Below are 82,803 nucleotides of genomic sequence, written 5' to 3'. Positions count from 1 at the left end.
CCCCGTCCCACTACGCGGTCATCGGCCGCTACGTCCTCGACCCGCACATCTTCGACATACTGCGCCGGACCGAGCCGGGCCGCGGCGGCGAGATCCAGCTCACCGACGCCCTCCAGCAGCTCGCCCAGGACGAGAAGGTCGGCGGACCCGTGCACGGCGTCGTCTTCCAGGGCCGCCGCTACGACACCGGTGACCGCAGCGACTATCTGCGTGCCATTGTCAGACTCGCGTGCGAACGTGAAGACCTGGGCCCGGACTTCCGGACCTGGCTTCGCAGTTACGTAGCCGAGGAGATGCAGCAATCTTGAGCAGCGCCGTGACCCGCCCCGCCGGCCCGGACCATCTGTGGTCGGTGGACGAGCACCTGGAGGACATCCTCTCCACCGTCCGCCCCCTGGAGCCCATCGAGCTGCAACTGCTCGACGCCCAGGGCTGCGTCCTGGTCGACGACGTCATGGTGCCGGTGTCCCTGCCGCCGTTCGACAACAGCTCCATGGACGGGTACGCGGTGCGGGTCGCGGACGTCGAGGGCGCCAGTGAGGAGTTCCCGGCCGTCCTGGACGTCGTCGGGGACGTCGCGGCGGGTGCGGCCGATCCGGTCCGGGTCGGTCCCGGGCAGGCCGCCCGCATCATGACCGGCGCCCCGCTGCCGCCCGGCGCCGAGGCCGTGGTCCCCGTCGAGTGGACCGACGGCGGGCTCGGCGAGGGACCGGTGAGCGGCATGCGGGCGCGCAGCCTGGCCCCCGAGGGCGCCGAGGGACAGGTGCGCGTGCACCGTCCCGCCGAGGCACGCGCGCACGTGCGCGCCAAGGGCAGCGACGTGAAGGCGGGCGAACGCGCCCTGGAGGCCGGCACGATCCTCGGCCCGCCGCAGATCGCGCTCCTCGCCGCGATCGGCCGCGGCACGGTACGCGTGCGCCCGCGCCCGCGCGTCGTCGTCATGTCCACCGGCAGCGAACTCGTCCAGCCCGGCGAGGATCTGGCCGCCGGTCAGATCTACGACTCCAACAGCTTCGCCCTCACCGCCGCCGCGCGGGACGCCGGAGCCATCGCCTACCGGGTGGGCGCGGTCGCCGACGACGCCGGCACGCTCCGCTCGACCATCGAGGACCAGCTCATCCGCGCCGACCTGCTGGTGACCACGGGCGGGGTGAGCGTCGGGGCGTACGACGTGGTCAAGGAGGCGCTGTCGTACGCCGGCGACGAGGACGAGGCGGGCAGCGGAGTGGAGTTCCGCAAGCTCGCCATGCAGCCCGGCAAGCCCCAGGGATTCGGTTCGATCGGCCCCGACCACACGCCGCTGCTGGCCCTGCCCGGCAACCCCGTGTCGTCGTACGTCTCCTTCGAGCTGTTCGTCCGTCCCGCCATCCGCGCCCTGATGGGCCTCGTGGACCTGCACCGGCCCCGCACGCGCGCGACCCTGAAGGCGGACGGGGCGCTGCGCTCGCCCAAGGGGCGCCGGCAGTTCCTGCGGGGCGCCTACGCCGACGGCGAGGTGGCCCCGGTGGGCGGCGTCGGCTCGCACCTGATCGCGGCGCTGGCGCACGCCGACGCGCTGATCGTCGTCCCCGAGGACGCGGACTCCGTCGAGCCCGGCGACGAGGTGGAGGTCGTCCTGCTCGGCTGACGCACGCGCGCGTGAGCGAGCGACGGGGCCCCACGGGGGTCCTGACCCGGTGCGTGCGCCGACTTGGCGGTACCGTGGCGCGCACAACAGGCCCGCGCACCGCACTGTGACGGGCCCGGACCGGGAGCGGCACAGAGCATGAGTACGCAGGACGGACTGACGCACATCGACGAGGCGGGCGCCGCCCGCATGGTCGACGTATCCGGGAAGGACGTGACCGCGCGCACCGCCCGTGCCAGCGGCCGCGTGCTCGTCTCGCCCCGCGTGGTCGAGCTGCTGCGCGGCGAGGGGGTACCCAAGGGGGACGCCCTCGCCACCGCGCGGATCGCGGGCATCATGGGCGCCAAGCGCACCCCGGACCTGATCCCGCTGTGCCACCCGTTGTCGGTGTCCGGTGTGAAACTGGATCTGTCGGTCGCGGACGACGCCGTGGAGATCCAGGCCACCGTGCGGACGACGGATCGTACGGGCGTCGAGATGGAGGCCCTCACCGCCGTCACGGTCGCCGCGCTGACCGTGATCGACATGGTCAAGGCGGTCGACAAGGGAGCGGTGATCACGGACGTACGGGTGGAGGAGAAGACGGGCGGCACATCGGGCGACTGGAGCCGGGCATGAGCTACCGCGCTCTGGTGGTCACCGCCTCCAACCGGGCCGCGGCCGGTGTCTACGAGGACAGGGGCGGCCCGATGATCGTCGACGGCCTGACGGGCTTCGGGTTCGCCGTGGACGGCCCCCGGGTCGTGCCCGACGGCGATCCCGTGCGGGAGGCCCTGCGCGCGGGCGTGGCCGCCGGGTACGACGCGATCGTCACCACCGGCGGCACCGGCGTCTCGCCGACCGACCGGACCCCCGAGGCGACCCGCGCGGTGATCGACTACGAGGTGCCGGGCATCGCGGAGGCCATCCGGGCGTTCGGCAGGGAGAAGGTGCCGACCGCCGTGCTGTCCCGGGGCCTGGCCGGGGTGGCGGGACGGACGCTGATCGTCAATCTGCCGGGCTCCACGGGCGGGGTGCGCGACGGCCTCGCCGTGCTGGAGCCCCTGCTGGTCCACGCCGTCGACCAGATCCGCGGCGGCGACCACCCCAGACCCTCCCCCAGTGCCCGAAAGGCCTGGGAGGTACCCCCAGGGGGTGCGAGCTGAACAGCCCTTACTGGCCCGTCGTGCTGGCGGACGGCGATGTCGTCCTCCGGCCGATAAAGGTGCGCGACCAGCGAGCCTGGCGCGAGGTGAACCGGCGCAACCGGGACTGGCTGCGCCCCTGGGAGGCGACCATTCCGCCGCCCACGCCGAGCGGGCCGATCACCCACCGACCGACGTACCGCCAGATGGTCCGGCACCTGCGGTCGGAGGCCAACGCGGGCCGGATGCTGCCGTTCGTCATCGAGTACCAGGGGCGGCTCGTCGGGCAGTTGACGGTCGCCGGGATCACCTGGGGGTCGATGTGCTCGGGACACATCGGGTACTGGGTGGACGAGTCGGTGGCCGGCCGCGGCGTGATGCCGACGGCGGTCGCGCTCGTGGTGGATCACTGTTTCCGTGCCGTCGGGCTGCACCGCATCGAGGTCTGCATTCGGCCCGAGAACCGGCCCAGCCGGCGGGTCGTGGAGAAACTCGGATTCCGCGAGGAGGGGCTCCGGCCGCGCTATCTGCACATCGACGGGGCCTGGCGGGACCATCTGGTCTTCGCGCTCACCGCGGAAGAGGTGCCCGACGGGTTGCTCGCGCGCTGGCAGCGGGCACGCTCCCAGAATCCGCAGAACACGCCGGGGAATCCCGCCTAGGCCACGCCCGGACCTCCAGAATTGAATATGTGTTCGAAATTGATCGGATGCTGACCGTCTCAGGGCATTGAATTCGCGACCGAGGCGGTCCTCTGATCGCATGGATCGCAAAAAAAGCTGGAAATATCAGCCAGATCGTGCGACACACCGGCCCAATTGGCGGATGGCCTCAGGCAAACCCCTCTACGGTGTGAGACGTGAGCAGCAGCGGCCTCATCTACGCAGTCATTGTCGGGGCCTGGGCCGCCTACTTGGTGCCTATGTGGCTCCGTAGGCAGGACGAGCTGAACGAGGCCCGTCCGACGGAACGCTTCAGCACCGCCATCCGGCTGCTGTCCGGGCGGGCGGGCATGGAGCGTCGATACGCCAGGGACCTGCGGGCGCGCTCCACCCAGGAGGGGGAGCCGGACGCCGGTGACCCGGACGCCGTCACCGACTCGGTGGACGTCCGGGCCTTCGCCATGCCTCCGACGCGTCGTCAGGCGCACGCGGACGCCGGGGGCGAGTCACCCGCAAGGGCGGAAGCGGCACGTGAACAGGAGCCCGTACGGGCGCCCAAGCCGGCGTCCGCGCCCCCGCAGCGGCCGGTGCCTGCCGCGCGGCGCGGAGCTTCGGCGCAGGCGGCCGCGGCGCGGGACCGGCGCCTGAAGGTCCTGGCGCGCCGTCGTCGCACCACCGTGATGCTCTTCCTCGGCTTCACGCTCGGCGCGATCGTCGCCGCGGTCGGCGGGCTCGCCTTCCTGTGGGCGCCCGCCGCACCCGCCGTGATGCTCAGCGGGTACATCGCGTACCTGCGCTCCCAGGAGCGCCGTCGTTTCGCCTACCAGATGGACCGCCGGCGGGCCGAGGTCGCCGCGCAGCGGCTGCGGGAGCGCGAGCGTCAGCCGCGTCGGCGCGTGTCTCTCGATCAGACGAGCGCCGGCGCGGACGAAGCGGAGGAGGTCCAGGAGGCCGAGACGGATCCCGGTCTCTCCGCGCTCGCCGCGGACCGGCGCGCCCTGGTCGAGCAGACCGACCACGCCGAATGGGTCGACCAGCAGCGTGAGCGGCAGCGGCGGCCCGGCGGGGACAGCTGGGAGCCCGTACCGGTTCCCCTGCCGACGTACGTGACCGCGCCGGTGGCGCCCCGTGCCACGTCCGACGTGGACCTGGGGGCGCCGGACACCTGGAGCTCGGCGCGTTCCAGCTCGGTCGCGCCGGAGCAGGAGGCCGTCCACGCGGCGGAGGCCGACGCGGACGGGCAGGCGGCCGTGACCGAGGACAAGCCGGTGGGTGGCCGCAGCGATGCGCGTCGCGCCGCGTCCGCGCGCCGGGCGCGTGAGCGTGGACGCACGCCCCTGTTCGATCAGTACGAGGACGGCGACCGCCCGCGCGCGGCGAACGAGTAACCCCGCCCGCACGTGCCCCGGTGCGCTCCTCGTCGGGTGCGCCCCTTCCGGGGACCCCCGCTGTGACCAGTCACGGAACGGATTTCCAAGCACCCCGATGGGGATGCTAGAGTTTCACTCGTTGCAAGGGCCTGTGGCGCAGTCCGGTAGCGCACCTCGTTCGCATCGAGGGGGCCAGGGGTTCAAATCCCCTCAGGTCCACGCAGCATGAAGCCCCTGTCGGCAGTAGTCGACAGGGGCTTCATCGTGTGTCCGGACGGAGTGTCGGACCGCGGCCAGGCCTGCCGTGGCTCAAGCGGGCCTGGTGTGATCCGAGTTGCCGGCTCAGAGCTTCTTCGCGAAGCAGAGGCTCTCGTCGTGGAAGCGGTAGTAGCCGAACTTGGCGCACGGCTCGTAACCGCTCGACGTGTACAGGGAGACGGCCTCCGGCTGCCTGCTGCCCGTCTCCAGCACCATGCGGACCCGGCCGGCGGCGCGGGCGTCCTCCTCCAGGGCCGCGAGTATGCGGCGCGCCAGGCCATGGCCCCGCATCCGTTCGATCACGTACATGCGCTTGAGCTCGGCGTCGCCGTTCTCGTTGCCCTCGTCGTTGAGGTCCTGGCTGCGCCAGCCGCCGGTCGCCACGGGGCGGTCGAGCTCGTCGTACGCGATCAGGTACGCGCCGCGCGGCGGGTCGAAGTCCGCGGTGTCGAGGACCGTGGCGTCTCCGCCGTCGCCGTAGCGCAGCTGGTACTCGGCCTGGACTTCGTCGTTGAGCGTGACGGCGTCGGGATGATCGAAGCGGACACGGCGTATATTCATGCTGGATATCGTACTTCTATGCAGGACGGTGTTCGTCGGACGGTGCGGGCGGACTCCGTCCAGTGTGCCGGTATCGTGCCCTGGTGCTGACTGTGACCTCGGTGAACGTGAACGGGCTGCGGGCCGCCGCCAGGAAGGGCTTCGTGGAGTGGCTCGCCCGGACGGAGGCGGACGTCGTCTGCCTCCAGGAGGTGCGTGCCGAACCGCACCAGCTGCCCGAGGAGGTCCGGGAGCCCGACGGCTGGCATGTCGTGCACGCCCCGGCCGCCGCCAAGGGGCGCGCGGGCGTCTCGCTCTACACGCGGCGGGAGCCGGACCGGGTCCGGATCGGTTTCGGTTCGGACGAGTTCGACGGCAGTGGCCGTTACGTCGAGGCCGACCTGCCCGGTGTGACGGTCGTCTCCCTCTATCTGCCCTCCGGCGAGGTCGGTACCGAGCGGCAGGACGAGAAGGTGCGCTTCATGGACGAGTTCCTCGTCCATCTCAAGGAGCTGCGCGCGCGGGCCGCCGCCGACGGGCGCGAGGTGGTCGTCTGCGGCGACTGGAACATCGCCCATCAGCAGGCCGACCTCAAGAACTGGCGCGGCAACACCAAGAACTCCGGCTTCCTGCCCGAGGAGCGGGAGTGGCTCGGCCGGGTGCTTGCCACCGAGGAGGGCGGTTACGTCGACGTCGTGCGCGCCCTGCACCCCGACGCCGAGGGGCCGTACACCTGGTGGTCGTACCGCGGGCGGGCCTTCGACAACGACTCGGGATGGCGCATCGACTACCACGTCGCCACGCCCGGGCTCGCCGGCAAGGCGGTCAAGGGGCTCGTGGAGCGCGCGGCCACGCACGCCGAGCGGTGGTCGGATCACGCGCCGGTGACCGTCGTCTACGACCTGTAGAGGCGACCCCGCGCGCAGGCCCCGCACCTCGGCCCCGCCTGTCGACGGCGTGCGGGATCAGACGTCGCGTTCGCCGGACTTCTTGGCCAGGCGGCGGTCGAGGGCCAGGGAGAGTTCCGCCTCCACCACGCTGCGGGCCAGTGGGCGCAGGCGGTGGAGGTCCTCCTCCGGGGCGTGGCGCAGGATCACGTCGGCGAAGAGTTCGGCGAGGGCGTCGGCGTGCTCGCGCACCCGGGCGGCGGCGGTGAGGACCTCGCCGAGCGGGATGCCCTCGCGGACCAGTGCGGCGGAGACGTCCAGCAGACGACGGCTGATGTGCACGATCTCGTCGCCGTCGGTGCCGAGGTAGCCCAGTGTCATGGCCGCGGCGAGGTTCTCCGGCGTGACCTCGCCCTCGAAGCGGGCGGCGAGTTCCTCGGGGGTGAGGCGGACCGGCTCCTCCTCGGTGGGGGTGCCGACGCCGAGCAGATCAGCGACGTCGCGGCCCTGGTCGAGGGCCTCCGCGAGTTCCGCGATGCCGTTCAGCGTGTGGCCGCGCTCCAGCATGGCGGCGATGGTGCGCAGGCGCGCCAGGTGGTGGTCGTCGTACCAGGCGATACGGCCCTCGCGCCGGGGCGGCGGGATCAGCTTGCGCTCCCGGTAGAAGCGCAGGGTGCGCACGGTGATCCCCGCGAGCCGGGCCAGCTCCTCCATGCGGTACTCGCGCCGGTCCCGCGGCCGTGCCCCCGAGCGTTCTGCGTCCTCTGCCACGTCCGAAGCCTATGTTGTACCGCCGGTAACTTTCCCCGCCCCGCCCCCTACCGCTCGGTACGGAGCTGCTCTACAGTCCCATTGCGCCAGTGTTCACTGGCAGAGTCGAAGGCGATGCGTGGAGGCTTCGGGATGGCCGAGCACGAGCATGTACGGGTGGCGGTGATCGGGTCCGGGTTCGGCGGGCTCGGGGCCGCCGTGCGGCTGCGCCGCGAGGGGATCACCGACTTCGTCGTCCTGGAGCGGGCCGACAGCGTCGGCGGCACCTGGCGGGACAACAGTTACCCCGGGTGCGCCTGTGACGTGCCCTCGCACCTCTACTCCTTCTCCTTCGCGCCCAATCCGGACTGGCCGCGCACCTTCTCGGGCCAGCAGCACATCCGGGCCTATCTGGAGCACGTCACCGACCTCTTCGGACTGCGCCCGCACCTTCGCCTCGACTCCGAGGTCAAGCTGATGACCTGGGACACCGAGAACCTGCGCTGGACCATCGAGACCACGCGCGGCTCGCTGACCGCCGACGTCGTCGTCTCCGCCACCGGACCGCTGTCCGACCCGAAGATCCCCGAGGTCCCGGGCCTCGCGTCCTTCCCCGGCAAGGTGTTCCACTCCGCCCGCTGGGACCACGACTACGACCTGCGCGGCAAGCGCGTCGCGGTGGTCGGCACCGGGGCCTCCGCGATCCAGATCGTGCCCACGATCCAGCCGCAGGTCGGCCGGCTCACCCTCTTCCAGCGGACGCCGCCGTGGGTGATGCCCCGTGTGGACCGCGCCATCAGCGCCGCAGAGCGCGGGCTGCACCGGCTGCTCCCCTTCACGACCCAGGTGCGGCGCGGACTGCTGTGGGGCATCCGGGAGCTGCAGGTCCAGGCGTTCACCAAGCGCCCCGACGAACTCGGCATGGTCGAACAGCTCGCCAAGCGCAACATGGCCCGCGCGATCAAGGACCCGGCCCTGCGCGCCAAGCTCACCCCCGACTATCGCATCGGCTGCAAGCGGATCCTGCTGTCCAGCGCGTACTACCCGGCGCTGGCCAGGCCGAACGTGGACGTCGTCGCCAGCGGGCTCGGCGAGATCCGCGGGTCGACGCTCGTGGCGGCCGACGGCACCGAGGCCGAGGTCGACGCGATCGTCTTCGGTACGGGCTTCCACGTGACGGACATGCCGATCGCCGAGCGGGTGGTCGGCGCGCAGGGCGCCACGCTCGCGGACTCCTGGAAGAACGGCATGCAGGCGCTGCGCGGTGCCACCGCCGCCGGGTTCCCGAACTTCATGACGATCATCGGGCCCAACACCGGTCTCGGGAACTCCTCCATGATCCTCATGATCGAGTCCCAGCTGAACTACATGGCCGACTATCTGCGCCAGCTCGACGTCCTCGGCGGCCGTACCGCCCTGGACGCCCGGCCCGCCGCCGTCGAGACCTGGAACCACCGGGTCCAGGAGCGCATGAAGCGGACCGTGTGGAACACCGGCGGCTGTACCAGCTGGTACCTGGACGCGAGCGGCCGGAACACCACGATCTGGCCCGGTACGACGTCCGAGTTCCGCGGTGCGACCCGGCGCGTGGACCTGGCGGAGTACGAGGTCGTCCGGCGGACCGACGGCGAGCCCGCCGGGACGGCCGTGCGGCGGACGCCGGCGGCCGTCGCGGAGAGCGAGGGCGCCGCATGAGCCGGCCCGCCCCCGCGCCCGCCCCCGTCAGCGACGGCCGCTACGCCCCGCCCGCCCCCGCCCATGAACTCACCGTCGTCTCCGCCGACGGCGCGCCGCTGCACGTCGAGGTGCACGGACCCGAGAACGCGCCCCCGGTCGTCCTCTCCCACGGCTGGACCTGCTCGACCGCCTTCTGGGCGGCGCAGATACGGGACCTGGCGCGGGACCACCGGGTGATCGCGTACGACCAGAGGGGGCACGGGCGCAGTCCCGCGAGCGCCGCGTGCACCACCCACGCGCTGGCGGACGACCTCGAAGCGGTGCTCGCGCGGACGCTCGCCCGCGGGGAGAAGGCCCTGATCGTCGGCCACTCCATGGGCGGCATGACGGTCATGGCCGCGACCACGCGCCCCCGCTTCCAGGAGCACGCCGCCGCCGTCCTGCTGTGCAGCACGGGCAGTTCGCGGCTGGTCGAGGAGTCGCGCGTGGTGCCGATGCGCGCCGGGCGCGTGCGCACCTGGATCACCGGGCACATCCTGGGTTCGCGCGCTCCCCTCGGGCCGGTCACGCCGGTCGCGAAGAGCGTCCTCAAGTACGCCACCATGGGCGCCGGTTCCGCCCCGCACATGGTGGAGGCGTGCGCGCGGATCGTGCACGCCTGCCCGCGTGCCGTGCGCCATACGTGGGCCGGTGTGCTCGCGGCGCTCGATCTCGACCACGGCGTACGGGAGTTGCGCACGCCCACCGCGATCGTGCACGGCGCGTCCGACCGGCTCACACCCCCGGTTCACGCCCGCGCGCTGGCCGCCGCGCTGCCGGAGTGCGTCGGTCTCACCGAGCTGACCGGCGTCGGGCACATGACCCCGATCGAGGCCCCTGACCTGGTGATCGGCAGGATCAGGGAACTCGTCACCACGTATGTCACGGCGCAGATCAAGGAGGGCGCATGAGCAGGGTCAGCCTCGAAGGGCAGGTCGCGGTCGTCACGGGAGCCGCGCGCGGCGTCGGTGAGCTGCTGGCGCGCAAGCTCTCGGCGCGCGGCGCGAAGGTCGCGCTGGTCGGGCTGGAGGAGGAGGCGCTCAAGGAGGTCTCCGGGCGGCTGCACAGCGACAGTGCGTACTGGTACGCCGACGTCACCGACCACGAGACGATGAGCCGGGTCGCGCGGGAGGTGAAGGAGCGGTTCGGGAAGGTGGACATCGTGGTCGCCAACGCCGGTGTGGCGACGGGCGGTCCGTTCGTCGACTCCGATCCGCAGGCCTGGCGGCGGGTGATCGAGGTCAACCTGATCGGTTCGGCGGTGACCGCGCGCGCGTTCCTGCCGGTGCTGGTCGAGAGCCGGGGCTATCTGCTCCAGATCGCCTCGCTCGCCGCGATCACGCCCGCACCGATGATGACGGCGTACTGCGCCTCCAAGTCGGGCGTGGAGGCGTACGCGCACAGTCTGCGCGCCGAGGTCGGCTACCAGGGCGTGCGCGTCGGCGTGGGCTACCTGTCGTGGACCGACACCGACATGGTGCGCGGTGCCGACCAGGACGACGTCATGCGGGAGTTGAGGCAGCGGCTGCCGTGGCCGTCGAACAAGACGTACCCGCTGGGCCCCGCCGTGGAGCGGATCGTGGAGGGCATCGAGCGACGCTCGGCGCATGTGTACGGACAGTGGTGGCTGCGCGGCATGCAGGGCGTGCGCGGATATCTGCCGGCGCTCATCGGGACCGTCGGACAGCGCGAGATGAAGCGGTTCGCGCCCCGGTTGCAGGGGATGAACTCGGGGCTCGTGGGTGCGGGCGGCGCGGCCGACGACGCGGCGCGGGCTACGCACCGTAACTGATCCACATGCGTTCCCCGGTCCACCGTGTGAGTCTGGTCGAGGCCCCCGGCGGGGGCCGTTTCCCCCGATTTCTTTCTCACTCACCACAGGAGTGAACCCTCATGGGCATGAAGGACCAGTCCCGGAACAAGGCCGGCGAGCCGAAGCAGCGGGCGAAGGGCAAGGGCGACCAGGCCCGTCAGCAGGCCGGGCAGCGCGGCAAGCAGCAGGCGCCGCCCGAGCGGGGGCTCAAGCACGAGAACATGCGTGACATCGAGGACTCGGACCAGGAGATGAAGGACCGGTTCGACCGGGACTACGACGCGTAGCCGCTGCGCTCGGCTTCGGCCGGCTGTTCGGCGCGGGGCACCCTCCTTTGGAGGGTGCCCCGCGCTCCTTATTGACGGCCCCCTTGCCGACTGTTCCGCGGCGGCAGTTTCGGGCGGGAGCGGTTCGGGACGGCGCTGTAGTCCGGGGGGACGGCCGCGGGGGTGGAGGTCAGGAGGTCCAGGGCGAGCTGGATCGCGTCGTCCATCTGGGCGTGCCGGCCTTCGGCCCAGTCCAGGGGGGTGCGCATGATCTCCAGGTCGGGGGCGACGCCGTGGTTCTCCACGGACCAGCCGTAGGCGTCGAACCAGGCCGCGTTCATCGGGACCGTGATGACCGTGCCGTCGCCCAGCCGGTGCCGGCCGGTCATGCCGACCACACCGCCCCAGGTGCGCTGGCCGACCACCGGGCCGAGCCTGAGCAGTTTGAAGGCGGCCGTGATCATGTCGCCGTCCGAGGAGGTCGCCTCGTCGGCGAGGGCCACCACCGGACCACGCGGCGCGTTCGAGGTGTACGACACCGGCTGGGCGTCCCGGGTCAGGTCCCAGCCCAGGATCGTCCGGGTCAGCTTCTCGATGACGAGTTCGCTGATGTGCCCGCCCGCGTTGCCCCGCACGTCCACGATCAGCGCGGGCCGGGACACCTCCATGCGCAGATCGCGGTTGAACTGGGCCCAGCCGGAGCCGCCCATGTCGGGGATGTGCAGATAGCCGCACTTGCCGCCGCTCAACTCCCGTACGACACCGCGGCGTTTGGCGACCCAGTCCTGGTAGCGCAGGGGGCGGTCGTCGACGAGCGGGACGACCGCGACCCGCCGGGCCCGCTCGGCGCCGCCGTCCGCGGGCACGAACGTCAGCTCCACGGTCGTCCCGCCGGCGCCGGCGAGGAGCGGATACGGCCCGGTCACCGGGTCGACCGGGCGGCCGTCGACATGGGTCAGCACGGAGCCCTCGCGGATGCCCGTGCCGGCCAGCGGTGAGCGGGCCCGGGAGTCGGAGGAGTCGCCGGGCAGGATCCGCCGCAGGGCCCAGCCGGCGTCACGGCGGACGAAGTTGGCGCCGAGCAGGCCCTGCCGGCGCTGGTAGTGCGGCGGGCCCTCGTTGCGGCGGGCGGCGGTGACGTACGCGTGCGAGGTGCCCAGTTCGCCGAGGACCTCGCGCAGGAGGTCCGCGAACTCGTCGGGGGAGGCGACGCGTTGGACCAGCGGGCGGTACTGGCCGAGCACCGCGTCCCAGTCGATGCCGCACATGCCCGGGTCCCAGAAGTAGCCGCGGATGATGCGCCCCGCCTCCTCGTAGGCCTGGCGCCACTCGGCGGGCGGGTCGACCTCGTGCAGGATGCGGCGCAGGTCGATCCACACGGTCGTGTCGCCGTCGCCCGGTTCCGTGGACGGGACCGCGCGCAGCTCGCCCTCGTCCACGACGACCAGGCGGGTGTCGTCGCCGCTCACCGCGAACCAGTCGAGATGGTCGACCAGTTCGGACTTCTTGGCCTTGGTGATGTTGAAGTACTCCAGCGTCGGACGGCCGCTGGTGTCGGTCGGGTTGGCGAAGGTCTCGCCGAGCGCGCCGGAGATCGGCCAGCGCAGCCAGACCAGGCCGCCGCCCGCGACCGGGTGCAGCGCGGAGTACTTGGAGGCGATGACCGGGAACGGCGTGACCCTGTTCTCCAGGCCCTCCACCTCCACCGTCACCGTGCCGGCCTCGCCCGTCTCCTCGTCCTCGGCCGGGTCGAGTCCGCCGGCGGCCGGGCGGCCCTCGGGGTTCAGCGCGAAGGGGGAGGGGGTCGCCGAGCTCAGCGGCACGAGGTACGGGCGGCAGCCGAGCGGGAAGGAGAGGTCGCCGGTGTGGACGTCGTACACCGGGTCGAAGCCGCGCCAGGAGAGGAAGGCGAGGTAGCGGCCGTCGCGGGTGAAGACGGGGTTCTCGTCCTCGAAGCGGCCGTTGGTGACGTCCACGATGAGCCGGTCCTTGATCCGGGCCAGCTTGATCTCGCGCAGGGAGCGGCCGATGCCCGGGTGGGACCAGGCGAGCCAGGCGCCGTCGGGGGAGAAGGCGAGGTCGCGGACGGGGCCGTTGACGGAGCGGATCAGCTCGGTCACCTGGCCGGCCGCGCCTCCCGGCACCTCGCTCCGCCCGGACTCCTCGGCCCCCTCGGCCTGCTCCGCGTTCGCGGAGCCCTCGGCGACGGCCGCCGCGACCTCGGTCTCCGCGGCCTCGCCGCCCTCCCCCTCTCCCGTGTCGAGCAGCAGCAGCCGCCCGTCGTGCGAGGCGATGGCGAGCCGTTCGCCGAGCGGATCGCAGACCATCTCCAGGACCCGGCCGAGCGCGCCGGAGGCCAGCCGGTGCGGGGCGCGGTCGCCGGACGCGCGGGGCAGCTGGGCGATCTCGACGGCGTCCTCGCCGTCGGCGTCGGTGACGTACGCGACCTTGCCGGTCGTGCCCAGCATCTCCGGCAGCCGTACCCGGACGCCGGGCGTGTCGGCGATGGTGCGGGCCGGGCCGTCGCGGTGGGTGAGCCAGTACAGGCTGCCGCGGACGACGACGGCGCTGGCCCGGCCGGTCTCGTCCACGGAGATGCCGTCGACGTTCTGCGCGGCGGGCACCTGGTAGCGGCGGCGGCCGGTGGCGGGCCCGGCGAGGCGGATGTCCAGCTTGTGCGGCACGGCGTTCGGGGAGAAGTCGTCCACGAGCCACAGGTCGCCCGCGCACTGGTAGACCACCCGGGTGCCGTCGCCGGCGGCGTGCCGGGCGTAGAAGGCGTCGTGGTCGGTGTGGCGGCGCAGGTCGGTGCCGTCGTACGCGCAGGAGTAGAGGTTGCCGACGCCCTCGTGGTCGGAGAGGAAGGCGACGCGGCCGGCGACGAACATGGGGCAGGCCAGATGGCCGCCGATGTCGGGCACGAGCTGCTTGCCGTGCAGCCAGAGGCGGCCCATGGCGCCGCCGCGGTAGCGCTTCCAGGAGGCCGGTTCGTGCGGCGGGGTGCCGGTGAGCAGCAGCGTCCGGTGTTCGCCGTCGACGTCGGCGACCTGGATGTCGGTGACCGGGCCCCAGGGCAGCCGGGCGCCGGGGTCGCCGTCGGTGGGGACCTTGTAGGCCCAGGTGAAGTAGGAGAAGGGCTGGTCGTGCGAGGCGACCGCGAGGATGTCGCTCGCCCCGTTCTCGACGGGCGTCCAGCCGCAGACCCGGGTGTCGGAGCTGCCCCAGTACGTCAGCTGCCGGGCGGGCCCGCCGTCGACGCCGACCAGGTGGATCTCGGGGTCGAGGCTGCGCCAGGTCGTGTAGGCGATACGGCGGCCGTCGGGCGAGAAGCGCGGGTGGCCGGTCTTGGTGCGGTCGGCCGTGAGGCGCCAGGCGCGGCCCGGCGCGTCGAGGGGGGCCAGCCAGAGGTCGTCCTCGGCCACGAAGCACAACAGATCGCCGCTGAGGTGGGGAAGGCGCAGATAGCTCACCTCCCTATGCTTTTCCGGGCAAACGGCACGAGCAACTTGTACGCCCGTCGGCGCTGCTTATGGGAAGCAGACAACCGTGACCCAACCCACGTACGAAACGGTTTCGTTTCGCTCGCTCTCAGGGTATGTTCATGGAGTACGAAACAGGAGGCTCCGGAGCGGAAGGGTGAGTGGCATGACCGAGGTGGTCGCAACGGCGCGCCGCAGTCGGATCACGCCCGAGCGGGAGGCCGAGTTGTACGAGGCCGTGCTCGACCTGCTCCGCGAAGTCGGCTACGACGCCCTCACCATGGACGCCGTCGCCACCCGTACCAAGTCCAGCAAGGCGACGCTCTACCGCCAGTGGGGCGGCAAGGCCGAGCTGGTGGCGAAGGCGGTGCGGCACACCAAGCCGGGCGGCATGGGCCTCGACGAGATCGACACGGGATCGCTCAAGGGCGACCTGCGCGCTCTCACCCTGCGTTCGGACGACTGCGAGATGGAGCAGAACTCCGCGCTGATGCGGGGCCTGGCCATGGCGGTGCACAGCAACCCGGACCTCCTGCGGGCGTTCCGGGACCATCTGATCGAGCCCGAGATGGCGTCGTTCCGCCGCGTGGTGCAGCGGGCCGTCGACCGGGGTGAGGTCCGTGCGGACAACCCGGCGATCGAGTTCATGATGCACATGATGCTCGGAGGGTTCGCCGCCCGCACCATGATCGACGAGCTGCCGCCGACGCAGTCCTTCCTGATGTCGTACATCGACGCCGTGGTCCTCCCCGCCCTCGGCGTTCCCACCGACTGACCTCTCCCCAGCAAGCCCACCTTCTGACGTCACCGCTCACGTCGTCGGGCTGACCACCCCTGCCCTGATCAACCCCACGACCTGACCGGGAGTACGCCTCCGTGGCCACATTCCTGTACAAACTGGGCCGTCTCGCCTTCCGGCGACGGCACTTCGTCGCCCTCATATGGGTGGCGCTGCTGACCCTCGCCGGGGTCGGTGCCGCCTCCGCGCCGCCTGCCGGCAGCACCTCCTTCTCCATCCCCGGCACCGAGGCGCAGAAGGCTTTCGACCTCCTCGAACAGCGCTTCCCCGGGATGAGCGCCGACGGCGCCACCGCACGCGTCGTCTTCAAGGCGCCGGCCGGCGAGAAGATGACCGACACGCTCAACAAGGCGGCCGTCGAGAAGACCGTCAAGGAACTGGGCAGCGGTCCCGAGGTCGTCTCCGTCGCCGACCCGTACACCGGGCACGCCGTCAGCCGGAACGGCTCGATCGCCTACGCCTCGGTGAAGTACAAGGTCTCCGGGATGGAGCTCAAGGACTCCTCCAAGAACGACCTGAAGGAGGCCGCGCAGCACGCACGCGACGCCGGGCTGACCGTCGAGGTCGGCGGTGACGCGCTCACCGCGACCCCGGAGACCGGCTCCAGCGAGGTCATCGGCATCGCGATCGCCGCCGTCGTCCTCGTCATCACCTTCGGCTCGCTGCTCGCGGCCGGATTCCCGCTGCTGACCGCGCTCATCGGCGTCGGCATCGGCGTCTCCACGATCACCGCGCTCGCCAGCGCCCTGGACCTGGGCTCCACGACCTCCACCCTGGCCTCGATGATCGGCCTGGCCGTCGGCATCGACTACGCCCTGTTCATCGTCTCCCGCTACCGCGCCGAACTGGCCGAGGGCCGCGAGCGCGAGGAAGCGGCCGGACGCGCCGTCGGCACGGCGGGCTCGGCGGTGGTCTTCGCGGGCCTGACCGTCGTCATCGCCCTGGTCGGCCTGTCGGTCGTCAACATCCCGATGCTGACCAAGATGGGCATCGCGGCCGCCGGCACGGTCGCCATCGCCGTCCTCATCGCGCTGACGATGATCCCGGCGCTGCTCGGCTACGCCGGCCGCAGGGTCAAGCCCGCCGGCGAGAAGAGCAGGCTGCTCGGCGGCGGCCGTACGCCCAAGAACCCGGGCCGCCCCAACATGGGCACCCGCTGGGCGAGCTTCGTCGTACGCCGCCCGGTCGCCGTCCTCCTCCTCGGTGTGATCGGCCTCGGCGCGGCGGCGGTCCCGGCCGCCTCCCTCGAACTCGGTCTGCCGGACGACGGCTCCCAGCCGACCTCCACCACCCAGCGGCGCGCCTACGACCTGCTCTCCGAGGGCTTCGGGCCGGGCTTCAACGGCCCCCTGATGGTCGTCGTCGACGCCAAGGGCAGCCATGACGCGAAGGCCGCCTTCACCAAGGTCGGCGACGAGATCAGGGGCCTGAAGGACGTCGTCACGGTCACCCCGGCGGTGCCCAACAGGGCCGGCGACACCGCGACCATCACGGTCGTCCCCGGGTCCAAGCCGTCCTCCAAGACGACCGAGGACCTGGTCCACGCGATCCGCGGCAAGGGGGCGGAGGTCGCGCAGCAGACCGACTCCAAGATCCTGGTCACCGGCTCGACGGCGATGAACATCGACGTCTCGCAGAAGCTGAACGACGCGCTGCTGCCGTACCTGGCCCTGGTCGTGGGCCTCGCCTTCCTCCTGCTGATCGTGGTCTTCCGCTCCGTCCTCGTCCCGCTGAAGGCGGCCCTCGGCTTCCTGCTCAGCGTGACGGCGGCGCTCGGCGCCGTGGTCGCGGTCTTCCAGTGGGGCTGGCTGTCCGGCCTGTTCGACGTCTCCGAGACCGGCCCGGTCATGTCGATGATGCCGATCTTCATGGTGGGCGTCGTCTTCGGCCTCGCCATGGACTACGAGGTCTTCCTCGTGACCCGGATGCGGGAGGCGTACGTCCACGGCGAGAAGCCGACCCAGGCCGTGGTCACCGGGTTCCGGCACGGGGCGCGGGTCGTGACCGCCGCCGCGGTCATCATGATGGCCGTCTTCTCCGGCTTCATCGGCTCCAGCGAGTCGATGATCAAGATGATCGGCTTCGGCCTCGCGATCGCCGTCTTCTTCGACGCGTTCATCGTCCGCATGGCGATCGTCCCGGCGGTGCTCGCCCTGCTCGGCAAGCGGGCCTGGTGGCTGCCCAGGTGGCTGGACCGCGCCCTGCCGAACGTCGACGTCGAGGGCGAGGGCCTGCGCACGCAGTCCACCGCGAACGGCAAGGACACGGACCCGGACGGGGAACGGGAGTTGGTACGCGCGTGACGTACCGCGTCTAGCCCGTATCGGCCCCGGCCGATACGACCAGCCGGTGAGGGTGCCCGTGGGGACGGGGCTGCACCCTCACCGGCTGCTTTGCCTGAGGCGGAAGGCCGGGCACGTGTCCGGGTCGCCGTCCTCGTAGAGGCAGGCGTGCTTGTCGTCCAGGGCGATGGACAGTTCGTCGAGGGTGTATCCCTGCAGGAAGAGTTCCGGTTCGGTGAGGAGAGGTGGATCCGCGCGAACCTGTCGGATCCGTTGGCTCCCGTCACGGCCCAGGTACCGGACCCGTCGAACGTGTCGCCGAGTTCGCTCTTGTACCAGTCTCCGGTCGGCCGGTGGCGGACGGTGACCGTGCCGCCGCCCGGTTCGCTGTCCGAGGCCCTGAGGGTGATCGTCATGCCCTTGGCACGGCCCTCTCCCGTGTACGTGCCGGCCGGCTCTCCGGAGGCGGCGGAGGCCGCCTGCTCGCCCGGGCAGGCTTCGACGGCGGTGGACGCGGAGGCACAGCCGGCCAGGGGGGTCAGCAGCGCCGGCACGGTGGCGGGAAATCACAAAGCCGGTGGACGATCACATCCGGAGCGATGCCGTAGCGTGCCCCGCATGACGACGACCGCCGCTGACACCGGGGAGTCCGGTGCCCACCCCCGGTTCGCCGAAGCGTTGCGTGCGCGCGGGCCGGCGGACGTCCTCGCGCGCACCCGGCGGTTCCCGGAAGCCACCCGGACCGCCGCCGAGGCCGCCGCCGCGATCGGGTGCGGGCTGAGCCGGATCTGCAAGTCGCTGATCTTCGCCGCCGACGGTGTCCCGGTGCTCGTCCTGATGGACGGCGCCTCGCGCGTGGACGTGGAGCGCGTGCGCGCGGAACTGGGTGCGGGCAAGGTCACCCGGGCCGACGCCGGGGTCGTGCGCGAGACCACCGGGTACTCCATCGGCGGCGTCCCGCCCTTCGGACACCGCACGCGCACGCGTGTCCTCGCCGACCGCTCGCTGCTCGCGCACGACGAGGTGTGGGCGGCGGCCGGCACACCGCACACCGTCTTCCCGATCGAGCCGGCGGCGCTGGTGGCACACGCCGGCGCGACCGTGGTGGACGTGCGCGAGCAGACCGCGTGACACCGCTCGGCCTTCAGTTGGCGGTGAGAGTCTCGGTGACGCGCGTCAGAGTGGCCGGGGCGGTGCTGGACAGGTTGGTGAACAGGTTGGCCGTGACCGACCCTCCTGCGGAGACGGTCCACAGGTCGGGTGTGCCGTCGCTGTTGGCGTCGGCGGCCTGCAGGGTCAGTGCGGTACCGGTGTTCCACCCGGTGGCGACCGGGTAGGCGGTGTAGCTGAGGTTGCCGGTGTTGGGGTCGGCGGCCAGGTTCTTCCACAGGTCGAGTTCGCCGGTGGACTTCTTCCACAGGAACATCGCGGTGCTGCTTCCGCCGCCCGTGGTGGGCAACTGCATGGTGGTGACGGTCCAGTTGTTCCAGTCCGCGGTCCCGTCGGGTGTGTTGACGTTGAGCGCGACGGGGAATTGGTAGACGCCGGCGCCGGCGCCGCTCGGGTAGAGAGTGAGGGCGTAACCGTTGACGCTGTCACCGGAGACGCCGATGAGGTCGGGGATCCCGGTGTTGCCGCCGGAGGTGTCTCCGGCGTTGGAGAGCTGGACGGGGTTGTCACCGTTGATGTCCTGGAACGCACCGGCCGGGATGCTGACCGTGTTCCCGCTGACCGGGTGGAGCGGCGAGCCGTCTCCGTTGCCCTTGATGATCACGCCGCCGCCCGCGTCGTTGCCACCGGGGTAGTAGACCAGCACGTCCTGTTCGGTGCCGCCGGTGAAGCGTCCGGCGACGACCGCCGAGCCGTCGAAGTCCGAGGGCGAGCCGTTGGCGTTGAAGCCGTTGCCGTTGACGCCGATGTCGGTCGGTGAGGTACCGACGTGCCCATCACCCGTACCGGGGGCCAGCCACAGACCCGAGGGAAGCCCGTTCTGGGCGCCGACGGTGAGCAGGTCGGGGATGTTGTCGCCGGTCAGGTCGCCGTCGGCCTGATCGGTCGTCGGCGCGGTGGAGTTGAAGGCGATGGTCGCCGTCCCGCCGAAGTTGCCTCCAGCGGACAGGCTGGTGACCGACAGGGTGTTGGTGCGGCTGGTCGGGGTGACCGTGATGGTGGCGTTGCCGGAGGCGTCAGCCGTCACGGTGGCCGGGGCACCTGTGTCGAGCTGATATTGGTAGCTGCTCGGTACGGTCCCACCACTGGGCGCGGTGACGGCGATGCGCAACGGCTCTCCGACGGTGGACGCCCCCGGCTGGGCGATCACGGGCGTACCGGGGCGCGTCGGGTCGAACGAGAAGTGGCAGACGGTCGACCAGTCGCCGGTGCGGTGGAAGTCGGTGGCCCGGACCTTCCAGTCGAACTCGGTGAGGGAACCTGCTGCCGCCGACTCCAGGGTGGCCTTCGGGATGACGTAGACGGCGGTGTCACCGGATTGCATGGTCAGCTTCGCCGGGTCCGACTCGGCGAGAGCGTCGCCGGATTCGCTGCCGTGCGGCGTCAGGCGGAAATCGGCGCCCAGGGTGCCGCCGTCGGGGTCCGAGACCTTCGCGTACAGGGTGACGTCGCCGTCGCCCACGAGGGTGTCGCCTTGGCAGGAGGTGGCCGGGGAGGTGCTCAAGTCGGCCGGAGCCGACGGCGGATTGTCCTGCGGCGCGGCCGACGCCGCGGTCGGCTGGACGATCCCCGCCGCCGCTATCAGCAAGCCGAGCGCCGCCGTCGCCGTGACGGCACGTCCGGGGCGGGGTCTGTTCGAGGAGGACGAGTCCACGAGGTCGTCGCCTTTCCGAGGGGGCCGGATGGCCCCGAGTGGAGTCAAGTTACGACATGGATCAAGGAGGTTCGCAGGGGCCCCGGCGGACTCCGTCCCGGTCACGTCGGCAGCCCCGCGCCGATGCGGGGCTGCCGACGGCGGGGATGATCGGGCTGATGCCGTACGCCGGGTAGGACGCACGCGTGCGTGCGTCCGTCGGCGCCGTGAAGAATGGCCGGGGACCAGGAGAGCGCAGCCGGACGACGACAGGGAGCCGTCAATGAGTGACAAGCCGACCGTGAGCGTGCTGGGCACCGGCATCATGGGGGCCGCCATGGCCCGCAATCTGTGCCGGGCAGGGCTGGACGTGCGGGTCTGGAACCGGACGCGCGAGAAAGCCGAGCCGCTCGCCGCCGACGGTGCCCGCGTCGCCGCCACGCCCGCCGAGGCCGTCGAGGGCTCCGACGTCGTCCTGACGATGCTCTACGACGGCCGGACGGTCCTGGACACCCTGCGCGAGGCCTCCCCGGCGCTGCGCCCCGGCACGGTGTGGGCGCAGTGCACCACCGCCGGGACCGAACTGGTCGGCGACCTGGCCGCGTTCGCCCACGAGCACGGGCTGGTCTTCTACGACGCGCCCGTCCTCGGCACCCGCCAGCCCGCCGAGGCCGGTCAGCTGACCGTGCTGGCCGCCGGGCCGCAGGAGGGACGGGCCACCCTCGCGCCGGTCTTCGACGCGGTCGGCGCGAAGACCGTGTGGACCGGGGACGACGGTTCCTCGGGCAGCGCCAGCCGGCTGAAGCTGGTGGCCAACAGCTGGGTCCTCGCCGCCACGGCCGCGACCGGTGAGGTGCTCGCCCTCGCCCGGGCCCTCGGCGTGGATCCGCAGGGCTTCTTCGACCTCATCGAGGGCGGCCCGCTCGACATGGGCTATCTGCGCGCCAAGGCCGCGCTGGTGCTCGACGGCAAGCTGTCACCGGCGTCGTTCGCCGTGACCACGGCCGAGAAGGACGCCCGGCTGATCGTGCAGGCCGCCGAGCGCGGCGGCGTACGCCTCGACGTCGCCGCCGCGGCCGCCGAGCGGTTCGCCCGCGCCGCCGCCCAGGGCCACGCCGACGAGGACATGGCCGCCGCGTACTTCGCCAGCTTCGACGAGAAGGGCGTGCAGCCGCCGACATGACGGCCAGGGTGCCAGGGCGCACCCTGGAAGCAGCGGTCTTCGGAGGTGGTCGTCATGTTGCAAACCGCTGTCGGATGGCATGTCGAGATGGAGTTCGTGGAGGACGACCTGCACACGCGCGCGGTGGCCATGGTGCGCTTGCCCGACGGCTCGGAGATGCGCGCGCACGGCCGGGCCAGCAGGCACAGCGTCGACTCCAACCAGCCCAGGGTCGGTGAGGAGATCGCGGGCGCGCGCGCCCTCAACGAACTGGCCATGCAACTGCTCACCAAGGCCCACGGAGAGATCGACGCGGCGTCCGGACGGACCTCGCACCCGATCAACGTGTGACACCGGTTGCCGCCGGGCGAGCCCGCCGGCGCGCGTTACGCGAGCGCCGTGCGTAGCGCCCGGACCAGCGCCTGCGCCCTCGGGTCCGCCGTCACGCTCTTGCGGAAGCCGTTGGTGACGTAGCCGAAGGAGACGCCGGTATCCGGGTCGGCGAACGCGAGGGCGCCGCCGCGGCCCGGGTGGCCGAAGGAACCGGGGGTGAGGAGCGGGGACGCGCTGCCGTGCAGCATGTAGCCGAGGCCGAACCGGGTGCCCACCACCAGGACCCGGTCCGGTCCGGCGGACTGCTCGGCGCGGGCCAGTTCCGTCGTCTCCGGGGTGAACAGGCGCGTGCCGCCGTCCACGTCGCCGATGAGGGACGCGTAGACGCGGGCCAGTCCGTCGGCGGTGGCGATGCCGTTGGAGGCGGGCAGGGCGGCCGCGCGGTAGGCGGGGTCGTTCTCGTCGGGGAGCGGGGTGATGGCGGCGAACGCCCGCCGGGTCAGCGAGTCCGGATCGGCGTAGGCCTCGGCCACCGCACGCTTGGGGCGCGTCTTCAGCGTGCCCGCGTTCTCCGGCGCCCCGACCGGCCCGACGCGGCCCACGCGCGCGTGCTCCGACTGCGGCAGCCCGAGCCAGAGATCCGCGCCGACGGGTCCGGCGATCTCGTCCGCGATCCAGTCGCCGGCCGGGCGGCCGGTGACCCGCCGGATCAGCTCGCCGGTGAGCCAGCTGTAGGTCTGGGCGTGGTAGCCGTGGTCCGTGCCCGGCTCCCAGACCGGCGTCTGCGCGGCGACCGCGGCGGCGCCCAGGTCGGGGTCGGCGGCCTCGGCCGGGGTCAGCGGGCGGTCCAGCGCCGGTATGCCCGCGCGGTGGGCCAGCAGATGCCGGACCAGGGTGTGTTCCTTGCCGGCCGCCTTGTACTCGGGCCAGTACGTGCCTACCGGGGCGTCCAGGTCCAGTTCGCCGCGCTGGTGCAGGAGCAGCAGCGCGGCGGCGGCGACGCCCTTGGTCGCCGAGCGCACGATCTGCGCCGTGCCGCGCTCCCAGGCAGGCCCGTCGGCCGTACCGTCGACGTCCTTCGCGCCGGCCCACAGATCGACGACCTTGTGCCCGTCGCGGTACACGGCCACCGCCGCGCCGCGCTCCCCGAGCAGCGCGAAGTTCGCGGCGAACGCCTCCTCGACCGGCTCGAAGCCCTCGGCCACTGCGCCGTGCACGTCCACGTCCGCCGTCCTTTCCCGTACGGTCCCATCGCCTGCGACAGTGCGTGCAACGTCGCCCGTGCGCCTGCGATTCCTCGGCGGGATCAGCCCAGCAGAATCGTTACGTCGATGTTGCCGCGTGTCGCGTTGGAGTACGGGCAGACCTCGTGCGCCGCGTCGACCAGCTGGGCCGCCAGGCCGGCGTCCAGGACCGGCAGGGAGACGCTGAGGGCTACGGCGAGGCCGTAGCCGCGCTGCTTGTTCGGGCCGATGCCGACCTTCGCGGCCACCGTGGAGCCGGTCAGGTCGTAGCCCGCGCGGTTGCCGACCAGGATCAGCGCGTTGTGGAAGCAGGAGCTGTAACCGGCCGCGAACAGCTGCTCAGGGTTGGTGCCGTTGCCGTCGCCGCCCAGCTGCGGGGGCATCGCGACCTTCAGCGCGAGCCGGCCGTCCTGGCTGGTGACATGGCCGTCCCGGCCGCCGTGGGCGGTGGCTTCGGCGACGTACATGATCTTCGTCGGACGCGTGTCGACGGCGGAGTCCTCAGTCATGGCCGGCCTTCCCCGGAATGCGTGGCGCACAGATACATCGTGCACAAGGTACTGGCCGGTATGTCGGTGCGTGCCGCCAGGGTGGGCGATCGCGGGTAGGGCGAGCTCAGTACGCCCGGTGCCGGCCGGCCGCCGTCGCCGCGCGCTCGGCGAGGTCCCGCAGCTCCGCGCGCAACCGCGCGACGTCCTCGGCGGCGAGCCCCGTCGTGGTGAGGAGCGCGCCGGGTATGCGCGCCGCACGCTCCCTGAGTTCTTCCCCGCGCCCGGTGCACGCGACGAGCACCGAGCGTTCGTCGTCCGCCGCGCGCTCCCTGCGCACCAGCCCCGCCGCCTCCAGCCGCTTCAGCAACGGCGAGACGGTCCCGTAGTCCAGCCGCAGGGCGCTCGCCAGTTCCTTCACGCTGGTCTCGCCGTGCTCCCAGAGCACCAGCAGCACCAGGTACTGGGGGTAGGTGAGCCCGAGGTCGTCCAGAAGCGGACGGTATGCGGCGGTCACGGCGCGCTGTGCGGCGTACAGCGCGAAGCAGAGCTGGTCGTCCAGCAGCAGCGACCCGGCGGCCCCTTTGCCGGCTCGGTCGTCTTGAGGCGTCACGCACCCCATTCTCGCGGACGCCTGACGCGCCGGGCGGCGCGCATCTCGGCGAGCATCAGGCCTCCAGAGGGGGCAAAACGGAAAATATGGCACATTAGAGAGAAAGCGGATTCGGGGCTTCCGCGAAGGTGACTCAGGGTGAGAGGGCAGTCCGATGTCTGTGGTCGAACAGTACGCGCGCGTCCACATCGTCACGGAAGAGGACGAGGAGGATCCGGGGGCCGTACCGGTGCTGCTGCGGTACGACCCCGACAGTGATCCACGCTCCGTGCGGATCGACCTGCCCGGTACCCACGAGTGGACCTTCTCCCGCTCCCTGCTGGAGCAGGGGCTGCGGAGCCCGGCCGAGAGCGGCGACGTACGTGTGTGGCCGTGCGGCCGTGTGCAGGCCGTCGTGGAGTTCCATTCCGACAACGGTGTCGAGGTCGTCCAGTTCGAGTCGAAGGCGCTGCTCAGGTTCCTGCGGCGCACCTACACCGCGGAACCCGTACGGACCTGATCAGCCGCCCGTCTTCAGCAGCGCCGCCACGATCGGCCCGGCCGTGTCGCCGCCGTGGCCGCCCGCCTGGACCACGCCCGCCGCGGCGAGGTCGCCCTCGTAGGCCGTGAACCAGCCGTTCGGCTTCTTCTGGCCGTCGACCTCGGCGGAGCCCGTCTTGGCGCCGTAGTCCCCGCTCATGCCCGCCATCGCCTTGGCCGCCGTACCGTAGTCCGCCGTGAACTTCATGACGTCCTTCAGCTGGGACTGGGTCTTCGCCGACATCGTGCGCGCGGCCTTCGCCAGCGTGCGGTGGTCCACCGAGGGCGCGACCAGGTACGGCTGGTGGAAGGAGCCCGTCTCGACCGTCGCCGCCACGGACGCCATGTTCAGCGGGTTCATCCGCACCGCGCCCTGGCCGATCAGCGAGGCGCCCATCTGCGCGCCGCTCTGCACCGGCACGGAGCCGTCGAACGACGGGACGCCGATGGCCCAGTTGTCCATGCCGAGGCCGTAGACCTGCTGCGCCTCCTTCGTCAGGTCGTCGTTCGACAGCTTCGGCGCGAAGTCGATGAAGGCGTTGTTGCAGGAGGCCCCGAAGCTCTGCCGGAACGTGCCCTTCTTGATCTCGGAGTTGTCGTCGTTGTGGAACGTCCAGCCGGCGACCTTGTACGTCTTGGGGCAGGGATGCGAGGCGTCCGGGGTGATGAGGTTCTTCTCGAACAGCATCGTCGACGTCACGATCTTCATCGTGGAGCCGGGCGCGAGGGAGCCCTGGAAGCCGACGTTGAAGCCGTGCCCGCTGTTGGCGACCGCGAGGATCTCGCCCGTGGACGGCCGCACGACCACCACCGAGGCCTTCTGCTGCTTGTTCACCTGCTGCTCGGCGGCCGCCTGGAGCGTGGGGTTCAGCGTCGTGTGCACCGTGCCCGGCGTGCCCTGGCTCAGCGCGACGAGCGTCTTGTCGGACAGCTCGGCCTTCTGCGAGGCCTTGCCGCGCACCACGCGCAGCTCGATGCCCGCCTTGCCGCCCGCCGTCTTGCCGTACTTCGCGCGCAGCCCGTCCAGTACGGGGCCCAGGGACGGGTACTTGGCGGCCGTCAGCTCGCCGCCGTCGCGGTCCAGCGCCTTGACGGGCGGGGTGCCCGACGCGCCGGTGACCAGGGTGTCGCCGTCCTGGAGGTCCGGCTGGACGACGGAGGAGTGCCAGTCGACCAGCGGCTTTCCGTCGCTCACCCGGCGCACCACGGTGAGTGAACTGCCGTACGCCAGCGGCTTGCTGAGCTTGTCGTACGACACCGTCGCCTTGACGGAGAACGGCACCTTCGCGCCCGTGGCCGCGCCGGGGGTGAGGGTGACGCCCGTCAGACGGGCGTCCTTGGCGACGCCGGTGAGCAGGGCGGTGGCGGCCGAGGCGTCGTTCGTGGCGCCGGCCGCCTCGGCGGTCCTGCCCTGCTGCCAGGCCGTCAGGAAGGCGGTGGCGGCCGTGTGGACCTCGGCGGCGCTGAGCGGACCGGTCTTGACGGCCTTGTGGTCGGCCGAGGCGGACGTGCGCTCGTCGGCCGCCGCGCCGCCGTCCGCCACCGCGTAGACGGCGAATCCGGCACCGGCCGCGACCACGGCGATCATCCCGCCGAGTACCGCCGGCTTCGTCGTCCTCCGTCGCTCGGCGACGCGCCTTCTGTTGCCCACAGCCTCAGTTCCTCCGTGCGTTCCCCAGGGTCCCCGCCGCCCCTTCACTCTCCCCAACGACGGCAATCACCTTAAAGTCCCCACCTTTGAGGGTGACGTCAGTCGGCATTTCGTAGCACGGTTGCGACAATCGGCCCGGCGGCGTCAATGCCGTGCCCGCCGTCCTGGGCCATCGCGGCGGCGGCGACGTCGCCCCGGTATCCGGTGAACCAGCTGTTGGACCTCGTCTGTCCGTCGACCTCCGCCGAGCCGGTCTTGGCACCGATGTCACCGCCGAGCCCGGCCATGACGCCGGCCGCCGTGCCGCTGTGCGCGGTGCGGTTCATCATGGCGCGCAGCTGCTGGACCGTGCTCGGCGACAGCCCACGCGCGCGTGCCGGTTCGCGGCCGTCCACGGAGAGCGGCACGACGACCGGCTGGCGGAACGTTCCGGTCGCCGCGGTGGCCGTCACGGAAGCCATGTTCAGGGGGTTCATCTGGACCTGGCCCTGGCCGATCAGGCTGGCCGCGGTGTCCGGGCCGCCGGAGGCCGGGACCCGGCCGTCGAAGGAGGGCACGCCCACCTTCCAGTCGCCGCCGAGTCCGAAGCGCTGCTCGGCCTCCTGGGTGAGCGAGTCGACCTTCACCGAGTCGGCGAACTTCACGAACGCCGTGTTGCAGGACCGGGCGAAGCTCTCCGCGAGGGTGGCGTGCTCGTCCGGCGCGAGGCCCGTGAGGTTGTGGAAGGTCTGGCTCTGCCAGACGGCCGACGGCGGGCAGGGCGCCGGGCCGTTCGCCGTGGTCAGGCCGGTGTCGATGAGTGCCGCGGCGCTGATGATCTTCATCGTGGAGCCGGGCGCGAGCGTGCCGAGGAAGGCCGCGTCGAAGCCGTCCGCGCGATGGTTGGCGACGGCCAGCACCTCGCCCGTGCTCGGCTTGACCGCCACGACCGACGACTCGGCGTACTTCTGCACGGCCGTCTCGGCCGCCGCCTGGGCGCTCGCGCTGAGCGTCGTGCGCACCCGGCCCGGTCTGCCCTTGGCGAGCGTGAGGAGCGGGGTGTCGGCGTCGCTTCCCCCGTGCCGGATCGTCAGCTCCACGCCGGCCGCGCCGCCCGCCTTGTCGCCGTACCGCTCGCGCAACTGATCCAGGATCGGACCCAGGGACGGGTACTTCTCCTTCGTCAGCACCGCGCCGTCGCGGTCCACCGCCTCGATCGGCGGGGCGGCCGACTCGCCGGTGGTGAGCGTGTCCCCCTGGCGCAGCTGCGGATGGACGACCGACGGCCGCCAGTCGACGAGCGGGCGGTGCGAGGTCTCGCCGCGTACGACGGTCAGCGTGCTCCGGTAGGACAGCGGCCGGCTCTGCCCGCCGTAGGACACCGTCGCCTCGACCGTGAACGGTACGCGCGTGCCGGTCGCCGCGCCCGGCGTGACGTGCACCTTGCCGATGTGCGCGGCGCCGGCGTAGGCCGTCAGCAACTCCTGGGCGGCCTGCGGATAGTTCGTGTACGACGCCGCCGTCGCCGCGTCGCCCTTCTCCCAGGCGGCGAAGAAGCCCTTGACGGCCTCCGTGACCTCGGAGCCGCTGGGCGGGCCGGTCTGCACGCCCGCGTGGCCGTTCGTACCCCCGTCGCCGCTCAGTGCGGAGAGCACGTTGTAGGCGCCGTAGCCCGCACCGCCCAGCATGACCACGCACACGGTGCCGATGACGGCACCCTTCACCCCGTTGCGCATCGCGCGCATCCCCTTCCCCGTTCCCCGTGAACCGTCGAACTGCGTTGAACGCGTTCAAAACGGTTGCAGGGGGAACTGTATGCGCCTGTGGGGAAGTTGTGACCGGTGTTGTCGAAACCGTGATGTGGGCCGCGAAGTTCCGCGTTGTTCCGCCCGTCCGCACATGCTGAACTGGCTCCCCCAAATGGACGCCACAGAAAGGGCCGGCGCATGACCGCGGTGCTCAGCACAGGGTGGGACAGCGTACGGCAGCGGGCCAGGCTCAGCCCCCAAGTGGCCGGGGCCGGCGCACCGTTGGAGCGGCTGACCGTGTTCGGGCGGGCGGAGCTGCTCGGGCGGCTGCGCTGGGAAGTCATCCAGGGCGGCTCCCTGTTCCTGACCTATCCCCAACTGCTCGACGGCGCCGTCTTCGCCGTGCTGCGGCCCGCCGCGCTGCTGGACGAGTTGGCGATACGCGCGATCGGCGGTGGCGCGGTACTGCCGATCCGGGTGAACTCCCGGAACGCGGACCTGGCCGGACAGCTGATCGCGATGCTCTCGACCGGCTTCCTCTTCTCCTCCCTCCCGGTCCCCGACGAACAGTGCCTGTGGCTCCAGCGGGAGTTGGCCGCCCGCGCGGACGGCGAGGCCACGGCCGCGGCCCTCGCCGCGGAGGGGCCGGTCGGCATCGCGGACCGGCTGCTGGCGGCGACGGGCGTCCTCGACACGCCGCTGCGGCGGCGCACGGTCGCCCGGTGGGCCGACTGGCTGGAGGCCGCCGAGCGCGGTCTGATCGAGGTCAGCCCCCTGACACCGGCCGACTACGCCACCGCGTACGCGCAGCGTCCCGCCCCGCGCCCGGAGGAAATGGCCGGTGACGACGGCCGGGCGGTGCTCGCCGCCTGGACCGGCGGGGACTTCGACGTGAACGGCCTGCCCAACCGCAGCCGCCTGTACGAGAGCCTCGACCCCCTGCTGCACTCCGCCGACCCCGCGACCCGGACGGACGCACAGACACTGCGCGAGGCCTTCGACGAGACGTACTACCGGGCCATCGCGGCGAGCGAGGGCTGCATGCTGGGGCTGCCCTCGCCACGCCGCGGCGTCCGGCGCCGCGAGGCGGCCACGCTCGTGGAGCAGACACCGGTCGTGACCTTTCCGACCCGGTTCGAACTGCGCCTCGGCCTGATGAGCGGCGAGCAGTGGCAGCGGTACACGGACGACGCGGCCGACGCCCTCGACCATTGGTGGCACCGGCGCGACCTCGCCGCACTCCAGGAGGTGGGCGACCTGCTCGCGGAGCGTACGAAGGAGCCGCCGGCCGGCGCCGTGGACGCGGTGCCGGTGACCCGGCTCCAGCGGATGGCCCAGGGCGCACGTGGCGTCACCGCCCAGATGGCCGCGGGCGGCGGAATGAGCCTGGCGACCAGTCTGCTCGGCCAGGGGACGCCCGGGGTGTTCGCGGCCGGCGCGGGTGGCGCGCTCGCGCCGGTGGTCGTCGCGGCCGTGGCGGCCGGGGTGACCCGCCTGACCGACTTCCGCGGGCGGTACGACGTGATAGAGCTTCCAGGGATCCTGGGGAGGACGGCCTGATGGACATCGAGGCACCGCGCACACACAGCCACCAGGCCTACACCGATGCCGACGGCGGCCGATGGTGCGAGGTCTACCTCGACACCTACCGCCTGCCCTCCGGCGCCGAGACCGTCCGGCACCGCGTCCGTGTCGGCGGCGGCCGCACAGGAGTCGTGGTGCTGGCCCGACGGGGTGAGGACATCCTGCTGGTACGCCAGTGGCGACCGACGACCGGCCGGTGGGCCTGGGAACTTCCGCGCGGCTTCGGCGAGACCGATCCCCTCTCGGACGCCCTGCGCGAACTCGTCGAGGAGACAGGGCTGGTCGGCTCCGCGGCGGCCGCGGTGGCGTACCTGGACGTCGACTCCGGCCTGCTGGAGAGCGAGGTCGCCGTCGTCGAGGTCTCGGTCCGGGGCGACGCACCGCTGCGCCCCGGCGCGGTCGGCGACGGCGAGATCGCCGCAGCGCGCTGGTGGAGCCCGCAGGAGATCGCCCAGGCGATCCGCGCGGGAGAACTGCGGGACGGCTTCACACTCGCCGCACTGGGAGCGTCCAGCGCGGTCCGCGACTAGACCCACGTGTCCAGCCACATCCGCGCCCGCCACTGGTCTATGGGGATCGCGGTGCCGGTGTAGAGCGGCCAGAAGTAGATGAAGTTCCAGATGATCAGCAGCACCAGCACTCCCGCCGCGGAGGCGCCGATCACGCGGCGGGTGTCGGAGGAGCCCGGGGGGCCGATGATCGCGCCGAGCAGCATCGCGACCGCCAGACACAGGAACGGCAGGAAGACGACCGCGTAGAAGAGGAAGATCGTCCGCTCCTGGTACATGAACCAGGGCAGCCAGCCGGCCGCGATGCCGCAGGCGATGGCGCCGGCCCGCCAGTCGCGGCGGAACGCCCAGCGCCACAGCACGTAGAGGATCGCGAAACAGGCCGCCCACCACAGCAGTGGCGTGCCGATCGCCAGCACCTCGCGTGCGCACTTCTGGCCCGCGTCCGCCGGGCAGCCGTCCGCGCCGGGGTTCGGGGACTCGTAGAAGTACGACACCGGGCGGCCCAGCACGATCCAGCTCCAGGGGTTGGACTGGTAGGTGTGCGGGGAGGTCAGCCCGACGTGGAACTCGTACACCTCGTGCTCGTAGTGCCACAGGCTGCGCAGCCAGTCCGGCAGGAACGTCCAGCTGCCGCCCTTGCCGTCGGTGGCCGCCCAGTTGCGGAAGTAGCCGCCGGTGCCGTCGGACGGGGAGAGGATCCAGCCGAGCCAGGACATCAGGTAGACGGCGATCGCCACCGGAACGGTCGCGACGAAGGCGAGGCCGGTGTCGTACTTGAGAGCTGCGGCATACGGGCGATCGGCACCGGCCGTCCTCCGGGCGCCGACGTCCCACAGGACGGCCATCACACAGAACGCGGCCAGGATGTACAGGCCGTTCCACTTGGTGCCGATGGCCAGGCCCAGCATCAGTCCGGTCGCCCAGCGCCAGGGGCGCAGGCCGAAGCGGAACGTGTCGGCCACGCGCGCGTCCGGGCGGACCCGGCCGTCGCCGTCCACGGGCAGGGCCGCGGCCAGCCGCGCGCGTGACCGGTCCCGGTCGAGGAGCAGGCAGCCGAACGCGGCCACCACGAAGAACATCAGCACGCCGTCCAGCAGCGACGTCCGGCTCATCACGAAGTGCAGCCCGTCCACCGCCATCAGCGCGCCCGCGAGGCAGCCGAGGAACGTCGAGCGGAAGATCCGGCGCCCGATCCGGCACAGCAGCAGCACGCTCAGCGTGCCGAGCAGCGCGGTCATGAACCGCCAGCCGAACGGGTTGAACCCGAAGAGCAGCTCGCCCAGCCCGATGACGTACTTGCCGACCGGCGGGTGCACGACGTACGACGCGTCCGTCGGGATCGCGAGATGGCCGTGCGTCTGCAGGACCAGGTCGTTCGCGTTCTTGTCCCAGTTGACCTCGAAACCGCGGTGGACCAGCGCCCACGCGTCCTTGGCGTAGTACGTCTCGTCGAATATCACCGCGCGCGGGCTGCCCAGGTTCCAGAACCGCATCAGGCCCGCCACCAGCGTCACCAGCAGCGGCCCGAGCCAGGCCGACCAACGGGTGATCCGCCCGGCGAGGACCGGTGGCACGCCGAGCGCCTGCCACAGCCGCGGGCTCGGCTCGGCGTACGGGGGCACCAGACGGTCGCGCACGTCGCCCGACGGCGCGTCCTTGGCCGGTACGTACCCGAATCGGCGCAGCCGCTGCTGCCACGCCGGCCGCCGGTCGTGCGGCGACTGGCCTTGCCGGAGGTCCATGGAGGACGCGGTACTGGTCACCGCGCCATCGTAGGGAACCGTTCTGTGGGAGTCCCGTGCATGGGCGGTACCGGACCGGACGCGGCTGGCTTCCCGGGCCGGGTTGTCGGTGGTTCCTGGGAGGATGGGGGTGTGACTGGAACCCTTGTCCTCGCAGGTACCCCCATCGGCGACATCGCGGACGCGCCGCCCCGGCTCGCCGAGGAGCTGGCAGGCGCCGACGTGGTCGCCGCCGAGGACACCCGGCGGCTGCGCCGGCTCACCCAGGCGCTCGGCGTCACGCCGAAGGGGCGCGTGGTGTCGTACTTCGAGGGCAACGAGTCCGCCCGCACCCCGGAGCTGGTCGAGGAGCTGCTCGGCGGCGCGCGCGTGCTGCTCGTGACGGACGCCGGGATGCCGTCCGTCTCCGACCCGGGCTACCGGCTCGTCGCGGCGGCCGTCGAGAAGGACATCAAGGTCACCGCCGTGCCCGGCCCGTCCGCCGTGCTCACCGCGCTCGCCCTGTCCGGGCTGCCCGTCGACCGGTTCTGCTTCGAGGGCTTCCTGCCGCGCAAGGCGGGCGAGCGGCTGTCCCGGCTGCGGGAGGTCGCGGACGAGCGCCGCACCCTCGTGTACTTCGAGGCCCCGCACCGGCTCGACGACACCCTCGCCGCCATGGCCGAGGTCTTCGGCACGGAGCGGCGGGCCGCCGTCTGCCGCGAGCTGACCAAGACGTACGAGGAGGTACGGCGCGGTCCGCTGGGCGAGCTGGCGGAGTGGGCCGCGCAGGGTGTGCGCGGGGAGATCACCGTCGTGGTCGAGGGGGCGCCCGAGGCCGGGCCCGAGGAGCTCGACGCGGAGGAGCTGGTGCGGCGCGTGCGGGTGCGGGAGGAGGCCGGGGAGCGGCGCAAGGAGGCGATCGCGGCGGTGGCGGTGGCGGCGGGGCTGCCGAAGAGGGTCGTTTTCGACGCCGTGGTGGCGGCCAAGCGCTCCGCCGGGTGAGGCGTTCGCGAACGTGCCCCACCTGCGGGAAAACCCCCTCTGAGCAGGGGTGTTCTCGGGTGAGCGAGTGGGCCATGGGACGGCAAAAGGCTGTCGCCGATGGCAAAGCGAAAAGGGACCGGACGGGGCGTATTCGGCAAGGAAGCGCCAAATCGCCTCCAACACTCGACAGGCCGGATGCATTCGGCTCCGCGGAAGCGTCCACTGGTCGAAGGGACGCACACGGGTCCCTCGTCCAGCGGACCAGAGGAGCTGGCATGAGCGAGATCGCAGGGCAGACCGGCCTCCGCGGTACGGCCACAGCCGTTGTTCACGAGTCGTATTCGTTCGCCTGCATGCGCTGCGGGCACGGCTGGGAGCAGTCGTACGAGATAGAGCACCACAAGGATGCCGAAGGGCAGGAGTTCGTGCTGTACGTGGCCGACGGCCGGGTCGTGCCGTCGCCGCTGAGCAGGCCCAGCTGCCTCAACTGCGACGGCCATGTCGTGCGGATCATGCGCGCCGGGCAGGTCTCCTCGGTGCGCGGCACCGCGGAGCGCGGGCACAGCGTGCCGCAGGCGGGCCCGGTCGAGACGCCCGCGGTGCCCTCCGGGGCCGTGACGCCCGAGGTGCCCAGGGCGCCGCACCACTGGCATCTGTCGGATCTCCTGCACCCGTTCCAGCGCAAGGCGGGCTGAGCGGGCGCCGGCGGCCGACGGCATGCCCCTTTCGTAGGATCGGGGCATGCCTTCGAACGCCGGCCAGAGCACCAAGGACGACAAGAGCGGCGCACCGCCGCTGCCGCCACCCCTCGCGGTGCCCGTCGCCGACTCCCACACCCACCTCGACATGCAGTCGGGCACGGTCGAGGAGGGCCTCGCGAAGGCCGCGTCGGTGGGGGTGACGACCGTCGTCCAGGTCGGCTGCGACATCAAGGGCTCGCGGTGGGCCGCCGAGACCGCGGCCGCCCACGACAGCGTGCACGCCACTGTCGCCCTGCACCCCAACGAGGCCCCGCGCATCGTGCACGGCGACCCCGATGGCTGGTCGCGCCAGGGCGCCCGCGAGCCGGGCGGAGACGCGGCACTGGACGAGGCCCTCGCCGAGATCGACCGGCTGGCCGGGCTGCTCCAGGTCAAGGGCGTCGGCGAGACGGGGCTGGACCACTTCCGCACCGGCCCCGAGGGCAAGGCCGCCCAGGAGCGCTCCTTCCGCGCCCACATCGAGATCGCCAAGCGGCACGGCAAGGCGCTCGTCATCCACGACCGCGACGCGCACGCCGACGTCCTGCGCGTCCTGAAGGAGGAGGGCGCCCCCGAGCGCACCGTCTTCCACTGCTACTCCGGCGACGCCGAGATGGCGGAGATCTGCGCGCGCGAGGGCTACTTCATGTCCTTCGCCGGCAACGTCACCTTCAAGAACGCCCAGAACCTGCGGGACGCCCTCGCCGTCGCCCCGCTGGAACTGGTCCTCGTGGAGACCGACGCGCCCTTCCTGACCCCGGCGCCGTACCGGGGCAGGCCCAACGCTCCGTATCTGATCCCGGTCACCGTGCGTGCCATGGCCGCCGTGCGCGGCATCGGCGAGGACGCGCTGGCCACGGCCCTGGCCGCGAACACCGCCCGCGCCTTCGGCTACTGAGCGCACACGGCACACGCGCGCGTACGGGCAACAGTACGTAGTCGCGTCGCTTTGGAGAGTGACGAACCCTCCGCTAGGTTCTGGGGGCCCGATCCGGACCCCTCTGGCACCTCTGGAGCGTGTCGGTGTGAGCAAGTCGCAGTACGAGGCGTTCGAGCAGTACGAGCCGTACGGCCCTGACGCCGCCGCCTCGCCGTACGGCCCCGGCAGGGTCTCCGCCCTGGTGTACGGCCGCGGTGCGTCCGTGCACCACGCGGAGACCCTGTCGTACGGGCCGTACGAGGACACCTACCGGCCCGCCTACGAGGCCCAGGCGTACTACGTCACCGAGCCGGTGCTGCCCCGGCAGGGCGGCGGCGCGGGCTGGGACGCGGGCAGGGACACGGGCAGGGACACGGGTGGTGCGCGCGCCGGGAGTGCGCTGGAGGAAGAGGCGCACACGACGGAGTACGGCACCGAGACGCCCGCCGGAGCGCGCGGGCGCGCCGCGCGCCGACGCAGGGGGCGCGGCACAGCGCGCCCGGAGTCCACCGCGCGCCGTCTGCTGCCGCAGGCGCTGGTCGTGGCCTTCCTGGCCGGCGGCACCACCGCGTTCATCGCCAAGGACAAGGCGGTCGAGCTGACCGTCGACGGCAAGCCGCGCACCCTGCACACCTTCGCCGACGACGTGCGCGAGCTGCTGGAGGACCAGGGGGTACACGTGGGGGCGCACGACATGATCGCGCCCGGCCCCGACGCGGTGCTCGCCAGCGGTGACGCCATCGCCGTGCGCTACGGGCGCCCCGTCCGGCTCACGCTGGACGGCGAACAGCGCGAGGTGTGGACGACGGCGCACACCGTCGCGGGAGCGTTGGCGGAGCTCGGCGTGCGCGCCGAGGGCGCGTATCTGTCCACCTCGCGCGCCCAGCCCATCGGACGCACCGGGCTCGCGCTCGACGTGCGCACCGAGCGCGCCGTCACGGTCATGGCCGACGGCCAGGCCCGCACCATCCGCACCAACGCGGCCACCGTCGGACAGGCGGTCGAGGAGGCCGGGGTCACCCTGAACGGCCAGGACACCACCTCCGTCCCGCTGGACAGCTTCCCGCGCGACGGACAGACGATCACCGTGCTGCGGGTCAGCGGCGTCCGGGAGATCCGCGAGGAACAGCTCCCGTTCGCGACCGAGCGGACCGAGGACCCCACCCTCTTCCAGGGCACCGAGGTCGTCACCCAGCCCGGCCGGCCCGGACTGCGGCGCGACGTCTACCTGCTGCGCACCGTCAACGGGGTGCAGGAGAAGCCGCGCCTGGAGACCACCGAGGTGGTCCGCAAGCCACGCCCGCAGATCGTGAAGGTGGGCACGAAGAAACCGCCCGCCTCGGTGGACGGCGCCGACGGCCTCAACTGGCAGGGCCTCGCCGCCTGCGAGTCCGGCGGCCGCCCGGACGCGGTCGACGCCTCGGGGACGTACGGCGGGCTCTACCAGTTCGACACCCACACCTGGCACAGCCTCGGCGGCAACGGCCGCCCCCAGGAGGCGCCGGCCGAGGAGCAGACGTTTCGCGCGAAGAAGCTCTACACGCGGCGGGGGACGACACCCTGGCCGCACTGCGGGGCGAAGCTGCACGGCTAGGCGGTCTCGTTCGGATCAGCGGGCGGACCAGGGGGCACCGCCCCGTACCCTTGTCCCGTGAGCAGCCCCACCCCCGACGCCCTCCTCGGTCCCGCCGACATCCGTGAACTGGCGGCCGCGCTCGGCGTCCGCCCCACCAAGCAGCGCGGCCAGAACTTCGTGATCGACGCCAACACGGTCCGCCGCATCGTCCGCACCGCGGAGGTCCGCCCCGACGACGTGGTCGTCGAGGTCGGCCCGGGGCTCGGCTCCCTCACGCTCGCGCTGCTGGAGGCCGCCGACCGGGTCACCGCCGTCGAGATCGACGACGTGCTGGCCGGCGCGCTGCCCGCGACCGTCGCCGCGCGCATGCCGGCGCGCGCCGACCGGTTCGCGCTCGTCCACTCCGACGCGATGCACGTCACCGACCTGCCCGGCCCGGCCCCGACGGCCCTGGTCGCGAACCTGCCCTACAACGTCGCCGTCCCCGTGCTGCTGCACATGCTGGCCACGTTCCCGACCATCGAGCGCACCCTCGTGATGGTGCAGTCCGAGGTCGCCGACCGGCTGGCCGCCGCGCCCGGCTCCAAGGTGTACGGCGTGCCGTCCGTGAAGGCCAACTGGTACGCCGAGGTGAAGCGGGCCGGGGCCATCGGCCGCAACGTCTTCTGGCCCGCGCCGAACGTCGACAGCGGCCTGGTCTCGCTGGTCCGGCGGACCGAGCCGATCAGGACGACGGCCGCCAGGGAAGAGGTCTTCGCGGTCGTCGACGCCGCCTTCGCGCAGCGCCGCAAGACCCTGCGCGCGGCGCTCGCCGGCTGGGCCGGGTCCGCCGCAGCCGCCGAGGCCGCCCTGGTCGCGGCCGGGGTCTCGCCGCAGGCGCGCGGGGAGGCGCTGACGGTGGAGGAGTTCGCGCGGATCGCCGAGCACAAGCAGCGGGGGGAGAGCGGCAAGTGAGCGTCACGGTACGGGTCCCGGCCAAGGTCAACGTCCAGCTCGCGGTGGGCGCCGCACGCCCCGACGGGTTCCACGACCTCGCCAACGTCTTCCTCGCCGTCGGCCTGTACGACGAGGTGACGGTGACCCCCGCGGACGAACTCCGCGTCACCTGCGAGGGCCCGGACGCCGCCGAGGTCCCCCTGGACCGCACCAACCTCGCCGCGCGCGCCGCGATCGCGCTCGCCGCGCGCCGGGGCATCGAACCGAACGTCCACATCCACATCGCCAAGGACATCCCGGTCGCCGGCGGCATGGCGGGCGGCAGCGCGGACGGCGCGGGCGCGCTGCTGGCCTGCGACACGCTCTGGGGCGCGGGCGCGTCACGGGCCGAACTCCTCGCCCTCTGCGCCGAGTTGGGCAGTGACGTGCCCTTCAGTCTGGTGGGGGAAGCGGCTCTGGGGGTCGGGCGCGGCGAGCAGCTGACGGCCCTGGAGACCGGCGGCACCTTCCACTGGGTGTTCGCGATGGCCGAGCGGGGGCTGTCGACCCCGGCGGTCTTCCGCGAGTTCGACCGGCTGGCGGAGGGGCGGGAGATCCCGGAGCCGGTGGCTTCGGCGGAGCTGCTGGAGGCGCTGGCGAAGGGGGATGCGGCGGCGCTGGCGGCGGCTGTGTCCAATGACCTTCAGCCTGCGGCGCTGTCGCTGTTCCCGGAACTGGCGGACACGCTGGGGACGGGGCGGGGGGCGGGTGCGCTGGCTGCGCTGGTCTCCGGGTCCGGGCCTACGACGGCCTTCCTCGCGCGTGATGCGGAGTCGGCGGAGAAGGTGGCCGCGGCCCTGCGGGCGTCGGGGACGTGCAGGGCCGTGCGGATGGCGGAGGGGCCGGTGGCGGGGGCGAGGGTGGTCTGAGGGACGTCCCCTCAGAGCTCGTCGATCGCCGTCAGGTCGATGTCGATGGGGTACGGCCTGTCGACCTTGACGCGGTCCCGGTAGGTGCCGGTCGACCGATACGTACCTGTGTCCGCCGAGAGTTCGAAGACCTCGACAACGGGGTGGTCGTGCGGCTCGGTCATCTCGACCAGCCAGTAGTACTGGATACCTGCCGCCGCGTACTTGTGCGTCTTGGTCAGCCGATCGCGGGCCTCGGACTCCGGAGAGATGACTTCTACGGCGAGCACCACGTCCTTTCCTTCGAAGTACGTCTGGTCCAGTCCCTTCTTCGCGGCAGCCTTGATCACGGAGATGTCGGGCTCGGGGCCGTTGCGGCGATCCAGTACCACCGTCATCTCACGCGCGACCTTCAGGTCAGACGGCACGGTCTGGCGCAGGCCGCTCACCAGCAGGTCAATCGTGGCGAAGTGGAAGTAGCGCTGCGGGCTCACAAGGACCAGGCTCCCGTCGATCAATTCTGTGTGCGGCGGGAGATCCGGCAAGGTGAGCAGGTCGTCAATGGTGTAGCCGTCCAGCGGGGGCATTCGCCATTCCGGCTGCTCAGCACGCTGGGCTGTCATGGTTCCTCCCATGGACGGGATCCTGCTGCCTGCCCTCCACGGTAGCGGCCCGTTCCCGATCACGTCATCACAAAGAGTGACCACCCCCTCGCGCCCCGCCCCCGCCCCCCGAGGCCCTACGCTAGAAGGCTGACCGACCCCCGCGCACAGGAGTGAAATGGCCGTCAACCTGGTCAATGTCGAGAACGTCAGCAAGGTGTACGGCACCCGTGCCCTGCTGGACGGCGTCTCACTCGGCGTGTCGGAGGGTGACCGCATCGGGGTCGTCGGACGCAACGGCGACGGCAAGACGACCCTCATCCGGATGCTCGCCAAGCTGGAGGAGGCCGACACCGGGCGCGTCACGCACTCCGGCGGGCTGCGCCTCGGCGTGCTCACCCAGCACGACTCCCTCGACCCCGCCGCCACCGTCCGGCACGAGGTCATCGGCGACATGGCGGACCACGAGTGGGCCGGCAACGCCAAGGTCAGGGACGTACTGACCGGCCTGTTCGGCGGGCTCGACCTGCCCGGCTTCCCGAAGGGGCTCGACACCGTCATCGGACCGCTGTCCGGTGGCGAGCGGCGCCGGATCGCGCTCGCCAAGCTGCTCATCGAGGAACAGGACCTGATCGTCCTCGACGAGCCCACCAACCACCTCGACGTCGAGGGCATCGCCTGGCTCGCCCAGCACCTGCGGAACCGCCGGTCCGCGCTGGTGTGCGTGACGCACGACCGGTGGTTCCTCGACCAGGTCTGCACCCGCATGTGGGACGTCCAGCGCGGCGACGTGTACGAGTACGAGGGCGGCTACTCCGACTACGTCTTCGCCCGCGCCGAACGCGAGCGCATCGCCGCCACCGAGGAGACCAAGCGGCAGAACCTGGTGCGCAAGGAGCTGGCCTGGCTGCGCCGCGGCGCCCCGGCCCGTACGTCCAAGCCGCGCTTCCGGGTCGAGGCCGCCAACGAGCTGATCGCGGACGTGCCGCCGCCCCGGGACAGCTCGGAGCTGATGAAGTTCGCCTCCTCGCGGCTCGGCAAGACCGTCTTCGACCTTGAGGACATCACCGTGCAGGCCGGGCCGAAGGTGCTGCTCGAGCACGTCACCTGGCAGCTCGGCCCGGGCGACCGGATCGGCCTCGTCGGCGTCAACGGCGCCGGCAAGACCTCGCTGCTGCGCGCCATGGCCGAGGCGGCCCGTACGGAGGGCGAGGCGCAGCCCGCGGGGGGCCGTGTCGCCGTCGGCAAGACGGTCAAGCTCGCCTACCTCTCCCAGGAGGTCGCCGAACTCGACCCCGCCTGGCGGGTCCTGGAGGCCGTGCAGCAGGTACGCGAGCGCGTGGACCTCGGCAAGGGGCGCGAGATGACCGCCGGGCAGCTGTGCGAGACGTTCGGCTTCAACAAGGAGAAGCAGTGGACGCCGGTCGGTGACCTGTCCGGTGGTGAGCGGCGCCGGCTCCAGCTCCTGCGTCTCCTCATGGACGAGCCCAACGTCTTCTTCCTGGACGAGCCCACCAACGACCTCGACATCGAGACCCTCACCCAGCTCGAGGACGTCCTCGACGGCTGGCCCGGCTCGATGATCGTCATCTCCCACGACCGGTTCTTCGTCGAGCGCACCACGGACCGCGTCTTCGCCCTCCTCGGCGACGGCGCCCTGCGGATGCTGCCGCGCGGCATCGACGAGTACCTGGAGCGGCGCCGGCGCATGGAGGAGACGGTCGCCGCGCAGGCCTCCGCGGCGGCGCCCAAGCCGGCCACGCCGGAGAAGAGCGCCGCCGACCAGCGCGCCGCCAAGAAGGAACTCCAGAAGATCGAGCGCCAGTTGGACAAGATCTCCGAGAAGGAGACCAGGCTGCACGCCCAGATCGCCGAGAACGCGACCGACTTCGCGAAGGTCGCCGACCTGGACGCCCAGTTGCGCGACCTGGCGGGGGAGCGCGGGGAACTGGAGATGCGCTGGCTGGAGTTGGCCGAGGACGCGTAGCGCGGACCCTCCCGCTACCGCCTGAACCAGCCACCTCACGTCCCCTCCTCGCGTGTGCCGCGTGAAGGGGGCGTGAAGGCGCGTAACGGCGGCATCACGGGCCGGTTCTCCCTTGGGAACAGCGACGGAACCGAGCCCGTGCGCTGTCGGAGGCGGGTGATAGAAAGGGCCGTCTGAGAACTGTCTGAGTAACGACCCAGGGTCCGTCAAGAACCTCAGGGCGTGGCTAAAAATCAGTGAACGAGGGGGAAGAGCGCTGATGACTCAGCCGCCCAACCAGCCGCCGCATGGCGGTTTCGGAGCGCCACAGGACCAGCCGCCGCAGGGCGGTGGATTCGGAGCCCCGCAAACGCCGCCGGCCCAGGGCGGTTTCGGCCCCCCGAGCACCCCGCCGGCTCCCCCGGCCGCCCCGCAGGGCACCCCTCCGCCGCCGGCCCAGCCGCCCGCGGCCCCGCCGCAGCCCCCGGCCGGACCGCAGCCCGGTTACGGCTACCCCCAGCAGCCCGGCCCGTACGGCGCCCCGGCCGCGCCCGGCGCCCAGAATCCGTACAACGCCCCGACGCCGCCCGGCGCCCCGGGCCCCTACGGCTACCCGCAGCAGCCCGGTTTCGGGTACCCGCAGCAGCCGCCCTACCCGGGTGCGCCCGCGTCCGCGCCGGGCGCCGGGGGCGGCAGGAAGAAGACGGCGCTGATCGTCGGTGCCGCGGTGGCCGCGCTGGCCGTCATCGGCGGCACCGTGTACGCGGTCACCAGCGGCGGCGACGGCAAGAAGAAGCCCGTCGCCCAGCAGAGCGACGACCCCAAGAACGCCTCCGGTTCGCCGAGCTCCTCCAGCAGCAGCAGCGGCGGCGACGACCCGGAGAACCTGAACGCGGGCCGCAAGGCCGGCGAGGCGAAGGTGCTCTGGTACCAGACGGCCCCGCAGGCGCCCGGGTCCGGCGCCGAGGCACCCGGCATGTGGATCACCGGCAAGGTGGCGGTGAAGGCCGCGTACAAGCAGGTCTTCGCCTACGGCGTCGGCGACGGCAAGCCCGCCTGGAGCCCGATCGGCTTCCCGCAGAAGATCTGCGCGGTCACCCCGCAGAAGTCGGCCGACGACAAGGTCGTCGTGGCGTACATGAGCGGCGTCAGCGACAACGCCCAGTGCAACCAACTGCAGCAGATCGACCTGGACACCGGCCAGAAGGGCTGGAGCGGCACGCTCGACCGCCATGGGTCGTTCGACATCCAGGTCGAGATCAACCTCGCCGTCAGCGGCAGGACGCTGATGGTGAGCCGCGCGGGGGCGGGCACGGCGTACGACATCGACAGCGGCAAGAAGCTGTACAACACGGGGCAGGACAGCGCGTCCTGCGGTCCGTCCGGGTATGCGGGCGGTGCCGGGCGGCTGATCGAGGCGGACTCCTGCGCCGCGTTCCAGCCCAACGAGCACGACGAGATCCGGGAGCTGGACCCGGCCACCGGCAAGGTCAAGTGGAAACAGCCGGTCAAGAAGGGCTGGGAGGTGAAGAAGGTGTACTCCCTGGACCCGCTGGTGGTGTACCTGACGAACCAGGACAAGAAGGCCTGGAACATCTCCACGTTCACCAAGGACGGCAAGTTCCGCTCAGAGGTGAAGGTCGACGGGAAGTTCGCGCCACGCTGCGGTTTCCTCAGCCAGAGTCTGGAGGGCTGCCAGGGCGTCGCGGCCGACGCCGACACGCTCTACCTGCCGACGGACACCACCAGCGGCGCCAACGAGATCGTCGCGATCAGCCTCGCCACCGGCAAGGAGAAGTGGCGGGTCAAGTCCCCGGCCGCCGAGCCGATGTCCCCGATGAAGATCGAGGGCGGCAAGCTCATCGCCTATGTGCAGCCGTCGTACGACACGGGCGGCCAGGTGGTCTCGATCCCGCTCAGCGGCTCGACGCACACCACCACCAAGCTGCTCCAGAACCCCTCGGGCACGGCTCAGATCGAGGACACCTTCTTCAGCAGCGACATCGACTGGGCCGACGGGCGGTTCTTCATCTCCACCGTCCAGCTGACCGGCAACAACCAGACGAAGGAGAAGCTGATGATGGCCTTCGGCAACTGAACCGCCGAGGCGGCCGCTTCTGCCTCTCCTTCCTCTCTGCCCACGTCCGCTGTGCCGTCCGGCCTTCCGAGCCTCACCGAGGTACCCGCGTCATGACCCAGCCGCCCCCTCCGCCGCCGAACCAGCCGCCGCAGCAGCCCGGCTTCGGCCCCCCGACCCCGCCCCAGGACCAGCCGCCGGCCGCCCCGCCGGCGCCCCCCGCCCCGCCGGTCCAGCAGCCGCAGCCGGGATACGGCTATCCGCAGCAGCCCGAGCCCGGCTACGGCTACCCGCAGCAGCCTCCGGCCCCGCAGCCGCCGCAGCCCGGGTACGGCTACCCGGGTGGGCAGCCGGCCGCCGCGCCCTACGGCGCTCCCGGGGCGCAGAACCCGTACGCGCAGCCCACGCAGCCGATGCAGGGCGCGCAGCCGGGATACGGCTACCCGGGCCAGCCGCAGACCGTGCCGATGCAGCCGGCGCCGGCCGGTGGCGGGCGGAACAACACCGGCCTGTTCATCGTCGTCGCGGCGGTCGTCGCCATCGCGCTGATCGTCGGCGGCGGCATCTGGTACGCCAGTTCCTCCGGCGGCGACGGCAAGAAGAGCGACACCGCCTCCTCCAGCGGCGGCAAGAACGGCACCGGCGGCACCGGCGGCACCGGCGGTACCAGTGGCTCGGGCGGCACCGGCGACGCCAAGGAGAAGGTGCCCGCGGACCCCGCCTCCAGCGTGCTGTTCCAGGTCCCGATGCCCGCGACGGACGACCTGGTCAGCACCCCGGGCTCATGGCTGACCGACAAGGTGTACGCGAAGAGCGGCATCGCCGAGGTCGTCGGCTACGACCCGGCCACGGGTGCCAAGCGGTGGACGATCAAGCTGCCCGGCCCGGTCTGCCAGGCCAGCGAGCGCATCGGCGCGAACGACATGACGGCGATCGCCTACCAGCCGAAGATGCCCGCGAAGAACTCCTTCGCGGGCTGCACCCAGATCGCCGCGATCGACCTCGACGCGGGCAAGAAGCTGTGGACGAAGACGGTCAACTCGGGTGATTCGCCGATCAGTTTCGATAATGTGACGGTTGCTCAGCACACCGTCGCGGTCGGCAGCACCAGCGGCGGCGCCGCGCTCGACCTGGACTCCGGCAAGCTGCTGTGGCAGCCCAAGACGGACGACACCTGCTACGACGCCGGCTACGGCGGCGGTGCCAAGCTGGTCGCGGTGCGCAAGTGCGGCGACTTCGGCAGCCAACAGGTGCACATCCAGAACATCGACCCGCGGTCGGGCAAGGTGATCGCCGACTACACGATGGACTCGGGCATCGACTACGCGTCCGTCGTCTCCACCGACCCGCTGGTGGTGGCTGCCCAGGCCGGTGACGACAGCAAGTCCCTGGAGTACTTCTCCCTCGACGACAAGACCGGCAAGCTGCTCGCCCACATCTCCGCGCCGAACGACACCTACGGCGGCCGGTGCGAGACGACCACCGTCGAGAGCTGCAAGGAGATCGTCGTCGGCGGCGGCAAGCTGTACCTGCCGACCGCGGAGCACGACGGCAACGGCGAGCTCGGCAGCACCAACGAGATCGTCTCCTTCGACCTGACCACCGGAAAGCCGACCGGCCAGCGCGTCGAGGCCGGGGACGGCTACACGCTCTCCCCGCTGCGCATGGACGGCCCGAACCTGCTCGCCTACAAGCGGCCGCCGTACAACAAGGGCGGCCAGATCGTCAGCATCGAGGGCGTCGCCTCCAAGGCCACCGAGCTGCTGGAGAACCCCTCCGCCCAGGACGTGCGGAACGCGGAGACCAGCATGCTGCCGGACTCCGCGGAGATCCTCTTCGGCAACGGCCGGCTGTTCATGTCGGCGGTGTTCGCCAACAAGCCGTACGCGGGGGCCGGCAAGCAGTATCTGGTGACGGCGTTCGGCACCAAGGGCTGAGCCTCTCCCGCCTTCGCCCGAATGGGTGACATACCAAGAAGTGCCCCGGATTTCATCGATCCGGGGCACTTCTCATCAAGAGGGGCAGCAATACGTCGAACAAGCGTGTAGCTTCCGGGGGCATGAAGGGCGAGGCGCCGGGGGGCCCTCTGTCCTTGCGGACCCGTGGGCGTCCATAGTGGGGCGTCCATGGGGGGACTGGGGGGTGGCTCTATGGGAGTACGGCTCATGGTCGTCGACGACCATCGCCTGCTCGCGGAGGCGCTGGCGTCGGCGCTCAAGCTGCGCGGGCACCGGGTGCTCGCCGCCGCGGCGCCGGCCGCGGGCGCGGCGGACCTGGTGATCGCGCGGGCGCCCGAGGTGTGCCTGCTGGGTACGGCGGCGCCGGCCGAACCGGGGATCTTCGATCCCGTCGTGAAGATCAAGCGGGAGCGGCCGCAGGTGGCGGTGGTGGTGCTCGGCCCGGTGCCGTCGCCGCGCGGCATCGCGGCGGCGTTCGCGTCGGGGGCGTCGGGGTACGTCCGGCACGACGAGCGGATCGAGGGCGTGGAGCGGGCCATCATGAAGGCCCGCGCGGGGGAGGCCGCGGTGGCCCCGCAGCTGCTCCAGGGCGCGTTCGGGGAGCTGCTCAACCCGGCGGCCCAGCCCGACGACGAGGCGCAGCGGCTGCTGGAGATGCTCACGCCGCGGGAGGTGGAGGTCCTGGTCCGGGTGGCCGACGGCGAGGACACCCGCCTGATCGCCGTCGGCATGGGCATCGCCCCGAGCACCGCACGCACGCATGTGCAGCGGGTGCTGATGAAACTGGGAGTGGGGTCGAGGCTGGAAGCGGCGGCCCTGGCCGCGAGGACGGGGTTGCTGGACAGGGCTGGGTCATTGGACTCCGGCCCGGAGTAGGCGCCCCGTAAGGGGCGCGGGACTGTGTCGATGTGCGGCTCCGCCGCGTGGGCGCGACCAGCCCCCACGCGGCGGCGGACGAAAGCGGTGCTACTCGGCCCGCTCCTCTTCCTGCGAAACCGCCGGAGGCGTCTGCACGGGTCGCAACTTCAGCCACACCAGGAAGAACACCCCCAGCAGCAGCATCCCGATCCCGGTCCAGAGGTTGATGTTGACGCCCTGGGCCTTGTCGATGGCCGACTGCGAGTCCGTGATGCCGGTGATCGTGACGATCACGCCGTACAGCACGAACAGGCCGCCGATGATGCGCCGCAGGTCGAAGATGCGGGCCGCCGTCGCGGACTTGCCCTCCAGCTCGGTGACCTCCCGCTGGACGTCCTGCTCGCTGTAGTGGAAGCCGTCGTGCGCGTTGTCGCTCATGGTTTCCTCGGTCCTTCCGCGTCAGAACGAGAACGGGATGTAGCAGGCGGCGGCCAGGACGACCGCGCCCCAGCCCAGCAGGGCCGGCTTGCGGTACCAGGCGTCGTCGCCGGCGGCGGGTGCCTCGGACATGCCGGGGGAGCGGGTGCCGTAGACCAGGCCCTGGAGTTCCTCCGTCGGCTTCGGCTTGGTGAAGAAGGACACCGCGATCATCACGACCGCGCCGGCGACGAAGCCCGCGATCGCGGAGACGAAGTTGGCGCCCTGGTCGGAGGGGAGCGAGATGATGCCCTTCTTGTAGAGCACGAAGTAGTTGACCATCGCGGTCACGGTGCCCGCGAGCAGGCCCCAGAAGCCGGACTTGGCGGAGGCGCGCTTCCAGAACATGCCGACGATGAAGACGACGAACATCGGCACGTTGAAGAAGGAGAACAGCGTCTGGAGGTAGCTCATGATGTTCGAGAACGAGGACGCCAGGAACGCCGTGCCGACCGAGGCGGCCACGCCGATCGCGGTGATCAGGCGGCCGAAGCGGACGTAGTAGGCGTCCTCGCGGCCGCGCACCACGTACTTGGCCCAGATGTCGTTCGTGAACACGGTGTTGAACGACGACACGTTGGCCGCCATGCCGGCCATGAAGGCGGCGAGCAGGCCGGTGACCGCGATGCCGAGCACGCCGTTGGGCAGCAGCTCCTGCATCAGGTAGGGGATGGCGTCGTTGTACTGGTAGCCGGAGGCGGCGGTGCCGAAGTGCGGGACGACCGCGGCGGCGACCAGGCCCGGGATCATCACCAGGAAGACGATGAAGATCTTCGGGTAGGCGGCGATCAGCGGGGTGCGCTGACCGGCGGAGAGGTTCTTCGCGGACAGGGCGCGCTGCACCTCGGCGAAGTTCGTGGTCCAGTAGCCGAAGGAGAGGACGAAGCCGAGGCCGAGGACGATGGTCAGCCAGTTCGCGCCGAGCGGGTTGACGCTGCCGATGCCGGTCCCGCCCCAGGCGGTGGTGAAGTTGTGCCCGTGGGACTCGGTGAGCTTGTGGGTCAGACCGCCCCAGCCGCCGACCTTCTTCAGGCCGAGGATGGTGATCGGGATGAGGGCGGCCAGGATCACGAAGAACTGGAGCACCTCGTTGTAGATCGCCGAGGAGAGGCCGCCGAGGGTGATGTACGCGAGGACGAACGCGCCGGCGACGACGATGGCGACCCACTGCGGCCAGCCCAGCAGTGCCTCGACGACGATCGCGAGGGCGTAGAGGTTCACGCCCGCGATCAGGATGGCGGCGAGCGCGAACAGGATGGAACTGAGCAGGTGAGCGGCCCGGTCGAAGCGCAGCAGCAGGAACTCGGGGACCGAGCGCACCTTGCTGCCGTAGTAGAAGGGCATCATCACCAGGCCCAGGAAGACCATGGCCGGGATGGCGCCGATCCAGTACCAGTGCACGGTGTAGGCGCCGTACTGGGCGCTGTTCGCGGCCATGCCCAGGATCTCGGTGGCGGCCAGGTTCGCCGAGATGAAGGCGAGGCCGGTGATCCAGGCGGGCAGCGAGCGTCCCGAGAGGAAGAAGTCGAGGCTGGTCTTGACCGAGCGGCGGGCCGCGAAGCCGATGCCGAGCACGACGACGAAGTAGATCGCCAGGATCGTGTAGTCCAGCCAGTTGACGGGGAGCTGTAGCCCCGCCGCCAGATACGTCGGTCCGTATGTGGGGGTTTGCATGAGTACTCGCTTCGTTGCGCGAACTGATCCTCAGCGGAACCTACGCCTCCGCGTTTAGTAAATGAACACTTCTGTTGGTGTTCTTTGTTTGATTGTGATGATCCTGGGGGTGGTGGGTTGTGGTCTGTTATGTTTGATTGTGTTGAGTGATTGGGTGTGGGTTGCAGTGGGACGCAGAGGAGTCCGGCGTTGAAGAAGACCTCGACACGGCTGGCCGACGGTCGTGAGCTGATCTATTACGACCTCCGGGACGACACCGTCCGCGACGCCGTCGACCGCCGTCCCCTGGACCGTACGGTCACCACGTCCGAGATCCGCCGGGACGCGCTGCTCGGCGACGCGGTGGCGATCGCCTCGCACCGCCAGGGCCGTACGTACCACCCGCCGGCCGACGAGTGCCCGCTGTGCCCGACGCGGGGCGGGCGGCTCAGCGAGATCCCGGACGCGTCGTACGACGTCGTCGTCTTCGAGAACCGCTTCCCCTCGCTCGCCGGTGACTCCGGCCGCTGCGAGGTCGTCTGCTTCACGTCCGACCACGACGCCTCCTTCGCCGACCTCACCGAGGAACACGCCCGCCTGGTGCTCGACGCCTGGACGGACCGCACCTCGGAGCTGTCCCACCTGCCCGCCGTCGAGCAGGTCTTCTGCTTCGAGAACCGGGGCGAGGAGATCGGCGTGACCCTGGGGCACCCGCACGGGCAGATCTACGCGTACCCCTTCACCACCCCGCGCACCGCGCTGATGCTCCGCTCGCTCGCCGCCCACAAGGAGGCGACCGGCGGGGAGAACCTGTTCGACGCGGTCGTCGGGCGGGAGCTCGCCGGTGAGCGGGTCGTCCTGGAGAGTGAACACTGGGTGGCCTTCGTGCCGTACGCGGCGCACTGGCCGTACGAGGTGCACCTGTACCCCAAGCGTCGCGTGCCCGACCTGCTCGCGCTCGACGAGGCGGCGCGCACAGAGTTCCCCCAGGTCTATCTGGAACTCTTGAGGCGCTTCGACCGGATCTTCGACGGGCGGGACGGAGGGGAGAACTCCGCGGATGAGCCGCGTACGCCGTACATCATGGCCTGGCACCAGGCCCCGTTCGGCGCGCTGGGGGAATTCGATGGTGGCGCAGCCGTCACGCGCGACGACTTCGCGCTCCACCTCGAGCTCTTCACCGTCCGCCGCACTTCCGGCAAGCTGAAGTTTCTCGCGGGTTCCGAGTCCGGCATGAGTGTGTTCATCAACGACGTGCCGCCGGAGCGCGCGGCCGAGCGACTGCGAGAGGTAGCGAGTTCATGAAGTACCTGGTGACGGGCGGGGCGGGATATGTCGGCAGCGTGGTCGCCCAGCACCTGCTGGAGGGCGGTCACGAGGTGACGGTCCTCGACAACCTCTCGACCGGGTTCCGCGAGGGCGTCCCGGCCGGGGCCGCCTTCATCGAGGGCGACATCCGCGACGCCGCCAAGTGGCTCGACCCCTCCTACGACGGTGTCCTGCACTTCGCCGCGTTCTCGCAGGTCGGCGAGTCGGTGGTGAAGCCGGAGAAGTACTGGGACAACAACGTCGCCGGCTCCCTCGCCCTGCTCGGCGCGATGCGCGAGGCGGGCGTGCCCCGTCTGGTCTTCTCCTCCACGGCGGCCACGTACGGCGAGCCGGAGCAGGTCCCGATCCTGGAGACCGCCCCGACCAGGCCGACCAGCGCCTACGGCGCCACCAAGCTCGCCGTCGACCACATGATCACCAGCGAGGCGACCGCCCACGGCCTGGCCGCGGTGTCGCTGCGCTACTTCAACGTGGCGGGCGCGTACGGCGCCTTCGGCGAGCGGCACGACCCGGAGTCGCACCTGATCCCGCTGGTCCTCCAGGTCGCCCAGGGCCGCCGCGAGGCGATCTCGGTCTACGGCGACGACTACCCGACCGAGGACGGCACCTGCGTCCGCGACTACATCCACGTGGCGGACCTGGCCGAGGCCCACCTGCTGGCCGTCGCGGCGGCCCGCCCGGGCGAGCACCTGATCTGCAACCTCGGCAACGGCAACGGCTTCTCGGTCCGCGAGGTCATCGAGACCGTCCGCCAGGTCACCGGCCACCCCGTCCCCGAGGTCGCGGCCCCGCGGCGCGGCGGCGACCCGGCGGTCCTGGTCGCCTCGGCGGACGCGGCCCGCGAGAAACTGGGCTGGAATCCGTCCCGCGCGGACCTCGCGGGAATCGTCGCGGACGCCTGGGAGTTCGCGCAGCACATCGCGAAGGAGCACTAGTGGCAGTGGGGGCAGAGCAGGTCGCGGAGCGCTTCGCCGAGCTGTACGGCGCCGGGCCCGAGGGGGTGTGGGCGGCGCCGGGCCGGGTCAACCTGATCGGCGAGCACACCGACTACAACGACGGCTTCGTCATGCCGTTCGCGCTGCCGCACCGGGCGACCGCCGCGGTCTCGCGCCGGGACGACGGCGTGCTGCGCCTGCACTCGGCGGACATCGAGGGCGACGCGGTGGAGCTGCGCCTGGACGCCCTCGCCCCCGGGAGCGACGCGGACTGGACGGCGTACCCGGCGGGTGTGGTCTGGGCGCTACGCGAGGCCGGCCACGAGATCACGGGCGCGGACGTCCACCTGTCCTCGACGGTCCCGACGGGTGCCGGCCTGTCCTCCTCGGCGGCGCTGGAGGTGGTGATCGCCCTGGCCCTGAACGACCTCCACGGCCTGGGCCTGCAGCGCTGGCAGCTGGCCCGTCTGTGCCAGCGCGCCGAGAACGTCTACGTCGGCGCGCCGACCGGCATCATGGACCAGACGGCCTCGGCCTGCTGCGAGGCCGGGCACGCGCTCTTCCTCGACACCCGTGACCTGTCCCAGCGGCAGATCCCCTTCGACCTCGCGGCCGAGGGGCTGCGCCTGCTGGTGGTCGACACGCAGGTCAAGCACGCGCACAGCGGCGGCGAGTACGGCAAGCGCCGGGCCGGCTGCGAGAAGGGCGCGGCCCTGCTCGGCGTCGACGCCCTGCGGGACATCCCGTACGCGGAGCTGGACGCGGCGCTGGAGCGGCTGGGCGACGAGGAGGAGGTACGCCGTCTGGTCCGCCACGTGGTGACGGAGGACCAGCGCGTCGAGCGGGTCGTCGGCCTGCTGCGCGCCGGTGAGACCCGCGCGATCGGGCCCGTCCTCACCGAGGGCCACGCCTCCCTGCGCGACGACTTCCGCATCTCCTGCCCGGAGCTGGACCTGGTCGTCGACACGGCGCTCACGGCCGGCGCCCTGGGCGCCCGTATGACGGGCGGCGGCTTCGGCGGCTCGGCGATCGTCCTGGCGGACGCCACCGAGGTGGACACCCTGTCCAAGACGGTCGAAGAGGCCTTCGCCAGAGCCGGCTTCGCCGCTCCGCGGGTCTTCGAGGCGGTGCCGTCGGCGGGGGCTCGGCGGGTGGTCTGAGTTCAGCAGCCCCGGGGTGCGACGGCGCCGGTGTCAGAAGCCGGCGTCGCCGCCCGCGAAGCGGACCGGTGAGACGAGGGCGATACGGATCAGTCCGGGCTCGGGTGGCGGGGCGTCGTAGACGTACGTGACCGTGAGCGCCGGGCGGGTGCCCGTGGCCTCGATGCGTGTCGTGTACAGCTTCATGCCGCCGACCGCGCTGCGCGCCCGCCGGCCGAGGGCCGGGCTCTTCTCCAGTTCGGCGCGGAGGGCTTCGACGGCATCGAGGGCCCCGTGGCCGATGGCCCGACAGCGTGCGAGGGCCTCATGCGTGATCTCGGCGACGACCGGCTGCTGGTTCTCGGTCAACGATCGGACCCCCGGGAGGCCCGGATCTCGGCGACGGCCGCGGCCACGGCGGCATCGAAACCGGGATCCTGCCGGGCGATGATCCGGCCGCGGAACTCCTCGACCAGACGGACGACGCCGCTGAGGTCGGCCGGGTCGGCGTGGTTGATCTCGCGTGCCAGCTCCGCCTCGAAGTCATCGGCGTCGCCGGGGAAGCCGTAGCCCAAGGTGAGCGCGGCCCGGAGTTCACCGATGGTGCGCATGGCGGGGAGACGGGACGGGCCGGAGGCTGCGGGGTCTGCGGTCATGGCGGTCAGGACTCCCTTCGCAGTGTCGGTTTCACCGTACCGGCAGGCGCTTCGTCAGCGTGTACTCCGTGATCCCCGGCGGATAGTCCGGGATCACGCAGACCACCTCGTAGCCCTGTTTCCGGTAGAAGCGCGGGGCCTGGAAGTCCCAGGTCTCCAGGCGGGCGGCCGTGCAGGCGCGGTCGGCGGCGGCGATCCGTTCGGCCCTCGCCAGCAGGTGCGAACCGAGGCCCGTACCGCGGTGGACCGCGTCGACCCACAGATAGGTGACGTGCAGCCAGGTCGCCCAGGTGTGGCCGACCAGGCCGCCCGCCAGGCCGCCGGTCTCGTCCAACGCCCAGACGTGGAGGGGGACTTCGCGCGCGCCGGGGGTGCCGCGCAGCGCGGCCAGCACCGGGGACGCCGCCGTGTTGGTGTCCCGCAGCCGAGAGTGGAGCAGATCGCGTCGGGCTTTGTCGACTTCCGCCTCAATACGAAACATGCGGCACACGATAAACGCGCCGGACGGCCAGTTCTGTAATTCTCCTTCCGCTGCGTGCTCGCATCCGTACTCTGAGGAGCAGCACCGGTGGGGGCCGGTGCCGATCAGGGGGCGAGACATGCGGGTACGGCGCCCGCGGTGGGGGTAGCAGTCCCGCGACGGCGGCGGCCGTGCGGGGCCCTTTCCGCGGGTGTCGTACTCCGTGCGTGTCGTGCCCGACGCAGGCCGGCGTTCGCCGGACTTCGGCCGGTCGGCCGGGTTTTCCAAGCCTTGGGTATCCCCTGCTCCGCGTGGAGCCTGGGGAAGGGGGTTTCGTGGTTCGCATCCGAGTCCTGGTCGTGGACGACCACCGCATCTTCGCCGAGTCGCTCGCCGCCGCGCTGGCCGCCGAGCCCGACGTCGAGGTCTCCGCCGCCGGCAGCGGTCCCGCCGCGCTGCGCTGCCTGGAGCGGGCGGCGGGCGAGGGGCGCCGCTTCGACGTCCTGCTGGTCGACGCCGACCTCGGCGGCAACGTGCCCGGCAGCCGCCCGGCCGTGCCCGTGCAGGAGGGCAACGCGGAGGGGCTCGTCGACGGGATCTCGCTGGTGACCGGGGTCCGGACCGCTCAGCCGGCCGTGCGGATCGTCGTGCTGGCCGAGAAGGACGATCCCCGGCGGGCGGCGCTCGCGCTCCAGGCCGGGGCCTCGGGCTGGGTCGCCAAGGACTGTTCGCTGTCCCGGCTGCTCACGGTGATCCGGGGCGTGCTGCGCGACGAGACCCATCTGCCGCCCGCCCTGCTCACCGGCGTCCTGCGCGAACTCACCGCCGCCCGTCGGCACCGTACCGAGAGCGAGCGGCTGGTGGAGTCCCTCACCCCGCGCGAGCGGGAGGTGCTGCGCTGCATGGTCGCCGGGCTGGGCCGCAAGGCCGTCGCCGAGCGGCTGTTCCTCTCCCCGCACACCGTGCGCACCCACATGCAGAACGTCCTCGGCAAGCTCGGGGTCCACTCCACGCTGGCCGCCGTGGCGCTCGCCCGGCGCGCGGGCGTCGGCCCGGCCGACCTAACCGGGGATGTTGTCGAACGGGGCGGTCAACTGGCGTAGCAGCCCGGCCAGTTCGGCGCGCTGGGTGCGGGACAGCTCGGCGAGGATCGCCCGCTCCTGTTCCAGCAGGCCCGCGAGCGCCTGGTCGGCGCGGTCCCGGCCGGTCTCGGTCAGCCGCACCAGCACACCCCGCCGGTCGCTCGGGTCGGGCAGCCGCTCCACCAGGCCCTTCTGGGTCAGCCGGTCGATCCGGTTGGTCATCGTGCCCGAGGTCACCAGGGTCTGCGTCAGCAGTTGCCCGGGCGAGAGCTGATACGGCGATCCCGCGCGGCGCAGCGCGGTCAGCACGTCGAACTCCCAGGGCTCCAACTGGTGCTCGGAAAAGGCGAGTCGACGTGCGCGGTCCAGGTGCCGGGCCAGTCTGCTCACCCGGCTGAGCACTTCCAGCGGCTCCACGTCGAGGTCCGGGCGCTCCCGGCGCCACGCTGCGACCAGCCGATCGACCTCGTCCTCCATGCGATCAGTGTAGTGGTTGTGTCGACATGAAGTCTCTTGACTTCAAGTCTCTTGACATCAAGATAAGGGGCGGGGAGAGTGGGGGCATGACGAACCCCACCTGGGACCCCGGTCAGTACCTGCGCCACGCCGGCCACCGGGCCCGCCCCTTCGCGGACCTCCTCGCCCGCGTCCCCGCCCTCCCCGCGCCGGACCCGCGCATCGCCGACCTCGGCTGCGGCCCCGGCAACGTCACCGTGCAGCTCACCGAGCGCTGGCCGAGCGCGCACGTCACCGGGTACGACAACTCGCCCGCGATGCTCGACGCGGCCCACGCCGAGCACGCGGGCCCGACCGCCGGAGGAGGCCTGCTGGACTTCGCCGCCGCCGACGCGCGCACCTGGACGCCCGCCGAGCCGTGCGACCTGATCGTCTCCAACGCCACCCTCCAGTGGGTGCCGGGCCACGCCGACCGCTTCGCCGACTGGATCGGCGCCCTGAAGCCCGGCGGCACCTTCGCCTTCCAGGTGCCCGACAACACCGACGCCCCGCTGCACGCCCTGATGCGCGACCTCGCCGCCACGCCCCGCTGGAAGGCGCGCCTCGCCGAGGTCCTGCGCCGCACCGACTCCGTGCACACCCCCGGCGCCTACCTCGACCGGCTCGCCCGCCTCGGCTGCGCCACCGACGTGTGGCAGACGACGTACTGCCATGTCCTGCGGGGCGAGGACGCCGTCCTGGACTGGGTGAAGGGCACCGGACTGCGGCCCGCGCTGACCGTGCTCGCCGACGACCCCGAGGCGCGGGACGCGTTCCTCGGCGAGTACCGGGACCTGCTGCGCGAGGCCTACCCGAGCGCGCCGTACGGCACGGTCATGCCGTTCCGCCGGCTGTTCGCCGTCGCCGTGAAGGAGGCCTGAGCATGCTCGTCGCGGTCGATCACGTGCAGCTGGCTGCCCCGCCCGGGTCGGAGGACGCGCTGCGGGCGTACTACGTCGACGTCCTCGGCATGACGGAGATCCCCAAGCCGCCCGTACTGGCGGCGCGCGGGGGCTGCTGGTTCGAGGCGGGCTACGTCCAGTTGCACATAGGTGTGGAGAACGACTTCCGGGCGGCGAAGAAGGCCCATCCGGGGCTCAGGGTCACGCGGATCGAGGAGTACGCGGCCCGCCTCGAATCGCTCGGCGCCCCGGTGACCTGGGACGACAACCTCCCGGGCCATCTGCGCTTCTACTCACAGGACCCGGTGGGCAACCGGCTGGAGTTCCTGGAGCCGGTCAGGCGGTCCGGCCGAGGTGAGTGACGAGGACGCGGATCTCGGCAGCGCCGACCCGTGCCGGTAGCTCCTGGCTTCCCGGTGCTCGGTGACGACCTGGTGCGGGACTCTACGAACCCGGTGAGCGGCGCTCGCCGCCTTTGGCACGCAGCCGGTCACGAGACAGCCCCAGCGTGCGCCTGACTTCCTCGTGCGGGATGCCGGGCCCCAGCGTCCCCTCGGCCTTGCGTCGCTGGTAGTCGGCCACTGCGAGGGAGTCCTCAAGATCCTCAATGGCGTGCGGCGACACGAGGAGGGCGGCGACGCGGCCGTCGTCGGTCAGGGCGATGGTCTCGCAGCCGTACGCCACACGGCGGACCAGTTCTTCGAGGCAGGAACCGGCTGCGTCGATCTCGATCGTGGCCATGGCCGCATCCTTGCGCATGATCACGGTTGCCGTCGACTGGTTCAGCTCTTCCGGTGCCCTATCAGCCGCGGCTTCTGCTCCAGTCCGTCCAGGCCGTGCCACGCCAGGTTCACCAGATGGGCCGCGACCTCCGCCTTCTTCGGGCGGCGCACGTCCAGCCACCACTGCCCGGTCAGCGCGACCATGCCGACCAGCGCCTGGGCGTAGAGGGGCGCGAGCTTCGGGTCGAAGCCCCGGCTCTTGAACTCGCGGCCCAGGATGTCCTCCACCTGGGTGGCGATGTCGGAGATCAACGAGGCGAAGGAGCCCGTCGACTGCGGGATGGGGGAGTCGCGGACCAGGATGCGGAAGCCGTCCGTGTACTCCTCGATGTAGTCCAGGAGGGCGAAGGCGGCCTGCTCGCACAGTTCGCGCGGGTGGCCGGCCGTCAGCGAGCCGGTGACCATGTCCAGCAGGCGGCGCATCTCGCGGTCCACCACCACCGCGTACAGCCCCTCCTTGCCGCCGAAGTGCTCGTACACCACCGGCTTGGACACCCCGGCCTTCGCCGCGATCTCCTCCACCGACGTGCCCTCGAAGCCCTTCGCCGCGAAGAGGGTGCGACCGATCTCCAGCAACTGCTGGCGGCGCTCGGCGCCGGTCATACGGGTCCGGCGGGTCCGCCGCGGTTTGTCGGTGCTGGAAGTGCTGCTGGAGTCGGTCGCCACGGCCTCCATCATGCCGCCTCGGCGCTCGCCTTCCGGCGCCGGGAGCCGTCATCACCGGTGTTACGGCGTGAATCGATACGGGAGCGTGACGGCCAGCGCACGTCGTACGCCCAGCCGAGCAGTTCGAAGATCCGGATGAAGCGGGCCGAGGAGTCGACCTGGCCGCGCATCACCCCGTGCCGCGCCGAGGTCGGGTCGGCGTGGTGCAGGTTGTGCCAGGACTCCCCGCAGGACAGCACCGCCAGCCACCACACGTTGCCCGAACGGTCCCGGGACCTGAACGGCCGCTTGCCCACCGCGTGACAGATCGAGTTGATCGACCACGTCACATGGTGGAGCAGCGCCACCCGGACGAGTGAACCCCAGAAGAACCCGGTGAACGCGCCCCACCAGGACATCGTCGCCAGACCGCCGATCAGCGGGGGCAGCGCCAGCGACACGGCCGTCCACAGCACGAACTGACGGGAGATCGCCCGGATCGCCGGGTCCTTGACCAGGTCCGGCGCGTACTTGTCCTGCGGGGTCTGCTCCTCGTCGAACATCCAGGCGATGTGGGCCCACCACAGGCCCTTCATCAGCGCCGGCACCGTCTCCCCGAACCGCCACGGCGAATGCGGGTCGCCCTCGGCGTCGGAGAACTTGTGATGCCGGCGGTGATCGGCCACCCAGCGCACCAGCGGGCCCTCGACGGCCAGTGACCCCATGATCGCCAGCACGATCCTGAGCGGCCGCTTCGCCTTGAACGAACCATGCGTGAAGTACCGGTGGAAACCGATCGTGATGCCGTGGCACCCCAGGAAGTAGAAGAAGACCAGCAGACCCAGGTCGAGCCAGCTCACCCCCCAGCCCCAGGCCAGCGGAACGGCCGCCACCAGTGCCAGGAACGGCACGACGATGAACAGGAGCAGCGTGATCTGCTCGATCGAACCCTTCTGCTCGCCGCCCAGCGTGGCGGAAAAGGCGGCGGTGTCGGTGTCCTTACGGGCTTCGTCGATCACATCGGAACTGGAGGTCATGCGCGTCCCCTGGGGGGTCGAGGGCCGGGGCGGATGCCGGGCGGCCGGAACCGGACGGGAGCCGACGGTATTCCCTACGGTTCCGTAACCTACGGCGTCGTAAGTATGGCAGCGTGTCACACGGCGGCAAGAGCCCCACAGCCTGCGCGCCCGTAGGGACACCTATCCTTGGTCTCGGTCGGACAGCGCGGTCCGCTGAAGTTTCCTTCCCGGACGCTCCGGCCCGTATGCGGCTCCCCGCCGCGTGGCAGACCGCCGGGTTCCCGCCAGACGTTCCACACTGCAAGGAGCCGCACCTGTGAGCAGTGCCGACGACCAGACCACCACGACCGGCAGCGAGCTGCGCGCCGACATCCGCCGCCTGGGTGATCTCCTGGGCGAGACCCTCGTACGGCAGGAGGGCCCGGAACTGCTCGACCTGGTCGAGAAGGTCCGCCGCCTCACCCGCGAGGACGGCGAGGCCGCCGCCGAGCTGCTGCGCGGCACCGAACTGCAGACCGCGGCCAAGCTGGTCCGCGCCTTCTCCACCTACTTCCACCTCGCCAACGTCACCGAGCAGGTGCACCGCGGCCGTGAGCTGCGCGCCCGCCGCGCCGCCGAGGGCGGCCTGCTCGCCCGCACGGCGGACCGGCTCAAGGACGCCGACCCCGAGCACCTGAAGCAGACGGTCCGGCACCTCAACGTGCGCCCGGTCTTCACCGCGCACCCCACCGAGGCCGCCCGCCGCTCCGTCCTCAACAAGCTCCGGCGCATCGCCGCCCTCCTGGACGCCCCCGTCCTGGACTCCGACCGCCGCCGCCACGACGTCCGCCTCGCCGAGAACATCGACCTGGTGTGGCAGACCGACGAGCTGCGCGTCGTACGGCCGGAACCGGCGGACGAGGCCCGCAACGCCATCTACTACCTCGACGAGCTGCACGCCGAGGCGGTGGGCGACGTCCTGGAGGACCTGACCGCCGAGCTGGAGCGGGTCGGCGTGAAGCTGCCCGACGACACCCGGCCGCTCACCTTCGGCACCTGGATCGGCGGCGACCGCGACGGCAACCCCAACGTCACCCCCCAGGTCACCTGGGACGTCCTCATCCTCCAGCACGAGCACGGCATCAACGACGCCCTGGAGACCATCGACGAGCTGCGCGGCCTGCTCTCCAACTCCATCCGCTACGCCGGCGCGACCGAGGAACTGCTGACCTCCCTCGCGACCGACCTGGAGCGGCTGCCCGAGATCAGCCCCCGCTACAAGCGCCTCAACGCCGAGGAGCCCTACCGGCTCAAGGCCACCTGCATCCGGCAGAAGCTGGAGAACACCAAGGAGCGCCTCGCCACGGGCACCCCGCATGTGGACGGCCGCGACTACCTCGGCACCGGCGAGCTGCTGAGCGACCTGCGGCTCGTCCAGACATCGCTGCGCGAGCACCGCGGCGGCCTTTTCGCCGACGGCCGCCTCGGCCGTGTCATCCGCACCCTGGCCGCCTTCGGCCTCCAGCTCGCCACCATGGACGTCCGCGAGCACGCCGACGCCCATCACCACGCCCTCGGCCAGCTCTTCGACCGGCTCGGCGAGGAGTCCTGGCGCTACGCCGACATGCCCCGTGAGTACCGCGCCAAGCTCCTCGCCAAGGAGCTCAGGTCGAGGAGGCCGCTCGCGCCCACCCCGGCCCCCGTCGACGCGGCCGGCGCCAAGACCCTCGGCGTCTTCGAGACCGTCAAGAAGGCCCTGACGGTCTTCGGCCCCGAGGTCATCGAGTCGTACATCATCTCCATGTGCCAGGGCGCCGACGACGTCTTCGCCGCCGCCGTCCTCGCCCGCGAGGCCGGCCTGATCGACCTGCACGCGGGCTGGGCCAGGATCGGCATCGTGCCGCTGCTGGAGACCACGGACGAGCTGCGCGCCGCCGACACCATCCTGGAGGACATGCTCTCCGACCCGTCCTACCGGCGCCTGGTCGCGCTGCGCGGGGACGTCCAGGAGGTCATGCTCGGCTACTCCGACTCCTCCAAGTTCGGCGGCATCACCACCAGCCAGTGGGAGATCCACCGCGCCCAGCGCCGGCTGCGCGACGTCGCCCACCGCTACGGCGTGCGGCTGCGCCTCTTCCACGGCCGCGGCGGCACCGTCGGCCGCGGCGGCGGTCCCTCCCACGACGCGATCCTCGCCCAGCCCTGGGGCACCCTGGAGGGCGAGATCAAGGTGACCGAGCAGGGCGAGGTCATCTCCGACAAGTACCTGATCCCCTCCCTCGCCCGGGAGAACCTGGAACTGACCGTCGCGGCCACCCTCCAGGCCTCCGCCCTGCACACGGCCCCCCGCCAGTCCGACGAGGCCCTCGCCCGCTGGGACGCCGCCATGGACGTCGTCTCGGACGCCGCGCACGGCGCCTACCGCAGGCTCGTGGAGGACCCGGACCTCCCGGCGTACTTCTTCGCCTCCACCCCCGTCGACCAGCTCGCCGACCTGCACCTAGGCTCGCGCCCCTCGCGGCGGCCGGACTCCGGCGCCGGGCTCGACGGCCTGCGCGCCATCCCGTGGGTGTTCGGCTGGACCCAGTCCCGCCAGATCGTCCCCGGCTGGTTCGGCGTCGGCTCCGGTCTGAAGGCCCTGCGCGAGGCGGGCCTGCGGCAGGAAGGGGACACCGTGCTCGACGAGATGCACGAGCAGTGGCACTTCTTCCAGAACTTCATCTCCAACGTCGAGATGACGCTCGCCAAGACCGACCTGCGCATCGCCCAGCACTACGTCGACACCCTCGTCCCCGACGACCTCAAGCACGTCTTCGACACCATCAAGGCCGAGCACGAGCTGACCGTCCGCGAGGTCCTGCGGGTGACGGGCGAGCGTGAACTGCTCGACGCCCAGCCCGCGTTGCGGCAGACCTTCACCATCCGCGACGCCTACCTGGACCCGATCTCCTACCTCCAGGTCGCCCTGCTCAAGCGCCAGCGCGACGCGGCCGCCGCCGGCACCGAGGCCGACCCGACGCTCTCCCGCGCCCTGCTCCTGACCGTCAACGGCGTGGCGGCGGGCCTGCGCAACACCGGCTGACCGGAGCGCACGAAGAAGAGAAGGGTGCCCCCGGGGTCGTACGACCCCGGGGGCACCCTTCTCTTCTTCGCGTCACTGGATCGCCACGAACGCCGCCGTCAGCAGCCCCGCGCCGGACAGCCCCAGCACCCAGGCCACCCGCGTCAGCCGCATCCCGCCCGCGACCACCACCGAGGCCAGCAGCAGCGCCCCGCCCAGCGGCACCCACGCGTACAGGATCCCCGCCGGCCCCGAGCGCACCGCGTCCGTCGTACCCGGCTTCAGGACCACGTCGTACGTCTGTCCCGGGCGCACCGCCACCGACTTCGGCAGCTCCACGCGCGCGCGTGCCCGCGACCCCGAGGACGTCGGCGTGAACGGGCCGGCACACGTGCTCCCGGCGCAGGAGGTCACCCGGACCGTGCCGGCCTCCCGCCCCTTGGACAGCATCACGTGCTGCGCGGTCCCCCAGGACCCCCACACCCCGGCGAACACGATCAACGCGGCGACCGCGCCCATCGCCGCGACCCGCCCGAGGCGCAACGCGGACACGGACACCTGGCGGGCGGTGGTGGCGGTGGCAGGCATGGCCGGGATCATTGGCCATACCCACGCGACGGGTCAACTCGCGTGTCCGCCGTAGAAGTACATGTCAGGAGTTGTACGCGCCCTGCGCCCGCTCCAGTCCCTCCGCCAGCAGGCACTCCACGGCGTCCGCGGCGCGGTCCACGAAGTAGTCCAGCTCCTTGCGCTCCGCCGACGAGAAGTCCTTCAGCACGAAGTCCGCCACCTGCATCCGCCCCGGCGGCCGCCCGATCCCGAACCGCACCCGGTGGTAGTCCGCGCCCATCGCCTTCGTCATCGACTTCAGGCCGTTGTGCCCGTTGTCCCCGCCGCCCAGCTTCAGCCGCAGCACGCCGTAGTCGATGTCCAGCTCGTCATGGACCGCGACGACGTTCGCCACCGGCACCTTGTAGAAGTCCTTCAGCGCGTTCACCGGGCCGCCGGACAGGTTCATGTACGACGTCGGCTTCGCCAGCACCACCCGGCGGCTCGCCGGTCCCGCCGGCCCGATCCGTCCCTCCAGCACCTGCGCCTGCGCCTTGCCCGCCCGCTTGAACTTCCCCCCGATCCGCTCCGCGAGCAGGTCCACCACCATGAAGCCGACGTTGTGCCGGTTCATGGCGTACTCCGGTCCGGGATTGCCGAGCCCGACGATCAGCCAGGGGTCACTGGTGGCGGTGGTCACGTCCATGTCTCCTTGATACGCGCCAGCCGCCGCTCCCGGACAAGGGAGCGGCGGCTGAACAGTTGACGACGCCTACGGCGCTCAGGCCTCGGCGGCCTCTTCGCCCTCGGCGGCCTCGCCCTCGGCCTCCTCGGCCTGCGCGGCCAGGACCTGCAGCACGACCGCGTCCTCCTCGACGGCCAGCGTGGTGCCCTTGGGCAGCGTGATGTCCTTGGCGAGGATGGAGGCGCCGGCCTCCAGGCCCTCCACGGACACCGTCACGGCGGCGGGGATGTGCGTGGCCTCGGCCTCGACCGGCAGGGCGGTCAGGACGTGCTCCAGCAGGTTGCCGCCCGGGGCCAGCTCGCCCTCGGTGTGCACCGGAACCTCGACGGTGACCTTCTCGCCACGCTTGACCAGCAGCAGGTCGACGTGCTCCAGGAAGCCCTTGATCGCGTCACGCTGGACGGCCTTCGGGATCGCCAGCTCGTTGGCCTTGCCGTCGATGTCCAGGGAGATCAGGACGTTCGGCGTACGCAGCGCCATCTGGAGGTCGTGGCCCGGCAGGGTCAGGTGGACCGGGTCGGTGCCGTGGCCGTACAGGACGACCGGAACCTTGTTCTCGCGGCGGATGCGACGGGCGGCACCCTTGCCGAACTCGGTACGGGTCTCGGCGGCGAGCTTCACCTCGGACATGCTGATCACTCCTCGTAGAGGTAGGAACGACTGGGGGTCCCCCCGCTCGAGCGGAGTCGAGAGTGGGGGAGGTCACCCGGCCACGAACGGCCTGCTACGAAGAGCGCGTCGATAACGGACCGCCGTACATACGCGTACGGCCTCCCTCGCCGAGCAACTTCAGCAGTCTACTCGGCGGGGAGGCCGCACCCAAAAGGATCTTCAGCGACTCACTGCTCGTCGAACAGGCTCGTCACCGAACCGTCCTCGAAGACCTCACGCACCGCGCTCGCGATCGTCGGGGCGATCGACAGCACCTTGATCTTGTCCAGGTCCGCCGCCAGCTCACCCGGCGTCGGCAGCGTGTTCGTGAACACGAACTCGCTCACCCGGGAGTTCTTCAGCCGGTCCGCGGCGGGACCGGAGAGCACACCGTGCGTGGCCGTGACGATGACGTCCTCGGCGCCGTGCGCGAACAGCGCGTCGGCGGCCGCGCAGATCGTGCCGCCCGTGTCGATCATGTCGTCGACCAGGACGCACACGCGGCCCTTGACCTCGCCCACGACCTCGTGGACGGTCACCTGGTTCGCCACGTCCTTGTCGCGCCGCTTGTGCACGATCGCCAGCGGCGCGCCCAGCCGGTCGCACCAGCGGTCCGCGACCCGCACCCGGCCCGCGTCCGGCGACACGACCGTCAGCTTGTCCCGGTCCACCTTGTCGCCCACGTAGTCGGCGAGCAGCGGCAGCGCGAACAGGTGGTCGACGGGACCGTCGAAGAAGCCCTGGATCTGGTCGGTGTGCAGGTCCACGGTCAGGATGCGGTCCGCACCCGCCGTCTTCATCAGGTCGGCGATCAGACGCGCCGAGATCGGTTCACGGCCACGGTGCTTCTTGTCCTGCCGCGCGTAACCGTAGAACGGCACGATCACGGTGATGGAACGGGCCGACGCACGCTTCAGCGCGTCGAGCATGATCAGCTGCTCCATGATCCACTGGTTGATCGGAGCCGTGTGGCTCTGGATCACGAAGCAGTCCGCACCACGTGCCGACTCCTGGTACCGGACGTAGATCTCGCCGTTGGCGAAGTCGAAGGCCTTGGTCGGGACGACCCCGATACCCAGCTGGTGGGCGATCTCCTCGGCAAGCTCGGGGTGGGCGCGGCCGGAGAAGAACATCATCTTCTTCTCGCCGGTCGTCTTGATCCCGGTCACAGCACTGTCTCCTCAGAGGTTGTCTCATCCAGCCGGCTGCTCGTACGGCCTCCCGTCTGGGCATGAGGGGCCGAACCAGCTGGTAGGGGTCGGGTGCACGCGTGCGGATGTGCACTTATCACGGTACGCCGTGTTTGGCGCACACGTTTCCGGTCAGTCCTCGCTCTCGCCCTGCCGGGACGCCGCCTCGGCCGCCTTCGCCGCGGCGCTCCCCGGACGCTTCCGGGCCACCCAGCCCTCGATATTGCGCTGCTGACCGCGGGCCACGGCCAGCGAACCGGGCGGCACGTCCTTCGTGATCACGGATCCCGCGGCGGTGTAGGCACCGTCCCCGACCGTGACAGGAGCCACAAACATGTTGTCCGAACCCGTCCGGCAATGCGACCCGACGGTGGTGTGGTGCTTGTCCTGGCCGTCGTAGTTCACGAACACGCTCGCCGCGCCGATGTTCGTGTACGCGCCGATCGTCGCGTCACCGACGTAGGAGAGGTGGGGCACCTTCGTCCCCTCCCCGATCGAGGCGTTCTTCGTCTCGACGTACGTGCCGATCTTGCCCTTGGCGCCCAGCCGTGTCCCCGGCCGCAGATACGCGTACGGCCCCACGGTCGCGTGCGGACCGATCTGGGCGGAGTCGGACACGGTGTTGTCCACCCGTGCGCCCGCGCCCACCTCGGTGTCCTTCAGCCGGCTGTTCGGCCCGACCTCCGCGCCCTCGCCCAGGTGCGTGGCGCCGGTCAGCTGCGTCCCCGGGTGCACGACCGCGTCCCGCTCGAAGGTGACGGTCACGTCGACCCAGGTGGTGGCCGGGTCGATCACGGTCACCCCGTCGAGCATCGCGGCCGTCAGCAGCCGGTCGTTGAGGATCCGGCGCGCCTCGGAGAGCTGCACCCGGTTGTTGATCCCGGCGATCTCCCGGTGGTCGCCCGCCACCGACGCCCCGACCCGGTGCCCGGCCTCCCGCAGGATCCCGAGCACGTCCGTCAGGTACTCCTCGCCCTGGCTGTTGTCCGTCCGCACCTTCTTCAGGGCGTCCGCCAGCAGCTGCCCGTCGAACGCGAACACCCCGCTGTTGATCTCCCGGACCGCCTGCTGGGCCTCGGTCGCGTCCTTGTGCTCGACGATCGCGGTGACCGCGCCGGTGGCCTCGTCGCGCACGATCCGCCCGTACCCGGTCGCGTCCGGCACCTCGGCCGTCAGCACGGTCACGGCGTTGCCGTCGGCGGCGTGCGTCCGCGCGAGCTGCTGCAGCGTCCCGGCGGTGAGGAGCGGGGTGTCGCCGCACACGACCACGACGGTCCCGTCCACGGTGCCGCCCAGTTCCTCCAGGCCCATCCGTACGGCGTGGCCGGTGCCGTTCTGCGCCGCCTGCACGGCGGTCCGCACGCCGGGGTCGATCTCGTTCAGATGGGCGGCGACCTGCTCACGGGCGTGTCCGACGACGACCACGAGGTGCTGCGGGTCCAACTCGCGGGCGGCGGCCAGCACATGGCCCACGAGGGAACGGCCGCAGATCTGGTGCAGGACCTTCGGCGTGGCCGACTTCATACGGGTGCCCTCACCCGCTGCGAGAACGACGACGGCGGCCGGGCGAATGGCGCTCACGGGGTTGCCCTTCGGCTCTGGATGGGTGGGGATGACAGCCGCAGGATACCGGGGGGACGTAGGGCGGACATGAGAGCGGGCCCTGACGGTGATGACACCGGTCAGGGCCCGAACGCGACAAGGCTCCCCCGCCAGGACTCGAACCCGGACAGATGGCACCAAAAGCCACAGTGCTGCCAATTACACCACGGGGGACTATCTCGACAAACCGGACGCTTGGTCGGGCTGCCGAGCGGCGCCTCCTACTATGCCGTACCGGGCGCCCTCCACGCGACGGTACAAGTCGGCGCTATTCCCTCGGGACGGCGGACCGGTCGCCCGTAGGCTGGACGCATGACCATGACGGGGGAAGAGCACACCGAGGGCCTGACCGGGCCCTGGTGGTGGGCCAGGTGGCGCAGTGCGGTGCTCGACGGAAGTCTCGCGCTGGTGTCGGCTCTGGAGTGCGGTGCGGAGGGGGTGCCGTTCGCCCGGGACGCGGGCATCCCGCTGTGGACGGGCGTCCTGTTCGGGCTGCTCGCCGGTGCGGTGCTGCTGGTACGGCGGAAGTGGCCGATCGCCGTCGTGCTGGTCGCCATCGCGATCACGCCGGCCGAGATGGGCTTCCTGATGGGCATCGTCGGCCTCTACACGCTGGCCGCCTGCGAGCTGCCGCGCCGGGTCATCGGCGCGCTGGCGGGGATGTCGTTCCTGGGCACGATGATCGTGACGTTCGTGCGGGTGCGGCAGAGCACGGCGAGCGGGGATCTGACGCTGGGCGACTGGTTCGTGCCGTTCGCGGCGGTGACGACGTCGTTGGGGCTGACGGCTCCGCCGTTGCTGTTCGGGCTGTACGTGGGCGCGCGGCGGCGGCTGATGGAGAGCCTGCGGGAGCGGGCGGACAGCCTGGAGCGTGAGCTCCAGTTGCTCGCGGAGCGGGCGGAGGAGCGGGCCGAGTGGGCGCGGGGCGAGGAACGCACGCGGATCGCGCGGGAGATGCACGACGTCGTGGCGCACCGGGTGAGCCTGATGGTGGTGCACGCGGCGGCGTTGCAGGCGGTGGCGCGGAAGGACCCGGAGAAGGCGGTGCGCAACGCCGCTCTGGTGGGGGACATGGGGCGTCAGGCGCTGACCGAGCTGCGGGAGATGCTCGGCGTGCTGCGGGCCGGTGAGGACGTGGGCGGCCGGCGCGGCGCGGGGGTGCCGTTGGCGGCGGTCGGGGAAGCGGCCGCGGCGGCGGCGGACCGGGCGGTGGACGAGACGGCGCCCGGGGACGGGCCGTGCCTGTCCGAGCTGGACGAGCTGATCGGGCAGTCGGCGGCGGCGGGGATGGCCGTGGAGCTGTCGGTGATGGGGGAGGCGCGCTCGTACGCGGCGCAGGTCGAGCAGACGGCGTACCGGGTGGTGCAGGAGGCGCTGACGAACGTCCACAAGCACGCGGCGGGCGCGAAGACGCATGTGCGGCTGGCGCACCGGGTGTCGGAGATCGCGATGCAGGTGGAGAACGAGGCGCCGCCGGAGCCGGGTTCCGCGTCCGCGGCCGGGCTGCCGTCGGGCGGGAACGGCCTGGTGGGAATGCGGGAGCGGGTCGCGGCACTGGGCGGCGTGTTCGTGTCGGGACCGACGGACGCGGGGGGTTTCAGGGTGTCGGCGGTGATTCCGGCGGCGTAGCCGCCCGCGGGCCCGCCCCGCTCCTGTGTGTCAGCCGGCGGTGAGGCGTACCGGCTCTATGCCCGTGACGAGGACGGCGAGGGCGTGGTCGATGTCCGGGCCGACGTACCAGTCGCCGGTGTGGTCGAGGGTGTAGACACGGCCTTCGGCGTCGATCGCGAGCGCGGCGGCGGTGTCGGTCTCCTGGCCGAGGGGGCACAGCTCGGTGCCGAGGGCGAGACCGAGGTCGCCGAGGGTGCGGGCGAGGTGGCGGCCGTGGAGCGGGTCGAGGTGGAGGGTGGCGGGCGCGACCTGGCGGCCGGGTCCGCCGGGGGTGATGCGGAGTCCGCCGAATTCCGCCCAGGCCTCGACCGCGGCGGGGAAGACGGTGTGCCGGTGGCCGGCGGGCGAGGTGTGCTCGCGCAGGGTGTCGGCCCAGAACTCGGCTTGTTTTATGTCCCAGCGCCCCGGCTGCCAGCCGGCGGAGCGCAGGGCGGCGTCGACGGGGACGGAGAAGCGTGGTGCGGTTGCCCCGTGCTCGGCGGCGGGGCGGGGGAGCTTGGGGGTGGTGGCGTGGTCGGGGTGCATCTGCCCTTCGTTCGTCATGCCGGCGGTGGTGCGGCGCTGGTACTGGGAGTGACGGCGGTTTTCGGCCGTCGGTTGCCGCGGGTCAGCCGTCGGTTGCCGTGGGGTCGACGATGCGGACGCCGAAGTGGGAGCTGAGGGCGGTGCAGGCGCGGCAGGGGGTGGCGAAACTCCCGTGGAGGGGGTCGCCGTCCTCGCGTATGCGGCGGGCGGTCAGTTTGGCGTGTTTGAGGGCTTTGCGGGCCTCGCCGTTGGTCATGGGCTTGCGGGCGGCGCGTTTGCTGCGGGTCGCGTCGGCGGCGGTGATGTGCCGGGAGATGAGGATCGTCTCGGCGCAGCGGCCGGTGAAGCGGTCGCGCTGGGCGCTGGTGAGGGTGTCGAGGAAGTCCTGGACGAGGTGGTGCAGGGCGGGGGGAGTGTCGCCGCGGGCGGCGGTGCCGGTGAGGGTGGCGCCGTGGACGGAGAGGGCGGCGGCGACGGTGGGCAGGATGCCGTCGCGGCGGTGGCGGAGCGCGGGGGCGGGGGGCGCGTCGGGTCCGCTCCAGCCGATCCGGGGGTCGCCGGAGCGCACGTCGGTACCTCCGTGGTGCAAGGTATTCATGATCGTCTTCCCCTCCCGGGCATCCCCCCGAAGGACACAGGGTGCCAAATGCCGTGGCTGGTGCGGAAGCTGGGGCGGCGCGACACGCCAGGGCCGGGGCTGGTCGTCACGGTGGGGTGACGGCGGGTCACGGAAGCGGAGGCGTGGTTTCCGCGGGGTTGCGGTGGGCCGGTGACCGGGGTGCGTGTACCGCATAGGCTGTCGCCATCCGCCGATCGACACCGCCGATTGAGGCCTGAGAGAACGCCCAGGGGGCTACCGCCATGACGACAGGTCGGCTCGGGCAGCAAGCCGCGCCGCCGAACGCGGCCTACGCCGGGCAGGTCGTGCACTTCCCGGATCCGGTCCGGGCAGCGCGTCACCCGAGAGGAGTACGGGTCGACGAGCGCGGTCACCCGGATTTCGCTCCGTACGCGCGCGTGGCGGTGGAGATCGCCGAGCCGCCGGACGGGTTCGGGGTCGACGAGCTGCGGCTGACGGACTTCGTGTCGGCCAACGCCGCGCTGGCCGCGGACCGGCACGAGCTGTGGGACACGGTGCCGGACGTGGCGACGCCGCACGGCTGGACGTGGCACCACGTCGCGGGTACGCGACGGCTGGAGCTGGTCCCGGTCGAGGTGAAGGCGCTGCTTCGGCACCACGGCGGGATCGCGACCGCGCCGGTGGACCACGGCAAGCGCGGCACGCGGCCGTTGCAGGAGACGCGGCCGGCGCACTTCGGGCTGCCGAAGTCCGGTGTGGCGGTGTCGGAGGCGCAGGTGCTGGGGGTCGAGGAGGATCTCGGCTACCGGCTGCCGGGCGCATACCGCTCGTTCCTGAAGGCGGCGGGCGGCTGCGCGCCGGTGGGCACGGCGCTGGACGCCGAACTGGGCCTGCTGGTGGACCAGCCGTTCTTCACGGTGCGCGACGAGGCGGCGGTCAACGACCTCGTGTACGTCAACAAGTGTCTGCGCGACCACCTGACGAAGGACTACCTCGGCGTCGCCTTCGTCCAGGGCGGCCTGCTCGCGGTGAAGGTGAAGGGCGCGCGGCCGGGTTCGGTGTGGTTCTGCGCGTACGACGATGTGCGGGACGTGGATCCGTCGTGGTCGCCGGCCGAGCGGGTGGAGCGGTTGCTGCTGCCCGCGGGCGACGACTTCGACGCGTTCCTGTCCCGGTTGGCGGGTAGTCCGCCGGAGTTGGAGACGGTGGCGAATCTGATGGTCGACGGCGGTTTCGCCCATGTCGTCCCGGTGTCGTCCGGTCCGGCGTCGTCCGGTCCGGTGGGGGAGTGAGCTTCAGGCGATGGTGACCTACGCGCAGGCGCAGGAGCGCGCCGAGGAGTGGATCAACGGCGACGTGCCCGCGTACCAGCATCGTGAGGTGCGGGTGCGGGAGTTCGAGCTGGGTTTCGTGGTGTGGGGCGAGGACCGGGCGGAGGGCCCGCGTTCGGACGGGGGCGGGCAGCGGCTCGTCATCGCCCGGGACAGCGGGGAGGCGACGCTGTGGCCGGCGCTGCCGGTGGGTGAGGTGATCCGCCGCTTCGAGGAGGAGTACGGCGGTCCCGACGGCCCGCAGGGTGCGGCACCGGCGCCGGCGCCCGCCCGAATCGACCTGAACCAGACGTCGTTCCTGCTGACTCCGCCGGAATGGCTGCAGGAGGCGGCGGACAAACTGGGCATCGGGGAGCGGCGCCCGGATGCCGCGTCCGGAGCCGGTGCCGGAGCCGGGGCTTCGGCCGCCGGTGGTACGGGGCCGGCGGAGACGCAGGCCGGAGTGCCGGCGGCCGCGCCTCCCGTGGCCGCGCCTCCCCCGGGGGTGCCCGCTGCCGACGTGCCGGTGGGGTCGACGCCGTGGGCCGGTACGGACACCAACGCGGACCCCGGTGAGGAGGACCGCTCCGTTCCGCTGCCCGCGACGGTGTTCGCGCCGCCGCTGAGCGGGCCCGACGTGCCCCGGCCTCCGGCGTCCACGCCCGAGGCGAAGACGGCGCTGATGTCGGGAGGCAGCCAGCTGCCGCCGACGGCGGTCGCGCCGGCGCTCGACGCTTCCCGGGTACCGGGCGCGCCCGGTGCACCCGGGGTGCCCGCGGCTCCTGCCGCGCCGGGCGCCGCGCAGCCCGGCACGCCCCCGCCCCCGCCGCCCGGTACGCCGCCCTACGGCTATCCGCAGGCGCCGGGCGCACCCGGCACGCCTCCGCCGGGTGTACCGGCCCAGGCGCCGGCGCCCGCCGCCCCGTTCCCGCCCCCGGGCGCCCACACGCCCCCGCCTCCTGCGGGAGCCCCCTCGTACGGCTATCCGCAGGCGCCGGGCGGTGTCCCGGACGCGTCGCTGATGTCGGCGGACTCCGGCACGTCCGGGCGGTCGCTCGCGCCGAACGCCGGGGACATCGCGGACGCCGCGACGGGCAAGGCCACACCGCCGCCGAGGAAGGCGCGCGGTGGCGCGGGCGCGCCGCCTCCGCCGCCGGGTGCGCCGGGCATGCCGGGCGCGCGCCCGGGGAGTCCGACGCCGCCGCCCGCGCCGGGCGCGTCCGCGAACGCGTATGTGCCGACGCAGTTCGCGCCCGCGCTCGGACCGGAGGGACTCCAGGGCCCGGGTACGCCGGGCGCTCCCAACCCGCCTGCCCCGCCCGGAGGCAACGTGCATCAGGCGGCCACGATGCTGGCCGACCCCAGCCAACTGGGCGGGGGCGCGCCGCAGCCGCCGGCCCCGCCGGGCGCTCCCGGCGCTCCGGGTATGCCTCCCGCGCCCGGCGCTCCCCAGCCTCCGGGACCCCCCGGGGTCTCCGCAGCCCCTGGTGCCCCCGGCGTTCCGCAGCCTCCGGGCGCTCCCGCCGGTCCCGGTGCGCCCGGTGGCGGCCGGGGTGCCGTGCACCAGGCGGAGACCATGCTCGCCGCGCCGCCGGTGGGCGGACCGGGCGCGCCCGCCCCGCCCGCCCCGCCCGGTCCGGGCGCCCCCGGCATGCCGCCGGGCGCTCCGCAGCCGATGCCGCCGGGCGGGCCCGTTCCGGGGCAGCAGCCGGCGTACGGGTATCCGCCGCAGGGGCAGCCGACGGTCGGCCCCGGCTACCAGGCCGTGCTGCGCTACCGCGCGCAGGACGGTTCGGAGCAGCAGCTGATCCGGCGTTCGGCGCCGGGCACGCCGCATCCGGAGTGGCAGATCTTCCATGAGCTGCGCGCGATGAACGTGCCGTCGGACCAGGTGCTGGAGCTGCACACGGAGCTGGAGTCGTGCGAGCTGCCGGGTGCCTACTGCGCGCGGATGATCCGGGAGCAGTGGCCGCAGGCTCGGATCGCGAGCATCGCGCCGTACGGCACGGACCATGCGAGCCGGCAGCAGGGGATGCAGCAGTTGCTGGCGCACCAGGGCGAGTTGCACCAGGTGGCGGACGGGCCCGCGCGACTCGCGCCGGTGCGTGCGCCGCTGCCGCCGGTGCAGCCCGCGCCGCCCGTCCCGCCGGACGCCGTCGCGCAGGAGCTGGCGGCGGCGTTCGGGCCGGCGGTGTTCCGGTTCGAGCAGCAGGCGGTGTCGCGACAGGGCGTGCCGCCGGTCGTGGCGCACACGCTGGTGGTGGCCGGACTGCCGGTGGACATGGGGCCGTTCTTCTGGGCGCAGGCCCAGCCGGGCCGGCCGGTGCCGACGCTGGCGGAGCTGGCGGCCGAGCGGGGGGTGCAGCCGGCGGCGGACGCGGGCTCGTACCTCGTGATGGGCACCGACTTCGGCCGGGCGATCTGTGTCCAGTACGGCACGGCGAACATCGTGGCCGTCCCCGTGGAGGCGGGCCCGGGCGGTGCTCCGGTGCCGCCGCAGTTCGTGAACACCGGGCTGCCGGAGTTCGCGCGCTGTCTGGCCCTGCTGGGCCGGATGTGGCGGCTGCGGTACGGCCTCAACCAGGAGCAGGCGGGCCGCTGGACCGTGGACTTCCAGGCGCAGCTGGCCGCGCTGGACCCGGCGGCGCTCGGTTCGCCGGAGAGCTGGTGGTCGGTGCTGCTGGAGCAGATGTGGGACGGCCTGTTGTAGCGGACGCCGTCCGGTGGTGAGTCCAGGATGCCCTTCACGCGTGCGTGAAGGGCATCCTGCGTTGTACGGCCGTCCCGTGTTCCACCCGGGAGCCCGTCGGCCGAACGGGTTCGCGGCCTGATCGTCTGCCGTGCCGGGCAGGCGCGGCAAACGGCCGTCCGTACGACGCCGATCGCGGCGTGCGGGTATTCGAGCGTGACGTGGCTGCGGAGTGTCGCGTTATGAACACTTCCGCCCGATCCATCAAGATGTGCGCGAAATCAACCTGTCGGGTATGTCATGGATGTCTGGTGGAGAGGGGTTCCCACGGTGAGCAGCAGTGCATCGATGCCGCCGCACGGCTTTGTGACCGTCCGGGGGCGCGGCTACCGTCCCGAACAGGTGGAAGCCTTCGTGCGGGCGTTGTTCGACGACCGGGACGCCGCGTGGGAACGCGCCGCGCGGCTGACCGTGCTCGCCCGGGAGATGGGGGAGGAGGCCGCCCGGGCGCGCGAGACGGTCGCCCGGCTCGTACCGCAGACGTACGAGACGCTCGGGGAGTCCGCGCAGCGCCTGTTCCAGGTCGTGCAGCAGGAGGCGGCGGACCTCGGGGAGCGCACGCGGCGTGCGGCGGCCGAGCGGATCGCGCAGGCCGAGGCGGACGCCGCGCGTACGCTCCAGGAGGCACAGGACGCCGCGGACGCGCTCCGCGCGGAGGCCGACGACCACGCCGACCGGCTCCTCCTCGCCGCGCGCACCGAGGCCGACGACTTCCGCATCGGCAGCCGGCGCGCGGTGAAGGCGGGCCGTACGGAGGCGCTCTCGGCGGTGCGCGAGGTACGGCAGCGCACCGAGGGCATGCTCGGCGAGCAGTCCCGGGAGCACACCGAGCGCTGGGCCGAGGTGGAGCGCGAGCACGCCGAGCGGGCCGCCACGCTGGACGCGCGGTACGCCGAGCGGATGAGCCGGGCCGAGGCCGAGCTGGCCGCGGCCGAGCGGGCCCTGCGGGAGATCGAGGAGACGGCGGTCCGCGACCAGGAGGAGGCACGCGTGCGTGCCGACGAACTCCTCGCGCACGCGCGCGTGCGCGAGGAACGCATCGCCGCCGAGACCGAACAGGTGCTGCGCGAGCACGGCGAGACCTGGGACGTCGTGCACGCGCAGATGGACACCGTGCGCAACCGCCTGATGATGCTGACGGGGCGCGCCGTGGACTAGGGGGTGTCGCCTGGACGGCACCCCCTGGTCGTGCTCAGCCGGTCTCGTGGGAGCGGAACTGTTCTGCCACCACCGCCGCCATCAGCTCGGCGTCGAAGGCGGAGGCGTCGGCGAGGCGGGTGGCGGCGGACAGGGAGTTGAGGAGGGTCTTGGTGACCCTCAGGGCGGTCGGGGGGCGGCGGACGACGGGCCTGGCCCAGGCGCTGACGGCCGCGTCGAGTTCGTGGGCGGGGACGGTTCTCTGGAGGATGGACAGGGCCGCGGCCTCCGCGGCGTCGAAGACACGTCCGGTGAGGATGAGTTCGCGTACGCGGGCGGCGCCGACCTCGCTGATCAGACGCGGGAGCAGGCCGCCCCAGGCGGTGGGCAGGCCGAGGGCGAGTTCGGGGAGGCGGAAGGTCGCGTCGTCGGCGCCGACCCGCAGGTCGCAGGCGAGGGCCAGGGCGAGGCCGGCCCCGATGGCCTTGCCCTGGACGCGTGCGATGGTGACGGCGGGGTTGGCGGTGAGCGCGTCGCAGACGCGGCGCGCCTTGGTGCCGGACAGTCGGATGCCGCTCGCCGCGGGGTCGGCGGCGAGGTGCTCGGCGAACTCGCTCCGGTCGCCGCCGAGACAGAAGTCGGGGCCGGCCGCGCGGAGCACCAGCACCCGGACGGCGGGGTCCTCGGCGACGAGGACGGTCAGCAGGTCGTCCAGCATCGCGTCGGTGACGGCGTTGCCCTGTTCGGGGAGGTTCAGCTCGATGGTCAGCACGGGGCCCTGCCGGTCGGTGCGCAGGGTCTTGAGTATCCGGCCGGCCGGGAACGCGGTGAGGGGCGGGGCGGGCGTCATGTCGTCACTTTCAGGGAGGCGGCGCGTCGGAAGACCATACGAGGGGCGTAGACCGGTGGCTCGATGGGCCGCAACGCGGGGAAACGGCACAGCAGTTCGGTGAGCAGGACGCGGGCCTCCAGCCGTGCGAGGGCTGCGCCGAGGCAGTAGTGCGCGCCACCGCCGAAGGTGAGGTGGCTGCCGCGGCGCCGGATGTCGAAGACGTGCGGCTCGGGGTTGCGGCGGGGGTCGTGGTTCGCGGCGCCGTACAGGACGTGGACGGTGGTGTCCCGGGCGATCGGCACCCCGGCGAGGAAGGTGTCGTCGGCGGCGACCCGGGAGTTGAGGTGGATCGGCGGGTCGTAGCGCAGGACCTCGTCGATGGCGTCGTCGAGGTCCTCGGGGTGGCGGCGCAGCCGCTCGGCCCGGGCGGACTCGCCGGTCAGCAGCCACACGGCGTTGGTCAGCAGGGTCGCCGTGGTCTCCAGGGAGGCGATGGTGATGAACATCGTCAGGTCGTAGAGGATCTGGTCGGCGGCCGCGCGGTCGCCCGCGTGCACGGCGTCCCAGTAGCGGATCCAGCCGGACAGGACGTCGTCCCCGGGGCGGGCGCGCCGCTCGCTGAGCAGGCGGGTGAAGAAGACCCGCATCTCCAGGGTGGCCTCGGCGGACACGGCCAGTTCGCTCTTGGTCGGCAGCAGTTCCTGGGCGTGCACCTGGCGGTGGGTGAAGCTCAGGATGTGCGGATAGTGCTCCTCGGGGATGGCGAGCCACCGGCCGACGGTGTGGATGGGGAGCTGTTCACCGACGACGGCCGCGAAGTCGGCCTCGCCCCGGGTGCGCAGTTCTTCGTCGAGGCGGTCCAGGAGCCGGGTGACGTGGGCGGTGATCTGCGGCTCCATGACCTCCAGCGTGCGGCGGTCGAAGAGGTTGCCCAGGGCGCGGCGCTGACTCGTGTGAGCGGGCGCGTTGAGCCGGGAGAGGGTCCGGGTCATCTCCTGGGTGGCAGGCGCATGCCAACGCTCGGTGTCGGGCTGCCGCTGCTGCCAGGCGAAGTCCGGGGTCAGCCAGTCCCGGCCGCGCAGGACCTGGTTGCAGGCGTCGAATCCGGTGACGAAGAAGCCGCCCCAGGGAGCCGGGACCACATCGCCCAGAGCGCGTAAACCGGCCCAGACGGGGAGGGGGTTGGCCTGCCCCTCGCCGGAACGCAGGCGACGGAGAAGGGAGATGGCGGCCCGGCGGTCGGTCGTGGTACCGCGTATGTCGCCAACGGCGGTCACGCGAAGCTCCTTTGTGGCATGGGCGCTACCGATACCGCCGGAACCTACCCTTCCCCTCCCCCGCATCATGCGTCTCTGTGTGTTGCTCCTGTCACATGCGGTGGCTGGATTTCACCGCCGTCACTTTTCCGCCACAAGTACGGCGCCCGGTTCCGTGTCAGACGCGGAAAATGTCCAGGAACGAGCTCCAGAAACCCTTCTTCCTGGCCGGTTCCTGACGCGTGGCCGCGGCGGCCGGCGCGACCGGGTGCGGCTGCTCCGCCGGGGCGTGCGCGGACCGGCTCCGGAGGTGCGCCGTCATCCGGGTGGCCGGCGCCGGGCTGAACGCCACCGGCATGGTGGCCAGCGCCCGGTGGAAGGGGCCCGGCCGCCACTGGAGGTCCTTCTCGGCGACGGCCAGGGTCAGGTCGGGCAGCGCGTTGAGCAGCCGCTCGACCGCCGTGACCGCGATGACCTGCGCCGGGTCCTTGGCCGGGCAGGCGTGCGGGCCCGCGCCCCAGGCCAGGTGGGCGCCCTTGCCGTGGGCGCGCCGGGCCTCGGCCAGCGTGGGGTCGCTGTTGGCGGCGGCGAAGCTGATGACGACCGGGGTGCCGGTCTCGGCCACCACGCCCCCGAGGTCGACGTCCTGGAGCGGGTAGTGGGTGGCGTAGTTGGCGATCGGCGTCTGGTGCCACAGCACATGGTCGATCGCCTCCTCCACCAGCATGCCGGCGCCCTGGTCCTCGTCGGGCGCGAGCAGCAGGAGCAGGGCGTTGCCGATGAGGTTGCGCTCGGGTTCGACGCCCGCGCCCATCAGCATGACCAGCTGGTCCTTGAGCTCCTCGTCGGTCAGGCCCGCCGGGTGCTGGATGAGCCAGGAGGTGACGTCGTCGCCGGGCTGGCGGCGCTTGAGGGCGATCAACGCCATGAGGCAGGCGGTGAGTTCCTCGTTGGCACGCACCGCGTCCTTGCCGTCGAAGATCGCCGACATGGCGCTGGTGAGGGTGTCGCCGATGTCCGCCGGGCAGCCGAAGAGCTTGTTGAACAGCAGCAGCGGCAGCAGCTTGGCGTAGTCGTTGAGCAGGTCGGCCCGGCCGCGCTCGCTGAACTGGTCGATCAGGTAGTCGGCGATCGGCTCGACGTCGCGGCGGATCCGGCTGATGTTGAGCCGCGCCAGGCTGTCGGTGACGGCCTTGCGCAGCCGCAGGTGCACCGCGCCGTCCGTGAACAGGCAGTTGGGCCGGTACGCCATCATCGGCAGGACCGGGTTGTCCAGGCCGATGCGTCCCTCGTTCAGGGCCTTCCAGCGGCGGGCGTCGCGGGCGAAGAGCGTGGGGTTCTGCAGGACGCGCAGCGCCGTCTCGTACCCGACGACCAGGGTGGCGTCGACCCCGGGCGCGAGTTCGACGGGGCCGGCCGGCGCCTTCGCGCGCAGCCGGTCGTAGACCTCGTGCGGGTCGGCGGCGAACGCGGCGTCGTGCATGGGGCATCTGCCACCGACGGCGGCGGATGCGATCGGGCTGTCCATGAAACTTCTTTCTCCAGTTCCCGGCGCGGGGGCCGGGGGCGGGCCGGCGGGCTGGTCAGGCCGCGCGGTCGAGCAGATGACGGACCAGCGCGATCAGCGCGTGGCCGGAGGACTGGCGGTCGCGGGCGTCGCAGTAGACGACCGGGGTGTCCGGGAGCAGGTCGAGCGCCTCGCGGACCTCCGCCTCCGCGTAGACCCGGCCGGCCTCGAAGGTGTTGACCGCGATGGCGTACTCCAGCCCGTAGCTCTCGATGAGGTCGATGACGGGGAACGTCTCCTCCAGCCGGCCGGGGTCGACCAGCAGCAGGGCGCCGAGCGCACCGCGGGCCATGTCCTCCCACAGCTGCATGAACCGCTGCTGGCCCGGGGTGCCGAACAGGTACAGCACGAGTTCGTCGCTCAGCGTGAGCCGGCCGAAGTCGAGGGCCACGGTGGTGGTGGTCTTGCCGGTCACCCCGTGCAGGTCGTCCACGTGGAGCGACGCCTGCGTCATCTTCTCCTCGGTGCGCAGCGGGGTGATCTCCGACAGCGAGCCGATCAGGGTCGTCTTGCCCACGGCGAAGTGCCCGACCACCAGGATCTTCGCCGCGCTGGTCACCTCGCTGGAGACGTAGATGGAGCGGCCTGTGCTCCCGCCCGCCGTCTCAGCCGATGAGGGATTGGAGTCCATTCAGAACCTTTTCGAGGGTCGCTCTGTCTACGTTCTGGTGTCGGGGCGGGGCGGCGCGCAGCAGCAGGTGCCCCTGTGCCGATAAATCGGTCAGCAGCAACCGGACGACGCCGACGGGCAGTTCGAGGTGGCCGGCCACCTCGGCGACGGACAGGTATCCGCCCGAGACCAGCTCCCAGATCGCCCGGACCTCGGGGCCGGCCCCCAGCGGAAGGGTCCGCTCGGGAGCCAGGGTGACGAGGGTGTGCAGGGCCAGGTCCTCGGAGGTGGGCAGGCTCCGGCCGCCGGTGATGACATAGGAGCGGACGAAGTCGCTGGTGACTGCTTCCTCGCCGGGCGTCCTCATGAGCGGGCACCGCTCTCCGAGCGGGGCGCCACGCTCATCGCCTTGCTGAGTGCGTTCACCGTCTTCTGCATCCGGAACGACACCGCCTCCATGTCGACGTCCAGCGCAGCCGAGACCGCCAGGTAGGAGCCCTGGCCGGCGGCGCTGAGGAAGATCCAGCCGCCGTCGTACTCCAGCAGCGTCTGCTTCCAGATCCCGTGACCCGCCCCGACGAAGTGGGCGACGGCACGGCTGAGCGACTGCATGGAGCTCATCGCGGCCGCGTTGGTCTCCGCGTCGTCCCGGCTGATGTCGTCGGAGCGCTGCAGCAGCAGGCCGTCGCCCGAGACGAGGATGGCGTGGCGGGCCCCGCGCACCTCGAGCACGTCGTTCAGCACCCACGACAGGTCGGTGTTCACTGGTTCTGAGGTCCTTCCGTGGTGTTGTCCCGGCCGAGCAGCGTGCCGCGGGCGAACGCTCCGATCCGCGACGCCGTCACCTCGCTGGCGGGTACGGACGTGCCTTCCTGTGCGGGGTTCACGGCGTCGGGCACGGCCGCCACCGACACGGGGCCCTTGCGCCGCCGGCGCTTGGGCAGACCGCCCTGGGTGGTCCCCACCACGTGCGAGGGGCCCACGACCGGGACCGGGGCCAGCCGCTGCGGGGCGGGGGCCTCCTCGATGCCGGGCTCCTGGACGGGCTCGGGCTGCGGGACGTCGGGGGTCAGGAGGTCCTCCGGGACACGGATCACTGCGCGCACACCGCCGTAGGGCGAGACCGAGCCGACGGACACGGCGAAGCCGTAGCGGGCGGCGAGCATGCCGCAGACGGCGAAGCCGAACCGGGGCGGGTCGCCGAGCGCGGTGATGTCCACGGGGCGGTCGGGGGACAGAAGGGCGGCGGCGCGGTCCTTGGTCTCCTGGTCCATGCCGAGACCCGCGTCGTCGACGATGAAGCACACGCCGGTGGGCACGGCCTGGATGTTGACCTCGACCGGCGTACCGGGGGCGCTGTAGTTGGTCGCGTTGTCCAGCAGCTCGGCGAGGACCACGGCGACCGGTTCCACGGCCTTGTTCGCGATGGAGATGCTGACCTGGGAGTGGACGCCGACGCGGCTGAAGTCCTTGATGCGGCCCTGGGCGCTGCGGGCGACGTCGTAGACGCTGGCGGCGCTGTCGCGGCGGCCCAGCCAGCCGCCGCACAGCACCGAGATGCCCTTCGCGCGGCGGCCGAACTGGCTGCCGGTGTGATCGACGGACATCAGGTCGGCGAGTACGCCGGTGTCGTCGCCGTACTTCTTCAACAGCCCGTCCAGGAGGAGCTGTTGCTCCTCCGCGAGGGACTGCAGGGTGCCCATCGCGGACTTGAGCACGGCCTTGGTCGCCGACTCGGCGTCCGCGCGGACGTCGGCCAGGTCGTGGTCGTGCTGTGCGCTCAGCGTCGCGATGTGCGCGTGCAGCTGGCCGGCCTCGCCGCGGGCGGCGGTGAGGCCGGCTTCGAGGTCGTTCTTCTTTCTTCGGAGAGCCTGGTTGGTTCTCCTGGCCCGCAGTACTGCGATCACCGCAGCAGCGAGCACAACAATCAAGATCCACAGGAGTGGATCTTGGGTCAATGACGTCATGAGACTCTCTTCAAGTCGCGTCGCACGGGGGAGCAGGCCTCAGTCCTGCAGGCGGACCAACATCCACTCCTTAGCGACGGGGCCTTGCAGACTTCCCCCGTGCGCGTCATCACGACGCGCCGTCAGCCTACCGAAAAGTGGCATGATCGTATCAGTCACAAGGTGTCAACAAGCTTGCACCTGTTGCTGTTTAACTGGTCATCACCGAACGTCCACATGCCTCGATGGCGAAGATTTGTGACTCTCCGTCAATTCCCCCTGCGTACGGCCCCGGCGAGGATCCACCCCTCCACCGCCTCGTACTGGCGCCGCTGCTGCTCCGCCTTCGCCCGCCCGGAGGCCAGCGTGCCGAGCCAGCCGAACAGGAAGCCGGCCGGGATGGTGACGATGCCGGTCGTGGTGAACGGGAAGTAGACGAAGTCGGCGTGCGGGAACGCCGCGAGGGGCGAGCCGGAGACCAGCTTGGTGCCCGGCATGAGCAGCAGCACGCTCAGCGTGCCCCCGATCAGCGTGGCCAGCAGCCCGCCGCGGGTGTAGCGCCGCCAGAAGAGGCCGTAGACCAGGGCGGGCTCGAGGGCCGAGGCGCCCAGGCAGAAGGAGAGCGTCACCAGGGGCTGCAGGCTGTGGTGCTGCACCAGGGTGGCGAGCAGGATCGTCGGCACGCCGATCGCGAGTGCCGACACGCGTGCGAGGGCCATCTCGCGCCGGGGCGGCATCTCCCGCACGCGCGCGGCGAAGACGTCGTGGGCGAGGGAGTTGGCACAGGCGAGGATCATTCCGGCCACCGAGGCGAGCAGGGTGAGGAAGATCGCGGTGGTGACCAGGGTGAACAGGAAGGTCTCCGGCATCGACACGTCCGCCCCGAACGCCGCCCGGGAACCCAGCAGGTACGCCGTGTTGCCCTGCGGATCGGCCCCGGCGATCACGCCGTGGCCGAGCAGTGCGGTCGCGCCGACCCCGACCACCGTGATGACCAGCACGAACAGGGCGACGATCGACACCGCCCAGGACATCGAGCGGCGCACCTGGCGGGCGCTGGAGGCGGTGTACATGCGCATGGTGATGTGGGGCAGGCAGGCGCCGCCGAGCACGACGGTCAGCTCGGAGGCGATCATGTCGAGCCGGGAGCGGCCCGAGGTGCCGAACTCCAGCCCGGAGCGCAGGAAGGCGGGCCCGGCACCGCTGCGCCGGGCGGCGGCGGAGAACAGGGCGCCCGGGTCCCAGTCGAAGCGGCGCAGGATCAGTACGGCGACCACGGCGCCCGAACCGACCAGCGTCACGATCTTCAGGATCTGGATCAGTGCGGTGCCCTTCATGCCGCCGATCGCCGCGTACGCGATCATCAGAGCGCCCAGCGCCACGACGCACGCCGTCTTCAGCGACGCGTCCGAGAAGCCCAGGATGAACGCCATCAGCTGCCCCGCTCCGGCGAGCTGGACCAGCATGAGCGGCAGCAGCGCGGCGATGGTCACCACGCAGGCCGTGACGCGCACGCAGCGGCCGGGCAGCCGGCGGGCGAGCGCGTCGCCCATGGTGAACCGGCCCGCGTTGCGCAGCGGTTCGGCCAGCAGGAACATCAGCAGCATCAGCGACAGCGCCGTACTGAGGGCGAGCACGAGCCCGTCGTAGCCGCACAGGGCGATCACGCCGCCGGTGCCGAGGACCGTGGCCGCGGAGATGTAGTCGCCGGCGATGGCGAGGCCGTTGCGCAGCGGGGACAGCGAGCCGTAGCCCGTGTAGAACTCGTCGAGGTCGTCGTGGTCGGGGCCGGTCATCACGCACAGCAGCAGGGTCACCGTGGCGACGGCGGAGAAGGCGACCAGGGACATGGTCTGCGTCCGGCCGCTGAAAGAGGTCAGGCCCCACACGGCGGGGGAGACGGCGGCCGCGCTCATCGGACCGCTCCGCGCCGGGCGTCCAGCGCGGCCTCCGCGCGGATGCGGTCCGCGAGCGGATCGACGTGCACACGCGCGGTGTACTCGTACAGGGCGATCGCGAGCCAGGTGACGGGCAGTTGGAGCAGGGCGAGCAGCAGGCCGGCCGGGATGCCGTCGACGACCGGGCGGGTCATGACGCCGGGCGCGCCCGCGGACAGCACCAGGAACAGCGTGAAGTAGCCGAGCGCGGTGAGCGTGGCGGTGCGCCGCTGCCAGCGGTAGGCGCCGCGCAGGACGCGCAGATCGCGGTGGTGACCGACGGGTGTGCGGGGCGGGCGGTGGGGGACGTGCGCCGCTTCGGGGGGCGGCGGCTGCCAGGGGAAGGTGAGCGGGGCGGAGGGCTGCGGCTCGTACGGCGGGTGTGGGGGGTGCGACGGGTCGTGGGACATCCCGGGGCTCCTTGCGTGGCTCGGGTCCGTGGCGGCGGACCGCAGGGAGGTGGGGGGTGGGCGGAGCCCCGCACGCTACTCGCGGGTACCCGGGCCGCGCGGCGTTTTCGCCGAACTGGCCGGTCGGTATGCGCTTACTTCGCAAAAACGTTTCCGACCTGGGGTGTTACCGGCGTTAACCAAGCCGTGCCGGGCCGCAGCCCTCCGCCCCGCCCACCTCGCCGTGCCCCACCCGGCCGTGCCGGGCGCTGCCGCTCACTCGGTGCGCACCGGGAACCGCCGCGGCGCGAGGAACAGCAGGACCAGGAAGGCCAGGGCCGCCGCGCAGGCCGCGCCGAGGTACACCGCGTGCACCGCGTCCGCGATCGCCCGCCGGGTCGCGCCCGGGGCCGTACCGGCGTCCAACGCGCGCGTGACGGAGTCCAGATCGCCTGCACCGCCGAGCCGCGCGGCCAGCACCCCGTTGGCGACGGCGCCGAACAGCGAGGCGCCGAGGGTCTGTCCGGTCTGCCGGCAGAACAGCACGGACGCGGTCGTGGTGCCCCGCTCCGACCAGCCCACCGTCGACTGCACCCCGACGATCAGCGGCAGCTGGAACAGCCCCAGCGCGCCGCCCAGCAGCAGCATCAGCAGCGTCGGCTGCCACCAGGACCCCGGGTAGGGCAGGAACGGGAACGCGAACAGGATCAGCGTCGCCAGGCCGATGCCGAGCAGGGCGGTGTCGCGGAAGCCGATGCGCCGGTAGACGTGCTGGCTGAGCGCCGCCGACACCGGCCAGCTCAGCGTCCACACCGACAGCACGAACCCGGCCGCCACGGGCGCGAGTCCGAGCACCGACTGCGCGTACGTCGGCAGGAACACGCTCGGCGCCACCATCAGCAGCCCCAGCGCGCCGAGCGCCAGGTTGACCGCCGCGATCGTCCGGCGCCGCCACACCCACCCCGGGATGATCGGCTGCGCCGCCCGCCGCTCCACCCGCACCACCACCCCGGTCAGCGCGAGACCCGCCGCGAACAGCGCGAGCGAGGGCGCCGACAGCCACGGCCAGGCGACCCCGCCCTGCACCAGCGCGGTCAGCAGCACGCCGCCGGCCGCGAACACCGCGAGCGCCCCGGCCCAGTCCACGCGCGCGCGTGCCCGCCTCTCCGCGCCCCCGGCCCCTTCGGGAGTCTTCGGCAACTCCCGTGCGGGCTCGTGCAGATGACGGACGACCAGCCACAGCGCGGCCGCGCCGATCGGCAGGTTCACCAGGAAGATCCAGCGCCAGTCGGCGTACGCGGCGAGCAGTCCGCCGAGCCCCGGGCCGGCGACCGCCGACACCGCCCACACCGTGGACAGCTTCGACTGGATCTTCGGGCGCTCCTGGAGCGGATACAGATCGGCGGCCAGGGTCTGCACGGTGCCCTGCAACGCCCCGCCGCCCAGGCCCTGCACGACCCGGAACGCGATCAGCGCCGCCATGTTCCACGCCGCCGCGCACAGCAGCGAG

At 71.9% G+C, this 82,803-nt stretch carries 76 protein-coding genes, 2 tRNA genes and 1 pseudogene (1 of these 79 running past the window's edge); 41 read left to right on the top strand and 38 right to left on the bottom strand.

All coding sequences use genetic code 11. From position 1 onward, the window contains the following. The 7 genes and pseudogenes from BIV25_RS25520 to BIV25_RS25490 form a co-directional block, all read left to right on the top strand. Positions 1-308, top strand: a pseudogene (locus tag BIV25_RS25520) (UTP--glucose-1-phosphate uridylyltransferase); the annotation flags it as partial. After that, positions 305-1,627: a gephyrin-like molybdotransferase Glp gene (gene glp, locus BIV25_RS25515; protein WP_071374741.1), complete on the top strand. Its 1,323-nt coding sequence runs from the start codon at positions 305-307 to the stop codon at positions 1,625-1,627. The pseudogene BIV25_RS25520 and the gene glp, both read left to right, overlap by 4 nt. Positions 1,628-1,765: 138 nt before the next feature. Then, complete coding sequence (gene moaC / locus BIV25_RS25510; RefSeq protein ID WP_071374740.1) at positions 1,766-2,245, top strand: cyclic pyranopterin monophosphate synthase MoaC; 480 nt, start codon at positions 1,766-1,768, stop codon at positions 2,243-2,245. Then, a complete protein-coding gene (locus BIV25_RS25505; RefSeq protein WP_071374739.1) occupies positions 2,242-2,772 on the top strand; it encodes a molybdenum cofactor biosynthesis protein B in 531 nt (176 codons plus the stop codon). Before moaC ends, BIV25_RS25505 begins: the two co-directional genes overlap by 4 nt. Before the next feature lie 20 nt (positions 2,773-2,792). Next, positions 2,793-3,413 (top strand): GNAT family N-acetyltransferase, encoded by a 621-nt coding sequence (locus BIV25_RS25500; protein WP_177235409.1) that lies wholly within the window; start codon positions 2,793-2,795, stop codon positions 3,411-3,413. Positions 3,414-3,610: 197 nt separating this feature from the next. Then, on the top strand, positions 3,611-4,801 hold the full coding sequence (gene glpR, locus BIV25_RS25495; protein ID WP_079176880.1) for a gephyrin-like molybdotransferase receptor GlpR: 1,191 nt from the start codon (positions 3,611-3,613) through the stop codon (positions 4,799-4,801). 127 nt (positions 4,802-4,928) lie between these two features. Continuing rightward, positions 4,929-5,002, top strand: a tRNA-Ala gene (locus tag BIV25_RS25490). A 123-nt stretch (positions 5,003-5,125) separates the two neighbouring features. On the opposite strand, the gene BIV25_RS25485 is transcribed toward BIV25_RS25490, so the two are convergent. Next, on the bottom strand, positions 5,126-5,602 hold the full coding sequence (locus BIV25_RS25485; RefSeq protein ID WP_071374736.1) for a GNAT family N-acetyltransferase: 477 nt from the start codon (positions 5,600-5,602) through the stop codon (positions 5,126-5,128). Positions 5,603-5,685: 83 nt separating this feature from the next. Between BIV25_RS25485 and BIV25_RS25480 the strand changes: the two genes are divergently transcribed. Beyond that, a complete protein-coding gene (locus BIV25_RS25480) occupies positions 5,686-6,489 on the top strand; it encodes an exodeoxyribonuclease III (protein ID WP_071374765.1) in 804 nt (267 codons plus the stop codon). A 57-nt stretch (positions 6,490-6,546) separates the two neighbouring features. Here the strand turns inward: BIV25_RS25480 and BIV25_RS25475 are convergent, their stop codons facing one another. Then, positions 6,547-7,182 (bottom strand): MerR family transcriptional regulator, encoded by a 636-nt coding sequence (locus BIV25_RS25475; RefSeq protein ID WP_071374735.1) that lies wholly within the window; start codon positions 7,180-7,182, stop codon positions 6,547-6,549. A gap of 189 nt (positions 7,183-7,371) precedes the next feature. Here BIV25_RS25475 and BIV25_RS25470 point away from each other — a divergent pair, with 189 nt between their 5' ends. From BIV25_RS25470 to BIV25_RS25455, 4 genes are all read left to right on the top strand, one after another. After that, a complete protein-coding gene (locus BIV25_RS25470; protein WP_071374734.1) occupies positions 7,372-8,913 on the top strand; it encodes an NAD(P)/FAD-dependent oxidoreductase in 1,542 nt (513 codons plus the stop codon). Then, positions 8,910-9,845: an alpha/beta fold hydrolase gene (locus BIV25_RS25465; RefSeq protein ID WP_071374733.1), complete on the top strand. Its 936-nt coding sequence runs from the start codon at positions 8,910-8,912 to the stop codon at positions 9,843-9,845. Before BIV25_RS25470 ends, BIV25_RS25465 begins: the two co-directional genes overlap by 4 nt. Then, positions 9,842-10,726, top strand: a complete 885-nt coding sequence (locus tag BIV25_RS25460) for an SDR family oxidoreductase (RefSeq protein WP_071374732.1) — start codon at positions 9,842-9,844, stop codon at positions 10,724-10,726. The genes BIV25_RS25465 and BIV25_RS25460 overlap by 4 nt, the downstream gene beginning before the upstream one ends. Before the next feature lie 107 nt (positions 10,727-10,833). Then, complete coding sequence (locus BIV25_RS25455) at positions 10,834-11,034, top strand: hypothetical protein (RefSeq protein ID WP_256256052.1); 201 nt, start codon at positions 10,834-10,836, stop codon at positions 11,032-11,034. 68 nt (positions 11,035-11,102) lie between these two features. Here BIV25_RS25455 and BIV25_RS25450 read toward each other — a convergent pair whose 3' ends face one another. Then, a complete protein-coding gene (locus tag BIV25_RS25450) occupies positions 11,103-14,483 on the bottom strand; it encodes a S41 family peptidase (protein ID WP_071374730.1) in 3,381 nt (1,126 codons plus the stop codon). Between the two features lie 175 nt (positions 14,484-14,658). Here BIV25_RS25450 and BIV25_RS25445 point away from each other — a divergent pair, with 175 nt between their 5' ends. From BIV25_RS25445 to BIV25_RS25435, 3 genes are all read left to right on the top strand, one after another. After that, a complete protein-coding gene (locus BIV25_RS25445) occupies positions 14,659-15,267 on the top strand; it encodes a TetR/AcrR family transcriptional regulator (RefSeq protein WP_071374729.1) in 609 nt (202 codons plus the stop codon). Between the two features lie 101 nt (positions 15,268-15,368). Next, positions 15,369-17,594 carry an MMPL family transporter gene (locus BIV25_RS25440; protein ID WP_071374728.1) on the top strand — a complete coding sequence of 742 codons (2,226 nt, stop codon included), beginning with the start codon at positions 15,369-15,371 and terminating at the stop codon, positions 17,592-17,594. 597 nt (positions 17,595-18,191) lie between these two features. Next, positions 18,192-18,704 (top strand): YbaK/EbsC family protein, encoded by a 513-nt coding sequence (locus BIV25_RS25435; RefSeq protein WP_071374727.1) that lies wholly within the window; start codon positions 18,192-18,194, stop codon positions 18,702-18,704. Between the two features lie 13 nt (positions 18,705-18,717). On the opposite strand, the gene BIV25_RS25430 is transcribed toward BIV25_RS25435, so the two are convergent. Beyond that, complete coding sequence (locus BIV25_RS25430; RefSeq protein WP_071374726.1) at positions 18,718-20,397, bottom strand: hypothetical protein; 1,680 nt, start codon at positions 20,395-20,397, stop codon at positions 18,718-18,720. A gap of 28 nt (positions 20,398-20,425) precedes the next feature. Here BIV25_RS25430 and BIV25_RS25425 point away from each other — a divergent pair, with 28 nt between their 5' ends. Continuing rightward, the gene (locus BIV25_RS25425) at positions 20,426-21,559 is read left to right on the top strand and encodes an NAD(P)-dependent oxidoreductase (protein WP_256256050.1); all 1,134 of its coding nucleotides are present in this window, start codon (positions 20,426-20,428) and stop codon (positions 21,557-21,559) included. 54 nt (positions 21,560-21,613) lie between these two features. Continuing rightward, a complete protein-coding gene (locus BIV25_RS25420; protein WP_071374764.1) occupies positions 21,614-21,889 on the top strand; it encodes a DUF1876 domain-containing protein in 276 nt (91 codons plus the stop codon). A gap of 35 nt (positions 21,890-21,924) precedes the next feature. Here the strand turns inward: BIV25_RS25420 and BIV25_RS25415 are convergent, their stop codons facing one another. The 3 genes from BIV25_RS25415 to BIV25_RS25405 form a co-directional block, all read right to left on the bottom strand. After that, the gene (locus BIV25_RS25415; RefSeq protein WP_071374724.1) at positions 21,925-23,094 is read right to left on the bottom strand and encodes a serine hydrolase domain-containing protein; all 1,170 of its coding nucleotides are present in this window, start codon (positions 23,092-23,094) and stop codon (positions 21,925-21,927) included. 83 nt (positions 23,095-23,177) lie between these two features. Beyond that, on the bottom strand, positions 23,178-23,624 hold the full coding sequence (locus BIV25_RS25410) for an organic hydroperoxide resistance protein (RefSeq protein WP_071374723.1): 447 nt from the start codon (positions 23,622-23,624) through the stop codon (positions 23,178-23,180). A gap of 106 nt (positions 23,625-23,730) precedes the next feature. After that, on the bottom strand, positions 23,731-24,225 hold the full coding sequence (locus tag BIV25_RS25405) for a MarR family winged helix-turn-helix transcriptional regulator (RefSeq protein WP_071374722.1): 495 nt from the start codon (positions 24,223-24,225) through the stop codon (positions 23,731-23,733). Positions 24,226-24,370: 145 nt separating this feature from the next. Between BIV25_RS25405 and BIV25_RS25400 the strand changes: the two genes are divergently transcribed. Then, a complete protein-coding gene (locus BIV25_RS25400; RefSeq protein ID WP_071374721.1) occupies positions 24,371-24,715 on the top strand; it encodes an SsgA family sporulation/cell division regulator in 345 nt (114 codons plus the stop codon). Here BIV25_RS25400 and BIV25_RS25395 read toward each other — a convergent pair whose 3' ends face one another. After that, positions 24,716-26,386, bottom strand: a complete 1,671-nt coding sequence (locus BIV25_RS25395) for a penicillin-binding transpeptidase domain-containing protein (protein ID WP_071374720.1) — start codon at positions 26,384-26,386, stop codon at positions 24,716-24,718. A gap of 98 nt (positions 26,387-26,484) precedes the next feature. Next, on the bottom strand, positions 26,485-28,101 hold the full coding sequence (locus BIV25_RS25390; RefSeq protein ID WP_071374763.1) for a penicillin-binding transpeptidase domain-containing protein: 1,617 nt from the start codon (positions 28,099-28,101) through the stop codon (positions 26,485-26,487). A 210-nt stretch (positions 28,102-28,311) separates the two neighbouring features. Between BIV25_RS25390 and BIV25_RS25385 the strand changes: the two genes are divergently transcribed. Continuing rightward, positions 28,312-29,673 carry a hypothetical protein gene (locus BIV25_RS25385; RefSeq protein WP_143076702.1) on the top strand — a complete coding sequence of 454 codons (1,362 nt, stop codon included), beginning with the start codon at positions 28,312-28,314 and terminating at the stop codon, positions 29,671-29,673. Continuing rightward, on the top strand, positions 29,673-30,227 hold the full coding sequence (locus BIV25_RS25380) for an NUDIX hydrolase (RefSeq protein WP_071374718.1): 555 nt from the start codon (positions 29,673-29,675) through the stop codon (positions 30,225-30,227). The genes BIV25_RS25385 and BIV25_RS25380 overlap by 1 nt, the downstream gene beginning before the upstream one ends. Here BIV25_RS25380 and BIV25_RS25375 read toward each other — a convergent pair. Continuing rightward, positions 30,224-31,972 carry a dolichyl-phosphate-mannose--protein mannosyltransferase gene (locus BIV25_RS25375; RefSeq protein WP_071374717.1) on the bottom strand — a complete coding sequence of 583 codons (1,749 nt, stop codon included), beginning with the start codon at positions 31,970-31,972 and terminating at the stop codon, positions 30,224-30,226. The genes BIV25_RS25380 and BIV25_RS25375 overlap by 4 nt on opposite strands. A gap of 111 nt (positions 31,973-32,083) precedes the next feature. On the opposite strand from BIV25_RS25375, the gene rsmI reads away from it, so the two are divergent. The 6 genes from rsmI (at position 32,084) to BIV25_RS25345 (ending at position 37,993) form a co-directional block, all read left to right on the top strand. Then, positions 32,084-32,932 (top strand): 16S rRNA (cytidine(1402)-2'-O)-methyltransferase, encoded by an 849-nt coding sequence (rsmI, locus tag BIV25_RS25370; protein ID WP_071374716.1) that lies wholly within the window; start codon positions 32,084-32,086, stop codon positions 32,930-32,932. A 257-nt stretch (positions 32,933-33,189) separates the two neighbouring features. After that, complete coding sequence (locus tag BIV25_RS25365; protein WP_071374715.1) at positions 33,190-33,609, top strand: hypothetical protein; 420 nt, start codon at positions 33,190-33,192, stop codon at positions 33,607-33,609. A 46-nt stretch (positions 33,610-33,655) separates the two neighbouring features. Continuing rightward, entirely contained in the window at positions 33,656-34,552 is an 897-nt protein-coding gene (locus BIV25_RS25360; protein ID WP_071374714.1) for a TatD family hydrolase, read from the top strand. Positions 34,553-34,679: 127 nt separating this feature from the next. Continuing rightward, positions 34,680-36,167, top strand: coding sequence for a resuscitation-promoting factor (locus BIV25_RS25355; protein WP_079176879.1), 1,488 nt, complete (start codon positions 34,680-34,682; stop codon positions 36,165-36,167). A 57-nt stretch (positions 36,168-36,224) separates the two neighbouring features. Beyond that, positions 36,225-37,103: a 16S rRNA (adenine(1518)-N(6)/adenine(1519)-N(6))-dimethyltransferase RsmA gene (rsmA, locus tag BIV25_RS25350; RefSeq protein ID WP_071374713.1), complete on the top strand. Its 879-nt coding sequence runs from the start codon at positions 36,225-36,227 to the stop codon at positions 37,101-37,103. After that, complete coding sequence (locus BIV25_RS25345; protein WP_071374712.1) at positions 37,100-37,993, top strand: 4-(cytidine 5'-diphospho)-2-C-methyl-D-erythritol kinase; 894 nt, start codon at positions 37,100-37,102, stop codon at positions 37,991-37,993. Before rsmA ends, BIV25_RS25345 begins: the two co-directional genes overlap by 4 nt. 11 nt (positions 37,994-38,004) lie before the next feature. Here BIV25_RS25345 and BIV25_RS25340 read toward each other — a convergent pair whose 3' ends face one another. Continuing rightward, positions 38,005-38,595, bottom strand: coding sequence for a Uma2 family endonuclease (locus BIV25_RS25340; RefSeq protein ID WP_071374711.1), 591 nt, complete (start codon positions 38,593-38,595; stop codon positions 38,005-38,007). Between the two features lie 157 nt (positions 38,596-38,752). Between BIV25_RS25340 and BIV25_RS25335 the strand changes: the two genes are divergently transcribed. The 4 genes from BIV25_RS25335 (at position 38,753) to BIV25_RS25320 (ending at position 45,451) form a co-directional block, all read left to right on the top strand. Then, complete coding sequence (locus BIV25_RS25335; RefSeq protein WP_071374710.1) at positions 38,753-40,561, top strand: ABC-F family ATP-binding cassette domain-containing protein; 1,809 nt, start codon at positions 38,753-38,755, stop codon at positions 40,559-40,561. Positions 40,562-40,820: 259 nt separating this feature from the next. Next, positions 40,821-42,638 (top strand): PQQ-binding-like beta-propeller repeat protein, encoded by a 1,818-nt coding sequence (locus BIV25_RS25330; RefSeq protein ID WP_071374709.1) that lies wholly within the window; start codon positions 40,821-40,823, stop codon positions 42,636-42,638. Between the two features lie 92 nt (positions 42,639-42,730). After that, on the top strand, positions 42,731-44,554 hold the full coding sequence (locus tag BIV25_RS25325; protein WP_071374708.1) for a PQQ-binding-like beta-propeller repeat protein: 1,824 nt from the start codon (positions 42,731-42,733) through the stop codon (positions 44,552-44,554). A gap of 213 nt (positions 44,555-44,767) precedes the next feature. Continuing rightward, positions 44,768-45,451, top strand: coding sequence for a LuxR C-terminal-related transcriptional regulator (locus tag BIV25_RS25320; protein WP_079176878.1), 684 nt, complete (start codon positions 44,768-44,770; stop codon positions 45,449-45,451). 90 nt (positions 45,452-45,541) lie between these two features. On the opposite strand, the gene BIV25_RS25315 is transcribed toward BIV25_RS25320, so the two are convergent. Next, a complete protein-coding gene (locus BIV25_RS25315; RefSeq protein ID WP_071374706.1) occupies positions 45,542-45,871 on the bottom strand; it encodes a hypothetical protein in 330 nt (109 codons plus the stop codon). A gap of 21 nt (positions 45,872-45,892) precedes the next feature. Next, a complete protein-coding gene (locus tag BIV25_RS25310; RefSeq protein WP_071374705.1) occupies positions 45,893-47,584 on the bottom strand; it encodes a sodium:solute symporter family protein in 1,692 nt (563 codons plus the stop codon). Positions 47,585-47,773: 189 nt separating this feature from the next. On the opposite strand from BIV25_RS25310, the gene galT reads away from it, so the two are divergent. The 3 genes from galT to galK are packed head-to-tail and all read left to right on the top strand — an operon-like array spanning position 47,774 to position 50,987. Then, complete coding sequence (gene galT, locus BIV25_RS25305; protein ID WP_071374704.1) at positions 47,774-48,868, top strand: galactose-1-phosphate uridylyltransferase; 1,095 nt, start codon at positions 47,774-47,776, stop codon at positions 48,866-48,868. Continuing rightward, positions 48,865-49,827, top strand: coding sequence for a UDP-glucose 4-epimerase GalE (gene galE, locus BIV25_RS25300; protein WP_071374703.1), 963 nt, complete (start codon positions 48,865-48,867; stop codon positions 49,825-49,827). The genes galT and galE overlap by 4 nt, the downstream gene beginning before the upstream one ends. A 5-nt stretch (positions 49,828-49,832) precedes the next feature. Then, complete coding sequence (gene galK, locus BIV25_RS25295) at positions 49,833-50,987, top strand: galactokinase (protein ID WP_071374761.1); 1,155 nt, start codon at positions 49,833-49,835, stop codon at positions 50,985-50,987. Between the two features lie 33 nt (positions 50,988-51,020). Here the strand turns inward: galK and BIV25_RS25290 are convergent, their stop codons facing one another. From BIV25_RS25290 to BIV25_RS25280, 3 genes are read right to left on the bottom strand one after another with little or no spacing between them, the layout of a single operon-like run. Then, positions 51,021-51,335, bottom strand: coding sequence for a hypothetical protein (locus BIV25_RS25290; protein WP_071374702.1), 315 nt, complete (start codon positions 51,333-51,335; stop codon positions 51,021-51,023). After that, positions 51,332-51,622 (bottom strand): hypothetical protein, encoded by a 291-nt coding sequence (locus BIV25_RS25285; protein ID WP_071374701.1) that lies wholly within the window; start codon positions 51,620-51,622, stop codon positions 51,332-51,334. Before BIV25_RS25285 ends, BIV25_RS25290 begins: the two co-directional genes overlap by 4 nt. Positions 51,623-51,653: 31 nt before the next feature. After that, positions 51,654-52,103, bottom strand: a complete 450-nt coding sequence (locus BIV25_RS25280; protein WP_071374760.1) for an N-acetyltransferase — start codon at positions 52,101-52,103, stop codon at positions 51,654-51,656. A 314-nt stretch (positions 52,104-52,417) separates the two neighbouring features. On the opposite strand from BIV25_RS25280, the gene BIV25_RS25275 reads away from it, so the two are divergent. After that, complete coding sequence (locus BIV25_RS25275) at positions 52,418-53,185, top strand: response regulator transcription factor (protein ID WP_071374700.1); 768 nt, start codon at positions 52,418-52,420, stop codon at positions 53,183-53,185. Here the strand turns inward: BIV25_RS25275 and BIV25_RS25270 are convergent. Next, entirely contained in the window at positions 53,144-53,641 is a 498-nt protein-coding gene (locus tag BIV25_RS25270) for a MarR family winged helix-turn-helix transcriptional regulator (RefSeq protein ID WP_071374699.1), read from the bottom strand. The two genes, BIV25_RS25275 and BIV25_RS25270, sit on opposite strands and share 42 nt — an antisense overlap. Positions 53,642-53,727: 86 nt before the next feature. On the opposite strand from BIV25_RS25270, the gene BIV25_RS25265 reads away from it, so the two are divergent. Both BIV25_RS25265 and BIV25_RS25260 read left to right on the top strand, forming a co-directional pair. Beyond that, positions 53,728-54,540 carry a trans-aconitate 2-methyltransferase gene (locus BIV25_RS25265; RefSeq protein ID WP_071374698.1) on the top strand — a complete coding sequence of 271 codons (813 nt, stop codon included), beginning with the start codon at positions 53,728-53,730 and terminating at the stop codon, positions 54,538-54,540. A gap of 2 nt (positions 54,541-54,542) precedes the next feature. Further along, the gene (locus BIV25_RS25260; protein ID WP_071374697.1) at positions 54,543-54,923 is read left to right on the top strand and encodes a VOC family protein; all 381 of its coding nucleotides are present in this window, start codon (positions 54,543-54,545) and stop codon (positions 54,921-54,923) included. An 82-nt stretch (positions 54,924-55,005) separates the two neighbouring features. Here the strand turns inward: BIV25_RS25260 and BIV25_RS25255 are convergent, their stop codons facing one another. From BIV25_RS25255 to BIV25_RS25245, 3 genes are read right to left on the bottom strand one after another with little or no spacing between them, the layout of a single operon-like run. Further along, on the bottom strand, positions 55,006-55,302 hold the full coding sequence (locus tag BIV25_RS25255) for a prevent-host-death family protein (RefSeq protein WP_071374759.1): 297 nt from the start codon (positions 55,300-55,302) through the stop codon (positions 55,006-55,008). A gap of 41 nt (positions 55,303-55,343) precedes the next feature. After that, positions 55,344-56,021 (bottom strand): TetR/AcrR family transcriptional regulator, encoded by a 678-nt coding sequence (locus tag BIV25_RS25250; protein WP_071374696.1) that lies wholly within the window; start codon positions 56,019-56,021, stop codon positions 55,344-55,346. Continuing rightward, positions 56,018-57,025, bottom strand: coding sequence for a fatty acid desaturase (locus BIV25_RS25245; protein WP_071374695.1), 1,008 nt, complete (start codon positions 57,023-57,025; stop codon positions 56,018-56,020). The genes BIV25_RS25250 and BIV25_RS25245 overlap by 4 nt, the downstream gene beginning before the upstream one ends. Before the next feature lie 298 nt (positions 57,026-57,323). Between BIV25_RS25245 and ppc the strand changes: the two genes are divergently transcribed. Then, positions 57,324-60,068 carry a phosphoenolpyruvate carboxylase gene (gene ppc / locus BIV25_RS25240; protein ID WP_071374694.1) on the top strand — a complete coding sequence of 915 codons (2,745 nt, stop codon included), beginning with the start codon at positions 57,324-57,326 and terminating at the stop codon, positions 60,066-60,068. A 72-nt stretch (positions 60,069-60,140) separates the two neighbouring features. On the opposite strand, the gene BIV25_RS25235 is transcribed toward ppc, so the two are convergent. The 6 genes from BIV25_RS25235 to BIV25_RS25210 all read right to left on the bottom strand — a co-directional run bounded on the left by BIV25_RS25235 (position 60,141) and on the right by BIV25_RS25210 (position 64,958). Next, positions 60,141-60,647: a hypothetical protein gene (locus tag BIV25_RS25235; protein ID WP_177235408.1), complete on the bottom strand. Its 507-nt coding sequence runs from the start codon at positions 60,645-60,647 to the stop codon at positions 60,141-60,143. A 52-nt stretch (positions 60,648-60,699) separates the two neighbouring features. Continuing rightward, positions 60,700-61,302, bottom strand: a complete 603-nt coding sequence (pth, locus tag BIV25_RS25230; protein WP_071374693.1) for an aminoacyl-tRNA hydrolase — start codon at positions 61,300-61,302, stop codon at positions 60,700-60,702. 75 nt (positions 61,303-61,377) lie between these two features. Continuing rightward, the gene (locus tag BIV25_RS25225) at positions 61,378-61,971 is read right to left on the bottom strand and encodes a 50S ribosomal protein L25/general stress protein Ctc (protein WP_071374692.1); all 594 of its coding nucleotides are present in this window, start codon (positions 61,969-61,971) and stop codon (positions 61,378-61,380) included. Between the two features lie 209 nt (positions 61,972-62,180). Then, positions 62,181-63,161 (bottom strand): ribose-phosphate diphosphokinase, encoded by a 981-nt coding sequence (locus tag BIV25_RS25220; RefSeq protein ID WP_071374691.1) that lies wholly within the window; start codon positions 63,159-63,161, stop codon positions 62,181-62,183. Between the two features lie 153 nt (positions 63,162-63,314). After that, positions 63,315-64,763, bottom strand: coding sequence for a bifunctional UDP-N-acetylglucosamine diphosphorylase/glucosamine-1-phosphate N-acetyltransferase GlmU (gene glmU, locus BIV25_RS25215; protein WP_079176877.1), 1,449 nt, complete (start codon positions 64,761-64,763; stop codon positions 63,315-63,317). A gap of 123 nt (positions 64,764-64,886) precedes the next feature. Next, positions 64,887-64,958: transfer RNA gene (locus tag BIV25_RS25210), tRNA-Gln, on the bottom strand. Positions 64,959-65,096: 138 nt separating this feature from the next. Between BIV25_RS25210 and BIV25_RS25205 the strand changes: the two genes are divergently transcribed. Beyond that, positions 65,097-66,413: a sensor histidine kinase gene (locus tag BIV25_RS25205; RefSeq protein WP_071374689.1), complete on the top strand. Its 1,317-nt coding sequence runs from the start codon at positions 65,097-65,099 to the stop codon at positions 66,411-66,413. A 30-nt stretch (positions 66,414-66,443) separates the two neighbouring features. Here BIV25_RS25205 and BIV25_RS25200 read toward each other — a convergent pair whose 3' ends face one another. Together BIV25_RS25200 and BIV25_RS25195 are read right to left on the bottom strand one after the other, a co-directional pair. Beyond that, entirely contained in the window at positions 66,444-66,980 is a 537-nt protein-coding gene (locus tag BIV25_RS25200; protein ID WP_071374688.1) for an SUKH-3 domain-containing protein, read from the bottom strand. An 82-nt stretch (positions 66,981-67,062) separates the two neighbouring features. After that, entirely contained in the window at positions 67,063-67,578 is a 516-nt protein-coding gene (locus BIV25_RS25195) for a YwqJ-related putative deaminase (RefSeq protein ID WP_071374687.1), read from the bottom strand. Positions 67,579-67,841: 263 nt separating this feature from the next. On the opposite strand from BIV25_RS25195, the gene BIV25_RS25190 reads away from it, so the two are divergent. The 3 genes from BIV25_RS25190 (at position 67,842) to BIV25_RS25180 (ending at position 72,777) form a co-directional block, all read left to right on the top strand. Beyond that, positions 67,842-68,852: an SMI1/KNR4 family protein gene (locus BIV25_RS25190; protein ID WP_079176876.1), complete on the top strand. Its 1,011-nt coding sequence runs from the start codon at positions 67,842-67,844 to the stop codon at positions 68,850-68,852. Between the two features lie 10 nt (positions 68,853-68,862). Then, the gene (locus tag BIV25_RS25185) at positions 68,863-71,580 is read left to right on the top strand and encodes an SUKH-4 family immunity protein (protein WP_071374686.1); all 2,718 of its coding nucleotides are present in this window, start codon (positions 68,863-68,865) and stop codon (positions 71,578-71,580) included. A 327-nt stretch (positions 71,581-71,907) separates the two neighbouring features. Further along, positions 71,908-72,777, top strand: a complete 870-nt coding sequence (locus BIV25_RS25180; protein WP_071374685.1) for a cellulose-binding protein — start codon at positions 71,908-71,910, stop codon at positions 72,775-72,777. A 34-nt stretch (positions 72,778-72,811) separates the two neighbouring features. Here the strand turns inward: BIV25_RS25180 and BIV25_RS25175 are convergent, their stop codons facing one another. The 10 genes from BIV25_RS25175 to BIV25_RS25130 form a co-directional block, all read right to left on the bottom strand. Beyond that, the gene (locus BIV25_RS25175; protein ID WP_071374684.1) at positions 72,812-73,606 is read right to left on the bottom strand and encodes an enoyl-CoA hydratase/isomerase family protein; all 795 of its coding nucleotides are present in this window, start codon (positions 73,604-73,606) and stop codon (positions 72,812-72,814) included. Next, positions 73,603-74,865: a cytochrome P450 gene (locus tag BIV25_RS25170; RefSeq protein ID WP_071374683.1), complete on the bottom strand. Its 1,263-nt coding sequence runs from the start codon at positions 74,863-74,865 to the stop codon at positions 73,603-73,605. The genes BIV25_RS25175 and BIV25_RS25170 overlap by 4 nt, the downstream gene beginning before the upstream one ends. A gap of 157 nt (positions 74,866-75,022) precedes the next feature. After that, complete coding sequence (locus tag BIV25_RS25165; RefSeq protein WP_071374756.1) at positions 75,023-76,327, bottom strand: cytochrome P450; 1,305 nt, start codon at positions 76,325-76,327, stop codon at positions 75,023-75,025. A 100-nt stretch (positions 76,328-76,427) separates the two neighbouring features. After that, positions 76,428-77,042, bottom strand: coding sequence for an ATP/GTP-binding protein (locus BIV25_RS25160; RefSeq protein ID WP_071374682.1), 615 nt, complete (start codon positions 77,040-77,042; stop codon positions 76,428-76,430). Continuing rightward, positions 77,017-77,388, bottom strand: a complete 372-nt coding sequence (locus BIV25_RS25155; RefSeq protein WP_071374681.1) for a DUF742 domain-containing protein — start codon at positions 77,386-77,388, stop codon at positions 77,017-77,019. Before BIV25_RS25155 ends, BIV25_RS25160 begins: the two co-directional genes overlap by 26 nt. Next, entirely contained in the window at positions 77,385-77,786 is a 402-nt protein-coding gene (locus BIV25_RS25150; RefSeq protein WP_071374680.1) for a roadblock/LC7 domain-containing protein, read from the bottom strand. The genes BIV25_RS25155 and BIV25_RS25150 overlap by 4 nt, the downstream gene beginning before the upstream one ends. After that, on the bottom strand, positions 77,783-78,988 hold the full coding sequence (locus BIV25_RS25145) for an ATP-binding protein (RefSeq protein ID WP_177235406.1): 1,206 nt from the start codon (positions 78,986-78,988) through the stop codon (positions 77,783-77,785). Before BIV25_RS25145 ends, BIV25_RS25150 begins: the two co-directional genes overlap by 4 nt. 248 nt (positions 78,989-79,236) lie before the next feature. After that, positions 79,237-80,883, bottom strand: a complete 1,647-nt coding sequence (locus BIV25_RS25140; protein WP_371273065.1) for a cation acetate symporter — start codon at positions 80,881-80,883, stop codon at positions 79,237-79,239. Next, positions 80,880-81,314, bottom strand: a complete 435-nt coding sequence (locus BIV25_RS25135) for a DUF485 domain-containing protein (protein WP_071374678.1) — start codon at positions 81,312-81,314, stop codon at positions 80,880-80,882. Before BIV25_RS25135 ends, BIV25_RS25140 begins: the two co-directional genes overlap by 4 nt. Before the next feature lie 255 nt (positions 81,315-81,569). Further along, positions 81,570-82,803 carry the 3' portion of an MFS transporter gene (locus tag BIV25_RS25130; RefSeq protein ID WP_071374677.1) on the bottom strand. It continues 299 nt past the right edge of the window, so only the last 1,234 of its 1,533 coding nucleotides appear in the window; its start codon lies beyond the right edge, outside the window; it ends in the stop codon at positions 81,570-81,572.

The sequence above is a fragment of the Streptomyces sp. MUSC 14 genome (genome assembly GCF_001866675.1).
Lineage (GTDB): Bacteria > Actinomycetota > Actinomycetes > Streptomycetales > Streptomycetaceae > Streptomyces.
Note: the sequence above shows the minus strand (reverse complement) of the source record. Positions and strands in the feature narration are given on the sequence as shown.

Excerpts from the sequence above, each read along its gene's own strand:
- BIV25_RS25245 (WP_071374695.1), bottom strand. The coding sequence starts at position 57,025 with ATGACCTCCAGTTCCGATGTGATCGACGAAGCCCGTAAGGACACCGAC.
- BIV25_RS25460 (WP_071374732.1), top strand. The coding sequence starts at position 9,842 with ATGAGCAGGGTCAGCCTCGAAGGGCAGGTCGCGGTCGTCACGGGAGCC.
- BIV25_RS25160 (WP_071374682.1), bottom strand. The coding sequence starts at position 77,042 with ATGGACTCCAATCCCTCATCGGCTGAGACGGCGGGCGGGAGCACAGGC.
- BIV25_RS25260 (WP_071374697.1), top strand. The coding sequence starts at position 54,543 with ATGCTCGTCGCGGTCGATCACGTGCAGCTGGCTGCCCCGCCCGGGTCG.
- BIV25_RS25320 (WP_079176878.1), top strand. The coding sequence starts at position 44,768 with ATGGGAGTACGGCTCATGGTCGTCGACGACCATCGCCTGCTCGCGGAG.
- BIV25_RS25380 (WP_071374718.1), top strand. The coding sequence starts at position 29,673 with ATGGACATCGAGGCACCGCGCACACACAGCCACCAGGCCTACACCGAT.
- pth (WP_071374693.1), bottom strand. The coding sequence starts at position 61,302 with ATGGACGTGACCACCGCCACCAGTGACCCCTGGCTGATCGTCGGGCTC.
- BIV25_RS25250 (WP_071374696.1), bottom strand. The coding sequence starts at position 56,021 with ATGATGGAGGCCGTGGCGACCGACTCCAGCAGCACTTCCAGCACCGAC.
- BIV25_RS25200 (WP_071374688.1), bottom strand. The coding sequence starts at position 66,980 with ATGCACCCCGACCACGCCACCACCCCCAAGCTCCCCCGCCCCGCCGCC.
- BIV25_RS25175 (WP_071374684.1), bottom strand. The coding sequence starts at position 73,606 with ATGACGCCCGCCCCGCCCCTCACCGCGTTCCCGGCCGGCCGGATACTC.
- BIV25_RS25180 (WP_071374685.1), top strand. The coding sequence starts at position 71,908 with ATGCCGCCGCACGGCTTTGTGACCGTCCGGGGGCGCGGCTACCGTCCC.
- BIV25_RS25445 (WP_071374729.1), top strand. The coding sequence starts at position 14,659 with ATGACCGAGGTGGTCGCAACGGCGCGCCGCAGTCGGATCACGCCCGAG.
- BIV25_RS25255 (WP_071374759.1), bottom strand. The coding sequence starts at position 55,302 with ATGGCCACGATCGAGATCGACGCAGCCGGTTCCTGCCTCGAAGAACTG.
- BIV25_RS25465 (WP_071374733.1), top strand. The coding sequence starts at position 8,910 with ATGAGCCGGCCCGCCCCCGCGCCCGCCCCCGTCAGCGACGGCCGCTAC.
- BIV25_RS25280 (WP_071374760.1), bottom strand. The coding sequence starts at position 52,103 with ATGTTTCGTATTGAGGCGGAAGTCGACAAAGCCCGACGCGATCTGCTC.
- BIV25_RS25135 (WP_071374678.1), bottom strand. The coding sequence starts at position 81,314 with ATGTCCCACGACCCGTCGCACCCCCCACACCCGCCGTACGAGCCGCAG.
- BIV25_RS25405 (WP_071374722.1), bottom strand. The coding sequence starts at position 24,225 with ATGGGGTGCGTGACGCCTCAAGACGACCGAGCCGGCAAAGGGGCCGCC.
- BIV25_RS25340 (WP_071374711.1), bottom strand. The coding sequence starts at position 38,595 with ATGACAGCCCAGCGTGCTGAGCAGCCGGAATGGCGAATGCCCCCGCTG.
- BIV25_RS25195 (WP_071374687.1), bottom strand. The coding sequence starts at position 67,578 with ATGAATACCTTGCACCACGGAGGTACCGACGTGCGCTCCGGCGACCCC.
- BIV25_RS25185 (WP_071374686.1), top strand. The coding sequence starts at position 68,863 with ATGGTGACCTACGCGCAGGCGCAGGAGCGCGCCGAGGAGTGGATCAAC.
- BIV25_RS25475 (WP_071374735.1), bottom strand. The coding sequence starts at position 7,182 with ATGGAGGAGCTGGCCCGGCTCGCGGGGATCACCGTGCGCACCCTGCGC.
- BIV25_RS25315 (WP_071374706.1), bottom strand. The coding sequence starts at position 45,871 with ATGAGCGACAACGCGCACGACGGCTTCCACTACAGCGAGCAGGACGTC.
- BIV25_RS25365 (WP_071374715.1), top strand. The coding sequence starts at position 33,190 with ATGAGCGAGATCGCAGGGCAGACCGGCCTCCGCGGTACGGCCACAGCC.
- BIV25_RS25330 (WP_071374709.1), top strand. The coding sequence starts at position 40,821 with ATGACTCAGCCGCCCAACCAGCCGCCGCATGGCGGTTTCGGAGCGCCA.
- BIV25_RS25285 (WP_071374701.1), bottom strand. The coding sequence starts at position 51,622 with ATGACCGCAGACCCCGCAGCCTCCGGCCCGTCCCGTCTCCCCGCCATG.
- BIV25_RS25455 (WP_256256052.1), top strand. The coding sequence starts at position 10,834 with ATGAAGGACCAGTCCCGGAACAAGGCCGGCGAGCCGAAGCAGCGGGCG.
- BIV25_RS25140 (WP_371273065.1), bottom strand. The coding sequence starts at position 80,883 with ATGAGCGCGGCCGCCGTCTCCCCCGCCGTGTGGGGCCTGACCTCTTTC.
- BIV25_RS25325 (WP_071374708.1), top strand. The coding sequence starts at position 42,731 with ATGACCCAGCCGCCCCCTCCGCCGCCGAACCAGCCGCCGCAGCAGCCC.
- BIV25_RS25145 (WP_177235406.1), bottom strand. The coding sequence starts at position 78,988 with ATGACGTCATTGACCCAAGATCCACTCCTGTGGATCTTGATTGTTGTG.
- BIV25_RS25505 (WP_071374739.1), top strand. The coding sequence starts at position 2,242 with ATGAGCTACCGCGCTCTGGTGGTCACCGCCTCCAACCGGGCCGCGGCC.
- BIV25_RS25435 (WP_071374727.1), top strand. The coding sequence starts at position 18,192 with ATGACGACGACCGCCGCTGACACCGGGGAGTCCGGTGCCCACCCCCGG.
- BIV25_RS25385 (WP_143076702.1), top strand. The coding sequence starts at position 28,312 with ATGACCGCGGTGCTCAGCACAGGGTGGGACAGCGTACGGCAGCGGGCC.
- BIV25_RS25420 (WP_071374764.1), top strand. The coding sequence starts at position 21,614 with ATGTTGCAAACCGCTGTCGGATGGCATGTCGAGATGGAGTTCGTGGAG.
- BIV25_RS25235 (WP_177235408.1), bottom strand. The coding sequence starts at position 60,647 with ATGATCCCGGCCATGCCTGCCACCGCCACCACCGCCCGCCAGGTGTCC.
- BIV25_RS25335 (WP_071374710.1), top strand. The coding sequence starts at position 38,753 with ATGGCCGTCAACCTGGTCAATGTCGAGAACGTCAGCAAGGTGTACGGC.
- BIV25_RS25390 (WP_071374763.1), bottom strand. The coding sequence starts at position 28,101 with ATGCGCAACGGGGTGAAGGGTGCCGTCATCGGCACCGTGTGCGTGGTC.
- BIV25_RS25400 (WP_071374721.1), top strand. The coding sequence starts at position 24,371 with ATGTCTGTGGTCGAACAGTACGCGCGCGTCCACATCGTCACGGAAGAG.
- BIV25_RS25265 (WP_071374698.1), top strand. The coding sequence starts at position 53,728 with ATGACGAACCCCACCTGGGACCCCGGTCAGTACCTGCGCCACGCCGGC.
- BIV25_RS25205 (WP_071374689.1), top strand. The coding sequence starts at position 65,097 with ATGACCATGACGGGGGAAGAGCACACCGAGGGCCTGACCGGGCCCTGG.
- BIV25_RS25270 (WP_071374699.1), bottom strand. The coding sequence starts at position 53,641 with ATGGAGGACGAGGTCGATCGGCTGGTCGCAGCGTGGCGCCGGGAGCGC.
- BIV25_RS25225 (WP_071374692.1), bottom strand. The coding sequence starts at position 61,971 with ATGTCCGAGGTGAAGCTCGCCGCCGAGACCCGTACCGAGTTCGGCAAG.
- BIV25_RS25425 (WP_256256050.1), top strand. The coding sequence starts at position 20,426 with ATGGCCCCGAGTGGAGTCAAGTTACGACATGGATCAAGGAGGTTCGCA.
- BIV25_RS25360 (WP_071374714.1), top strand. The coding sequence starts at position 33,656 with ATGCCTTCGAACGCCGGCCAGAGCACCAAGGACGACAAGAGCGGCGCA.
- BIV25_RS25470 (WP_071374734.1), top strand. The coding sequence starts at position 7,372 with ATGGCCGAGCACGAGCATGTACGGGTGGCGGTGATCGGGTCCGGGTTC.
- BIV25_RS25485 (WP_071374736.1), bottom strand. The coding sequence starts at position 5,602 with ATGAATATACGCCGTGTCCGCTTCGATCATCCCGACGCCGTCACGCTC.
- BIV25_RS25190 (WP_079176876.1), top strand. The coding sequence starts at position 67,842 with ATGACGACAGGTCGGCTCGGGCAGCAAGCCGCGCCGCCGAACGCGGCC.
- moaC (WP_071374740.1), top strand. The coding sequence starts at position 1,766 with ATGAGTACGCAGGACGGACTGACGCACATCGACGAGGCGGGCGCCGCC.
- BIV25_RS25165 (WP_071374756.1), bottom strand. The coding sequence starts at position 76,327 with ATGCACGACGCCGCGTTCGCCGCCGACCCGCACGAGGTCTACGACCGG.
- BIV25_RS25410 (WP_071374723.1), bottom strand. The coding sequence starts at position 23,624 with ATGACTGAGGACTCCGCCGTCGACACGCGTCCGACGAAGATCATGTAC.
- galE (WP_071374703.1), top strand. The coding sequence starts at position 48,865 with ATGAAGTACCTGGTGACGGGCGGGGCGGGATATGTCGGCAGCGTGGTC.
- BIV25_RS25310 (WP_071374705.1), bottom strand. The coding sequence starts at position 47,584 with ATGCAAACCCCCACATACGGACCGACGTATCTGGCGGCGGGGCTACAG.
- BIV25_RS25155 (WP_071374681.1), bottom strand. The coding sequence starts at position 77,388 with ATGAGGACGCCCGGCGAGGAAGCAGTCACCAGCGACTTCGTCCGCTCC.